This is a genomic window from Nostoc sp. KVJ20, from assembly GCF_001712795.1.
In the GTDB taxonomy this organism is placed as follows: Bacteria; Cyanobacteriota; Cyanobacteriia; order Cyanobacteriales; family Nostocaceae; genus Nostoc.
On the sequence record NZ_KV757672.1, the window covers coordinates 1 to 87,940 of the forward strand.

General features: G+C 42.2%; 87 protein-coding genes and 2 pseudogenes. 38 read left to right on the plus strand and 51 right to left on the minus strand.

Going from position 1 to position 87,940, the window contains the following annotated elements:
* From A4S05_RS26625 to mtnA, 5 genes and pseudogenes are all read left to right on the plus strand, one after another.
* The coding region (locus tag A4S05_RS26625) for a calcium-binding protein (RefSeq protein ID WP_141699817.1) at positions 1-1,092 on the plus strand (1,092 nt) is incomplete at its 5' end.
* A 150-nt stretch (positions 1,093-1,242) separates the two neighbouring features.
* Positions 1,243-1,365 (plus strand): hypothetical protein, encoded by a 123-nt coding sequence (locus A4S05_RS43655; RefSeq protein WP_256091185.1) that lies wholly within the window; start codon positions 1,243-1,245, stop codon positions 1,363-1,365.
* A gap of 232 nt (positions 1,366-1,597) precedes the next feature.
* Positions 1,598-1,756 (plus strand): annotated as a pseudogene (locus A4S05_RS40625) (IS4 family transposase); the annotation flags it as partial.
* Positions 1,757-2,134: 378 nt separating this feature from the next.
* Positions 2,135-4,144, plus strand: coding sequence for a cation:proton antiporter domain-containing protein (locus tag A4S05_RS26630; RefSeq protein ID WP_069072796.1), 2,010 nt, complete (start codon positions 2,135-2,137; stop codon positions 4,142-4,144).
* Between the two features lie 116 nt (positions 4,145-4,260).
* On the plus strand, positions 4,261-5,322 hold the full coding sequence (mtnA, locus tag A4S05_RS26635; RefSeq protein ID WP_069072797.1) for an S-methyl-5-thioribose-1-phosphate isomerase: 1,062 nt from the start codon (positions 4,261-4,263) through the stop codon (positions 5,320-5,322).
* 148 nt (positions 5,323-5,470) lie between these two features.
* Here the strand turns inward: mtnA and A4S05_RS26640 are convergent, their stop codons facing one another.
* From A4S05_RS26640 to A4S05_RS26655, 4 genes are all read right to left on the minus strand, one after another.
* The gene (locus tag A4S05_RS26640; RefSeq protein WP_069072798.1) at positions 5,471-5,914 is read right to left on the minus strand and encodes an SRPBCC family protein; all 444 of its coding nucleotides are present in this window, start codon (positions 5,912-5,914) and stop codon (positions 5,471-5,473) included.
* 123 nt (positions 5,915-6,037) lie between these two features.
* Entirely contained in the window at positions 6,038-7,477 is a 1,440-nt protein-coding gene (gene zds, locus A4S05_RS26645; protein WP_069072799.1) for a 9,9'-di-cis-zeta-carotene desaturase, read from the minus strand.
* A gap of 279 nt (positions 7,478-7,756) precedes the next feature.
* Positions 7,757-7,921 carry a ribbon-helix-helix domain-containing protein gene (locus tag A4S05_RS26650; protein ID WP_069072800.1) on the minus strand — a complete coding sequence of 55 codons (165 nt, stop codon included), beginning with the start codon at positions 7,919-7,921 and terminating at the stop codon, positions 7,757-7,759.
* A gap of 1,700 nt (positions 7,922-9,621) precedes the next feature.
* Complete coding sequence (locus tag A4S05_RS26655; protein WP_069072801.1) at positions 9,622-11,250, minus strand: DUF6930 domain-containing protein; 1,629 nt, start codon at positions 11,248-11,250, stop codon at positions 9,622-9,624.
* Positions 11,251-11,874: 624 nt separating this feature from the next.
* Between A4S05_RS26655 and A4S05_RS26660 the strand changes: the two genes are divergently transcribed.
* From A4S05_RS26660 to A4S05_RS26670, 3 genes are all read left to right on the plus strand, one after another.
* The gene (locus A4S05_RS26660; protein ID WP_069072802.1) at positions 11,875-12,231 is read left to right on the plus strand and encodes an iron-sulfur cluster assembly accessory protein; all 357 of its coding nucleotides are present in this window, start codon (positions 11,875-11,877) and stop codon (positions 12,229-12,231) included.
* 92 nt (positions 12,232-12,323) lie between these two features.
* Positions 12,324-12,746 (plus strand): tetratricopeptide repeat protein, encoded by a 423-nt coding sequence (locus tag A4S05_RS26665; protein WP_069072803.1) that lies wholly within the window; start codon positions 12,324-12,326, stop codon positions 12,744-12,746.
* 131 nt (positions 12,747-12,877) lie between these two features.
* Complete coding sequence (locus tag A4S05_RS26670; protein ID WP_069072804.1) at positions 12,878-13,135, plus strand: hypothetical protein; 258 nt, start codon at positions 12,878-12,880, stop codon at positions 13,133-13,135.
* Between the two features lie 119 nt (positions 13,136-13,254).
* On the opposite strand, the gene A4S05_RS26675 is transcribed toward A4S05_RS26670, so the two are convergent.
* Positions 13,255-14,220, minus strand: coding sequence for a thylakoid membrane protein ThyD (locus A4S05_RS26675; protein WP_069072805.1), 966 nt, complete (start codon positions 14,218-14,220; stop codon positions 13,255-13,257).
* A 358-nt stretch (positions 14,221-14,578) separates the two neighbouring features.
* Between A4S05_RS26675 and A4S05_RS26680 the strand changes: the two genes are divergently transcribed.
* Entirely contained in the window at positions 14,579-14,926 is a 348-nt protein-coding gene (locus A4S05_RS26680) for a hypothetical protein (RefSeq protein ID WP_069072806.1), read from the plus strand.
* A gap of 200 nt (positions 14,927-15,126) precedes the next feature.
* On the opposite strand, the gene A4S05_RS26685 is transcribed toward A4S05_RS26680, so the two are convergent.
* The 6 genes from A4S05_RS26685 to A4S05_RS42075 all read right to left on the minus strand — a co-directional run bounded on the left by A4S05_RS26685 (position 15,127) and on the right by A4S05_RS42075 (position 22,799).
* Complete coding sequence (locus A4S05_RS26685; RefSeq protein WP_069072807.1) at positions 15,127-15,567, minus strand: FHA domain-containing protein; 441 nt, start codon at positions 15,565-15,567, stop codon at positions 15,127-15,129.
* Between the two features lie 409 nt (positions 15,568-15,976).
* Complete coding sequence (locus tag A4S05_RS26690; RefSeq protein WP_069072808.1) at positions 15,977-18,565, minus strand: heavy metal translocating P-type ATPase; 2,589 nt, start codon at positions 18,563-18,565, stop codon at positions 15,977-15,979.
* Between the two features lie 661 nt (positions 18,566-19,226).
* Complete coding sequence (locus tag A4S05_RS26695; RefSeq protein WP_069072809.1) at positions 19,227-19,493, minus strand: TM2 domain-containing protein; 267 nt, start codon at positions 19,491-19,493, stop codon at positions 19,227-19,229.
* Positions 19,494-20,080: 587 nt separating this feature from the next.
* Positions 20,081-20,356 carry a TM2 domain-containing protein gene (locus A4S05_RS26700; protein WP_069072810.1) on the minus strand — a complete coding sequence of 92 codons (276 nt, stop codon included), beginning with the start codon at positions 20,354-20,356 and terminating at the stop codon, positions 20,081-20,083.
* 688 nt (positions 20,357-21,044) lie between these two features.
* The gene (locus A4S05_RS26705) at positions 21,045-22,619 is read right to left on the minus strand and encodes a CPBP family intramembrane glutamic endopeptidase (protein ID WP_069072811.1); all 1,575 of its coding nucleotides are present in this window, start codon (positions 22,617-22,619) and stop codon (positions 21,045-21,047) included.
* Complete coding sequence (locus A4S05_RS42075) at positions 22,620-22,799, minus strand: hypothetical protein (RefSeq protein WP_176727118.1); 180 nt, start codon at positions 22,797-22,799, stop codon at positions 22,620-22,622. It abuts the gene before it with no gap.
* Here A4S05_RS42075 and A4S05_RS26710 point away from each other — a divergent pair.
* A complete protein-coding gene (locus tag A4S05_RS26710) occupies positions 22,733-23,431 on the plus strand; it encodes a Uma2 family endonuclease (protein ID WP_069072812.1) in 699 nt (232 codons plus the stop codon). The two genes, A4S05_RS42075 and A4S05_RS26710, sit on opposite strands and share 67 nt — an antisense overlap.
* Before the next feature lie 35 nt (positions 23,432-23,466).
* On the opposite strand, the gene A4S05_RS26715 is transcribed toward A4S05_RS26710, so the two are convergent.
* Genes A4S05_RS26715 through A4S05_RS26725 form a run of 3 tightly spaced genes read right to left on the minus strand, consistent with a single transcriptional unit; the run spans position 23,467 to position 24,837 of the window.
* Positions 23,467-23,688 (minus strand): addiction module protein, encoded by a 222-nt coding sequence (locus A4S05_RS26715; RefSeq protein ID WP_069072813.1) that lies wholly within the window; start codon positions 23,686-23,688, stop codon positions 23,467-23,469.
* 38 nt (positions 23,689-23,726) lie between these two features.
* Positions 23,727-24,356, minus strand: coding sequence for an Imm1 family immunity protein (locus A4S05_RS26720; protein WP_256091186.1), 630 nt, complete (start codon positions 24,354-24,356; stop codon positions 23,727-23,729).
* Positions 24,268-24,837 (minus strand): hypothetical protein, encoded by a 570-nt coding sequence (locus tag A4S05_RS26725; protein WP_069072814.1) that lies wholly within the window; start codon positions 24,835-24,837, stop codon positions 24,268-24,270. Before A4S05_RS26725 ends, A4S05_RS26720 begins: the two co-directional genes overlap by 89 nt.
* 250 nt (positions 24,838-25,087) lie before the next feature.
* On the opposite strand from A4S05_RS26725, the gene A4S05_RS26730 reads away from it, so the two are divergent.
* Complete coding sequence (locus tag A4S05_RS26730; RefSeq protein ID WP_069072815.1) at positions 25,088-26,428, plus strand: WD40 domain-containing protein; 1,341 nt, start codon at positions 25,088-25,090, stop codon at positions 26,426-26,428.
* 30 nt (positions 26,429-26,458) lie between these two features.
* Here the strand turns inward: A4S05_RS26730 and A4S05_RS26735 are convergent, their stop codons facing one another.
* From A4S05_RS26735 to sufB, 6 genes are all read right to left on the minus strand, one after another.
* The gene (locus A4S05_RS26735) at positions 26,459-27,091 is read right to left on the minus strand and encodes a Uma2 family endonuclease (protein WP_069072816.1); all 633 of its coding nucleotides are present in this window, start codon (positions 27,089-27,091) and stop codon (positions 26,459-26,461) included.
* Between the two features lie 48 nt (positions 27,092-27,139).
* Complete coding sequence (locus tag A4S05_RS26740) at positions 27,140-27,772, minus strand: Uma2 family endonuclease (RefSeq protein ID WP_069072817.1); 633 nt, start codon at positions 27,770-27,772, stop codon at positions 27,140-27,142.
* 219 nt (positions 27,773-27,991) lie between these two features.
* Positions 27,992-29,254, minus strand: coding sequence for a cysteine desulfurase (locus A4S05_RS26745; RefSeq protein ID WP_069072818.1), 1,263 nt, complete (start codon positions 29,252-29,254; stop codon positions 27,992-27,994).
* A 39-nt stretch (positions 29,255-29,293) separates the two neighbouring features.
* A complete protein-coding gene (gene sufD, locus A4S05_RS26750) occupies positions 29,294-30,664 on the minus strand; it encodes a Fe-S cluster assembly protein SufD (protein WP_069072819.1) in 1,371 nt (456 codons plus the stop codon).
* Positions 30,664-31,455 (minus strand): Fe-S cluster assembly ATPase SufC, encoded by a 792-nt coding sequence (gene sufC, locus A4S05_RS26755; protein ID WP_069072820.1) that lies wholly within the window; start codon positions 31,453-31,455, stop codon positions 30,664-30,666. Before sufC ends, sufD begins: the two co-directional genes overlap by 1 nt.
* 112 nt (positions 31,456-31,567) lie before the next feature.
* Positions 31,568-33,007: a Fe-S cluster assembly protein SufB gene (gene sufB / locus A4S05_RS26760; RefSeq protein ID WP_069072821.1), complete on the minus strand. Its 1,440-nt coding sequence runs from the start codon at positions 33,005-33,007 to the stop codon at positions 31,568-31,570.
* 393 nt (positions 33,008-33,400) lie between these two features.
* Here sufB and sufR point away from each other — a divergent pair, with 393 nt between their 5' ends.
* Both sufR and A4S05_RS26770 read left to right on the plus strand, forming a co-directional pair.
* Positions 33,401-34,084, plus strand: a complete 684-nt coding sequence (gene sufR / locus A4S05_RS26765; RefSeq protein ID WP_069072822.1) for an iron-sulfur cluster biosynthesis transcriptional regulator SufR — start codon at positions 33,401-33,403, stop codon at positions 34,082-34,084.
* Between the two features lie 67 nt (positions 34,085-34,151).
* Positions 34,152-34,412, plus strand: a complete 261-nt coding sequence (locus A4S05_RS26770; RefSeq protein WP_069072823.1) for a hypothetical protein — start codon at positions 34,152-34,154, stop codon at positions 34,410-34,412.
* 143 nt (positions 34,413-34,555) lie between these two features.
* On the opposite strand, the gene A4S05_RS26775 is transcribed toward A4S05_RS26770, so the two are convergent.
* Complete coding sequence (locus tag A4S05_RS26775; protein WP_069072824.1) at positions 34,556-35,191, minus strand: hypothetical protein; 636 nt, start codon at positions 35,189-35,191, stop codon at positions 34,556-34,558.
* 358 nt (positions 35,192-35,549) lie between these two features.
* A complete protein-coding gene (locus tag A4S05_RS26780; RefSeq protein WP_069072825.1) occupies positions 35,550-35,888 on the minus strand; it encodes a YbjQ family protein in 339 nt (112 codons plus the stop codon).
* Positions 35,889-36,689: 801 nt separating this feature from the next.
* Between A4S05_RS26780 and A4S05_RS26785 the strand changes: the two genes are divergently transcribed.
* The gene (locus tag A4S05_RS26785) at positions 36,690-37,370 is read left to right on the plus strand and encodes a tetratricopeptide repeat protein (protein WP_069072826.1); all 681 of its coding nucleotides are present in this window, start codon (positions 36,690-36,692) and stop codon (positions 37,368-37,370) included.
* Positions 37,371-37,372: 2 nt separating this feature from the next.
* Here the strand turns inward: A4S05_RS26785 and A4S05_RS26790 are convergent, their stop codons facing one another.
* The 3 genes from A4S05_RS26790 to A4S05_RS26795 all read right to left on the minus strand — a co-directional run bounded on the left by A4S05_RS26790 (position 37,373) and on the right by A4S05_RS26795 (position 39,808).
* Complete coding sequence (locus A4S05_RS26790) at positions 37,373-38,275, minus strand: ABC transporter ATP-binding protein (protein WP_069072827.1); 903 nt, start codon at positions 38,273-38,275, stop codon at positions 37,373-37,375.
* A gap of 70 nt (positions 38,276-38,345) precedes the next feature.
* Positions 38,346-38,471, minus strand: a complete 126-nt coding sequence (locus A4S05_RS43660) for a hypothetical protein (RefSeq protein WP_256091188.1) — start codon at positions 38,469-38,471, stop codon at positions 38,346-38,348.
* A gap of 8 nt (positions 38,472-38,479) precedes the next feature.
* Entirely contained in the window at positions 38,480-39,808 is a 1,329-nt protein-coding gene (locus A4S05_RS26795; protein WP_069072828.1) for a hemolysin family protein, read from the minus strand.
* 240 nt (positions 39,809-40,048) lie between these two features.
* Here A4S05_RS26795 and mfd point away from each other — a divergent pair, with 240 nt between their 5' ends.
* From mfd to A4S05_RS26840, 9 genes and pseudogenes are all read left to right on the plus strand, one after another.
* Entirely contained in the window at positions 40,049-43,615 is a 3,567-nt protein-coding gene (gene mfd, locus A4S05_RS26800; protein ID WP_069072829.1) for a transcription-repair coupling factor, read from the plus strand.
* A gap of 35 nt (positions 43,616-43,650) precedes the next feature.
* A complete protein-coding gene (locus tag A4S05_RS26805) occupies positions 43,651-43,875 on the plus strand; it encodes a DUF433 domain-containing protein (RefSeq protein ID WP_069072830.1) in 225 nt (74 codons plus the stop codon).
* Positions 43,872-44,210: a DUF5615 family PIN-like protein gene (locus A4S05_RS26810; protein WP_069072831.1), complete on the plus strand. Its 339-nt coding sequence runs from the start codon at positions 43,872-43,874 to the stop codon at positions 44,208-44,210. Before A4S05_RS26805 ends, A4S05_RS26810 begins: the two co-directional genes overlap by 4 nt.
* A 67-nt stretch (positions 44,211-44,277) precedes the next feature.
* Positions 44,278-44,598, plus strand: a pseudogene (locus A4S05_RS26815) (TRCF domain-containing protein); the annotation flags it as partial.
* Positions 44,599-44,779: 181 nt separating this feature from the next.
* On the plus strand, positions 44,780-46,729 hold the full coding sequence (locus tag A4S05_RS26820; RefSeq protein ID WP_069072833.1) for a TIR domain-containing protein: 1,950 nt from the start codon (positions 44,780-44,782) through the stop codon (positions 46,727-46,729).
* A 276-nt stretch (positions 46,730-47,005) separates the two neighbouring features.
* Positions 47,006-47,230 (plus strand): hypothetical protein, encoded by a 225-nt coding sequence (locus A4S05_RS26825; protein ID WP_069072834.1) that lies wholly within the window; start codon positions 47,006-47,008, stop codon positions 47,228-47,230.
* The gene (locus A4S05_RS26830; protein ID WP_069072835.1) at positions 47,231-47,650 is read left to right on the plus strand and encodes a type II toxin-antitoxin system VapC family toxin; all 420 of its coding nucleotides are present in this window, start codon (positions 47,231-47,233) and stop codon (positions 47,648-47,650) included.
* A gap of 188 nt (positions 47,651-47,838) precedes the next feature.
* Positions 47,839-48,042, plus strand: a complete 204-nt coding sequence (locus A4S05_RS26835; protein WP_069072836.1) for a type II toxin-antitoxin system HicB family antitoxin — start codon at positions 47,839-47,841, stop codon at positions 48,040-48,042.
* Positions 48,039-48,248 (plus strand): type II toxin-antitoxin system HicA family toxin, encoded by a 210-nt coding sequence (locus A4S05_RS26840; RefSeq protein WP_069072837.1) that lies wholly within the window; start codon positions 48,039-48,041, stop codon positions 48,246-48,248. Before A4S05_RS26835 ends, A4S05_RS26840 begins: the two co-directional genes overlap by 4 nt.
* Before the next feature lie 7 nt (positions 48,249-48,255).
* Here A4S05_RS26840 and A4S05_RS26845 read toward each other — a convergent pair whose 3' ends face one another.
* Positions 48,256-48,726, minus strand: a complete 471-nt coding sequence (locus A4S05_RS26845) for a DUF29 domain-containing protein (RefSeq protein WP_256091190.1) — start codon at positions 48,724-48,726, stop codon at positions 48,256-48,258.
* Positions 48,727-49,039: 313 nt separating this feature from the next.
* Entirely contained in the window at positions 49,040-49,411 is a 372-nt protein-coding gene (locus tag A4S05_RS26850; protein WP_069072839.1) for a hypothetical protein, read from the minus strand.
* A gap of 520 nt (positions 49,412-49,931) precedes the next feature.
* Here A4S05_RS26850 and A4S05_RS26855 point away from each other — a divergent pair.
* Positions 49,932-51,089, plus strand: coding sequence for an extracellular solute-binding protein (locus A4S05_RS26855; protein WP_069072840.1), 1,158 nt, complete (start codon positions 49,932-49,934; stop codon positions 51,087-51,089).
* A 100-nt stretch (positions 51,090-51,189) separates the two neighbouring features.
* Here the strand turns inward: A4S05_RS26855 and A4S05_RS26860 are convergent, their stop codons facing one another.
* From A4S05_RS26860 to A4S05_RS40635, 3 genes are all read right to left on the minus strand, one after another.
* Complete coding sequence (locus A4S05_RS26860) at positions 51,190-51,738, minus strand: hypothetical protein (RefSeq protein ID WP_069072841.1); 549 nt, start codon at positions 51,736-51,738, stop codon at positions 51,190-51,192.
* Positions 51,739-51,806: 68 nt separating this feature from the next.
* Positions 51,807-52,580 (minus strand): class I SAM-dependent methyltransferase, encoded by a 774-nt coding sequence (locus A4S05_RS26865; RefSeq protein ID WP_069072842.1) that lies wholly within the window; start codon positions 52,578-52,580, stop codon positions 51,807-51,809.
* 70 nt (positions 52,581-52,650) lie between these two features.
* Positions 52,651-52,800 (minus strand): hypothetical protein, encoded by a 150-nt coding sequence (locus A4S05_RS40635; protein WP_176727119.1) that lies wholly within the window; start codon positions 52,798-52,800, stop codon positions 52,651-52,653.
* 253 nt (positions 52,801-53,053) lie between these two features.
* Between A4S05_RS40635 and A4S05_RS26870 the strand changes: the two genes are divergently transcribed.
* A complete protein-coding gene (locus tag A4S05_RS26870) occupies positions 53,054-53,677 on the plus strand; it encodes a Uma2 family endonuclease (RefSeq protein WP_069072843.1) in 624 nt (207 codons plus the stop codon).
* Here the strand turns inward: A4S05_RS26870 and A4S05_RS26875 are convergent.
* The 7 genes from A4S05_RS26875 to A4S05_RS26905 form a co-directional block, all read right to left on the minus strand.
* Positions 53,672-56,218 carry a U32 family peptidase gene (locus A4S05_RS26875; RefSeq protein WP_069072844.1) on the minus strand — a complete coding sequence of 849 codons (2,547 nt, stop codon included), beginning with the start codon at positions 56,216-56,218 and terminating at the stop codon, positions 53,672-53,674. The genes A4S05_RS26870 and A4S05_RS26875 overlap by 6 nt on opposite strands.
* A gap of 95 nt (positions 56,219-56,313) precedes the next feature.
* A complete protein-coding gene (locus A4S05_RS26880) occupies positions 56,314-56,964 on the minus strand; it encodes a DUF3226 domain-containing protein (protein WP_069072845.1) in 651 nt (216 codons plus the stop codon).
* Between the two features lie 2 nt (positions 56,965-56,966).
* A complete protein-coding gene (locus A4S05_RS26885) occupies positions 56,967-58,109 on the minus strand; it encodes an AAA family ATPase (RefSeq protein WP_069072846.1) in 1,143 nt (380 codons plus the stop codon).
* A 115-nt stretch (positions 58,110-58,224) separates the two neighbouring features.
* Positions 58,225-58,842, minus strand: coding sequence for a Uma2 family endonuclease (locus A4S05_RS26890; RefSeq protein WP_069072847.1), 618 nt, complete (start codon positions 58,840-58,842; stop codon positions 58,225-58,227).
* A 165-nt stretch (positions 58,843-59,007) separates the two neighbouring features.
* Positions 59,008-60,816, minus strand: coding sequence for an ABC transporter ATP-binding protein (locus A4S05_RS26895; protein WP_069072848.1), 1,809 nt, complete (start codon positions 60,814-60,816; stop codon positions 59,008-59,010).
* Between the two features lie 296 nt (positions 60,817-61,112).
* A complete protein-coding gene (locus tag A4S05_RS26900; RefSeq protein WP_069072849.1) occupies positions 61,113-62,243 on the minus strand; it encodes an aldo/keto reductase in 1,131 nt (376 codons plus the stop codon).
* 101 nt (positions 62,244-62,344) lie between these two features.
* On the minus strand, positions 62,345-62,842 hold the full coding sequence (locus A4S05_RS26905; protein ID WP_069072850.1) for a bifunctional nuclease family protein: 498 nt from the start codon (positions 62,840-62,842) through the stop codon (positions 62,345-62,347).
* Positions 62,843-63,182: 340 nt separating this feature from the next.
* Here A4S05_RS26905 and A4S05_RS26910 point away from each other — a divergent pair, with 340 nt between their 5' ends.
* Entirely contained in the window at positions 63,183-63,863 is a 681-nt protein-coding gene (locus tag A4S05_RS26910; protein WP_069072851.1) for a riboflavin synthase, read from the plus strand.
* Positions 63,864-63,933: 70 nt separating this feature from the next.
* Here A4S05_RS26910 and A4S05_RS26915 read toward each other — a convergent pair whose 3' ends face one another.
* The gene (locus A4S05_RS26915) at positions 63,934-65,490 is read right to left on the minus strand and encodes a M23 family metallopeptidase (protein ID WP_069072852.1); all 1,557 of its coding nucleotides are present in this window, start codon (positions 65,488-65,490) and stop codon (positions 63,934-63,936) included.
* Between the two features lie 90 nt (positions 65,491-65,580).
* Complete coding sequence (locus tag A4S05_RS26920) at positions 65,581-66,399, minus strand: biotin--[acetyl-CoA-carboxylase] ligase (RefSeq protein ID WP_069072853.1); 819 nt, start codon at positions 66,397-66,399, stop codon at positions 65,581-65,583.
* 77 nt (positions 66,400-66,476) lie between these two features.
* Between A4S05_RS26920 and pgeF the strand changes: the two genes are divergently transcribed.
* Complete coding sequence (gene pgeF / locus A4S05_RS26925; protein ID WP_069072854.1) at positions 66,477-67,307, plus strand: peptidoglycan editing factor PgeF; 831 nt, start codon at positions 66,477-66,479, stop codon at positions 67,305-67,307.
* Here the strand turns inward: pgeF and A4S05_RS26930 are convergent.
* On the minus strand, positions 67,246-68,721 hold the full coding sequence (locus tag A4S05_RS26930) for a glycosyltransferase family 87 protein (protein ID WP_069072855.1): 1,476 nt from the start codon (positions 68,719-68,721) through the stop codon (positions 67,246-67,248). The genes pgeF and A4S05_RS26930 overlap by 62 nt on opposite strands.
* Before the next feature lie 167 nt (positions 68,722-68,888).
* Entirely contained in the window at positions 68,889-69,926 is a 1,038-nt protein-coding gene (gene csaB / locus A4S05_RS26935) for a polysaccharide pyruvyl transferase CsaB (protein WP_069072874.1), read from the minus strand.
* Positions 69,927-70,033: 107 nt separating this feature from the next.
* Here csaB and A4S05_RS26940 point away from each other — a divergent pair, with 107 nt between their 5' ends.
* The 5 genes from A4S05_RS26940 to A4S05_RS26960 all read left to right on the plus strand — a co-directional run bounded on the left by A4S05_RS26940 (position 70,034) and on the right by A4S05_RS26960 (position 74,094).
* On the plus strand, positions 70,034-70,369 hold the full coding sequence (locus A4S05_RS26940) for a DUF2499 domain-containing protein (RefSeq protein WP_069072856.1): 336 nt from the start codon (positions 70,034-70,036) through the stop codon (positions 70,367-70,369).
* A complete protein-coding gene (locus A4S05_RS26945; RefSeq protein WP_069072857.1) occupies positions 70,366-70,665 on the plus strand; it encodes a DUF3593 domain-containing protein in 300 nt (99 codons plus the stop codon). Before A4S05_RS26940 ends, A4S05_RS26945 begins: the two co-directional genes overlap by 4 nt.
* 54 nt (positions 70,666-70,719) lie before the next feature.
* Complete coding sequence (gene hisA / locus A4S05_RS26950; protein ID WP_069072858.1) at positions 70,720-71,493, plus strand: 1-(5-phosphoribosyl)-5-[(5-phosphoribosylamino)methylideneamino]imidazole-4-carboxamide isomerase; 774 nt, start codon at positions 70,720-70,722, stop codon at positions 71,491-71,493.
* 361 nt (positions 71,494-71,854) lie between these two features.
* A complete protein-coding gene (locus A4S05_RS26955; protein WP_084227283.1) occupies positions 71,855-73,120 on the plus strand; it encodes an MFS transporter in 1,266 nt (421 codons plus the stop codon).
* A 14-nt stretch (positions 73,121-73,134) separates the two neighbouring features.
* Positions 73,135-74,094: an N-acetylglucosamine kinase gene (locus A4S05_RS26960; protein ID WP_069072859.1), complete on the plus strand. Its 960-nt coding sequence runs from the start codon at positions 73,135-73,137 to the stop codon at positions 74,092-74,094.
* Positions 74,095-74,120: 26 nt separating this feature from the next.
* Here A4S05_RS26960 and A4S05_RS26965 read toward each other — a convergent pair whose 3' ends face one another.
* Both A4S05_RS26965 and A4S05_RS26970 read right to left on the minus strand, forming a co-directional pair.
* A complete protein-coding gene (locus A4S05_RS26965; RefSeq protein ID WP_069072860.1) occupies positions 74,121-74,861 on the minus strand; it encodes a dienelactone hydrolase family protein in 741 nt (246 codons plus the stop codon).
* A 678-nt stretch (positions 74,862-75,539) separates the two neighbouring features.
* Positions 75,540-76,871, minus strand: coding sequence for an FGGY-family carbohydrate kinase (locus A4S05_RS26970; protein WP_084227285.1), 1,332 nt, complete (start codon positions 76,869-76,871; stop codon positions 75,540-75,542).
* 199 nt (positions 76,872-77,070) lie between these two features.
* On the opposite strand from A4S05_RS26970, the gene psaM reads away from it, so the two are divergent.
* Positions 77,071-77,160, plus strand: a complete 90-nt coding sequence (psaM, locus tag A4S05_RS26975; RefSeq protein ID WP_040630342.1) for a photosystem I reaction center subunit XII — start codon at positions 77,071-77,073, stop codon at positions 77,158-77,160.
* Between the two features lie 341 nt (positions 77,161-77,501).
* Complete coding sequence (locus A4S05_RS26980; protein WP_069072861.1) at positions 77,502-77,912, plus strand: slr1601 family putative cell division protein; 411 nt, start codon at positions 77,502-77,504, stop codon at positions 77,910-77,912.
* Between the two features lie 226 nt (positions 77,913-78,138).
* Here A4S05_RS26980 and A4S05_RS26985 read toward each other — a convergent pair whose 3' ends face one another.
* Positions 78,139-78,858: a tetratricopeptide repeat protein gene (locus tag A4S05_RS26985; RefSeq protein WP_069072862.1), complete on the minus strand. Its 720-nt coding sequence runs from the start codon at positions 78,856-78,858 to the stop codon at positions 78,139-78,141.
* Between the two features lie 613 nt (positions 78,859-79,471).
* Between A4S05_RS26985 and A4S05_RS26990 the strand changes: the two genes are divergently transcribed.
* Positions 79,472-79,936 carry a hypothetical protein gene (locus A4S05_RS26990; RefSeq protein ID WP_069072863.1) on the plus strand — a complete coding sequence of 155 codons (465 nt, stop codon included), beginning with the start codon at positions 79,472-79,474 and terminating at the stop codon, positions 79,934-79,936.
* Positions 79,937-79,942: 6 nt separating this feature from the next.
* The gene (locus A4S05_RS26995; RefSeq protein WP_069072864.1) at positions 79,943-80,500 is read left to right on the plus strand and encodes a glutathione S-transferase family protein; all 558 of its coding nucleotides are present in this window, start codon (positions 79,943-79,945) and stop codon (positions 80,498-80,500) included.
* A gap of 76 nt (positions 80,501-80,576) precedes the next feature.
* Here the strand turns inward: A4S05_RS26995 and A4S05_RS27000 are convergent, their stop codons facing one another.
* The 4 genes from A4S05_RS27000 to A4S05_RS27015 all read right to left on the minus strand — a co-directional run bounded on the left by A4S05_RS27000 (position 80,577) and on the right by A4S05_RS27015 (position 82,828).
* Positions 80,577-81,068 (minus strand): YajQ family cyclic di-GMP-binding protein, encoded by a 492-nt coding sequence (locus A4S05_RS27000; protein WP_069072865.1) that lies wholly within the window; start codon positions 81,066-81,068, stop codon positions 80,577-80,579.
* A 136-nt stretch (positions 81,069-81,204) separates the two neighbouring features.
* Complete coding sequence (locus A4S05_RS27005) at positions 81,205-81,603, minus strand: MAPEG family protein (RefSeq protein WP_069072866.1); 399 nt, start codon at positions 81,601-81,603, stop codon at positions 81,205-81,207.
* 93 nt (positions 81,604-81,696) lie between these two features.
* Positions 81,697-82,200 (minus strand): DNA recombination-mediator protein A, encoded by a 504-nt coding sequence (locus A4S05_RS27010; RefSeq protein ID WP_069072867.1) that lies wholly within the window; start codon positions 82,198-82,200, stop codon positions 81,697-81,699.
* Between the two features lie 85 nt (positions 82,201-82,285).
* Positions 82,286-82,828: a PadR family transcriptional regulator gene (locus A4S05_RS27015; protein WP_069072876.1), complete on the minus strand. Its 543-nt coding sequence runs from the start codon at positions 82,826-82,828 to the stop codon at positions 82,286-82,288.
* 95 nt (positions 82,829-82,923) lie between these two features.
* Here A4S05_RS27015 and A4S05_RS27020 point away from each other — a divergent pair, with 95 nt between their 5' ends.
* Positions 82,924-83,442, plus strand: coding sequence for a DUF4188 domain-containing protein (locus tag A4S05_RS27020; RefSeq protein WP_069072868.1), 519 nt, complete (start codon positions 82,924-82,926; stop codon positions 83,440-83,442).
* 41 nt (positions 83,443-83,483) lie between these two features.
* Here A4S05_RS27020 and A4S05_RS27025 read toward each other — a convergent pair whose 3' ends face one another.
* Positions 83,484-84,578, minus strand: coding sequence for a phosphotransacetylase family protein (locus A4S05_RS27025; RefSeq protein WP_069072869.1), 1,095 nt, complete (start codon positions 84,576-84,578; stop codon positions 83,484-83,486).
* Between the two features lie 596 nt (positions 84,579-85,174).
* Between A4S05_RS27025 and A4S05_RS27030 the strand changes: the two genes are divergently transcribed.
* On the plus strand, positions 85,175-86,155 hold the full coding sequence (locus A4S05_RS27030; protein WP_069072870.1) for an aldo/keto reductase: 981 nt from the start codon (positions 85,175-85,177) through the stop codon (positions 86,153-86,155).
* A gap of 79 nt (positions 86,156-86,234) precedes the next feature.
* Here the strand turns inward: A4S05_RS27030 and A4S05_RS27035 are convergent, their stop codons facing one another.
* Positions 86,235-86,612, minus strand: a complete 378-nt coding sequence (locus tag A4S05_RS27035; RefSeq protein ID WP_069072871.1) for a response regulator transcription factor — start codon at positions 86,610-86,612, stop codon at positions 86,235-86,237.
* A 139-nt stretch (positions 86,613-86,751) separates the two neighbouring features.
* Positions 86,752-87,940: response regulator (locus A4S05_RS27040; RefSeq protein ID WP_141699816.1), on the minus strand; the 1,189-nt coding region annotated here is incomplete at its 5' end.

Sequence of the window (87,940 nt, forward strand, 5' to 3'; positions counted from 1 at the left end):
AACGATACCCTTCTTGGTGATGCCGGAAATGACCGTTTATTTGGCGAACAAGGAGATGACAGATTATCAGGTGATGCTGGAAATGATACTTTGTATGGTGGCGTAGGAAATGATACTTATTCTTTTGTAGCGAATACTGCCTTAGGAACCGACACAATAATAGAAACCACAACAGGTGGTACTGATACTATTAACTTTAGCGGTACTACAGTTGCGGTCAATCTAAATCTAGGTGTAACAACTTCGCAAACAGTTAATAGCAATCTCAATCTCATTCTTTCTGCCAACAACGTTATTGAAAATGCAACGGGTGGCACAGGAAATGACACTCTCACTGGTAATACACTGAATAACACTTTAATTGGCGGTGGCGGAAATGACCGACTCCAAGGATTAACAGGAAATGATACCTATTCTTTTGTAGCTAATAGTGCCTTGGGAACGGACACAATTATAGAAACCACAACAGGTGGTACTGACACTATTAACTTTAGCGGTACTACAGTTGCGGTCAATCTAAATCTAGGTGTAACAACTTCGCAAACAGTTAATAGCAATCTCAATCTCATTCTTTCTGCCAACAACGTTATTGAAAATGCAACGGGTGGCACGGGTAATGACACTCTCACTGGTAATACACTGAATAACACTCTCATTGGTGGTGGTGGAAATGACCGACTCCAAGGGTTAGCAGGAAATGACACCCTCTTGGGAGGTAATGGTAATGATACTCTTACAGGTGGAATTGGTAGTGATAAATATCTGTTCCAAAGTAATAGTGTGTTTAACACAAGCTTAGGTATTGATACCATCACTGACTTTGAAGCCGGACAAGACCAGATTGTGCTGAGTAAAACCACCTTCAATACTGTTACTAATACTGTGGGTCAGGCTTTAACTGACTTTGCAGTTGTCACTGGTAATCAATTCGTCAACGCTAGTAATGCGCGTATTGTCTTTAGCCAAAGTAGTGGCAGCTTATTCTATAACCAAGATGGCAACGTTCTGGGTACAGGAACAGTATTTGAGTTTGCCCGTTTGGGGAATCCTAATATTACTTTGAGTAGTAGCAATTTTAGTCTGATTGCTTAGTACTCTGTCAACTTTCAATTGATAGATAATCAAGTTCGTAGTAAGGACTAAAGTCTTTACTACAAACCCTCAAAACTAGCTTAAAAAAGTACTAGTATCACCTTGCCTTAATTAGAAAATATAAATGCTTAGGAATTTCTAATACTATTTTTGATTTACAATTTTGGATTTTGGATTGTTAAAGAGTTAGTGGCGATCGCTCGTTCTCAGACTCACCACCGCTACGCTATCACCCAATACGGTTCAGTTAAGCCTGAAAGTCTTGTAAATTAAGCATTTTCCCAAGAATAAAAATGAGCGTGTGGTGCAATACTGCTCGGATAAGCATTTTGAACTCGGAATTGGGTTTGGGGAAAAGGTTAAAGGGTAAAGGTTAAAGGTTTTTTCTTTCCCCTTACCCCTTACCCTTTTCCCCAAAATCCGACAAGTATTGGCGTATGGTGCATCTCAAAGACTTCTTATTGGTGTCTCCAGATATACAAAGTAGTGACGTACTGAAAGCAATTTAGGAAGAATTCCTGCCAATGTGAAATTTCTTGCAGAACAACCTTTAGAAGACGGCTCTTACCTGTCATATATTTATCAATCGGGCAAGCTTAGAAAAAAAGGTTGTCAACCAATACTGCTACGAGTGATTGAATACACAATTGAATATCCACGCAACTTTGAAAACACGCCGTAGATACTTTTTCTTACCACAGTGTATTGCATATAAATACTAAGCAGTATAGAGTTAAGTCGCTAGTACTACTGTGCATAATTCATAATCCGTAATTCGTAATGATGCTCCTACGGACGCTTGATCGTTAACGTAATTAACATTTTTGCAAGGGTTTCAGACATTTGAAATGAGTGATTTATTTTCGCCGTACTGTGCTAGCATTTACCACTATTAATTTAAAAATATTCATGCTAACTATGCAACATGTCCATATCAAACAATATTAAATCTATTGCCAAAGTATGAGTGTGCCTACATTGGGCTTTGTCCCATTAACGCTCTCGGATGAAATCATATGTTAACGCAACTCTAGGGCAGAGTATGACAAATTTTTTGCTAGCTTCTGTATTATCTACACCAATTAAAGAACCAGTACCGGTTTTTCTGATGATGTTGGGGATTATGCTAATCGCACCCCTGCTATTTGAAAAAATCAAACTACCGGGTATTGTCGGATTAATTTTGGCCGGTGTTGTAGTCGGGCCAAATGGACTGGGATTATTGGCACGAGATAACACAATTGTGCTTTTAGGCACAGTTGGTTTGCTATTTCTCATGTTCATGGCAGGACTGGAAACTAGCTTGGATGATCTGAAATATAACGCTGATAAAGCAATCATATTCGGATTAGCTACCTTTGGTGTGCCGATGGTATTAGGTACCGCAGCCATGATGGCCATTGGCTATGGTGTATTACCTGCCATTTTAGTTGCTTCTTGTTTTGCTTCCCATACGCTACTAGCACTACCGATAGTCAGTAAATTGGGAATTATGCGCTCTCAGACATTGACGACCACTCTCGGAGGCACATTAATCACCAATGTTTTAGCACTTTTGGTTTTAGCGGTGGTAGTGAGAGCGCATCAAGGCAGCTTAAGCATACAGTTTTGGTTATTCCTGATTCCTTCACTAATTATCTACACATTTCTGACACTATGGGGTCTACCTCGTCTTGGTCGCTGGTTCTTTCAGCGGTTTGGACACGATGAAGGGGCAGAATTTACTTTTGTCCTAGCTACCCTGTTTGTGGTTTCCTATGGGGCAGAATTAATCCAAATTGAGCCGATTATTGGCGCTTTTTTAGCTGGAGTTGCTATTACCCAGCTAATTCCCCAACTTAGTCCTCTGATGAATCGGATTCAATTTATCGGAAATACGCTGTTTGTACCCTTTTTCTTAATTTCTGTGGGAATGTTGGTGAATCCCCTGATTCTGATTCAAGAACCGCGATCGCTCCTAGTATCCGCTGTCATGGTAACTGTTGCCATTATCGCTAAGTTCATTCCTGCATGGGGTTCGGGCAAGTTATTCGGATTCAATTTTGACAATATCATGTTGATGTTTGGGCTATCAGTAGCTCAGGCAGCCTCTACCCTAGCTGCAATCACTGTTGCTTACAAAATCGAGTTGGTCGATCAGTTAACAGTGAATGGTACGATCGCCATGATCTTAGTTACCTGCATTGCTTCTCCTTGGGTGACAGATCGGTGGGGGAAAAAAATCAGGCCAGGAGAAACTAGTATTGAAAGTCATCAGTTAGGAAATCTAGGCGATCGCGTTTTAGTACCAGTTGCCAACCCTAGCACTGAAGATAACTTGCTGAAGTTGGCAATACTCTTAACAAAATCAGCAGACGGGACTTTATTACCACTCCATATTTTACTAGAACAAAGTTCCCCAATTTCTCCAGGGGATAAAGCCAGACAAAGCCAATTACTGTCAACAGCAGAAATGATTGCCCATGCTGCCGTGGTCAATGTTAGTCCCATTGGTCGGATTGACGAATCAATTGATAAGGGAATTGCTCGTGTAGCAGAAGAAAAGCAGGCCAGTGTGATTGTCTGCGGCTGGAAAGGTTACTCTACTTATCAGGAAAATCTCTTTGGCGGTGTCATTGACAAGATTGTAAATCGCAGTAATGTGCCTGTTTTGGTAACTCGATTCCCCTTGCCAATTGAGCATACAACACGAGTCTTTCTGGCTTTCACCACCCAACAAACTTATGCTAGTTCTTTTGGAGAAAGTATTCAATTAGTCAAAAGTTTGGCAACGGAACTCAAAGCTACTGTACAACTTTTGCAAGTTGTCACAAAACAAGGAGTAGATATCGATTTGACTAAAACCGGATTGCCAGAAGATACACCAATTCAAAAAGTGCGAGGCAATTTTGTGCAGCAAGTTTCTCGTTTACTCAAAACCAACGATCTGCTAGTGTTAAACGGGACTGTTGAACAGAAAACTCAACTAGTTTCACTTTTTGGTCGAATACCAGAAGCGATCGCTCGCAATCATCCTGAAGTTGCTATGATTATTGCCTACTTTCCCAAATAGTCCCAAGATGAGGAAGAAGTAGGGGAAGAGGTGAAAATGTCCAATCCTCAATACCCAATATCTTCCTATGACTTTTAAATTTTGAATTTTTAATTTTGAATTCGGAGCGAAGCAACGTGACACCTTCCCCAAACCAAGTTTATCCCGTTATTTGGCACAACAACTCAGTGTCACTAATTGACCAAACTCGCTTACCCAACGAATATACATTTGTGGAAATTCACCGCAGTGAAGATATGGCGCGGGCGATTAAAACCATGATTGTCCGGGGTGCGCCTGCAATTGGTGTAGCTGCGGCTTATGGAATGTATCTTGGTGCAAGAGAAATTGAAACAAGCGATCGCCACGATTTTTTGCAAGACTTAGATAAAGTAGCCCAGTTATTACGTTCTACTCGTCCGACGGCGGTAAATTTATTTTGGGCAATTAGCCGGATGATCAAAGCCGCCTACGAAACCCTGGGAACAGTGGAAGACATCAAGCAAACCCTTTTCCAAACAGCCCAAGCTATTAACGCTGAAGATTTGCAAACCTGTCAAGCAATTGGCGACAATGGTTTGACAGTCTTGCCTACTACCCCAGAAAAGCTGACGCTGCTTACCCACTGCAACGCTGGGGCACTAGCTACTGCTGGTTATGGCACTGCTTTGGGTGTTGTGCGTTCTGCTTGGAGGGAAGGACGTTTGGAGCGTTTATTTGCCGATGAAACCCGTCCCCGCTTACAAGGCGCAAAACTCACCACTTGGGAATGTGTCCAAGAAGGTATTCCAGTTACATTAATTACTGATAATATGGCAGCCCATTGCATGAAACAGGGTTTGATTCATGCTGTAGTTGTGGGTGCTGATCGAATTGCTGCTAATGGTGACACTGCTAATAAAATTGGTACATATAGTGTAGCGATCGCAGCTAAAGCTCATAATATACCCTTCTTTGTGGCTGCACCCCTTTCCACCGTTGATTTTGAATTAGCCGATGGCAGCAAAATTCCCATTGAAGAACGCGAACCAACAGAAATCTATCAAGTTGGTGATACTATTCTCACACCTGCGGGTGTAGAGTTTTACAATCCAGCATTTGATGTCACTCCAGCTGAGTTGATTACAGCAATTATTACAGAGAATGGAGTATTTGCTCCTGGTGAATTAGTGAAATCTCAGCCACAGCAAGTAGCCTAACATTAATCCCAATACTGCTGGAGTTTTGGATTTTAAACTGGAATTTGGTTTGGGGAAAAGGTTACTGGGTTTGGGTTAAAAGTTTTTTCTTTGCTCTGTCCCATTCTCCTTTTCCCCTTAACCGACAAGTATTGATATCAATTATGTATCAATTAGCTTTAATATTCAGCGCATATTCTTTAAACCTTTCCAAATCAGCTTGAATCGTCGATTCAACTATCCGTCCCAAAAATAAATTATCCATAATTTTGCCAATAATGCCAGGAATCGCATAGGAAATGGTCATTTTAACAATGCTACTATTGTGGCGATCGTAAAAGCGAATTGCTCCTTGATTGGGCAAACCATCAATCGATTCCCATTGGATAATTTGATTGGGAATAACTTTAAGAATTCGGGATTGCCAATTAAATTCTAGACTGCCAGTTTTTAATTTCCAAAGAGATATATCTGGATTCTCTGGGGGAATTTTCACCGAATCAATCCATTTCATCCACCGAGGCATTTGCTCTAAATCAGACCAGAGGCTCCATACTAAATCTATAGGAACTTCTACTTCTACCTGCACAGTATGCTCTAACCAATCTGACATTATCTCTTTTTCCTTCTCTACGAGACGCTTTGCGTAGCTTGCTTGTTTGCAGGAGTACGGGCCCTTTGCGCCCTTCCCTTTACGCGAACGCGGTAGCCTGTGGCAAGCCACTCCGTGTCTATGTCAATTCTTCAAACTATCCAAAATCACTTTGGCCGCACGCCGCCCAGAAATAGTTGCTCCTTCCATGCTGTCGATGTAGTCTTGCTGAGTATAACTCCCTGCAAGGAAGAAATTATCCACTGGTGTTTTTTGGTTGGGACGGTACGCATCCATACCTGGCGCTTCTCGGTAGAGAGACTGAGCAAGTTTTACTACGCTATACCAAGTCATATTTAGTTCCCGCGACGAGGGAAATAGTTCATGAACTTGCTTGAGGACATGCTGTGCGATCGCTTCATTACTTTGTGCAATAAACGGATCTCCCGGTGTCAGCACTAGTTGTAACAAAGACCCCTGTCCTGGGCGATAATAATCAGCAGGGCTAGTCAACGCCAAATCCGCAAAACAAGAAAAGTCAGCATCGGCTGTGTAAAGTAAATTATCGATTCCAGCCGCATGATTTAGCTGTTTACGTTCCTTTCCATCGTTCAATTCTGTTACCCAACCATCGAAGCGTAACTGCACTGTAGCCACTGGCACTGCATCCAGTTTGTAAATATTGTCAAATTCTGACCACTTACGCCACTCGTTGGGGAGGATGCGTTGAATTCCTGGAACATCACAAGCAAAAACGTAAGCATCCGCGGTGATAGTTTCTACGGTATCACCTTGGGCAACTACTATACCAGTGACGCGGGTTTGTCCGTCTGACTCTGTAAACTGGATTTCCCTGACTTGCCGACGCGTGTAAACTTTCGTGCCTCTAACTTCGAGATATTCCAGAATGGGTTTGTGTAAATATTCAGATGGTGAACCTTCCAGCATTCGCAAAACTGAAGCTTCAGTTCTAACTGCAAATAGCTGGAATATGGTTAACATACAACGAGCAGACATATTTTCGCAATCAATAAATCCTAATGCGTAGGCAATGGGGTTCCACATACGCTTAATGCTGCCATTGCTCCCACCGTGACTGCGGAACCAGTCGGCAAAGCTAACTTTATCTAAATTGCGGATGGTTTTCATCGCCCCATTAAAGTCTACCAATCCTCGAACTATCGGACTAGTACCCAAAGCGATCGCATTTTGCAGTTTATCCTGCAACGATAGTTGAGAAGTAGTAAAAAATGCCTTTAAGCCATTGAAAGGCGCACCTGTGAGGAAGCGAAAATCCAAAGCACCGGTGCGCCCCCCTTTATTAATAAAAGTGTGGGTATGTTCCTTGAGGCGTAAGTTTTCTAACACCCCCACTTTCTTCATCAAGTCAAATAGTTGGTAGTAGCACCCAAAAAATACATGCAACCCCATTTCTAGATGGTTGCCATCTCCATCGACCCAACTGCCAACTTTACCACCCACAAACGGACGAGACTCAAAAATCTCGATTTCACAACCAGCATCAGCTAGATCTACTGCGGTTGCTAGTCCAGCCAGTCCCGCACCTACGATTGCAACGCGCATTCCGTCGTTCCTTTTCAGTTTCTTTACAGATTGTAACTGGGTTGGTGTCGGAATTTGCTACTTAATATCAACTCCACCAGCATATTAAGTTATGGCAATGTTGATACTAAAACCTCTTTGATCACTTTTTTTAGTCCCTAAAGATTACCAGACGCGTTTTTCTCGCGTCTGTATCAGCTAGACAAAGTATTGTCCATAGCCGTGGACTCAAAAAGGTATGATAGCTATTTTTTGGTGGCAAAGCAGTTATCTGGATAAGTACTTAAAGCATCCTCTTACCTATTTGCCGTCTTCGGAAACAGGCAAACTTCTAATCAGTTCACGAATCACATCGGTTGCGGGTCTACCTGTTTGTTGGCAATATTTTTCCAGTTTTTCCGCTTCCTGTGTTGCGAGATTGACTGTTATACGTTTAACCGCCCATTTTTTATTTGTCATTATCATGCTATCTGCTGTATATTTTAGGTTGTCGAAAGAGTCTAAGTAAAGAGGGAACCGATAACATTATCAGAGTTTGTCTCAGGAAACAAGTCATATCATTAATATTAAAAATATTCGTTTTGTCCAAGGATTCATCATTTTCTAAAAAAATCAAAGAACTACACTTTAATTGGTTACTATTGCGACAGCAGAAAAAGCACATTGTTGCTTTTGAAGATAATAACCCTCCTAACAGCATGAGTAAAGCCTGAGAATTAAATTTGATGGATGAATTGAGACACCTAATGTTGGCTCAATTAAGATTTCCAAAGTTATTCTTCATTGAAAGCATTCGACCTTATCTCTTGAGCAAGCTTGCCAAACCCACTCAGAGAGAATATCTGCTAAAACACCATAAAATGAGGCTTTCAGAATCATTATTATGCTGAAATGCTACCTTACACGCAGGTTAGAGTGGTATTTGTAGATCGTGAATAATCCCCTATGAAGTAGGCAAATAAGCGATCGCTCCATAACAAACACCCATCTGCACCCAATAAGTTAAGAGCGACTTGAATGGCTATGATTTTTGGCTTCCCTCAATCAAGCTCATTGCTTTTACATGCCAATATATTAACCAGAAAAAAGAGGAGAAAACTCAGTTTACTGGGTGTCAATAGCCCAGCGCATTGGTAAAATTTTACAGCATTATCTGTAATTTTACACAGATGAATTAGCCCGTAATAGTTATGATGTTAGTTGACTGTTGCCGATAATAATATTTTAGTTTTGTTTCATGCTTTTACAATAACTTCCCGTAAAGATACGATGAAATTTTGCCTATTTTTTATCTTCCCTCTAGCGATATAGTTTAATTTCAACCCAGAGATTTTTTCCATTGTTTGTATTCATCTATCTAGAGGTTAGTAAAATCATTTTTAGCCAATTATGGCGCTAAAAAATTGACAACAAACCTTCTTCTTAGATTTAAACTAAGAGATAAATCATTTTCAAAAAAGTATTGATTTTCAATCATTTTGTATTTGGTAAGTATACCCGTAAAAACAATTGTATATTTCAATGTTTTTTGCTGGTGTGTTTATTATAGCCATTATTTCCGCACTTTAAATAATCTTCATTTAGAGACTAAACAATCTCATTTTTATCCTTTATAAAAAACTTACAAAGAAAAAGATATACATCTGAACCTTTGCTTAATGATATTGATATATAAACAAGATGCTAAACTGCAAAACTTGTAAAAAAGATTCCGCTATCTAAGACTGTCAGCTAGGTTTGATTAAACCCAACTTTGCAGGTAATTCGTAGGTAGTTCGTAGCTATTTATACTGAAAACATCCCAATAAAAATAACTGGGAAACGATGAAAATATAGGTACTTCATGAAATTGAGGTAAAGTTAACTTCCAATCATTTAAAGGTGAGCTATGTACAAATGCGATAACCCTGAGTATTTTTACAAAGAAAGGTAGGAGGCAGAGGGCAGGAATCATTTCTTCTGCCGACGCTCGCAAACTCGCTAACGCTGCGCTATCCTGCCTCCTGCCCTCTGCTTTTTTCGGTAAATTTTAAAAGGTAAAGAAAGCCTTTCCCTTTTCCCCTCCCAAGTGCAATTTCAGTTAACATGTAAATCAAATACACATTGACTTAATTTTTCATACTTATAATTTGAGATTTAAGGATTGCAGCAATTGGTGCAACTATTCAAAGTTTAAATTGGGGCATCAGTTGGAGAGTGCCAATACCTAAATCTTTTGGTGAAAGCGATCGCGCTTCAAACAAAGCCATCATATCTCGTAACTGAGGATTGCCACGGGAAGCTCCCGTTAAGCCTTTAGCAATGATTAAGCCACAGTAGCCCTTAGTATTTTTACACCGTTGATTCCATTTCTTTCGGGCTTCTACATGAATCGGATCTTCGTCTAAAAATTCACCGAATAGGAACAATTCGCCATTTTGAGTTTGTAATAAACCCAGGTCGTAGCGATCGCCATCGAAGGGGTCGGCACCTGGATTAAAACAAATTGCTCTCAATCCACCTGCTGTTTCAATTCTTTCAATTACAGTCTTCGCCTTGGGCCGAGAAGTTTGAATTAAAATCACCGGCAAACCATCACCCACGTGTTTAATTTCACCAGCCGGATGGTAGCTGACTCCCTTACGCAGGTGTTCCAACATTTCCCAGGACACCACACCTAAGCTAAGGAAGGAATCTTCAGGTATCAAGTCATCTTGCAATGATTGGAAATCAAGATTGTCAATCTCTTGATCATCAACACCAAAACCTGCCATTTCCTCTAACTCTGCGGCTAACTGCGGCATGGTAGAGACTGTCACAGGTACAGATTTAGTTGATTCTTCCGACTGTGGTAGAGCAATCCGATAGCGACGGCTGAGGGTAGGAAAGATGTCTTCATGAAGCGGGCGACGGTGATCGCGAATAAAGCGGATCAGGCTTTCGATCGCAACCAAGATTACCAATGCTTCTTCGTCATACAAAACAGAACGCAGTCCTTCTAAGGGGTGGATATTACCGAAGGTGGGGTCAATTTCTGATAATGGCAGATCGACCAAATCATCATCTTCATCCTCATCCTCATCATCTTCATCAGCAGTCTCAAAAGTGAGAAATAGGCAATCTTGCTTAAGGAATGCTTCTTCTAGATGCTCTGTTGATTCTTCATCTCTTAAAACAGCGGCACGAAACTGTTTTAAAGACTCTTCTGAGCGATAAAACAAAATCCCATACTCCATTCCCAGCATTCCCATGATTGAGGCGTAGAGTGTGCCAACATCCCACTTATTAATCTCAATGGATAAAATTTGCTGTTCTTCCAAAAATTCCCAAGGTGCTGCTTGCCAAATTGCAAATGCTTTCTCTCGCAAGATTTGTGCATACTGTGGGGGTAAGTCGGGGGTTTGACTATCGAGGATGTCGGCGAATCCACGAAATAGTTCATCAATTAAAGGCAGTTCTGGTGCGTAATCAATGGCAATATCCAAATCTTGTAGCACTCCCCGCAGGTAAAACTGGATCTCGCGGTCTTTGACTACAATTCTTTGGGGTCTAGCAGGTCTTGCCGGACTCTGGGGATGCTCCATTGCTTGCATTAAGGTGCGAACAATTGCTTCTGGGCCGATATCTGAAGCTACCACATCCATTCCTCGGACAACACCTTGGGAGTAATCTACCCAAAGAATGCATTCTCCCTTTGCCTCTGAGTCTGAGAACTGGTTTGGTGATGACAACGGACGGCGATCGCCCTCCCATACAGAAGGAATTTGAGTTAATTTCTTCAACCGACGACTGGTAGAGCGATTAAAACTTGTCATAGAGATCAAAAGAAGCAATTTGGAAGTAAACTTTGGAAGATAGCTAGCCTCAGATTAAATTTTTATGGCTGCACCTGAAGGTGGTTGCTTTTCAGGTTGCCACAAGGCTTGAACTTCAAAAATACCGAATGTTTCAGGAGGCAGGAGGCAGGAGTAACCCATATTTAAAAGCGTGAGACTTAGGCTGTGGACAACGATGCCAAATAATCCATTTGGAATGCATCCTAGACTCTCTCTAGGAGACACTGCGCGTAGCTTACTTCCTTGTAGAAGAAAGGGAGACGCCAATGGAGAAGACCAGATCGGCTACGAATGTATTTTCCGATATATGTCTCGATACAATTCATCTTTTTAAAATGAATCTTATACCGAGAATTAAAACTTTCATTCATAATTATTTCCTCCTGCCTCTTGCCTCCTGCCTCCTGCCTTCTCGTATAAACACACTGAGTCTCTCAATTCTAGAATAAAAATTTTTGGCTGCTTTTAACGGAGTGTTTACAATTTGGCATCTAGCGGCATCTAAGCCGCTAGAATGAATACAAAAACACCAAGGGCAACCTACAGGCATTAACAAGCTGATATAGGGTAAAGCTTAAACTAAATTAAGGAGTGAAAAAGTAGATGACACAAGCAATTCAGGCTCAACAACGCGGAATTCTGTTGAGCGAAGCCGCATTGAAGCAGGTAAAATCCCTCCGGGACAAGCAAGGCACAGACTTCTGCTTACGGGTGGGAGTCCGTCAGGGTGGCTGTTCTGGGATGTCTTACATGATGGACTTTGAAGACACTAGCAAGATCACCCCTCAGGATGAAGTTTTTGACTACGATGGCTTCAAAATTGTCAGCGATCGCAAGAGCCTGTTATATCTCTACGGTTTAATGCTCGATTATAGCGATGCCATGATTGGCGGTGGCTTCCAATTTACTAACCCCAATGCCAGCCAAACTTGTGGTTGCGGTAAGTCATTTGGGGTGTAATATTGTCATTTGTCATTTGTCCTTTGTCTTTTGTCCCTCACAAATGACCAATGACTAATGACTAATGACTAATGACCAATGACTAATGACAAATGACTAATACAGTTGAATCCCTGTTTGATACAGGTTTAGAACGCTATAAAGCTGGAGAATCAGTAGAATCTTTAATCCCTGTGTTTAAAGAAGTATGCGATCGCGCTCCTAAAACTAGTGCTGCTTGGATTTGTTTAGCGTGGTTGTATCTACTCGATAGCAAACCCAACTTGGCATACAAAGCCGCACAGAAGGCAGTTAAGTTAAACCCGCAAGATCCACAAGCTAGAATCAATCTCGCCTTAGCAATGCTGGAAACGGGTCAAAAAGGTTTGCGAGAACACATTGACATAGCACAGCAATTGATTTTTGTCAATGAAGAATGGAGTGACGAAATAAAAAATAGTATTGAAGACGGTTTAAGTAGGAAACCAGATTGGCAGAGTTTGACAAAAGTCAAAAATTGGCTGTTTGAAAAGTAAATGATGGGGAGTGGGGAGCAGGGGGCAGGGAGCAGGGGGCAAGGGGAAGAATAAAAAAATACTTTTTCTCCCCAATCCCCATTCCCCATTCCCCAATCCCCATTCCCCATTCCCCATTCCCCAATCGAATCATGAAAGATAAATTGTTAAATTGGCTAAACATGGTTTTAGTCGCAGATGTTTTTTTGGTTTTGTTTGGCTTTGGCTGGTTAGCGATCGCAGCGATCGGTGATGCTGTGGGAATAAACCTGGGTTTGGATTTGTGGCATCAACTGTGGCAACCTGTGTTTAACCCAGCAATTGGTATTCTCATGGGTGGTGCTATTCTCAGCGGTATTATCAGTTGGGTTTCCAGGAAATTTCTCTCTAGTCAAGAGACTGGGAAATAGGGACTGGGGACTAGGGACTGGGTACTGGGGAATAGGGAACAGGGAATAGGGAACAGGGAACAGGGAAAAGTTTTTAAATGCCCAATGCCCAATGCCCAATGCCCAATGCCCACTCCCATTTAATTAAGAATTTGTGTTAATGCTGATTGCAAATTAGGATATTTGTACTCAAAACCTGTTTCTAACGTGCGTTTTGGGATGACTTGCTGACCTTCTAAAACTACTATAGCCCCGTCTCCTAAAAGAGCTTCGATCGCAAAAGCAGGAACAGGCAACCAAGAAGGGCGATTCATGACTTCTCCCAAAGTTTGGCTTAAATCTGCCATCCGAACTGGATTAGGGGCGGTTGCATTATATACGCCTTCTATTTCCGGTTTAGTTAAAGCTTCCAGAATCAGGCTAACTAAATCATCTACGTGAATCCATGAGAACCACTGCCGACCACTGCCAATAGGCCCACCAGCGAAGAGTTTGAAAGGCGGAATCATTTTACCTAAAGCACCACCATTGCCCAAAACAATCCCAAAACGTAGAATTACCAGTCGGACACCAGCATCTTTTACCTTTCTCGCTTCAGCTTCCCAAGCTTGGCAGACTTGGGCAAGAAAATCGTTACCAGATATATTTGTTTCATCAAAGATTGCCGTTTCACTAGTGCCGTAGTAACCAATGGCTGAAGCGTTAATTAACACACTTGGGAGGCAGCGCGTTGCGGGGGTTCCCCCAGTTGTAGCGACTGCCGTTTTGGGGTTAGCGTTAGCTATTGCTTCAACTACTTTTTGTGTACCAAACTTCCGGCTATTGAGGATTTCCTGTTTCCGTTCTGGTGTCCAGCGTCCTTCACCAATAGGTTCTCCTGCCAAATTAACTACGCCATCACAACTAGCAATGACACTTTGCCAGGAACCAGATGCATTTGGTGTATAGGCAACAATTTCTACATCGGGGAAAGCCTCAGATGGAAAAACTTTTTGAGCAAAGGTGGTGTTCCGAGTTAATACTACTATTTTGTGACCTTTTCCGTGGAGTCGTTGTACCAAACGGCTACCAACAAATCCTGTTGCTCCAGTAATTGCGACTTTCATTTTCTACCTCAGCCAAACCTTTATTGTAAAGTTTTTGATCAAACTTTCAGCTTACCAAAGAAGGCAGGGGGCAGGAGGAGAACTGCCCTTTGTTTCCTACCGCGACCAGACGAGTCTTGGGTTTAAGACCCATTCCAAAATCTCTGCCACAGGTGTCCTGCAATCAGTGTAGGTCTGAAGCCTACACTGCCTTCTGCCTTCTGCCTTCTGCCTCCTACCTTCTTCACAAAATTGGGTAAACTGTATATTTTGATCATGCCTGATCTCAAAACTCAAAAACTTTGCTTTTATAATGACTTTCCGTTTAGATACTTCGGTATTATAGGATGGACGGAGTGTTGCAAGGCGTGGGGCTATTATGGCTCGCTATACCTGTTCATTTATTGTTTCTGTTCCTAGTGACCATCTGTTGCCGTTACTTGTAGAACTTCTACAGGACTGTCAGTTGGATATTCAATACAATACGGCCGATTACATTATCGCTCGTGAGGTTCCTGGCAATGTTCCTTTTCCTAAATTGGTAACAGTAGAAGTACTGATTGATAAATCAAAATGTACTGAAACAGAAACCCGGATGAGTATTGTGCTTAAAAATGAAGAACTACCACTTCAACTAGATAATTACTGCCGACAAATGTTTGAATTCATCAAGCAGGCTATTGAAAATAGCCGCCATTGGCATTTGATTGAAAGTCTTGCAGGATAGCGTTGGTGGTTGAGTTGACACTCCCACGGCTTGAAGTTGTGGGAATGTCAACAAGAAGGGAGTAGGGAGTAGGGAGTGGGGAAGACAGCATTGAACGGGGCTTGTATCCCGGTGGTTGTTGGGGCTATTTTTTTCCCTATTCCCTACTCCCTACTCCCGCCCCAACGGGGCTTGGTCAAACTTTGATTGGTAGTTATAATTCAGTCTTCTATATCCTCTAAATCCTCGGCCATACCGGGGTTTATTAGTGTAATATCGTACTCGCTCGAATCCGTTTGTCCCAAACGCTGAGTGTTTCTTAAAAGGTAATAAATGGCACGTACTTGAGGCCCAAAAACGATCTCATCTTCATTTCTGAGATCGTGAGATGGTATCTTGCGTCCATTAATCATTAAACCGTTAGAACTAGACTTACCTTTAGCATCGCCATCTACAATCCGGTAATAGTAGCTATGACTATTATGCTCTCGTGGCAATCTCACTAATGTGGCATGGCGTCGGGAGACAAACTGCGACATCAAACGGATATTACATTCGCGATCTCTACCAATAGAGTAGACGGGTTGCTCTAGAGAAAATTCTTTGCGACCTTGATCGTCTTCAATAATCAGTAGATGGTTTTCATTATTTTCTGCTGCCATTGACAAATTTGTGAAACTGTGATTCAAGATTTTTTAGTATCGTATTTTTTCATTTTCGCGCACCATAAGTATGTGGTGCCGGTCTAAATAAGCTTTAAAATTGCATGATACCTTGAAAGAGTAGAACATATCCGTTCCAATACTTGTCGGTTAAGGGGAAAAGGGGAAGGGGAAAGGGGAAAGAAAAAACCTTTAACTTTTCCCTTTAACCTTTTCCCCTTAACCAATTCCGAGTTAAAAATTCTTAACCGAGCAGTATTGATATCTGTTCTACTCCAGTAGTTATGATAGCTTTGGTAAGTGTCTTAAGAAGCTTTTTGGGCTGCGTAAAAACTGAATACGACTCAGTTTAACTTTATATGAGAATAACCAAGATTTGTGCTTGGAAATTTACCTGTATAAGAGTATTCTACGAGTGATGAGCTAATCGCCTTAATAATATTGAGTTGGTAACGACGCTAACAGAGCTAAAAGCCATTAGTGCAGCTGCACCAGATGGGTTAAGGACAAAACCCAGACTAGGGAACAAAACACCTGCTGCTAAAGGAATGCCAACAGTATTATATGCAAAAGCCCAGAATAAATTTTGGCGGATTTTGTTGAAGGTGGCGCGACTAAGCTGAATAGATTCGACGACATCGTTTAAGCGATCGCGCATTAGGATAATTTCAGCAGTTTCCATCGCCACATCTGTCCCTGAGTGTAAAGCAATTCCTACATCTGCTTGCGATAAAGCTGGAGCATCGTTGATTCCATCTCCTACCATTGCCACAACGGATTGGGGATTGGGGAACTCGGGGCCCCCTCTGGGGATTAGGGGCAATGGGGATTGGGGATTGGGAAGAATTTTTCCTAGTCCCCAATCCCCAATCCCCAGTCCCTCCTTCTGGAGAGACTGTATTGCCGCCGCTTTTTTGGCTGGGGGAACACCTGCTATTACATCAGCGCTATCTAATCCTAGTTGTTTGGCTATGGCGATCGCTGCTTCTTTGCGATCGCCACTGAGCAACATTACCCGTAAGCCCATCTGACGCAACTTGTCTACGGTAGAACGGGCATCTGGTCTGAGAGTATCAGAAACAGCAATTAGTCCGGCGAAAGTTCCCCCAACTGCTACGCAAACGACTGTTTTACCATCTGCTGCTAAATCCTGTGCTACCTGCTGTGCGGTTTCACTACTTGAAATACCGTGCCAACTCAACCAGTCCCAGTTACCCAAGAGTACAACTGTACCCTCCACCACAGCAGACACCCCTAATCCTGGTTCTGTGTGAAAATCCACAGCATTTGGAATAGATAACTGTTGCCGTTGTGCTTCTTGCTGAATCGCTTTTGCTAGAGGGTGGTGAGTACCGCTTTCTACGGCTGCTGCTAGTTGTATTAGGGATTGGGCATTGGGCATTGGGCATTGGGCATTGTTATTCTTCTCCTGTTCTTCTGCCTTTTCCCCATTACCCCTTATCCCCAGAGGGGGCCCCACCTTCCCCATTTCCTCAATTAACAGACAATCTGTGACGATGGGATTACCTGTGGTCAAAGTGCCGGTTTTATCAAATACTACAGTGTCTAATTGGTGTACTCTTTCTAAAACGTCACCACCTTTAATCAATAAACCCCGTTCTGCGCCCATAGCAGTCCCGACAAGAATGGCTGTTGGGGTGGCAAGTCCCAAAGCACAGGGACAGGCGACTACCATAACTGCGATCGCTAGTTTTAAACTAATTAATAAAGGGGAGTGGGGAGTAGGGAGTGGGGAGTGGTGAGCTTCATGTGGAGCGTGGCTCATCATTTCCATGCCACCAGACATGGTGATATCAGTCCAGATGTGAGTGCCGAAAAAGTACCAAAATACAAATGTCAATATAGATGCTGTCAGTACACCGTAGGTAAAGTAACCAGCTACCGTATCTGCTAATTTTTGTACTGGTGCTTTCCGAGTTTGGGCGGCTTCTACTAGGGTGACAATTTGAGCTAGAGTTGTATCACTTCCAATACGGGTTGCCTGAATAGCGATCGCTCCTGACTGGTTTAGTGTGCCCCCTGTCACCGTATCTCCAGGTTGCTTAATTACTGGTACGGCTTCCCCTGTTAGCATTGATTCATCGACCGTTGTTTGACCAACCATCAATTCACCATCAACGGGGATTTTATCACCTGGCAGCACTTGTAACCATTCACCAACACGCACCTGTTCAGCGGGAATTTCTACACTAGAAGACCCCACTCCTCCTTTCTCTGGGTTGGCAATTAATCGCGCTACTTGGGGCTGGAGTGCTAGTAATTTCCTAAATGCGGCAGCGGCGCGACCTCTAGCTTGTTGTTCTAATGTCCTTCCCAAAAGAATAAAGCCCAGCATCATTACTGGTTCATCAAAGAAGCATTCCCAACCCAATTGGGGAAAGAGCAGCGCTACTAAACTAGCAATGTAGGCTGTCAGCGTTCCTAATCCCACCAGGGTGTTCATGTTGGGTGCATTTCGCCGCCAGCCCAGCCAACCATCTACTAAAATCGGGCGACCGGGAATTAATAGTGCCACTGTTGCCAATCCACAGTGAAACCAGATGTTATTCAGCACTGGCAGCACTGAGCTACCAAGATTACCAAAATGCCCACTTCCCGACAATATTAGCAACATCGCTGCGATCGCCAACTGCCTAAAAGAAGATCGCATTTCTCGGCGTTGTCGTTCTGCTGGGTCTGGTAAAGTAGATATTTCGCCTGTGACTGTGCCGCTAGCTTTTCGGGGTTGAGTTGGGAATCCAACGGCTGTTAATCGCTCTGCCAGTGCATCTACATCTACTGCACCAACTTCTGACTCTACAACAGCTACCTCTGTGGCCAGGTTCACACAAGCACTCTTGACTCCTGGATGTTGAGTTAGCTGTCGCTCTACTGCGTTGACACACCCAGCACACTTCATACCCCCAACATCGAGAATAATTTTCTCTAAGATTGGGTCGAGTTCTGGGGCTAGCTTAGTTTTTGGGACAAGTTGCATGGCAAGTGTTTAGATTCGCTACAGAAATTCAACGCCTGACTAAAAGCGTCTCTAATTTGAGCGTAGGCTAAATATGGAACTACGACTGTATGTCAACCCTATTAAATTTCTTAATTTATCCTACTCTGCTGAGGGTCACTGACGGCTCCATCGTAGGTAAGTTACATAAACAATAGCTCCAACCTGCATTGGCATGAGTACAATTAGGCTTTTCCAAAAATTGTGAATTTCCAAATTAGACATAGCGCTGAAATAGCCTAAGCCCAACAACAAGAAGAATATCCAGATTAGCTGTTTACGTTTGATAGTTGGCATAGAAGTAGGATTGAAGAAGAATTCAGAAGTCAGAATGGGCTAAACCTTAGCTATCCGCTAACAGGAGTCAGAATAAATCAGTCGGGGATTCAGACCGGCGCAGGAATTGTTGCACCACCAAATTTTCAATTTGGTGGGGGTCTTAAACCCAATTATTTCAGACGCGACGCTCGAATACTCGCTACCGCTGCGCTATCGCAGACTCGCTAACGCTACGAAGCACCGCCAGTCATACATACAGAATACCCAACTGAATTCTGACTCCTGACTCCTGAATTCTGTTCGATAATTCAAACACCAATGAACATTAAATTAAAACGGCAAACAAAACCTCAGAGGCAGGTAATCAAAACCAGCCTTTCTTTTCGACAATGTAAGCATTGAGAAATTGTTCATCAGTCTTAGTTAAGTAGATGATACCCTCAACCAAACCGATAATCCCCATTATTGCCCCACCCAAACCAAATGTAAGTAGGGTGACAAGCAGCATGATCAGACCTTCAGTCTTGTAACCAAGAATAAACTTGTGAATACCTAAAGCTCCTAACAAAATAGCGCAGATGCCAGCTGCAACTTTTTTGCTGTTAGTATCACTGGGGCTGATATTAGACACTATGAGTCATACTCCTCAACTATAAATGACAGCCTCAATTTTAATGTAATTATTCTTACTTGGCATCTCCATATCTCTCGCAGTAATAAATTGTCAAATTTTACCCAATTTAGAAGATATATAGAAATCTGGTTTTATTCGGAGAGTTTACTTACCAGATATTTGGGTCTGTTCGCGAAGCGTCTCGTAGAGAAGCCCCATGCTTCACGCAATGCTTTAAAGTAATGAGTAATGAGTGGATGAAAAATGGGTATTTACTCATTACTTATTACTTATTACTTATTACTCCAGAATCACCGCGGGTGAGGATGTCAATTGGGCAGAGAACTCTTAAAAGGAAACAAGGGATAGATACGTACTGGGTTTTGTTCAAAAATCCGACAGCAGTTCTATAAATTCACACCTAAGTTTTTTGCTAGATGTAAGCATTAATCGAATAATTCATAATTAAATAATGAGTACAGAGTCAACACTAAATCAAAAATTCAATGTTAGCTCTGTACTCTCAAAGGTTGAAATTATTAATTATTTTGACCAATTCGTTATACGTAACTTCACGCAAGAATGCAAACGTGAAATATAAGTTTCTAAAACCAACCCTGCTTATTTACAAAGTAGGTATTTACAAATCCTTCAGGGGACTTATTCAAATAGATCATGCCTTCAATTAAACCTACAAGTTGCATAATTAACAAGGCAATACCGTAGGTGAAAGAACCCCCAACTACGGAAATCACCAACATGATAAAGCCTTCCGAAGCGTATCCTAGAATAAACTTATGAACCCCAAATGCTCCAAGGATAATGCCACAGTAACCAGATAGAAGTTGTTTGGTTGGGTGACTGGGGTTGAGATTTGACATAATTGAGTCTTGCTCCTTGATAAGTGAGTATAAAAATAAAGTCTTTATTGTAATGAAAGCAAGTAAATATATTTGCTTAATCAATAAATTTTTAAATTTTCCAGTATGAGTAAGCCCAAGACAAATAAGCAAAATTAGCGCACTTCTATTCCAGAGGGGACGCTAGGATGTCTTGCAGCATAATCTAAAAATCTGACGCTCCTTAATGACTTTTGGTGGATTTGAGGATTGCAAACCCTGGTGCGGCAGTTTTGCAGATTTTTAGGTAAGACATTTTTCTTGAGAAAAATGAACCTCAGTAATCAGCAAAAGCTGCTACATACACTACTTTTTACAAGTCCGTCAGTATTATTTCCGGATTTTTCTGTGTAGTCGCAGCCCGTCGTAGACATCGCTTCCAGTGGGCGTGAAACGCCATCGCACCATTACGAGACTAGTTGAATATAGAAGTGCAAGAGACATCTTCCATATTTTTCTAACCTGTTTTTAGTTGCCAATCCCTACTTTCATAAGCGCAAAACGGAATTGCAATCAAATTTATGACAGCTAAAACGGTTTGGGAAGACAATTAAAATAATTCGTAATGCTGCTCTCTACGAGATGCTGCGCCAACGTAATTCGTCAATTGTACCCACTTATGGAGATAAAAGCAAATATTTTCGTTTTAAGCAACAGTAATATTATTGTGCTAATTGCTACCTAAAATAAATAAGCTTAATAGTGTACCACTATTCCAGAGACTATGTAGGAGCATAGGAGCGAGGAGGTTTCGCGATCGCGTGTAAACTACCCCTAAAACGATCCCCAATGCTGTGAGGGGAAGAATTTCCGACAAGCTGAGGTGAGCGATCGCAAACAACAAACTGCTAATCAGAATCGATCCCCACACGGGTAAGTAGCGAGTTAGAGAAGGTAACAAAAAGCCGCGAAATAAAATTTCTTCAAAAAATGGTGCTGCGATCGCTGCTGTGGAGAAAAATATGCCAAGTGCTATACCATCTTGACTTTCCAGGGCTAGTTGCAACAGTGGGTTACTACCACCCTGTCCTTGCCATAGCTGTTGATTGATCAAAGATACCACCACAACTATAGGTAAAGCCGCACAATAGCCTCCCAGTCCCCACAAAAACCACTTATCTTGAAAACGAAAGCGAAACCAAAATTCTGGTAGTGGAAAAAAGCGCTTAAGAGAGAAATACAGCACTGACAGCGCACCCGATGCTACCAGTAAGTAACTAACCAAAACATAAAAAGCCTGAAGTCGCACATCAGAGGCGGGACGCGGGATAGGGAGTAGCGATAGGGCTAAAGGGACAAAAATTTGCCCCATAAAGAAAAAGCCGACGACAAAAACCTGCAAAATCGTTTCACCATCCCAAGGCGTTGACCAAGGGATATCAGCATTTTGAGCTAGTAAAGAGGCTTTTCCTTTCAGTAAGCGTTGAGCAAATAAGAAAATCAGCAATATTAGACCACTTAAAGCTGCCAATGTCGGAATAGTGCCAATAACCGCTAATTTCAACACTGCTTGAGCAGCAGATTCTTGTTGTGCAGCTTTAACTGCTGATAAAGCATCTTGTCGTTGTTGGAGTTGGTATAGCTGAACCAAAGTAGTAGAGCGAAACCAACCTTCTAAATTCTTTTGAATCCGTTCTTGAGAATTTTGGAGCAGACGGGGAGGATCGCTCCACAGTCCACTTAATACAGCTGCGGTTTCTCCAAATTCTGGATTGATATCTGAGCGTTTTTGTAATTCGCTCCAAGTTTTGAGGGCTGTATCCGCCTGTCCTTGCTGTGCTTGTAAAATTCCCAGCCGCAGGTCTAATTCAGCTAATAATTTTTGTAATTGCTTAAAAGACTGCTCTAACTGTTGCTGTCCCTGTTTAGAGGTTTTAGTCGTGGGAGGAACATCAGATAGAGGTTTTGGAGGTGTGGGAGTTATTTCAGGTTGAGAGCGTAATTGTGTAAGTTGATTGTTAACTTTGTCCAAATTAGCTTGAACTGATTGACGCGCCTCCTGATACTGCTTCGTAGCGCTTTCCAGGGGTTGATCACCAAGTATTGCTTCCCGAATCCCTTGGAGATTGTCATCGCTGCTATCTTCTGATTGCCAAGCTTGAGCTTGTAAAGCAATATTGGTTTGATATAGTTCCAGGCGACTTTGAAATTGAGGTTGTTGCCAACTACTGAATAAAGAGGAAACCGCCAACAGAACTGCTATCGGCGTCAGCACAAAAATTAAAACTAACCGCTTGAGTGTCATCTATCCACCTTTGACTAACCAGTGGGGAGCGCGTCCCCCTTGGGAATTATCGCAAGAAAAAGTCAGAGGTGGATAGATATCATCAATATTATAAGTTTGCGCTTGCACCCACCATGTTAAATTACAACCCATTGCACTGCTTACCCTCCGCCGAGGATCTGCCCGATTCGGACTATACACCTGTGGACAATGAACTACAAGATTTAATTCCCAGTTTACTCAAAGCCATCCTCGCTTGGTTATGGACAAACCGGATGGATTGGTTTTTTGGGGTTGATATGGGGATATATTACGATCCTGAACTACCGCCGATTGTCCCTGATGGGTTTTTAAGTTTAGGAGTCGAGCGAGTTTTTGATGAGAACTTGCGTTTAAGTTATGTGTTGTGGGAAGAAAAGGTGATGCCGATTATGGCATTAGAAGTTGTTTCTCATAAACGGCGTGGGGAATACACCAGCAAAAAGAAAATGTATGCTGAGATGGAGATTTTATATTATGTTGTTTACAATCCCCAACGCCGGAGAAAACCGCCTTTAGAAGTTTATCGCTTTGTAAATGGTGAATATGTATTGCAGCGAGGAAATCCTGTTTGGTTAACAGAGATAGGTTTAGGAATTGGTCATGAACGGGGAACCTATCAGGGAATTACGCGGGATTGGTTGTATTGGTATGACAAACAAGGGGTGAGATATTTAACACCAGAAGAACGTGCGATCGCTGCCGAACAACGCGCTACCACCGCTGAAGAACGCGCTCAAAGGCTGGCACAGGAATTGCGAAAATTAGGGATAGATCCAGATTCTTTGAGTTGACTTTTTGGGGTGCGATCGCTTTATTAACTGATAGCTCATTTAGATAAACCTAGTCTTTCTTTGACGGATTGCCATGTTGAATCTTGGTTTTTATTTTGGCGATGCATCTCCAAGCGCCTATCTAATTCTTTTTTTTGCTCATCATTGAGAGGAACTTTATCGGGTGTGGTAAGAATGCTGTCCCATAAGTCCTCGGCAAGCTGTATACGTTCAGATACACTTAGTTCAGAAATATCGACTTTTAATATAGGTTGCATGGTTGTTATTAATCTATTTGCTCAATATAATCTTATTTTTAAATTACAAATGACTTATCTTCTTCCCAATCAAGTAAAGCATCAAGTTTACCTGATTCGGTAAATGTTCTAGCAGCTACTAAACAGTGCAGCAAATCAACACACATTTTCGCAGGATAATTTTTCTCTTCTCCACCGACTACTAATGTTTCTATTTCATCAGATTTTGATAAATCCACTAAAACATAAAATTTTGTGTTATTAAAGGTCGCAGTCACAACATATTTATCTGACTTACCGCCTCCAATATTTATGTAAGTCTCATCATTAGATTTCAAAGTTACTAAACTTTTGTTTTTGCCATCTAAATCGCGGATAACTGCTTCAATTTGAAGCCAATTTGGATCTTTTCTTAATTCACCTTGATTGCTATTAGTAAGCCATGTTTCTGCTGATAGCTTGAATACTAAACTTGTTTCGGTTTTTTGTTGCAAATCTGGCCAGCAATCGAAACCAAGTAACTTACCAATCTCAGAATTTTTCCAAAAGGCTTGACGTTCAGCATAGGTCATTATCACATTTGTTCCTACCCGAATTTGCTCAGGAGTCAACAAACGTGGGGATTCCCCATTGGCTTTCGTGTCTTCTGATGAAGGCTGCGGCGTTGTCTCTTGAGAATTTGAACACATAGCCATCTTCTCCTGGGGCAATGTTTGTTGCGCCCACATACTGCATTTCGATTATGTCTCTATAGTAGTCAAAAGCTGAATCTAGAGATACAAGAATAATACGAGTATCACTCAAACCGCCGGAACAATACTGCAATCCCACTTGCGTTGCATACCAAAATAGCCATTTTCCTATCGGTTCAATCAGGCGGTTAGCTTCCTGGCCTCTAGTCACAGGATTACTTTCTAGATGCTGAATTTCTAAAGTCTCCGGTGTACCTGGGTAAGGAAAGACAATGTACCTAATTAATCCCCAGACTTGCCGATCATATACCAGTTTAACAATGCTTTGTAAGTCAAAGTCAGTACGTCGCCATAACTCTTGCCAATGAAAAGTCCAATTGCTTGGCATATCATCCACTATTGCAGGAGAAATGACAGCCTCTTGTTCGCCCCTCTCTTGAGTTAGGATTCGCACCCGATACGAGCCTATATCAGCCAATCTAGTAATCCTCACACATCATAAGAAAGATAATACTGGGTTAGGGAGTGAGGGAGCGATCGCGTTTGATTGCCCCGTCAGAGTTGGGAGACGATGTGGCTATTATCACACCATTACTAAGACTTATCTTCTTCTAGTTAGATTCTATTTTTCATAACTGAACATACGGTAATTCCTACATTACTCTTCAAATAATGATGTCTTAAAATATGCATAACTCAAATAAATACTTAACATCATAAATACAACCATGACTCAAAAATGGTATCTTTCACATACATTCATAGGGCATTCAGGTTGGTTTGGGGGAGTTCGTTCAGTTGCAATTAGCCCTGATAATCAAACTTTGGCAAGTGGTAGTGATGACAAAAATATCAAACTATGGAATTTAAATACTGGTCAGGAATATTTCACTTTATCTGGACATTTAGATACAGTTCGTTCAATCACTTTCAGTCCAGATGGAGAAAGAATTGTCAGTGGCAGTGATGATAAAACTATAAAAATATGGAACTGGAAAACTTCTCAAGATATTCTTACTTTAAATGGGCATTCTAAATCAGTCACCAATATTGCTATTAATAATAATGGAGAATTTATTGTTAGTGCTAGTGATGATCATTCTATAAAAATCTGGTGTTTAAAAACTGGTCATGAAGTTTGCACTTTGTTTGGTCATTCAAATTATATTCAGTCAGTAGCATTTAGTCCTGATGGAAAAATACTTGCTAGCGGTAGTTGTGATAACACAATTAAACTATGGGCTTGGAAGATGGGAAAAGAAATTCTCACCTTATCTGAACATTCAGGTGCTGTGCGTACAATTGCTTTTAGTCCTAATGGACAGCTTATTGCCAGTGGAAGTGATGATAAAACCATAAAATTATGGGATGTAAAAGCTGGCAGATTAATCCGTACATATTCTGGGCATTCAGGCAATGTTTGGTCTGTGGCTATTAGTCCTGATGGACAAACTATTGCAAGTGGTTGTGATGACAAAACAATAAAGATTTGGCATATAGTCAATGGCGAAATTATAACTAATATTGATGCACATTCAGCAGGTATTAGTTCAATTAGCTTTTGTGCTGATGGATTTGCTATTGCTAGTAGTAGTTGGGATAAAACTGTCAAACTTTGGTTAACCGAAAAAGCTTTACCAAAATCTTCTATATTTAGTTGGATTTCTGGCGTTTTTTATCCAAAAGACAATGAATCCATCTTAAAAGTGCCAAGTTTTATTATTGAAAAAGCAAAAGAAAATATCAATATAGCTAAAGTAGAAGAGGACAATCGTAGCCGAGAGGAAAGGCGACGCTTACAAGAGAAACGCTTAGAAAAACAGCGTTTGCAAAATGAACAGCGTAGTTTACAAAAGCAGCGTTGGCAGGATGAACAGGATCGCTTAGAAAAACAGATTCAACCTAGTGAACAACATCATCTAGACAAACACAGTGCAAAAATTATTTGGAATATAAGTAAAATTACTTACGAAGCTTTAGATACAGCGATTAATAAAAAATATGTCGGAGGCTATAGACGCAAAGATGGAACTTATGTTAAACCTCACTATCGACGTAAGCATAAATAATTGTAACCTTGGTAAGTAAAAGGTGGGAATTTATTCTAACTTCTCTCGCACCCAAGCGCGAAAGGATTTAAGCAAAGCAATTTCCCCCATACTTTTACTCTGTTCAATAAATCTACTTATCTCACTCACCGATACTATAGGAAAGGCAATGCTAAACTTACACTCTACATATTGCCCCTCTATCAACTGATAAAATTTTAAATCCTGCCCATCATATCTCCAAAGTTCAGTTACACCCAACGCTGAATAAATCCCCAATTTGTTAACTGAACTGCTGGTAATGTCAATTTCAACTGCTAAGTCAGGCGGCGGATCATTTTCTAAATCTAAAGTTTGCTTACCCCTAATAGCTAGTTCATTCTGGATATAGTAGCAAGTATCTGGTTCTATTCCCCGATTTAATATTTTCCGCTTCAATGTTGTAGAACCAGCGCTTCTCAATTCAATCCCTAATTCTTCAGCTAAAGCAATAATAAAATTCCCAAAATTACTTTTGGGGTTTTCGTGTTCAAAAAGTGGAGTCATGATTTCTAAAACACCGCAGTCATAAGCAAACCGAGAACCTCTATCTTCACCTGTATCTCTCAACAAGGCTTCAAAGGTTTCCCAGCTAATGTTATGTAGCACTGTTCTTTGTTCACCAACCGTTGACTTTACAATCATAGATTAAAAGAAATAAGTCAGTAATTATATTTATCAATTAAGTACACTTTACCCTATCTTACTCTGCACCCAAGCGCGGAAGGATTGCACCAAATCAATTTCATCCATAGTTTTACTTTGCTGGATAAATCTATTCATTTCACTAACAGAAATTAGAGGGAAAGCAATACTCGACTTAATTTCAATATATTCGCTTGCTACTAGTTGATAAAATTTTAAAATTTCACCGTTATATCTCCACAATTCTCCGACACCTAAAGCCGCATAAATATTAAATTTATTAATAGAAGTGCTAGTAATATCAATTTCAACTGCTAAATCTGGTGCTGGATCTGATGTTAAATCTAATTCTTGTTTACCTCTAATTATTGGCTCATTTTGAATATAATAGCAATTATCAGGTTCTATTCCCTTTGCTATTGGTTTACGTTTTAATGTTGTAGAACCAGCACTTCTAATTTTAGTTTTTAATTCCACTGCTAAAGCGAATATCAATCGGTCAAACTGAATTTTAGGATTTTCGTGTTCAAAAAGTGGAGTCATGATTTCTAAAACACCGCAGTCGTAAGCAAACCTAGAGCCTCTATCCTCACCTGTATCTCTCAGTAAGGCTTCAAAAGTTTCCCAGCTAACGTTGTCTAAGACTGTTCTTTGTTCTGCAAGGGTTAACTTAACAAGCATATTACAATCCTTTTTCCATCAGGATGTTAGATAAAATCCCGATGATTTTACCTATGTTATTAATATAATACTCGCTCAAGTCAATTTCAATCACTTGCCCAATGAGCTTCAAAAACTTTAGTTTTTCCTATAAATAATCCAGATAATTAAATTGTGCCAACTATTAGCAAGATATGTTGCTGATATTTGGCACAATCAGGATCTAAATATTTTCTAACTTTAAGCAAGGAAACCCGCAAAAAATTCCAAAGTTTCTTTCAGCGCTTTGATAAAAATATCAATTTCCTCGCGGGTGTTGTAGAAAGATAAACTTGCTCGTGCGGTTGCAGGAAGACCTAAGTAACGGTGTAATGGTTGTGTGCAGTGGTGTCCAGAACGGATGGCAACGCCTTCTTGATCTAATAATGTAGATAAGTCGTTGGCGTGAACTTCTCCGGCTGTAAAGGACGCAAGAGCGGCTCTACCTTCACCTTTTGCATTTGGTTTGGGGCCGTAAATTCTAATTTGGGGAATTTGCTCTAATTGTTGGAACAAATAAGCTGTTAATTCTGCTTCGTAGGCGTGGATTTTATCCATGCCTATACTGCTAAGATAATCTATCGCAGCACCAAGTGCGATCGCTTCTCCAATTGCAGGTGTCCCAGCTTCAAATTTATGCGGTAATTCTGCATAAGTTGAATGGTCTAAATATACCTCTGCAATCATCTCACCACCACCAAAAAATGGTGGCATTGATTCTAATAATTCCAACTTGCCATACAGAAATCCTATCCCAGTTGGGGCGCACATTTTATGACCAGATGCTACCAACCAATCACAATCTATTTTCTGTACGTCAATGGGGTAGTGAGGAACACTTTGGCAAGCATCTACTAAGAATTTAGCACCGTATTTGTGAGCGATCGCACCAATTTCTTCTACTGGATTAATGCAACCCAAAGTATTAGAAATATGCACCACCGACACCAGCTTAGTTTTCTCAGAAATCAGCTTTTTAAACTGTTCCAAATCAAAAGTTTCTTCTGGTGTTAATTCTACAAATTTCAGTACTGCACCCGTTTTTTGTGCCACCAATTGCCAAGGCACAATATTACTGTGGTGTTCCATCACCGAGAGTATAATTTCATCTCCCGGCTGCAAATTGTTCATTCCCCAACTGTAGGCTACTAGGTTAATCGCCTCAGTTGCGTTGCGGGTGTAGACGATTTCCTGACGCGATGCAGCATTGATGAATTTGGCAACTTTATCTCTAGCACCTTCATAAGCATCAGTAGCTTTAGCACTCAGGGTATGGGCACCGCGATGCACGTTAGCATTATATTGCTCGTAATAATCCCGTAGGGTATTTAATACGGACAAAGGCTTTTGCGATGTCGCAGCATTATCGAGATAAACCAAGGGTTTCTCATTGACTTCCTGATGCAATATCGGGAAGTCAGCGCGAACTTTATCAGCAATAGTTTTGGTAGAGGTGAAAGTCATTGGTAGATTAGTTATTTGTCATTTGTCATTTGTCATTCGTCATTCGTCATTCGTCAGAGACTTAAGATTATTGACTGTGTTTAACAAGATTTCTCGGAGAGAAGGAACTGGTATTTTGTTGATGACTTCGGCGGCGAAGGCGTTAATTAATAACTTTCGAGCATCGTTTTCATCAATTCCCCGACTTTGCAGATAGAATATTTCATCATCTTCCAATTGGCTAACGGTAGCACCGTGAGCGCATTTGACATTATCGGCTGTAATTTCCAATTGGGGTTTGGTATCAACTCTGGCTTTCGATGATAGCAGCAAATTACGATTCAACTGGGCTGCATTTGTCAACTGCGCTCGTTTGGGGACAAAAACTTTACCGTTGAACACCGCATGAGCGCGATCGCCTACAATACATTTATGCAATTGGTCACTTGTACCGTGGGGATAGTTGAGTGCGATCGCACTGTGAGTATCTGCCAACTGTTTACCAGAAATTATCGTCAAACCATTGAGCGTAGTTTGTGTCTGCTCACCAGTTTGCAAAATCTCCAAATTGTGCCGCGACAGCTTTGCACCTAAAGTTATGGCATGACAAGTATATCGACTATCACGAGCCTGTGCGATCGCAGTCTTGCCAATATGAAAAGCCTCTCCACCTTCTTGCTCAACCCTAGTGTGGCTCACTTCAGCATTGTCAGCAATCCAAATTTCCGTAACTGCATTGCTGAAATATACTCCCTCTTTCTCTGCACCTGGGCGGTTCGTATACTCTTCAATCAAACTCACCTGCGAACCACTTTCCGCCACCACTAAACAACGCGGCTGCGAAATCGTCGCAGTCTCACCCGCAACTGAAATAAACACCAAATGAATTGGTGTCTCAACTACCACATTCTTCTTCACCCACACCACAGCTGCATCAGTTATCCCAGCCGTATTGAGAGCAGTAAAAACTTCCTGCGCTCCCTCAGCTTGAGCTAAATACTGCTGTACACCTTCCTGCTCAACCGCAGATAAGCCAGCCAAATTACTCACCACAATTCCAGATGGTAAATCTGAAACTGCTGATAACTCCGGCGCATAAACGCCGTTGACGAATACCAAACGACTGTTAGCCGCTTCTGGCAAAATATCAAATTCTAGAGACGCGTAATTTCCCGTCTCTACACTAAATTGCACCTTTCGCAGAGACGATAAATCAGTAAATCGCCATTCTTCCTCGCGGGTAGTCGGGATAGTTGAGTGGCGTACCCAATTAGCAGCACTTTGGCGTAATTCCTGTAACCAACCCTCTGTTTTGGGTGTAGTTACCTGATTTAACAATTCAGTTAGATAGGTATCTTTATCTAACAGAGTCGATGTCAAACTGACTAAATTCGAGTTGGGTATTGGACTAGGAGATACTTGAATACTCATTACACACTCACCCCAGCAGTTGCAAATTCTTCTAGTACCCAGTCATAACCGCGAGACTCTAATTCCAACGCCAGTTCCTTACCACCACTCGTAATAATCTGCCCATGTGCCATCACATGCACAAAATCAGGCACAATATAATCGAGTAATCGCTGATAGTGAGTAATCAAAATTGTGGCATTTTCTGGACTTGCCAATTGATTTACCCCATTCGCCACAATTCGGAGCGCGTCAATATCCAAACCCGAATCAGTCTCATCCAAAATTCCTAACTTGGGTTCCAGCAACGCCATTTGCAGAATTTCATTCCGCTTCTTCTCACCACCAGAAAACCCTTCATTCAAACTCCGACTGAGAAAACTGGGATTCATCTTCACCACATCCAGCTTTTCTTCAATCAAATCGTCAAAATCAAAGGCGTCTATTTCCTCTAAACCTTGCGCCTTGCGACGGGAATTGTACGCCACCCGCAAGAAATCCAAATTGCTCACACCCGGAATTTCTAATGGATACTGAAACGCCAAAAATACACCACTTCTTGCGCGTTCCTCTGGTTCCAACTCCAACAGATTTTGCCCTTGGAAAATCACCTCACCGCCAGTCACCTCATACGCCGGATGTCCTGCCAATACCTTAGAAAAGGTACTCTTACCAGAACCATTTGGCCCCATAATCGCATGGATTTCACCCGATCGCACATCCAGATTCACACCTTTAAGAATCGGTGTCCCATCAACATTAGCCGTCAGATTCTTTACTGACAGCACAATTTCACTATTTTCAATAATCATGTTTTCTCTCTTCTTTTTTGGTTCGTAGTCAGCACTTTAATGCTGTAAAAAAGCGTTAAAGTGCTGACTACCAGCGTTAATTTTTTCGGTTCCTAGCAACTGATTACAAGCGTTATCCAACACTGCCTTCCAACTTCAAACTCAACAACTTATCAGCTTCCACTGCAAACTCCATCGGTAGCTGATTGAAAACATCCTTGCAGAAGCCGCTAATCATCATCGAAATAGCATCTTCTGAAGAAATACCCCGTTGAGCGAAGTAAAATAACTGATCTTCCCCAATTTTGGAAGTAGAAGCTTCATGCTCTACCTTGGCAGTGTTATTTTGCACCTGGATGTAGGGGAAAGTATTCGCGTGAGCATTATCCCCAATCAGCATTGAGTCACACTGGGAATAATTTCTCGCCCCTTTAGCCGTTGGATTGACTTTCACCAAACCCCGATAGCTATTACTAGAATTACCTGCGGAGATTCCTTTAGAAATAATTGTGCTGCGGGTATTCTTACCTACGTGAATCATCTTGCTGCCGGTATCAGCTTGCTGCTGATGATTTGTCAGTGCTACCGAGTAGAACTCACCCACAGAGTTATCACCCACCAAAACACAGCTGGGATATTTCCAAGTAATTGCCGAACCTGTTTCTACTTGAGTCCAGGAAATCTTGGAATTTACACCCTGACACAAACCGCGCTTGGTGACAAAGTTGTAAATACCGCCTTTACCATTAGCATCGCCAGCGTACCAGTTTTGGACGGTGGAATATTTAATTTCGGCGTTGTCAAGGGCGACAAGTTCCACAACGGCGGCGTGCAACTGGTTGCTGTCATACATTGGTGCAGTGCAACCTTCCAGGTAAGAAACATAACTACCTTCTTCAGCGACAATCAAAGTCCGCTCAAATTGTCCCGTGTCACCAGAGTTGATGCGGAAGTAGGTAGATAGTTCCATTGGGCATTTTACGCCTTTAGGAATATAGACAAAAGAACCATCGCTAAATACGGCGGCGTTTAAGGCGGCAAAATAATTGTCAGCGATGGGAACAACGCTACCCAAATATTTTTTAATTAGTTCTGGGTGTTCCTGCAACGCTTCCGAAAACGAACAGAAAATAACGCCGTCTTCCGCTAACTTTTCTTTAAATGTAGTGGCGACAGAGACGCTATCGAAAATCGCATCAACAGCGACGTTTGCCAGTCGCTTCTGTTCAGATAGGGAAATGCCTAACTTCTCAAAAGTTTCTAAAAGGGTTGGATCAACTTCATCCAAGCTGTTTAGTTTGTCTTTCTTGCGTTTTGGCGCTGAGTAGTAAATGATATCCTGATAATTTATTGGCGGATACTTGACATTTGGCCAAGTGGGTTCCGTCATTTTTTGCCACTGGCGATAAGCTCTGAGGCGAAAATCCAGCATGAACTGCGGCTCGTTCTTCTTAGAGGAGATCAAGCGGATAACGTCCTCGTCTAGTCCACGCGGTATGGTGTCGGACTCAATGTCTGTGACAAAGCCGTACTTGTAGGGTTGGTTGACTAAGGTTTTGACAGTGGCACTCATCAGTAATAATCTCTCGTGTTCGGAACTCTTTTAGGATGGGAGGCGGGCTGTGGCTAACCGATTCCCATCTCCCGTTACGGAATGGTTACACGCCTGCTAGAATAGTGGTGGAGAGTAAAACAACAGCTTTGTTGTTTAATGTATCTTCATTTTACGCTAAATTAACAACAACAATGTTGTCAAAGTCAAACAATTTTGGATTTTAGATTTGCAATTTTGGATTGAAAGAGGCCACAAGGGTGCTTGGCTCAGGGATTTTAGATTGACGATCGCGTAGTGGGGCATATACCAAAAAACTTTTTTAATCCAAAAAAACCAAAATCCAAAATCGGCACGGTCAAATTTTCAAAGAAATTTTTGGGACGTTCGCTGAACGTCTCGCACCAAATGAAGATGGCGACTACCCACCAGTCCTCAACCAAGCAAGATATCCTTGAGTATCTGCACAAACACGAAAAAGCAACGGCTTTGGAGCTAGCTGAAGTTTTAGACGTTACCCCGCAAGCGATTCGTCGCCATCTCAAGGATTTGGAGACGGAGGAGCTAGTTTTGTATTCTACATCAGTGCAGACGGCGGGGATGGGGCGTCCGCAGCACCTTTATGAATTGAGTCGTCAAGGACGCGATCGCTTGCACCGAACAATGAGCGATCGCTTTGGTGATGCAAGCGGAAATTTTGCGGTTTCGCTGCTAGACACCTTAGCCGAAACGGTGGGACACGACCAATTTAAATCGATTTTAGAGAAACAGTGGCAGCGCAAAGCTCAAGAATACCGCGATCGCTTGGGTAATGGTTCACTGCGAGAACGGGTAGCTAACTTAGTAGAGTTCAGAAAAGCCGAAGGCTTCATGGCAGAGTATCACCCTGTTGATGTGAATGACTCCTTTGAGTGCGATCGCTTTATATTAATGGAGCATAACTGTGCTATTTCTAATGTTGCCGAGTCTTTCCCCAGCATTTGTGGTCACGAATTAGAAATGTTTGCGGCTGTATTACCAGATTGTACTGTAGAACGCACCCACTGGATTATTGATGGCGAACATCGTTGCGGCTATTTGGTACAAGTTCGTCATTAGTCATTGGTCATTTGTCATTCGTCCTTTTTTTAATAACTAATGCCCAACTAAATTTGAGATAGCATTTATGGATGTACCACCACAGCAACCATCAACACAATTTTTAACCCTGGAAGAGTCAGCGAAAGTTGACGCGGCTTTGTTGTCTTCGCCAGAAAAATTTTTAACAAGATTGACAATTTCATCACTTAAGCTTTTGAAGCATATCGCCCAAGAATATGGTGTTGCTATTGAAGATTTGACAACGCAGCAAGTAATTGCTTGGTTTGAAAAAGATGGCAAAATTCGGCGTGAAGAGGGCATTGAAGGTTCATATCTGAAATGGTGAACTAAGGATACAAGTCAACCCTCATGTAGAGACGCGATAAATCGCGTCTTCAAAGACCAATTACCTACACCAATAACCCAGATACCCAACTTTTAGCAAAAAGTCGAGGATCTGGGTTATTAACATTTGATTTTTCAGATAATTTAAGCAGTGTAATTGTTAGTCCGGGGACTGCGAGCACCAGCTACGGCTCCCATCATTGCAGCTACTAAACCCAATAAGGAACCAAACACAAACCACCACAATCCCGATCGCACATTTGCTGCAATCTCACGAGCTTGTTGAGCAGTTACGTTTGTTTGTGGAATGTTGGGGGCAGCACCTTGCTGTTGTACCTGGTTTATCACTTCCCCGGCGTTGGAAGCCGCAACACCAAAAGCACCCGATACTCCACTTGCAAACAGCCATGAGCTAACTGCCAAAGTTGTTGCCCAAAGAATTGCGCCGTTAAGAAGGGCTGTATTGCGGTTCATTGGCCCACAAGCACGGGCTGTAACCCAACCACCAACAAATAGGGAAATTAATAAAGCAATAGTTGACCAAAGCCCCGCACTACCTGCAACGTTAGGGGCAATTGATCTGGGCGCACCTGAACCTTCCACTGTACCAGCTGCGATCGCACCAATTATAGAACTCAAAATTAGTTGTGTAGCTAAAGAAACCAACAAACCAGCAATAATTGGCCCCCAGCGAACACGGTCATGATATTCGGCTACTCGACCTGCTACCACAGTGTCAGTAGGAATAACGTCATTGCCTGTTCGATTTACGTATGACATAGCTTATGTTCTCCAGTGCTTTTTCAGCCAAGTTCCTGCTCAGGTATATTCATCTTTATGCTTAAGATTAAATAACTAAATCACCTGCTTTTATCTCTATCAATAGAAAGAGTTAATAACTCTGTCTTTAGTAATAAAAAACAGATTTTTATTTAATAAGTTTTAATATAATTTAGTATTTATTAATGTCTAAAATAATTATTTAGAAATTATCAATATGAAAAATTTTAAATTAGGATTAAATTATTAACTTTTACAAGAACCTAGCTTTAATTCTGTATGCAATTAGACTTAATACAAAACTGAATTGCCAATTAGCAAGTCCGGGAGCGTCATTACGAATTACGAATTTTACAAATTACGAATTATTTGAACGCATCCTCACGGCTGTGCCTGTGGCAGTAATCAGCAAAAGAACTCCTGACTGGTCAAGATTGATTGTGCCAGTATCAATTTCAATCCCGATCACAGCATTAGCTCCTAAACGTTGTGCTCGTTGTTCTAATTCTTCTAATGCCTTGCGTTGACCCTGTTCAAATAGACGCTCATAGCTAGCAGTACGTCCACCGATAATATCTCGAATCCCAGCCAAAAAGTCCCGCAAGAAATTGCTGCCGTAGACTACTTCTGCTGTCACAATGCCTAAATACGACTCAATCATGGCTCCTTGAATTACATCAGTGGTAGTTATAATCATAAATTAGCCTCCTAGATAGAATAGTTGATATTTATTATCAAAGTGTTTATCCAAATACTTTAGCGATTGTAACTTCGATTACAGAAGATAAGTGTGAGAGAATGTTTTTCACACAATTTTAGATCGCGTTTGCATCTGTAATATTTTCCTCAACAGAAACTAGAACATAAAGGAACATTTGACTGATTAAGTTTATCTTACCGTGTAATGACAAAAAAAGGATGTTAACGCCTGGATCATTACTTCTCAAAGGGTAGTATCAAAGACTAAAAAGATGAGCCAAGTTTGATACAGAGTCAGCAAATTCTTAAACTCCATAAAAAACAGGAATGAATTTCAAAGCCTGTAAGCTTGGTAAGTCAATATCTTGGATTAAGTCAGATGGCTGTTGGGATTTCTAGGGAACACGTATAACTACTGACGAAAAACAGTGTTATTTCGCGGTTGTACTGATTTCTATAGGACTCATATTTGATTTGGTGAAAAAACTCAGTACAACTCAGAAGCCTTCTTGCCTATTGCCTATTGCCTATTGCCTGTTGCCTGTTGCCTATTGCCTGTCTACGCAAATTCGTTCAGAAATCAAAGCGGATTCCTATATGTAGATTAACTTCATCTGAAACTTGATATCTTACACTTTATCCTTCAGTAAAAACTCTGTTATGTAGTGCCGATTGTAAAGGAAAGAGTGGATGGAATATCGACATCTTAATTAATACGAAGAAATACAGTTTTCAAAAGTCCATATTTTTGTTTTAATGTACAAGAAAAAAAGTCCTCTAAAATTTCAGGAAATTTACTGTGTACAAGCCAACATCATTCGTGTTTAGTGTGGTGTTACTAGGATGTTTTACCTTCACCATACCTTCAGTAGCTCAGGCTCAGGTATTAGTGGCGCAAGCCAAAAACCCAGAGTTAAAGCAACTACTAGAAGAAGGACGGAGGTTAGTAGATGCTGGTGATTATGGTGGTGCGATCGCAGTTTATCAGCAAGCAGCTAGGCTAGATCCCAAAAATGCGAAAATCCATTCAGGTATTGGCTACTTATACGCTCAACAGGGAAATTACCAGGCAGCATTAACAGCTTATCGTCGTGCGATCGGTATCAACCCTAACAATAGTGATTTTTACTACGCTGTAGGTTACATCAAAGCCAATTTGGGCGACACACGTGGGGCAAAGGAAGGCTACCGTCGTGCTATACAACTGAACCGTAACAACGTTAACGCCTATTTAGGATTGGCTGTAACGCAATCGCGTATGGGAGACTATACTGCTGCTACCTGGGCTTATGAGCAAGCAATCAACTTGGATAAAAACAACGCCCAGACTTATGAGTTGATGGGTGCGATGTATAAACAGCGACGACAAGCCAAACAAGCGAACAGCTTGCTTCAGAAAGCGCGTGACTTGTACAAGCGACGCAATGACTCAGATGGCGTAGAAAGGGTAGAAGCCATGCTGCGACAGTTAGGAGGATGAGGTTAATCTAACTGGCGTCCCGTTAATTCCACAAAAATATCTTCCAGGTTAGAGGGACGCACCATCATTCCGGTTTTATCGGGCTGTTCATCCAAGTAGATATTTGCTGCTTCCAAGGATGGGAAAAACAGATATTCCCAACTACGAGCGCCATCACTTCCCACATCAGACACACCTAATTGTTTCATCACCAAACCTTCACCGTGAGCAGAACGCAGTTGTTGTAAAGTTCCCAAAGAAATCAGCTTACCGCTATCCATAATACCGATGCGTCCTGGCTTGGTAGAGCCGAAAGCATCGCACAAATATTCGACCTCATCCATATAATGGGTCGTCAGTAGCATCGTCATCCCTTGTTTATTCAAATCCCGAATAATTTCCCAGAGGCGTCGCCTGGTTTGGGGGTCTAGTCCTACCGTTGGTTCATCCAAAAACAAAATTTGCGGTTGATGTAATAAAGCTCTCGCAATCTGCAACCGTCGTTTCATACCCCCAGACAAAGTTTTTACCAAATCATCGCGTTTTTCTGTGAGATCAACATACTCTAGCCATTGATTAATCAATTTTTGTCGCTGCGGGTTACTAATGTGATGTAGTCTCCCGTGCAATTCCATATTTTCCCAGACGGTTAAATCATTATCCACACTGACTTGTTGCAAGACTACGCCAATACTCTGTTTTGCCAACATTCCTTGGCTCATCACATCATATCCACCTACTTCTATCCGTCCTTGGGATGGTTTCGTGAGTGTAGTCAACATCCGAATTGTGGTTGATTTACCCGCACCATTCGGGCCAAGTAGAGCAAATATCTCTCCCGCTTCAATTTTGAATGACAGGTCATTGACTACAGGTACATTGTTGTAAAACTTGTAGACGTTTTCTAAAAAGACAGCAGCAGTCACGTCGCTTCGCTCCGAATTCAAAATTCAAAATTAACCATCCCTATAAATAAATGTAGGGACTTGTATCCGTTTAAGTAAAAGTTGCAAACGGCATGACTTTATAATCGTCAAATGCCCAATGCCCAATGCCCAATGCCCAATGCCCAATTCCCAATGCCCAATGCCCAATGCCCAATGCCCAATGCCCAATTCCCAAGCGAATCGCTAGTCAGATTTTCTCGTATCCGCTGATTTACTTGCCTTTGGTACGACTAGCACTTTATCAACGCGGTTACCATCCATATCCATCACTTCAATTCGCATCCCCTGCCATTCAAAATGATCTGCTGCGGCCGGAATACGTCCTAAATGGGTGATGACAAAACCGCCTAGTGTTTGATAACTGCCGCGTTCATCAGATTCCCACTCTTCCATACCGAAAAGTTCCAAAAACTCCTCAACAGGTAACATCCCATCCAAAAGCCAGGAACCATCTTCGCGTTGTACAGCTTGTGGTTGATCCTGCCCATCTGTTGAAGGAACATCACCCACGATTTCGCTCATGATGTCGTTGAGAGTGACTAATCCTTGAATGACGCCGTATTCATCGACTACCAGCGCCATGTGAGTAATGGTTTGCTTGAACAATTCCAAAACTTTTAAGCCACGGGTGCTTTCTGGCACAAATACGGGCTGGCGCAATCCGATAGTCAAGTCCAGTGGTTCTCCTCGGAAACTCCTGGCTAATAAATCGGTGACTGGGATAACACCCAGCACATTGTCAAGTCCCCCCTGACAAACTGGATAACGAGAATAGGCACTATCAACCATTTTTTGGCGATTTTCTTCGGGAGAGTCGTCTAAATCGAGCCAGACAATATCGGGACGGGGTGTCATTAAGTAGTTGACAGGGCGATCGCCTAAACGAAAGACTCGCTCCACCATATCCTGTTCAGCTTCCTCAAAAGTTCCTGCCTCAGTGCCTTGCTCAATTAAGATTTTAATTTCTTCTTCGGTGACTTGCGGCTCAGTAGAAGCTGTAATTCCCAGCACTCGCAGGATCAAATCTGTAGAAGCGCTTAAGAGATAAACCATTGGGGAAGCGATCGCCGATAAGGCACGCATTGGAATCGCTACAATCGATGCAATCCTTTCTGGGTTATTTAACGCCAGACGCTTCGGAACCAATTCACCAACAATCAGTGACAAATAGGTAATAATCAAAACCACTATTCCGAAAGATAGCGGTTCACTATAAGGTGCTAACAAGGGGACAAGTTTTACATAGACTGCCAATCGACTGGCAATTGTTGCTCCTCCAAAAGCACCAGTCAGGATACCGATCAGGGAAATACCCACTTGAACAGTTGACAGGAAATGATTTGGAGACTCCGCTAGTTTCAATGCTGCCTTTGCCTTGACATCTCCTTGATTAGCAAGCTGCTGTAGCCTAACTTTCCGTGCCGAGACGATCGCCATCTCAGACATAGAAAACACGCCATTGGCAATAATTAGCACCAAAATGATTAAAATTTCAAAAGTGATGGAGGACATGTTTAAAATTGCCGCTTATCAGAGCGAACGTAGCTCAATCCCTAGTATCTAGTATTAAAGGTGTTTTGATAAATGCTTTGACTGTACACAAAGTAATAGTTATAGTTCTTAAGTTTATTAGTCGCTGTAGATTATTCTTCCACCGAAGGAATAAGAAGGCTGTTAACACTTTTAAAATAGTTGACATAAACTGCCTCAAGACTTGCTGATCCACAAAGACTCCCATCGCTAGTAGTACTTATGTCATTTTCTTCTATTGTGCGTGCCTTAGGCCGATCGTCGCTCACTACTGAATTTATTTCTAAGCTGAATCGACAACAAGAATTGCGGTTAAATGGCATTCCCAGACTGCCCAAATCTCTGGTGGCTTCGGCATTAGCACAGGCTCAGGGCAAGGATTTATTCGTAGTTTGCGCCACTCTGGAAGAAGCTGGACGCGTTTACGCACAACTGGAGGCAATGGGATGGCAAACAGTACATTTTTACCCCACCTCCGAGGCTTCTCCCTACGAACCTTTTGACCCGGAAACTGAGATGAGTTGGGGGCAAATGCAGGTATTGGCGGATTTGGGAATGGGGCATGGGGCATTGGGCATGGGGCATGGGGAAGAAAACCAGATCCCATCCAATTCTCAATTACCCAAGATGGCAATTGTGGCTACTCAAGGGGCGTTGCAACCACATTTACCACCACCAGAGGCTTTTGGGCAATTCTGTCTTACCCTGAAAAAAGGGATGGAATTAGACTTGAATGCCTTCAGTGAGAAAATCACGATTCTGGGGTACGAACGAGTCCCTCTGGTGGAAACAGAAGGGCAATGGAGCCGACGGGGTGATATTGTTGATGTTTTCCCGGTTTCATCTGAGTTTCCAGTCAGGCTGGAATGGTTTGGCGATGAAATCGAGCAAATGCGGGAATTTGACCCAGCAACCCAACGTTCCGCACTTGACAAAGTTGGCCAGTTAATTCTTACCCCTACTAGCTTTGCTCCTATCGTCATGGCGGCACTCCAAAATAGTGCCCAGTTCCGAGTGCTGAGTGCTGAGTCAGAAATTAACTCAGAAATTAGCCCTGAGAACTCATCACTCTTGGAAGGGAGCCGTCGCTTTTTGGGGTTAGCGTTCGAGCAACCAGCATCTCTGCTAAATTTCTTATCAGAAAATACCCTGATTGCCATTGATGAGCCAGAACAGTGTCATGCTCATAGCGATCGCTGGGTAGAAAATGCCCAGGAACAATGGGGAATTGGGCATAGGGCATCGGGCATGGGGCATGGGGAAGAATCTACGTCTACTCCCGTAACATTGCCGAAAATTCACCGTTCTTTTGATGAGTGTCTGGTTGATGTTGCCAAGTTTAAAACACTATATTTATCGGAACTTTCAGAAGAAAATAGTGGGATCAATCTCGCTAGCCGTCCTGTTCCAGCCACGCCACACCAGTTTGCTAAACTAGCTGAAACCATCCGCCAAGAACGCGATCGCAATTTTTCTATCTGGCTGCTTTCTGCTCAACCTTCGCGTTCTGTCTCGCTGTTGCAAGAACATGATTGTCCGGCTCAGTTTATCCCGAATCCCCGTGACTACCAAGCGATTGATAAGCTGCAAATTAACCATATTCCCATAGCCCTAAAATATTCTGGCCTTGCGGAATTAGAAGGTTTTATCCTGCCTACATACCGTTTGGTAATCGTTACAGATCGGGAATTTTTTGGGCAGCATTCCTTGGCGACTCCCGGCTATATCCGCAAGCGTCACAAAGCTACTTCTAAGCAAGTTGATCCTAATAAACTGCGTCCAGGTGATTATGTAGTTCACAGAAATCATGGTGTTGGCAAATTTGTCAAGCTGGAAAGTTTGGCGATTAATAACGAAACCCGTGATTATTTGGTGGTGCAGTATGCTGATGGGTTACTCAGAGTTGCAGCCGATCAAGTAGGTGCTTTATCTCGGTTCCGCGCCGCAGGTGATAAAGCACCAGAACTTAACAGGATGACTGGTAAAGCTTGGGAAAATACCAAGAATAAAGTCCGCAAAGCCATTAAGAAACTGGCGGTGGACTTGTTGAAACTGTATGCAGCGCGATCGAAACAAGAAGGTTTTCGCTTCCCAGGTGATATGCCTTGGCAAGAAGAACTGGAAGATTCTTTTCCCTACCAACCCACGACGGATCAACTCAAAGCTGTCCAAGATGTGAAACGAGACATGGAAAGCGATCGCCCAATGGATCGCTTAGTTTGTGGCGATGTCGGTTTCGGGAAGACGGAAGTGGCGATTCGTGCTGTTTTTAAAGCAGTCACCGCCGGTAAACAAGTCGCACTCCTTGCGCCGACGACTATTTTAACCCAGCAGCACTACCACACACTTAAAGAACGTTTTGCACCCTACCCCGTAAATGTCGGTTTACTCAACCGTTTTCGCTCCGCTGAAGAACGCCGTGATATTCAAAAACGATTGGCAACTGGTGAATTAGATGTAGTAATTGGTACACATCAACTTTTAGGTAAAGGTGTGACATTCCGCGATTTAGGACTATTGGTAGTAGATGAAGAACAGCGGTTTGGGGTGAACCAAAAAGAGAAAATTAAAAGCCTGAAAACTCAAGTGGACGTGCTTACCCTCTCAGCTACTCCCATTCCCCGGACTTTGTATATGTCCTTGTCGGGAATTCGGGAAATGAGTTTGATTACCACGCCGCCGCCAACCAGACGACCAATTAAAACCCATCTTTCACCAATTAATTCCGAAAGTATCCGCACTGCGATTCGTCAAGAATTAGACAGAGGTGGACAAGTATTTTATGTAGTTCCACGAGTAGACGGAATTGAAGAGACAACAGCCAATTTGCGAGAAGTCATACCGGGAGCTAGGTTTGCGATCGCTCACGGTCAAATGGATGAAAGCGAGTTAGAGTCAACCATGCTCACTTTCAGCAATGGCGACGCAGACATCCTCGTTTGTACGACAATTATTGAATCTGGCTTAGATATTCCACGAGTCAACACCATTTTGATTGAAGATGCTCACCGCTTTGGGTTATCACAGTTGTATCAATTACGCGGTCGTGTGGGGCGTGCAGGTATCCAAGCTCACGCTTGGTTATTTTATCCGAAACAGCGGACGTTATCTGACGCGGCACGGCAACGATTACGAGCAATTCAGGAATTCACTCAGTTAGGTTCTGGATATCAACTAGCGATGCGCGATATGGAAATTAGAGGCGTGGGTAACTTGCTAGGTGCAGAACAATCTGGTCAAATGGACGCCATCGGTTTTGATTTGTATATGGAAATGCTAGAAGAAGCAATTCGGGAAATCCGAGGACAAGAAATTCCAAAAGTGGAGGATACCCAGATTGACCTCAACCTGACAGCGTTTATTCCAGCAGATTACATCACCGATTTGGATCAAAAGATGAGTGCTTACCGGGCGGTAGCTACAGCCAAATCTAAATCAGAATTAAAGCTAATTGCAGCCGAGTGGAGCGATCGCTATGGTACTTTACCTGTCCCTGCAAATCAACTTTTGCGAGTCATGGAACTCAAACAGCTAGCGAAAAAACTCGGATTTAGCCGAATAAAACCAGAAAACAAGCAGCACGTCGTTTTAGAAACACCAATGGAGGAACCCGCTTGGAATTTATTGGCGGCGAATTTACCAGACAATCTCAAAACGCGTTTTGTCTATTCTCCTGGTAAAGTGACGGTGCGCGGGTTAGGAGTTTTTAAAGCAGATCAACAATTGCAGAATTTGATTGATGCTTTCGGGAGAATGCAGGGTGCGATTCCAGAGGCGGTTGGTGTTTGATTGGGAGAAAAAGATTAGTCATCAAATGAAAACCTATGTCAGACTTACTTAGAAGAATTACAGTTAATCCCAAACAATGTGGTGGTCGCCCATGCATTCGGGACATGAGAATTCGGGTATCAGATGTACTGGACTTGTTTGCTGCTGGACTTAGTGCAGAACAAATTTTAGAAGAAATGCCTGATCTTGAAGCCGACGATCTCAAAGCAGCACTAATATATGCTTCGCGGAAGCTTAATCATCCAGTGTTAGTAGCATGACAATCTGGGTAGATGCACATTTATCCCCTGCGATCGCAACTTGGATCAGCAACACTTTTGGTATAACAGCTTTAGCTTTACGTGATGTTGGTCTGAGAGATGCTGAAGACCTTGAGATTTTTGAGGCAGCAAAAGCTCAAGGAGTTATCTTGATAACCAAGGATAGCGATTTTGTTGACTTGGTTGAGCGTTTGGGAGCACCACCGCAGATTATCTGGTTAACTTGCGGAAACACATCAAATGCTCGGTTGCAAGAAATTTTGAATGCCACTTTGCTACAAGCACTAAAAATTTTACGAACAGGTGAAACGTTAGTCGAAATCAGCAAAAACTAGCAATTGTACTGCCACATAAGTTAACAGCCACCCAACACTGCGACGTTTTGATTAAAATGCAAAGTGCGATCGCTATGGTACTTTACCTGTCCCTGCAAATCAACTTTTGCGAGTCATGGAACTCAAACAGCTAGCGAAAAAACTCGGATTTAGCCGAATAAAACCAGAAAACAAGCAGCACTTTGTTTTAGAAACGCCAATGGAAGAACCAGCTTGGAATTTATTGGCAGCGAATTTACCAGACAATCTCAAGACACGCTTTGTGTATTCTCCTGGTAAAGTGACGGTGCGCGGGTTAGGAGTTTTTAAAGCAGATCAACAATTGCAGAATTTGATTGATGCTTTCGGGAGAATGCAGGGTGCGATTCCAGAGGCGGCTATTGTTTGATCAGTAGTTAAGCAATAATTATTGTTGTGGAGAGCAATCGCGCAATCTCGCACCTACCCTCATTTTCTTTTTTAAGGTGAACTATATGGCTTCTGAAAAACAAAAAGCTATACTTGGTCTTTCTACTCATAAAACTTATTACAAGGCTGCCCGCTCAGAACAATTACTGAATCAGTAAATTATGTCAGACAGTGTTCATGCATCTCTAGAATCCTCAGTAGTTCAAATAAGCCAGTCAAGCAATAGTAGTTCCAAAACTGCAAAGGTTTCCAGTGAATTTGAGGTATTTATTTCCTATCGTACTAGCCCCGATCAAGGGCTTGCAGTTGCCCTTAAAGAACTGATTGAGGGGGCAATAGAACCTCAACCTCACGTTTTTGTTGCTGGGGCAGGTGGTCTACGCCCATCTAACATCGGTTACAAGCCCCAGATACAAGCAGCCGCCCAGTCTTCACGAGCATTTATTGCTATCATTACTCAGCAATCCAAAGAACGTGAGTGGCTTTTCTTTGAAGCTGGAGCTGCTTGGGGACGCAATCAGTTGTATGCACCCTTACTAGTTGGTACAAGCCCAAGTGAGCTAGCTAGTACTATGGCTGAATATCAAACAGTGCGAGCATCTGATCGAGAAGAGGTTAAGCATCTCTTAATTGCAGTCGCTCAGGCAGTCGGTGGTAATATTAAGACACGTTTCAATCAACGATATCAAGCTTTTTCTAAACAAATTGAAGCTTATCAAAAAATAGAGATTATTCAAGAAAACATAGAACAGTCTTCATCTCTATTAGAGATTGTTGAAGAAAACCTAGAACAGTCTTCATCTCTATTAGAGATTGTTGAAGAAAACCTAGAACAGTCTTCATCTCTATCTCAAGCAATTAAGCTTTTGCAACGTGGAGAAGTTGAGGAAGCTAACACGCTGTTTGATCGGCTTGAAGAAACTGCATCCACCAATGAAGATAAAGCAACGATTAGAATTGCGAGGTTGCTAAATAGCGATCAGGAAGAACGTAACCCTCTAAAGGAGCTAGAGTCGCTAGCTCCTGAATTACGTAATACTTACCATTGCCAATTTTGGCTTGGCTTATTTGAATCTCGTGTTGCCGCTTCCATCTCCTATTATGAAGAATGCCTACGTGTAGCTACAGCCAATAAAGCTACTTTCTTTTCTAACCGAGCAACTCTTTATTTAGCTGAGAAAAAATTTAAAATCGGTGAGCAAGAGATAGCACTTCACACCTTACGACAAGCAATGGTCAGTGAAGATAGAGAGCTTAGATATGAAGCTGTAGAAACGTGGCAAAATCTTGACCAAAAGCCTCACATTCTTGAGAAATTAGTTATTTTATTAACTGGTTTAAGCGATAAAGCTGACTCTTCTATTATGCTCAAAGACCTCACAGAGTTGGCTCTTGATAATAAATGGTCTTCTTTGCTTACTTATTTAGCTCAATATGCAGATCAGGTTGATGCTCAAGGAACTGCTGCAAACAATCTAGGGCGTGCGTTTTCTGAGTTAAAACTCTATTCGCTTGCCTATCTTGCGTATGCTAAAGCAGCTGAAGCTGGAATATCTGTGGCTAAGGTTAATATTGCAAATCTTCATTTATGGAATCCTCTTCCGGCTGCTGGCCTTAAACTCTTAAAAGAACATACAGGAACTTACGACGCTGCTGACGCTGGATATCCGTACCATATTCGGGCTGAACTTGAGCGAAGTGTGCAAAATGAGCAAAAAATAGCAAATGAGTTTTATAAGCAAGGGTATAAAGTTGCCGTGATGATAAGTCATTTCGGGTGGGAAGCGATTTGCAGTAACAAGATCACTCTAGAAGGCAAACAAATCGAACTAGAATCTGGAATAGCAACTATCAAAGAAAGCGAACCGAATTGCCTCAAGTTCATTACGAATGATGAAAAGGTTTACTTAGAACTAAAATGTGTTGGTCGTACTATCGGACTATGGCAAGCTGCCAACACAGCTTCATGTACAGCCCTTTATTGCTTTACAGAAGCAGGTTATATGCTTGAGTTAAGTGTACATTTGACAGATATCACTATAGAACCCATTCTTAAGAAATATTCAATTCTCTGCGTAACTGAGGCAGTAGTGCAATCGCCTTCGACGTAGTTTGGTTTTCCTAAATCAACTCAACACTTGCTTCTACTCAAACCCTACTACTTCTGCTATTGAGAGCGATCGCGCTTTGCTCTCACCCCAAGCGATCGCACCCTAAAAACCCCAACAGACTACAAGCAGAGATAATTTATAGTATGACTTTCGTAATAATTGACAGCTATGACAGAGCTACATGAACAAGCGATCGCTAAACTAAAAAACTTGCCTGCCAATGAACAAGATGCGATCATAGCAATAGTTGTGAAATATCTCGAAGATAAGTAAGTTATGTCAACAATATCGGGAAAATTAGAAGAACGAGTAGCGATTCTAGAGGCAGAAGTTGCACGCCTTAAAAGTAAATTAGAGGTTGTTTCCTCCCCGACAATACCTTGGTGGGAAAAGATTTCTGGAACATTTACTGATAACTCAGCTTATGATGATGCTATGCAACTAGGGCGCGAATATCGTGAATCCCTGCGCTCAAATTCTGTAGAACCACACGATATATAAATGTACGTTTTTGATACCGACCATCTCAGCATTTTGGAACGTAGAGGAGCAGGGGCACAAGGTATTTTCATGCGGTTGGCCAATGTCAATCCGAATGAGGTTGTAGCAACAATCATTAGCTACGAGGAGCAAATGCGAGGGTGGTTGAGTTATATAAAAAAAGCTCAAAGTGTTGAGGCACAAATTGCAGCCTATAAACAGTTAAATAGGCAACTAACTAATTACTGTGCTATCCCAATTCTAGAATTTGATGAACAAGCAGCTCAAGAATTCCAACGTCTAAAAAAGGTGTATCCAAGACTTGGTACAATGGATTTGAAAATTGCTGCGATCGCCTTAGTAAATCAAGCCATTCTATTGACTCGTAATTCCTCTGATTTTGGACAAATTGTGGGTTTACGTACAGAAGACTGGACATAAAAGCGTTCGCCCTTGGCGTTGGCGCAGCCATCGCTTTAGCCATAGTTTGGATAGAATCATTGTGCAGTAAATAGTCCATCCTTTTTTATTACATTTGTACCCCTTGAATGCTTACGTTTAAGCAGCCACAATTGAGAGCAAACAAGTATAGTTGCTAGGATATTCTCACAAACTAGCTCAACAAGCGCATGAAAATCAGAGCAATCATTCATCCAGCAGAAGAAGGCGGCTATTGGGCAGAGGTTCCCGCACTTCCCGGTTGTATTACCGAAGGAGATACCATAGAAGAGGTGATGGCTAATTTAAAAGATGCTATTGAAGGTTGGCTTGAAGTTGCCAATAATCGTAATGCAATTAAGTCAACAGATCAAGTTGTCGAAATTGCTGTATGAAATCGGTTTCTGGCAAGCAACTTTGTAAGATTGTGGAACAAAAAGGTTGGGTTTTGCAAAGAATTACTGGCAGTCATCATATTTATGAAAACCTTGAAGTAGAAAAAATCCTGTCAATTCCTGTTCACCGCAATCAAGATTTGAAAGTTGGAACCTTGAAAGCCTTGATGAAAATAGCCCAGCTATGTGAAGAAGATTTACTTTAATTATGAATTACTGCTTTGATTCATCAACTAAATTGCTTGGTTCACCAGGGTAAAAATCATAGTCCACAATCTCTGATAAACTGTAAGGACACTCCAGCGGAAAAGTCTGCTTGGGCAAATCTGTTTCTCCAACAGCTAATTCGACACCTCTAAGGTAGGCTTTGCGAAGTGCTTCTTCAAGGTAGGGTTTGAGGCTAGGATTGTCTTCAAGCAGTTCAGCAATATCTAAGCGTTGAATCCGGAGTGTTGCTAACCAGCTACGGCTACGGCGTTGAGACTGGTATTGCCATTTTAGTAAATGTCCAATCAACACACTTAGACGGTTTCGCAATTCTTGACGTTGCTGTTTACCCAAAGATTGAATCTCCTCAATCAGATTTTGCAGATCAATCTGACTCCACTGCTCATTACGAAGTAAAGTTACTTGTTCCTGTGTCCAAGCGTAAAAATCAGTTTCGTAGAGGCTTGGTAAAGGCATTGGTATCTTTGGGTTTATTTCAGGTACACCCATCAGGTTAGTTCAACCTTAATGTCTTTGCTTTTATTATAAAACTGTCTCAAATAGAGGCGAGCAATAAGACGCTTCACTGAACTGTATTGGTTTATAGGTAGATATATCACACTATTACGTAGATATATGTAATAGTGTGTTTAACTTGTTTATCAATTTGATGGCTGAATTAGTTGTTTAGACTTAATATATTCTTACAAAGCCATCACTCGACATTGAGCCTAAAGGCTTGTCTTCCCTAACTCTAGACATTTTTTCATTCGTCAAACTCAGGTTAAATTCAATGAATTCTCTCTCTAAGTAATTGTTCTTCTAAAGCAGCAATACGATTGTATGCCGCTGTTAATTGCGCTGTCAGTCGTTGTATTTGAATTTCTGGTGTTATGTTATCTCCAGCTTGACGATGCATGTCTAGATAAATGCCATCTGTCAACACATCCTTGTGTTCCATTTCTGGATTTAAACTGATACGTCCTTTGAACTGGTAGCCCCCAATCGAGCCATTTTCCTGATAATTATCCTTTGCTTGTGTATTCGCTAAAGAACACTCTGAGAAAGCTTGAGTAACTTTAGCATCAAGTTGCTCAATCACTTGGCAGAGGGCATCCAGTTTTTCGCTTAAAGTCAGGATTTGCTGCTGTAATGGCTCCATTTAATACCCTGTATCCGTACATTTTCTCTATGTTATTCAATTTACTCCCCAACTTAACAATACTTATGAATTATTTAAGTATTGATAATTTTTCGTGGAAATTTTAAATATAAGTAAAGTTTGACCATGAGTACCACTAAGGAAATTTATGGAGAAAAATTAATCTTTAGGTAGTGATTTGCTGACAAACTTGCTACGTTGAGTAAAATCTTCAAATTTATACGTATTACCAATAAAAATACTGGTAATTTTCCAACTCTACTTTTCAGCTAATGAGCCTCTGGTAATCTCTGCTTAATCAGGACTTACGTAAACAATAGCCAAAATGAATGATTTTCATGTAGACGCAAAGCGGCTACTCTGACGAGAACGCTTTCAGTGTTAGCGCAGCGGTAGCGACGTTCGCGCAGCGTCTCGCAGAGAAGGAGCGTCACCCGTAGGGTATTGCCCCAGAGCGCTTATAGTTTTGTGTCACTCCTATTAATATTAGGTATAATCAAAAATTTTAAATCCAAAATCAATGGATCGACGGTCTTTTTTGCTAAGTACAAGTACGCTAGCACTTTCACAACTGCTTTTTGGCTGTGGTGGAAACAAGCAGACACAACTAAAAGTGCAGTTATTAAAAGGTTCTATACCTGGTCAGGTGGTGAATCAGTTCCACAATGGTTTGCAACAACAGGCGCAGTTAAAGTTTTCTCCAGTCGAGCAGTTACAGGATTTATTTCAGCAATTACAAAATTGGCAGCAGAAACCGAAAAGTACTGATGAGCAAGGATGGAGTCGCTTTATACCCTTTAGGCAAGGTCAAAAAGCAGCGGAGGCAGACCTAGTGACATTGGGAGATTACTGGCTAAAAGCAGCTATTGAGCAGAAATTGATTCAACCACTCCAAGAAGTAGGGGGAAACCAATTAAAACAGTGGTCTGCTTTAGATGAAAGGTGGAAGAAATTAGTAACGCGCAACGACCAAGGTAACTTGGATACTCAAGGAAAGGTGTGGGGTGCGCCTTACCGCTGGGGTAGCACGGTGATTGTTTATAACCGTGACAAGTTCCGAAATTTGGGATGGACACCCAAAGATTGGAGTGATTTGTGGCGAGATGAAATGCAGCAGCACATTTCTCTACTTAATCAACCACGAGAAGTTATTGGTCTGGCCTTAAAGAAGCTAGGAAAATCCTATAATACAGAGAATCTTGACCAAGTACCAGACTTGGAAAAAGAATTACAGACATTAAATCAACAGGTGAAATTCTACAGTTCCAATCACTATTTGGAACCCCTAATTATGGGAGACACTTGGCTAGCGGTTGGTTGGTCAAGCGATGTACTGCCAGTTTTGGGACGTTATCCGCAACTCGGCGCAGTTATCCCCCAGTCAGGAACAGCAATGTGGGCAGATTTGTGGGTACGTCCGGCAGGTATTACTAAGGATACTTTATCAGATCAATGGATTGATTTTTGTTGGCAACCAAGTACAGCTAAACAAATTTCGGTGCTGACCAAAAGTAATTCACCAATTTCTACAAATATTGCCGCTTCCGATATCCCAGAACCATTATTGAGCATCTTACAGAGCGATCGCAACATTTTCAATAAAAGCGAATTTTTACTTCCCTTACCCCCATCAGCAATAAAACAATACGAGTCTTTATTCGCAAAAATTAAGGTTTAATTAGGAATTGGGCATTGGGCATTGGGCATTGGGCATTGGGCATGGTTATTCTCCTTGTCCGTTTCATCTCTCCCAATCCCCAGTCCCCAGTCCCCAATCCCTACAAAGAACGCTGTAACCCTATCTTGTTCTTAAGATTTGTTTGGATACTGCATAAAGCTGGACTTGTACTAAAGTTACAGGTGTAGGTTGCCAAGGGTTCTTTTTGATAGTTAAATACCCTGACGTTATAACCAAAGTTCCGTGCAGCGCTACCCAAGCGATTTACGAAGTCGTAGCGCTCCACATACTCTAGTAAGCTCCAAATTTGCTGATTCACGATCAAGTCTACTCGTGCAGGTTCTTTGTTAGAAGCTGGATATGCTATCCAATTATCCAATAGCTTTTTCTCAGAGTTTTGTTGTGCCCACCATAAGCTAGGAACGGTTAATTGTACTGGGTTAATGGTGTTAGCTGTAATTACATAGTCTTTTGGCTTGGTTAATAAATCTAGTTCCAGAGGCGCACTAGAAGGTGACGGTATTGAAGAAGTTTGCGCTAGTGAGGGCGGGACTAATAAAGCTGAGAGGGTAATGGTTAGTAGTAATGAAAACGATATCTGGCGATCGCTACGCCCGCCGCAGGCATCGCACAATTTAGGTATATGCATAGCTGATACTAATTCGTAATTCGTAATTCGTAATTCGTAATTAAGGCAATAGTAAAAATTCGCACAAGTTAAAGTTTAATGGCAACGATGCGAATTCTTCGATAGTCTGCTGTCCAAGTTCCCTGTTGATACAACGTTGGCTTGAGATATTCCTCTACGACGCGAATTACTTGTATTTGTTGCTCATCAGAAAGTGCTGCTAAAAAACTGCTGGCGAACATCTGAATCCAGTTTGCCATACCTGCTTCTCCTTCTGCTAAAGGAGTTGGACGAGCAAATAGAGTGCTATAGATGACATCAAAGCCTTGCTGTTCTAATAGAGTGGCGTATTCACCAATACTAGGGAAATACCAAGGATTTAGGGCTTGTGCGGGAATATTAATTGCTTCTAAGGCGTTAGATAAAGCTGTAGCGATCGCTAGCACATTTCCCTTACCACCAAATTCTGCCACAAAACGCCCCCCTGGTTTTAGGGATTGATGGATGGATGCGATCGCGCTATCTGCTTCTTTTACCCAATGCAATACAGCGTTAGAAAACACAGCATCCAATGGCTTATCTACTTGAAAGTTCCTAGCATCAGCAACTTCAAAGCGCAAATGGGGATAGTTTTCTCTTGCCTTTTCGATCATTGCAGATGCATAATCAACTCCCATTACTTCAGCCTGAGATTGGGCAATTTTTTCTGTGAGTTGTCCAGTACCACAGCCGAGATCCAAAATCGATTCTCCTGGCTGAGGGTTCAGTAATTGCAATAAGTCTTCGCCATATTGCCACACAAAGGCGTGTTTATCTTGGTAAAGCGAAGTGTCCCAATAATTGCTTGTAGAAATATTATTCATAAGATTTTATGGTGTATAGAGACGTTGCAATGCAACGTCTCTACATTAAAAAATTACAGCGATTGATGTGTTACTTTCTACCAGTCAAGTTATCCAAGAAATCCATTTTCACTGCAAAGTTGATAATATCTTGCCCTGTGATAGAGTTTTTAGTCTCACCATTATTCAAGGCGACAATATACGGCAGACCATCAATGCCATACGCCTGATAACTGTTCAATGTTCACTGGTTTAAGGAATCTCTTTCTGATTCCAAGGTTGAGTTTATAACGTTCATTCACCTGAATTGACGTTGTTACCAAAATAGATACAAAATTTTGTAAAATCTTCCTGATTACTCGTTTTAGCTTTATCTAGCGAGGTTTTATGTCGATTTAGATCCTCGACTTCTTAAAAAAGTCGAGGATCTGAGGGTCAAGTGAGCAATACCAAGTAATTTGCTAAACTCTAAACCACAGTCAGGAGTAAGTGTGATGTTTCAAGCTTTACCAAAAGCGATCGCTTTTGAAGAATTCCTCAATTGGAAGCCAGATGGCGGATGTTATGAACTACACGATGGGGCAATTGTTGAAATGCAGCCAGTAGGAGATCATGAAGAGATTAATGGTTTTTTAGCTGGCGAAGTAACTTTAGAGTTCAAACGATTAAAACTTCCATACCTCATACCCAAGCAAGCACTAGTTAAGATTCCTGACAAAGAATCAGGTTATTCACCTGATGTAATAGTGATAAATCAAAAGAATCTTTCAGCAGAACCTATGTGGAAAAAGTCTTCAACGGTTACTCAAGCTGCATCGGTTCCCTTAGTTATTGAAGTTGTCAGTACTAATTGGAGGGATGATTATGCATCCAAGCTAGTTGACTACGAAACTTTTGGCGTTCCTGAATACTGGATTGTTGACTATTTAGCTTTGGGCGGTAGAAGGTATATAGGTAATCCCAAACAACCGACTGTTTCCGTTTACTATTTGGTGGATGGTGAATATCAAGTTAATCTGTTTCGAGGAAATGATCACATCATATCCCCTACATTCCCAGAATTAAACTTGACCGCCGAACAGATTTTTCAAGCTGGGCGTTCAGAAAATCAATTATGATCGCAACGCTGATACTCCCATCGGGCCACGAGTTACGCCTAATTGATTTTGCAACTTCAACTCTCGCCATAGTTGGGAACCTGTAATCTCACCTCGCAATAATTGACTATAACAATGTATTGTTTTACTCACTTGCTCTGGCGTTTCATTCACAAACTCGATACGAAAGTAACGTAATCCAAGTTCTATAAGACGCTGTACGTACTCGGCTCCAGTTTGAGCAGTGCCGTTAAATACAGTATTGCGGCAACCTACATCTGCTTTGAGAACGTGTTCGCTACCTACACGGTCTTTTAATTTCACTTCCTGCTTATCACAAGGTCGTCCACAGTTTGTATAGTCAGTACCCGTTGATAAAAAGGCACAAAATACACAATGTTCCATGTGGAACATGGGCATGTGTTGATGGATTGTCACCTCAAACCACTGGGGTGGACAACTGGTCAGTAGGTCTTGCAGTTGGGTAATATTCAGGTCATAGGATGCCGTCAGCCGTTCTAAACCAAAGCGTTGCTGAAAATAATCTGCTGTTAAGGGATTAGCAACGTTGAGCGAAAAATCTCCAATGCAACGGTCTGCTGCAAAGAATTGCAATTGGTCATAGTTCCGTACCAGATAACCATCAGCCTTACAGGCACGTACCTGCTGCAAAATCCAATTTTCCCCCGGTTTAGTAATTCGGGGTGGTGCAACCCAGATTGTGGGAAGTGGGGATTCTTGCCTGTGTTTCTCTACTAGCTGCACCGCTTCTCGGTAGGCACGGGGGTCTTCAAATTCACAGTACAGTGTTTCAACACCAGCTTTGAGGGCGGCTTGGAGTTGTTTGAGGTTTCGTACTAGGACAATGAGTGAGGGAGATGTAGCTTTAGCTTCCCGCAGGGTGGGGGATAGGGGAGATGAGGAGGGAAGTAGGTCTTGGAAAGAGACATCAGAATGTAATTGCCAGCGTTTGGGTTGACTTCGCAATTCTTCCAACTGCGTCACGATTTCCCGCCGCATCCGGTTCAACTCACTTACGGGTAGCATAATAGCACCCCTGAGGTGGTTGGTTAGCTGTCCCAAACAGTAAGGGGTGTTACCCAAACGACCGAATTGTTCTTGTAAACGGTCTGTATCTAGTGGTTTGGTATGGGCATCGACTAGTGAAATTGCGGACTCTATCTGTACAATATTACCGAGATGATCACGAGCGATCGCAATCAATGGCTGACCAACTTCTCCATAAATCTCCAAGTCAATCGGACGCTGAAATTGGGGATTCTCGCCAGCAAAACTCTGACGTAGCTGCTTATCTAATTCTGGATCACTGGTTTTCCAAATGCGATCGCCTATATGCACTCGGCGCAGGTTCAAGTCATTTCGACCAAAGGACAGCATGGTTTCATTACCTTTGGATACCACAGCATAAACCCGGCCACCTTCTTCCTTCGCCTCTGGATGACCGCAGTCAAACACAATTCCATCCCCTGGTTTTACAGGCGCTTCCAGTTTGACTGTTACCTGTTCGTTGTGAATGCGGCTGACTTCACCTAAATAAACCCCACGTTTTTTACCAAAGCGGGCGTGGACTAGTTCCTGATTATTAATCCCGCCAAACCAACCCGTGTAGAGTCCACGAGAAAATGCCATCTCTAGGTTGTAGTGTTCCTTTTCCCTTGTAGGTAAAGAGGGATTTGGTCTTTCCAATTCCGCCATCACCTCATCCAAAGCTTGCCGATAAACACGGGTCACATTAGCAACATACTCTGGGGCTTTCAAACGACCTTCTATCTTGAGAGAAGTTACTCCTGATTTGACTAAATCTGGCAGAACATCTAACCCTGCTAAGTCTTGTGGACTAAGTAAATATTTGCGATCTTTTAAATTTACAACTTGCCCATCAACAATTAAATCGTAGGGCATCCGGCAAGCTTGGGCACATTCACCTCGGTTAGCAGAACGTCCGCCTAAAGCCTCACTAGTCAAACACTGACCGGAATATGCCACACACAAAGCACCGTGAACAAAGACTTCCAAGGGCAGCGACGTTTCTTGTAGGGCAATTTGCTGCTGTATTTTATTGATTTCCTGAAGAGAACATTCACGCGCCAACACCACTAATTGACAGCCGAGGGATTTAGCAAATTCCACCCCAGCGGCACTGGTGATGGTCATTTGGGTGGAAGCATGGATGGGAAAATCAGGGGAAAGGTGGCGGATGAGACGGCATATACCAATATCTTGGACAATCACTGCATCCACACCTGCGGCAATAATTGTGCGGAGATATTGCTGTGCTTCTGCTAGTTCTTTGGGAAATATTAGTGTGTTGACAGTGACATAACCTTTTACGCCGCGATGATGCAGAAATGTCATCAATTGAGGTAAGTCCGCCTCAGTAAAATTTTCTGCCCGCATTCTGGCGTTGAAGCGATCCAAACCGAAGTAAATCGCATCTGCCCCATTTTCCACAGCAGCTTTAGCACAGTCCCAATTACCTGCTGGCGCGAGTAGTTCGGGACGTTGAAGAGAAGAAGGGGAAGAGAGGCGATCGCTTTTCATTAGACTTAGGGTTAAGTAGCACCATAGTGATTTTATCTAAGTTGGTGGGGAAATGAGGGGAAGGGTGCGATCGCTTTTTGAAAATAGCAAAATACTTATAAGTTGTAGAGATTTTTAAACCATATTAAAAATGTCTGCGCTTTTGGATGTTGAGGATTCAGAATTTCATACTTTATAGCTTGATGCAGTTGTCTTCCTGGTTCTTCTTGCCATGCTAGCCAAGTGTAAATTTTAGCTTTATCAAGATAAGAATCTTTGAACGATGCTCCTTTGCTTTTTGCTTCTTGCGCTACTTCCTGAGCATATTGCCAAATAGTTTCGCTTTCATCTCTAATCATGTAAGCTAAAAAGCTCTCTAACATACCTCTCATTTGGTTATCTGGCATAATCCAGATACCAAACTTAATTCCATTTTTTGTAACGTGAATAAGTCCTGTCTCTGATATTGCTTCAGGAATGTCGGGGATACTTGGCAAACAAGCATTTCTTATGCTTGTCCAACGTGTAGGTAAATCTTCATCTGCGTCTATTATCACGCCTAAATGGGTAAGTCCTGATGCTTGTAATTCAGTAGAGATAAGGTTTGCATCAATGTTTTCGTAACCTCCACAATCTTGTATTGATACAATTGCTTCCCTTTTATTCTCACCCCAACGAATTCCGTTTTTTTCTATTAATTCTGGTATAACTCGTAAATCGTCTTGTCCTTCTACTAACAGTTTCTTGGGTTCATAACCTTTTGCCATTACTAACGTACCTCAATTTCTCTTTCAGCAGCAATGACAATTTGAGGTTCAGTGAAGACTACACTTGTTTCTTTACCTTTTTCAATTCTGTGAATTCTAATACCATCCTCAGTGGCATCTTCCTGCTCTGCAATACTAGCTAAACTTGTCCAACAATCACTATTGTGTGTAGTTGCAAAAACTTGCACATTTAATCTTTTGGCTGTTTCCCAAATCAGTTTCCACATATCAGACATCGCCGTAAAATGGAGTCCGGTATCAATCTCATCAACAAATAAGTATCCGTCTTTAGCACATACTATCGCCAGTGCAAGTCCTAATATACGCCAAATACCATCACCCATACTTCCAATTGGTACACGCTGATTACTGTCAGAAAGTAGCACAAAGAAACCACCCCGTGAATCTAAGGAATACCTAGACTTTCGAGAACTAACTGGAGCAATCCGTTGAATTTTAGAGTCTATTCTATGAAGTGCCTGCTCTACAAGTTTTTCTTCAGGCGTTAGTACTATCTGATCAAATAGTTCAATCATCTTCTCAGTTCCTAAAGAAGATGATGTTATAAATTGTATTTTTGGTGATGAATTTTTAGGTTCTCTACGCAATTGACGAGTATAATCCTCTACGGGAAGTCCGCCATTAGCTGATAGCGGTAGTCTCCAAGGCTTTTCTTCTCGCCCATAATTCCACTTAATATTGAAATCTAGTTCTCTTAATGCATCGGGGACTTCATCATATAAAAACTCAGCCGATGAGTTAAGTGGCTCTTTTGAAGAAATTTTGCGTTCTTCTATTGATACAATAAGCTCCTCTTGAATATTGCCATTAGTACCTGTTATTGAAAATTTGCTCCCCAGTTCAATCTCGTGACCATAAAAAAGGTGACGAACATCAAGGTCTTGAGATTGACCTAACCTTAATCTACGTTCACTACGCTCATCATCAAAAAAATATTCACTCCGGTTAGTCATTGTCTGACGTAGTGGCTCAAGATTATTCCGTGAGCATAAAAGTTGAATAGCTTCTAGTATTGATGTTTTACCGATATTGTTTTTACCAACGAGCAGGTTGACTCTACCAAGCTGCTGAAGCTCGAAATATTGGAAACTACGGAAATTCTCTATTTTTATCGTCTTCAACATAATTTTGCTAGCCGGAGACAACAAAGAGGTAATGACTGATATTAGTATAAGCAGTCTTGATACTTTTCACTCTAGTAAAAAAGAACAATTGCTCAACTCCATCAACTCGCTCCCCTTAACCCAATCCCTCAACATCAGTACTTTCCACTTCCAACTCAACAGGCTCAAACTTCACCTTGTTGTATAAATCTTGTAAGGAAATCTCAAATGGTACGGTTACAAGTGCGATCGCTTCATCTTCTTCATCATATTCACGAAGCGCCCATTGCTTTTTCCCAGTTTTGGAAAATTGCTCTACATGAATCCGAGTTTGGTCAATTAATAGATATTCTTGAAAGGTAGAAATTGTCCGGTAAACCTGAAATTTATCCTCGCGATCGTAGCCTTTGGTAGATTTTGATAAAACCTCAACAATAATCTGTGGATTCATAATTACATCCTTTCGGTTATTAAAAAATTCTGGTTCACCTGCCAGAATCATCACATCTGGATATGTATAGGTAAGCTTTTGGGGTATCCACAGACGAACATCACCCATGAAAACTTCGTAATCTTGCTGGCGAAACGCAAAATTTAAGGCAGCACTTAGATTCAACGAGATTCGATTGTGATTTATTGTTCCACCCGCCATAGGAATTATTTGCCCGTCAATGTATTCACTTTTGTAGTCAGCAGCTTCTTCTAGCTCTAAATATTCCTCTGGGGTATAGTATCGCTGTTTTGTTATTTGCATAATTTTATCAGGTAGCAATGTTTAACGATACGAAGTGTCTAGTGACCCATGTTTACCGAACAGTTTAACGTGGTTAGATAGAGATGTTATGTGCTTTCTACAAAGTGAGCGTAGGCACAGCCCAACCTAGGCATCGCTATCTCAATCCACACAATGGCTCACATCCTATTGATAACCGGCTGCTTGTAAGAGAAACAATTTGGCATAACGTCCTCCTAGCTGTAACAACTCTTCGTGAGTTCCCTGTTCTATAACTTCGCCGTTTTCTATAACTACGATTTTGTCAGCCATTCTTACCGTTGAGAAGCGATGGGAAATCAAAAGTACCATCTGATTTTGAGTGATAGCGCGAAAATGATTGAAAATCTCAAACTCAGCTTGGGCATCTATTGCTGATGTTGGTTCATCTAACACCAAGATATCTGCTTGCGATCGCATAAATGCACGAGACAAGGCAATTTTCTGCCACTGTCCCCCAGAAAGTTCCTGTCCTCCCTTAAACCAACGGCCAAGCTGAGTCTGGAAGCTTTGGGGTAATTGGTCTATAAATGATTGCGCCATGCCTTTTTCAGCAGCAGTTTGCCAACGGGTTTTGTTTTCAAGATGTTCTACATCACCCACGCCAATATTCTCACCCACAGTAAATTGATAGCGGACAAAGTTCTGAAAAATTACCCCAATGCGACGACGCAGCACATCCACATCCCATTCCTGCAAGTCCAAGCCATCTAAGAAAATTCGCCCAGAGTCCGGCGTGTAGAGTCGGGTAAGTAGTTTAATTAAGGTTGTCTTACCAGAACCGTTTTCACCGACAATTGCCAGTTTCTCTCTGGGTTTCAAATGCAGCGAAATGTTTGTCAACGCTGGCTTGGAACTTCCTGGATAAGTAAAAGATACGTTCTCAAAACGGATACCATCTTGAGGATTTAAACCAATGGTTGCTTTACCCCAAGACTTTGGTACTTTCTCTTCCAGAAAATCGTAGAGATTTGATAGATATAGGTTGTCTTCATACATCCCTCCAATAGAAGTGAGGGCATTGGAAAAAGTAGACTGTCCTTGGCGAAACACAGTCAGATACATTGTCATATCTCCCAAGGAAATCTTACCTTGCACTGTTTCCAGTACAATCCAAGCATAAGCTAGGTAAAAAGCACCAGTACTAACTAAACTCAGCAGATACCCCCAAAACCCTCGCCGCAGAGTCAAATCGCGGTCTTCGCCATAAAGTTGATGAAACAGGTTACGATAACGCCCTAGCAACATCTCCCCCAACTGGTAGAGTTTGACTTCTGTAACAAAATCTTCTCTTGCTAGCAGATTTTCTAAATAGTGCTGTTGACGAGTTTCTGCTGCACGCCAACTAAATAAGCGAAAGCCTTCCCCAGCAAATTTCGTTTCGGCAATAAATACAGGTATGGCAGCCAAAACCAGTACCACCACCGCCCAAACTGAGAAATTTACTAGCAAAATACCGTAGGTGAACAGAGAAAGGGCATTTTGCACCAGCCCAAAGGTGCGGTTTACTAAAGAAAGGGGACGAACCGATGCTTCTCGTCGGGCATTGGTCAATTTGTCATAAAATTCTGAGTCTTCAAACTGCCTCAAATCCAGTGTCAGCGCCTTTTCTAAAATGAGTACATTCACTCGCTGACCCATTAGCGCCCGCAATAATGACTGACAAATGATGATTCCTCTCTGACTACCTGCTAGTAAAATTACAGCGATCGCTTCCAATCCTACATAAAATAGAGACGGATAAATATTGACAGAAGCATTGCTGTCTGAGTTAACTTGAGATGCAAATACCACTGCATCAACGATTAACTTGCTTATGTAAGATATCGCCGCCGGTAAAAGACCAGCCACTAAAGTTAAACTCGCCAGAAAAATAGTCAGTGATCGGCTAGTAGTCCATACCAAGCTGACAGCCCGTCCACTGTACCGGAAAACCGTTAGTGATTGACGTAGGATATTTCTTTTTTTTTAATTTTCATCTTTACTTTCCGCGAGATGCCCCAGGTGCAGCGGATCTTCCTAACTCTATTTAATCTTTATAAATTTTACCAAGAAAGAACTCAGAATTCGGGAGCCAGAATAACGAGTTTGTGACTGGGTGGTGACCAAAACAATTGTCAATTCGCAACGGGCTAACGCCCCGCTCCGCTAACGCAATTCGCAATTAAAGACAAGAAATCACTTAATTGTTGAATTGTTAATTAACGGGTCTCAAGCCCAACTGAGGTAAAACCTCCTGCCTCCTGCCTCCTTCAACCCCACAATCTCCTACCTGCTTTCCCACTTAATTTTTGGTGAGTATCTGACAATAAGGCTGGAATATCTAAATTTTCTGGACAACGAGGCAAACAGTCACCGCATTCTGTACAGCGATCGCCTTTCATTCCAGGAAACCAATGACCAGCATTTTCAAACATTCCGTAACGATATTGCCCGTAATCTTTCATGTCGTATGCCACTGCGAGATTTCGTAACCGCAATACCTCTGGAATATTGATATTTTCTGGACAGGGCAAACAAGCATAACACTGGCTACAATTATCAGTTTCCAAAGCAAGTTTTTGGTGATTTTCTAAACGCCAGAAAGCAGAAATTTCTGCTGATGTTAACTCTCCATCATGGTCAGCAACTTGCAAAGGTTCCCTTAATTCTTCTGGGTTTGCTGGCCCTATACTCAAAGTAGTAATACGGTGATCAGCAAGTAAAAATCGATAATTCAATTCTAGGGGTGAATACGGCTGACACAGGTCTTTTAAGATTTGGGGTGGCATGTACAGACGTCCTCCCTTGTCAGCAGGGGAAATAATGAAAATGCCCATATCCTTTTCAGCAGCTAGTTGAATCGCTGCTGCGTGCCGTTGAAAAAAATAGTAATAATGCAGATTGACAAATTCAAATAAATCTGTATTGATTGCAGCCTGAATTACCTCTAGTGGCCCGTGGCTAGAAAAACCAATGTGTCGCACTCGACCATCAGCAACAGCTTCTTCCACGGCTTGCATACAGCCAGTTTTGGCTTGCACCCACTCTAAATGTTGCCAAGTATTCAAGCCATGAACGCCTAAGCAATCTAAATAATCTAGCTGTAATCGTTCTAGAGATTCGTCGATGCACCGACGCATGGTGTCAGCATCTGCTGTGGCTGAGATTTTAGTAGTGACATAAAGCTTCGTCCGGGGTACTGACAACCCAGCTTTTAGCGCCCTACCAAGATACTCCTCACTTTTGCCGTAACCTCTGGCGGTTTCTAGATGATTAATTCCTAGCGCTAAGGCTTGTTCGATCGTCTGGTGAGCATTTTCAAAATCAGCCAAGTAGCGCATTGTTCCCAAAGAAAAAACCGAGAGGCGCAGATTCGTTTTCCCAAAGCGTCGGTATTGCATTTTTAACAAAGAGTTAGGAGCCGATTCAATTTTAGATTTTAGATTTTAGATTTTAGATTTTTCTTTGAATCTAAAATCCAAAATTCAAAATCTAAAATTGTCTAGCTGTCGCCATTACCAAAGCGCTTAATCAAATCTTCGGGGCGGAGATTGGAAATAAATTCACGGAAGGCTTGCTGTTCGGCTTCATCTGCATCACGGTCAACAGGGATAGAAGCATCGGCAATCACTTCTTCCATTACCCAGATGGGGGTATTTGTACGGAGGGCAATGGCGATCGCATCGCTAGGACGCGCGTCAATTTCCTTTTTGACTTCGCCTTGCTGGACAATTAAAGCTGCATAAAATGTATCCTTTTGCAGGGAATGAATAATTACCTTTTCTAGAGTCATGTTCCAAGCCTCTAGAATATTCACAATCAGGTCGTGGGTTAAGGGTCTGGGAGGCTTCTGATTCTCCAGTGCGCCCATAATTGCCCTAGCCTGTTCCTGACCGATGTAAATTGGCAAAGCCCGCCGATCTGAAGAATCTTTCAAAAGGACGATCGGGCTGCGGGTTATGGCATCTAATGCTATGCCAGCGACTTTCATTTCAATCATTGGCTAGGCCTCTACAATGCTTTGAGAACCTTTGATGCTGTGTAACAAATAGTACCCATTTTTGGGCGGTTTGACGACAGTAATAAACATAAGCATTCGTTCTCTATAATTGCTTCTATTAAACTCCGAACTTGTGGTGAAAACCAGAGTAAGTCAAATTGGTCTTCTTAGACAATAACCTTCTTACCCAAGTATGCCTTGTGAAGGATGCTAATGTGTTAATATTCCTATACGAAAAAAAGTCAGAAAATATACTTGGATGTTCGAGATTTATGTGACAATTACCAATTTATTTCAGCCAAATTTAGGCAATAAATAGAGATAGTTTGACAAAAAAGCCGTGTTTACAGGATTAATCCAAGCATTAGGAAAGATGGAACCCTTAGGGGGCGATTCTTGGCAAATTACTTGTGTCAGCCAATCGTGTGAAGTAATTATGCAAGATTTGGCTTATGGTGACAGTGTTGCAGTAGATGGTGTTTGCCTGACAGTGGAAAAAGTTTTAAAAGACGGGTTTATCGCCACCGCTTCACCAGAAACTCTCCGCCGCACGACTTTGGGAGGCGAGCAAACGCAACAGAGATATGTCAATTTAGAAGCGTCGCTAAGGGTGGGCGGCAAAGTTGGCGGTCATTTTGTGATGGGTCATGTAGACGGCATCGGTCGATTGCTAGTGGCAGAACAAACGGCTAGTTCTTGGGAAATGAGCTTTATTGCATCTGATGCGATCGCACGTTACATTGTCTCCAAAGGTAGCATTGCCGTCAATGGCATCAGCCTCACAGTATCGGCTTATGAGCCAGAACTATCCCAATTCAAAGTGGCGGTAATTCCCCTCACTTATGCCGAGACAAATCTTCGCTACTTGGTTCCGGGGAGTTTGGTGAATCTAGAAGGGGATATTCTGGGCAAATACGTCGAAAAATTCCTTTATTCTGGCAACCCACACACCAGAGCTACTGATGAAACTAGTATAGATAGCATTACACCCGCATTCTTAGCAGAACACGGGTATCTCTGACATTTTAGATTTTAGATTTTGGATTTTGGATTTTAGATTAATTTAAAATCTAAAATCCAAAATTTCCAATCTAGCTACCTGGTTTCTGGCTTACCTGAGTAGTTTGTGAGCCTAGTACTAACTGGCTGAGGCCGCTTTGTAACTGCACGCCTGGGTCAGTAGCAACCCAGCCATTTGGTGACAGATGACGGACTTCAAAGTGCAGGTGAGGGCCTGTGGAGTTGCCGGTGCTGCCAACTCGCCCAATCATAGTTCCAGGTTCTACCCACTGACCGGGTTGAACAAAGATTTCTGACATATGACCGTAGAGGGTTTGTTGAGCCGATTTGTGATTCAGGGTAACGGTTAAACCATAACCGCCCAACCAGTTCGCAGTCTCCACTTGACCAGCAGCAGCGGCTAAAACTGGTGTACCCGCAGGCGCACCCAAGTCTGTACCAGCATGGAAGCGTTGATTACCTGTGATTGGATGAATTCGCCAACCAAATACAGAAGTGATGGAAGCGGGAATAGACAAGGGATACATCATTCCCGTACCACTATATGCAACTCTCCCCGTATAGGGAATTTGCGGCAATACTGATGCTAGTGAGAAGTCATAAGCTACGTTGCTGGGGCGGGGTGCAATGTTGCCATCAGCCATTGGTGGTGGTAAAGTTCCGCCGCTGGGTGCGATGGGAGTTGCACTCACTGTTGTGGGGCTGAATTCGCCGGGAGTGGGGATAAACCGATTAGGGCGAAATCCGCTCTTGGTAACACCGCTAGAACCACTTTGAGCAGCACGCCATCTGCTGGTGTTGCCAGTAGTTGCAACTTGCCGCACGGGTGGAACGTTTGCTAATTGGGCATTTTGACTTCTTTTGAGCCAATTAGGTGCTGCTTTACCATTAGAATCAGCTACACTCCTTTGAGGTACTTTGGCGCAAACACCGCCTAATACACTTTGCCCTGAAGGCAAGATGGCTCTACAACCACTAGAACGTTCTGTGAGAATTACAGAATTTGGTGCTTGATAAGTACCTGTTGCACCACTGTCATAACTATTAGGATCAATATAGGCGTTATTATAATCCTTGGTTTTCCCCGCCGTTGCCCTAACAGTATTGTTCGAGTTGTTTGATGGTTGAGCAACTTCTGGGAGTTTTTCAGGTAAAGAGCGAACAGGAGTATTGGGTTTTTCCTGTCTCACCCTTGTAGGAGTAACCTGGGAAGCTTCTACCTTGGGCTTTGACTGTCTGATAATCACAACAGGTTCAGCAGCTTCAATTTTGGGTGTAGACTGCCTAACTGGCTCTTTTGATTGAGCAACCTCTGGCTGGCGTAATCTTTGTTTGAGTCTGGCTCGCCGTTGGGAAAATTCCGGTTGTGCTGGCGCGGCTTGGGGCGCAACAGTCTGCTTTTTAACTGGATTTGTAAATGCTGTTGGTTGGGAACTTTCAACAGTGGGAACGATGTTGTCTATTTGTGTTTCCGTTTGGGCAAACACGAAGCCGCCGCTGAGGAGGCTAACGCTACTCAGCCAGCAGAGGCTCTGGGCTGGTAGGGTTGAGGCAAAACGTTTTTTCGTCAAACCTTGCTGCCATAAGTAATGCAAACGATAAGGGGCAGAATTATTGCGCTGCGTCATTTGTTCTCTCAGTTGTGTGTAATTAGCCTAAAGAGATGATGCTAGTGGTTTGTCTTGCCCAAAGAGCGAAATTTTGAACAAACCTCAAATTTAAACGGAAGATTTATGGTACCCCAAACTGATTGTACCGGGTTCAATATAAATTTCCGGTGTAATTAGTTCCTTTGTATCATGTGTTTCTAAATCAACTCGTAAATTTCCTTGAGATGTCACCCCAACTACTGTACCTGAAAGATTATTGACATACACCCGATCGCCCATGTTTGTAAGCAAGTCTAAATAGCGAGACAAGAGTATGCTTACTCCTTCTTGACAAAAGCACTCCATACCGGATTCTATTCCCCGCAAGACGATAGAGGTTAGCATTTCCAGACAAGAAATCGGTCTAAAATCTTGGGATGTTTGCCACGATTCCAGATTTATTCCAGTTTCCGGTACTGGGTTTCTCCAGTTAATGCCAACACCAATTACTGCTTGGGTGATTTGTCCTTTGTTTACTTTGGTTTCTGTCAAAATGCCGCCTAGTTTGCGACCATTTAAAACCAAATCATTGGGCCATTTTATCCCAACATCTATACCGGATTGGCGCAATTGAGATGCAATTCCCCAAGCGGTGGCAAAAGTTAGCTGATAGCTGTCAGTCGCCTCTATTTTGTGATCAAAAGAAATCCCCACGGAAACATATAATCCGCCAACTGGAGAAATCCACTGGCGTCCCCATTGTCCCCGCCCAGCGGATTGCTGAGTTGCAATTACTACTGTTCCAGAAATAGCCCCTTGGTTGAGTAAATTCCAGAGGGTTTGGTTGGTTGAGGAGACGCTTTCAAAAAAGTGAAGGGAAAATGGTAAATATGTATACTGACGCCCTGCTTGCAAGGCTGCTTCCAAGTTTTGCAGATTAAATCCCACAGCAGTTAACCCAAATTCCGTTGTTCAAGTTAGCATTGATTGGCTGATGAGTGATTTCTGTTTAGGTTTGGTTGAAGATGCACACTTGGCACTGGCGCAATTGGGAAGGACTGCCTTATCTAACTTGTAGTATTCTGGAACATTGGCATCACGGCTTCTTTACCCAACAGTTTTGGCCGCGATCGCCACAAGCTATCACAGAAGTATTGCAACCAGAGGCATCAGTCTATCGCTTAAAGCAGGTTCATGGCAATACTGTTCTCACCCCCCAAGAAGTTGAAAGCTTCTTAAGCTCTGCTCAGGAGGATTTAGCGTCGGCGGATGGTTTAATGAGTGAGCAGCCTCTACAAGCTGTTTGGGTTGCTAGTGCAGATTGTACACCCGTGCTGATTGGGGATGTGCAAACTGGAAAGGTGGCAGCATTACACGCGGGTTGGCGGGGAACTGCCAAGAAGATTGTCCCCTTGGCGATCGCTCGACTACAATCTCAAGGCAGTAAACTCGATGATTTACGCATTGCGATGGGCCCGGCGATCGCTGGTGATGTTTACCAAGTCTCGATTGAAGTGGCTGCGGAAATCGGGGCTAGTATTATATCACATAATGACGAAGAAAAAATTTTAGCAGCATTACATGAGTTACCAAATTCACCTTTGCAAGAAGACCCCAATCCTGGAAAGGTACGGCTGGATGTTAGGCGGGTGAATAGCTTACAACTGGAAAATTTGGGAATTAGTGCAGAACAAATTGCGATCGCACCTTATTGTACTTTCCAAACTCCAGAGCATTTCTTTTCTTACCGCCGGGAGAAAGAGAAAAAAGTTCAATGGTCAGGTATTGTTAGCGCTAAGTTGACACCCGATTCAAAGGTTGAGATTTCAGAATCGGTTTTTGACGCAGGGAGCTAATTGCTAAGACTACAATACTGACGGTGATTCCTAGAATGGCATAACTCGGTAGGGCGAAAATAGTCACTTTTATAATATATGGCAATTCCCCCGCTTTCACATTCCAGCGCTTTGCTAGAGAGCCGATGAGCCAGCCATGAATTACCGCTGTTTGCACTGCTAGACAGCAAACCCCTGCTAACCAAACTGAGATTCTTGTTCTAGAAAATTTACAATGCCTAATCTGATACAACAAATCATTTAGCAAAAAAACAACAGCAGGTATTAACATCACAGAACCGGTTTGCTGTGAATAGTTAATGGCAATACTCAAGCAAGAAACTAGTACCAATTCTGCTAAGTATATTTCCTTTGCCCAGGCTGTAAGAGATTGTTGCAAATACCAATACCAACCCACTAAACCAACAAGTGTCAGAACAATTAAGTCTGAAAATAGCTTGGCAAAAAATGGATTATTGGGAAATAATCTTGGGCCCACCACCTTCAAATCGATGCGACTAATCGAAAGATAAGGACTATTCGATGGATCATTTAGCCAGAGTGAAAATCCACGAGATGCATCTGGTAAGAATTGTGTCAAAGAATTGCCCGTCAAGGCTAGACCTAAAAATACAAGAGAAGTTCCTATGACAACAGATACAAAAACTAAAGAGAACCGTCTTTTAAGTAAAAAATACAGAATGAATAATGCAGCTAATGTTGGTTTACAAACAGCAATACCCAAGCAAATTCCTGCTGGAATATCCTGATTTTTTTTAGCCCAGATAAACATCCATAAGATCAAAACTGCAACGAAAATAGCAATATTACCAACTTCAAGATCGCGAACTAAACCATAAATCAATGCAATCGAGATTGTGCAAATAGTTCTGAAAGCTAGTGACTTAGACTCCAGCAGGATATTAGCTCCCCATAAGGCCAAACCGATTGCTAATATATGCATTCCAATCCAGATTGAAAATGCAGTACTGCTCGAAAAATAACCGACAAACCAAATGAGAGGAATAATATTAGGTGGATAGACAAAGGGTGGAATAAAGCCACACACATTAGTTAGGGTACAAAAGCTTTGATTAAAAATCTCGACATTAAAGGGACTCAAATGCTGATGAGCTAATTTACTCGCCACATAAAACCACTTAAAATCCCATAATGGTGGATCTGGTTGATTTAGTAAATAAACTAGCCAACCTGTATAACAAAGGAATCTTGTAACGACTAAGACAACACCTGCTTGGATCAGAAAGCTAACAATTGGTTTACGAAAAAATTGCATCAACCGTTGGATTACAGGGGATTTTAAAAATAAAGAATTTTTCCAGGCTATTTTTTCATCATCTAATCGCCAATTATTTTTGAGAACTAAAGCAACAACAGTTATTACAAGTAGGTTCCAAAAGCCAAAGCTGATCATTAGCAAGAATTATTTATAAGAAGAATTCAGAATTCGGTATTAATTCTGTACGAGTGGGTGACGAATATTGGTTAAAACCGTACAACTCTTAGAGGATGTTTGAAAAGTCTTTAGTGATGTATCAAATACTTTTAGATCCCCCATAAGCCCCATTTTTAAGTTAATTATTACAAAAAAGTTTGGCTCAATAACTCGCGGTGTATTAATGCCTTATCTATTAAAGATTTTATTTGCTCTGATGATAACGGATCACCGTTAGCATAATGCTCCATCCAAGTCAGACTAATTAAATTGGGGTCATCGGGTAAACTCGCCAAATCCCACCCAGGCATTTCCAAGTCTTCCATGAGACGATTTACCTTGGGGTCATAACTAAGAGCAAAACAGCGACAACCTTCAGCAGCAGCCATAATTAAGCTGTGCAAACGCATCCCAATTGCCATTTCGACACCGCGAAACACACCTTTTAAAAGTTGCGGATCTTCCAGACATAAAATCTTGCTGACATCTTTAAGATGTGGTTGAATAGCTTCGGCAATACTTAAATCTTCACTTTTTTGAAATGGCAGTAATAAAATAAATGCTTGCGTAGCTTTTTGAAAGTCAACCAAAGCGCGAGTTAAGTTTGCTAAACGTGTTTCTGTAAGTTGGGGATGCGATCGCAACGTTACTGCAACTCTCGGCGCAGGTAAATCCCAAAGTCCCGGTACTGGTTTCGATTCCAACGCCCAAACCGGGTCTGGAGCTATGATACAAGGAATTTGCCAATCAGATAATAAAGCCGCACTGGCGCGATCGCGGACACTGATTTTGGTACAATTGCCAAAGGTTTGCCGTGCCAACCAACGAGTTTGCGGACGCACTAACGGGCCAATACCCTGCGCCCAAGCAACAGTTTTTAAACCCATTTTCTGCGCCAATGTCATCATTCCGCCATAATAAAATGGGCTGATAGTACTGGTAACATCTTGAATGAGACTCCCGCCGCCCCAAATCAAAGCATCACAAGAGCGTAAAGCTTGCAGTACAGCTAAAGGAGCCATGCGATCGCAGGTTTCTACATTGTAGCGATCGCGGGTTTCCTCTGGATTACCAGAAAGCACCACAGGCGTTACGTGAGATGGTAACATTTGCAAAAGCGTTGCTAACAAAGCCTCGTCACCACCATTACCTTTACCGTAATACCCAGACAATAACGCCCGCATCTTGACCATTTTAGATTTTAGATTAACAACTTTTTTAACGTAGCCATATCTATACAAAGATGTGAAAACTCCTAACTCCTAACCCCTAACTCCCCACTCCCCACTCTATGCACGTCCTATCGATTCCCACCTGGATTATTCATGTTTCTAGCGTTATTGAGTGGATTGTCGCCATTTGGTTAATCTGGACTTACGGCGAACTCACTAATAACCGTAATTGGTGGGGATTGTCCCTTGCCATGTTACCAGCTTTAGTCAGCGCTATGTGTGCCTGTACCTGGCATTATTTCGACAACGCCGAATCTCTAGAATGGATGGTAACGCTTCAAGCTACCATGACCTTAGTTGGTAATTTTACGCTTTGGGCAGCGGCGTATTTGATTTGGCGTTCTACCAAATCTTCTAACACTGTTGAACCAGAACCTATCAAATCAGAGCAATGATTTCTAAAGAAACCCTGTTTGCACTTTCACTGTTTCCCTATTTGGGTTTCTTGTGGTTTATCAGCCGCAGTCCGCAAATGCCGCGTTTAGCGCTGTATGGATTTTACGGCACTCTCGTCTTTGTTGCCATCACCATCCCCGCCGGAATTTACGCCCAATTGCATTATGGCGAGTCTTTGGCCAATGTAGATTGGTTGCACGGTGGTGCAGAAGTATTTTTGACGCTTTCAAATATCTTGCTTGTGCTGGGTTTTGGACAAGCTGTACGGCAATTACAAATAAAAAATGAAAAATAGTAAATTCAGCTATAGCTAGCATTTTGATTGCATTGAGTTTAGAGGAAAAATTAAATGGACGTAATTCCAGCGATTGATTTACTAGAAGGTCACTGTGTGCGACTGTATCAGGGAGATTACGATCGCTCGCAAGTTTTTAGCGAAAATCCTGCTGATGTTGCCAAACAGTGGGTAGATGAAGGTGCTACCAGATTGCATATAGTTGATTTGGATGGGGCCAAAGCAGGTAAAGTAGTAAACTTGGGGGCAATTGAAGCGATCGCTCATGCGGTGTCAGTGCCCATTGAAATTGGTGGAGGATTGCGCGATCGCACCAGCGTGCAACAAGTATTCAATATCGGCATACAGTGGGCAATTCTTGGCACCATCGCCGTAGAACAACCCCAGCTAGTACAAGAACTCTGTGAAGAATTTCCCGAACAAATTATCATCGGTATTGATGCCCGTAACGGCCTAGTAGCAACTCGCGGTTGGTTAGAAACCTCAGAAGTTTTAGCAACCCAATTGGCTGTACAAATGCAAGAATTGGGTGCAGCCGCCATAATTTACACAGATATCCACCGAGACGGTACACTCACAGGCCCGAATTTGGAAGCTTTGCGAGAACTTGCAGCGGCAATTTCCATCCCGATAATTGCCTCTGGCGGGGTAAGTTCTGTCACCGACTTGTTGAGTTTATTGGCGTTAGAACCTCAAGGCGTGACTGGTGTGATTGTCGGACGTGCTTTGTATACTGGGGATATTTTACTCAAAGAAGCATTACGAGCGATCGGGCCTGGACGGATTCAGGATATTCCACCGAATCTAGGTTTTTCTACCTTTGCTTGACATTTGCTGTCAGATTTTACACGCCTACGCGGGTTTCCAATTTCTTAAGTCCGCGCAGGCGGACTTCGTTTGTGTAGCCGCGATTTCTAATCGCCAGGTATATTTGCAAAACTGAGATGCTCCCGAAAACTCTTCCTAGTCCCCAGTCCCGGAACGCCGTAGTCAGACATACCGGATATGGAACAATACAGTTCAGAATGAGCGACAAAACCCTGATGTAGAGACGCGATGAATCGCGTCTTAAAAGACCAATTATCTACACCAATAACCCTTAACTAAACCGTATTGCATTATGGAAAGTGGGAAAGCATAGCAACAAGGTTTTACTGATGGCAAAAAGCCAGAGTTTGGAACCAAATCCATGAAAAATCAAACAACTTCTCCTTGGACTTTCATCCCCACCTTATATTTCGCCTCCGGCATACCTTACGTCATCATCAACACAGTTTCCGTAATCTTTTACAAAAAACTGGGAATAGATAATACGCAAATTGCTTTGTGGACAAGTTTTCTTTATCTCCCTTGGGTAATCAAAATGTTTTGGGGCCCAATTGTCGATATTTACTCTACCAAACGTCAATGGATACTTTATACCCAATTTGCCATGTTTGGTTGTTTAGGGTTGATAGCTTTCTCCTTACAACTACCAAATTTCTTTTTCATTTCCCTCGCAACACTAACAATAGGAGCATTTATTTCTGCAACTTATGATATTGCCACAGATGGCTTCTATTTGCTGGCTTTATCTCCAGAACAACAAGCCTTTTTTGTTGGCATCCGCTCACTATTTTATAGAATGGCTGTTATTTTTGGATCTGGAATATTAGTAGTTTTAGCAGGTCAGCTTGAAGTATCTCTTAACAACATTCCTTTAAGCTGGACTATAGCTATTAGTTTCTCAGCTTTAATTTTAGCAATCCTGTTTATTTCGCATCGCTTAATTTTACCCTTACCTGAATCAGATGAACAACGGCAAATAAAAACTAGAGAAAATATACCTTTCTGGTCAATTATTAGTTCATATTTTGCTCAGGATAAAATTATAAATATTTTAGCATTTATCTTGCTTTACAGACTTGGCGAAGCAATGCTTGTCAAGATAGCTTCTTTATTTTTATTAGACAAGCCAGAAGTAGGAGGCTTAGGGCTATCTACATCAGATGTCGGATTAGTATACGGAACATTTGGGGTAATTTCCCTGATTTGCGGAGGGATATTAGGAGGTTTACTAATTTCAAAATATGGATTAAAAAAGTGTCTGTTTCCTATGGCTTTAGCTTTGAACTTACCTGATATATTTTATGTGTATATGGCTTACAGTCAACCTTCACTAACATTAGTGTATCCCTTGGTTTCCTTAGAGCAATTTGGATATGGTTTTGGATTTACCGCTTTTAGTGTTTATTTAATGTATATTTGCCAAGGCGAATATAAAACTTCTCATTTTGCTATCTCCACTGGCATTATGGCTTTAGGAATGATGTTACCAGGTTTAATTAGCGGTTATCTGCAAAAAGCATTTGGCTATCCATTATTTTTTATTTTGGTTTGTTTGCTGACTATTCCTGGGATGATTGCTCTCTTTTTCATCCCTTTAAAAGAAGAACCCAAGCGTCAGAATAATTAACATAATTACAGATCATGAGTTATGTTTTGGGAATAGATGGCGGCGGTAGCAAGACTGTTTGTATTTTGATGGATGATTTGCATCAAATTCTAGGTCGTGGTGAAGCTGGCCCGTCTAACTATCAAAGTATAGGTATTGAAACCACTCTACAGTCTATTCAATCTGCAATTCACAACGCAGTTGAGGCAGAAATAATTGCAAATACTGTGAATATTGAAGCGATATGTTTGGGTTTAGCAGGTGTAGGTCGTACCGCAGATATCGAAGTAGTAAAAGGTCTAGTCCAAGAGTTACAGAATAACAAATATCTGCCTATAACTTGGGCGTTACAGCCAGCTAATATTGTAATTTGTAACGATGCTTTAATTGCTTTAGTTGGTGGAATCGGTCAACCTGTAGGAATTGTGGTTGCAGTAGGTACTGGTTCGATAGTTTTCGGGCGAAATCATCAGGGATATACCAAACGAGTTGGCGGCTGGGGGTATATTTTAGGAGATGAAGGTAGCGCTTATAAAATTGCTGTGGCTGGTATGAATGCAGCATTAAAATCTTATGATGGACGAGAGATGTCAACGAACTTGGTAGAGAGCTTCAAACAGCATCTTGATTTGGAAAGTATAGAAGATTTAATAGAAGTAATATATCGGCGAGAATGGGGAGTTAAACAGATAGCTGCTTTAGCACCAATTGTAGATTTTGCCGCAGCTTCAGGTGATATCTTAGCGAACATGATAATTGATGATGCTGTCAAAGAATTAGTGAAAGCTACATCCACAGTAATTGATGCAATTTTTAGTGCTGACTCAGTTTTAGAAGTAGTCACCACGGGGAGCGTGTGGCGCAGTAGATGCAAGATGTATGAGAGATTTGCAGCGTCTCTTGTTAACAAGTTTCCTAATGTAAACGTAATTTTTCCGAGGTATGATCCTGCTTATGGTGCTGCTTTGTTGGCATTGCAAACAACTCAAAATTGATGCGAAGAAAGCAATAATAGGAGTTTTCAGTTGGCAAATATGCGCCCCAAGAAAGTTATTATTTCAGACCAAGCAGCGGTGGTAGCACTAGAATCATAACGATAACCGTCGTCGCGCATGAATGTATGTTCTGCTTCATACGAGACAACTTGATGAGGTATATTAGCACTCTCAATTGCTTTTATTATGGTTTGGCGATCGCTATCTGGGATGTGAGGGTCAAGAGTACCGAACACCATGAGCATCTCGCCTTGGATTTCACTTACTCGCTGGATTGTATCGGCTACCTCCTTACCAAGTTTACCACTGGGAATACCAGTCGGGTAACAGCAGACAGAAGCCCGAATTTCGCTTTGAAATGCGGCGCGGAAAGCTAAATGTCCACCAATACAAAAGCCGAGAGTGCCTATTTGATTTGGAGAAACCGCACTCTCTGTTTTCAGAAATTCAATCACAGCAAGGCAATCGGCATCATAATCAGCTACCGAGGTGCGACGAGCATCGTCATTACCCCGCATCCGTCCCAAATCGTCTGGCTCAATTACTGAACCAACTGGCTCAATTCGGTGAAAAATTTCTGGGGCTGCTACTACATAGCCGTATCCTGCTAAGTAGTTAGCTAGACGAATCATTGGATCACCTAACTGATAAATATCACTGTAGAAGACAATACCAGGGTATTTCCCTGCTGCTTTCGGAGCCGCAACATAAACACGCATTAGGCTGCCATCTACTCTCAACTCAACATTGCGCTTAGTGATTTGCACTTTTTAGTCTCCGTGTTACGCTTGCTGTCATTAGCTTCTACACTGTAGCGCCGCAACATCCGGTTACTTTCAACCTATAATTTGGCGTTTTCTGCCATGATTGCGATCGCCTTAATACACCCATTAGCTTCGCAATGGTATTACTTTAAAACTCACACCAATTAGTAAAGGGGATAGATGACATTCGCTTGTGGCGAAGCACCCATCCCCGAATAGCTGCCCAGATGATCAACCTGGAATCCTATAGTCCGGTATCTAATAATTTGAGTATCGGCCGAGATATGCCGATTGTCACTGGGATACATACGGATTTAGAAGATATCTGCGAAAAGAGGGTAAGGATAACTATTACTCAACTAACTCAAAATTCCTGGGTGAGAGCGGGGAGGGGAACTAAAACAAAACATTACTGGAGGCTTAAGCCTCTAAAAAAGCTTTCATTTCTGGACTGTTCGCGTAGCTTCTCCCAAGGAGAGACGCTACAGGGTTTTTAGCATTTTCCTTATCGAAACAGAATTCAGGAGTCAGGAGCCAGAATTCAGTTGAGTATTTTGTGCGACTGGTGGATAGCGCAGCGTTAGCGAGTCCGCGTACTCTTACAGAGAAGCAAGCTACGCGTAGCGTCTCGTAGAGAGCGTCTTCATTCTGACTCCTGAATTCTGATTTCTGAATTCTTCTTCAAAAGTCATTTGTACAGTTCGTAATTCCTAGAATTTTTGAACACTTTCCCATTACACACCCGTCCCCGTGTCCTTTTTTCATTCCCCGCATCGCCAACAGCGCTGTCCCGTAGGCGGCTTCTGTATACACTGACGGTACTACAGGAACCTGCAAATTACGCGCCCTAATTGCAGTCCAGATATTATTCGCCGCGCCACCGCCAGCAGTGTAAACACGGCTCACCTTGTCTGCACCCATTTGCTGTAATAATTCATATCCTCGCGCTTCTATGCGGGTAATACTTTCTAACAACCCATGCAGAAATTCCACTGGATGATCTGGGCGTGGTTCCAATCGTGGGGGTAGATTGGGATCATTAATGGGAAAGCGATCGCCTGCCTTCAACAACGGATAATAATCTAACTCACTGGCTTTTGATGGATCAATCTCACAACTAAGGCTAGCTAACTCAGCGCTGGTGAAAAATTGCTTAAGTACTGCACCTCCAGTATTAGAAGCACCACCAGTCAGCCACAGATTACCCAAACGATGGCTATAAATTCCGTATCTAACATCTTCTACACGGGTACGACTTAACAACTTTAGTACCAACGTTGAACCAAGGGAAGTTACGGCTTCACCAGGTAATTTTGCCCCACTGGCGAGAAAAGCGGCAATACTATCTGTTGTACCAGCACATACCAAACAATCACTGGGTAAACCTAACTTATCTGCAATTTCAGGGTGTAATTCTGCAATCGGAGTCCCAGGAGGTAAAACTTTGGGTAGCTGAATCGGTATTTGTAAATTTTCTAGCCATTCTGGGTATTTCAACTCTTCCACGTCATAACCAAGCTTTAAAGCATTGTGGTAATCGCTAATACCTAAATACCCATGTAGGAGAAACGCCAGCCAATCTGCTTGATGTAGGAAATATCTAGCTTCACTAAAAGTAGGTAATCGCCTCATCCACATTAGTTTGGCTAGGCTGGAGGTGGCACTCAATACGGTATGATTGGGGGGCGCGATACTTCTCAAATCCTCTATTACCACTGATCCCCGTGCATCGTTATACAGCAGTGGTGCATCTACAGGATTGCCAGCAGCATCAACCAGCAAGACGGTGGAAGAAGTACCGTTAATTGCGATCGCTTTAATTTCTCGCCGCAATTCTTCAGGTATTCGTTCCACCAGCACAAACAAAGCCTCCTGCCAAAAACTTGGCTTAACAGCGTCTCCTGAGTCCTGGAAGGGATATCGCACCTCAGCCTGGATAGAAGAAGCTTCCTCGTCAATTACTATGCCGCGTGCGCCAGAGGTGCCGAAGTCGATACCCAAATATAAATTCATATTTTTATAAATTTTTCTCAGGTCGAATAACTAATGACTACTGATTAATAACTGCTTTTGTTGCATCTTGTTACAAGATATTCCACAATTTTGGCAAAACAAGGAAAAGTAGTAAACGAACTGTTCAAAATCTATTCTGGTTAGGAGGTTTTCAGCCATGCCTATCTTAGATACTCTGTACATCGCTCAGATATCTTCCATCTCAGATACTCAAGTCTACATCGCTCTAGTTGTGGCGCTGATCCCAGGAGTTCTAGCTTGGCGATTAGCCACAGAACTTTACAAATAACGTTCCGATGTGACACAGTTGAAAAGCTAATAATCCTGGCAGTACGGGGTGCAATTTCTACACCTTGTGGTTTTATACCATAAGTAGCTAGAAACCTTGCACTTACGTAAGCCAGGTTATTTTTTAACTAGTGCAACACTTGTAGCTATTTCAAAAAAATGAAGTAATATGACAGCTAAATCAAGCATTCAAGAGTTCTGATATCTGAATGCTAAGTGCTGTTAGCGGTAGCAGGGCGTTGAGCCAGTGCTGAGTAAGATTTCCCACTCAGCACTCATAACTCATAACTCAGCACTCTTCATAGTGCTTCCCTTCACTAAGCGAGGTTATTTTTTAGCATCATGAACGCGATTCAACCGTCCAGACCACCGTCACAACCTATACAAAAACGCCGGGTCATCCCTAGACCAAAACGGCATCTTCGTCAACGTTCTTACCAGATGATGGCGCTGGAAAGCACAGCCAAGATAGCGGTTAATCTTGTGATTACAGCCGTTGCGGCATCTGCCCTAGCACAACTTCTGCCTTATCATTGGTCACAGCAAGGAAAGTTGCGAGAAATTGGTACTGAAGTCAAGTTAATGGAAGGACACGTCAATGGTTTGCAAGCGGAATTTAGCCGCAACTTCGATCCTCAGCAAGCTAAAAGTATTAGACAACAACAAGGATATCGATTTGATCCCAGTCAGCGTCGCGTGGTCTTGATGAATCCGGATCGCCGAGAAAATGAACAAACAGAGTCATTACCCTAAGACAAATAGCGAATTTAGGATTATTTCGGTTTTTTCTAATTCAGGCTACGTATAAACCGGGTGTTAATTTATATTATTGCTAATAAATAATGGTTAATAGCTAATTTTTGAATAGCTATGTAGTTATCATCTATTAGTCATTAGCGATACAGCGTCACTAAACTATAATTCAAAATTTAATCAATTATTTTGAATTTTGAATCCCCCAGAAGGACTAATCTACCAACTAGGACGCTGATTCAGATAGCAACTCGTTTAGCCAATTTTCGAGTTGTAAACGCAAGCGATAAGCAGTAATATTCTTACTGTTGTCGAGAGAGGGCAGTTGAGTGAGGGCGCGACGATAATCAGCGATCGCACAATTCCAGTCGCCCCAAAGATGGTAAGTCCTGCCACGTTCAGCCCAGATATGACCTTCTAGTTGACCGAAAAGCAGTACTACCTCAAAATTCTCAATTGCCTCCTCATATTGCCCCAAATCACGCCAGGTAATGCCTCGGTTAATCCATGCCCGGACATGGCGAGGATTCAAATCAATGGCTTGATCGTAGTCGGCAAGTGCTACTGCTAATTCTCCACAAGCTGCGTAGTAATTTGCTCGATTATTATAAGCACTAGCCAAGTCAGGATTAAGTTTGAGGGCAGTATTATAGTCGCAAAGCGCTTTTTGTATTTCACCACTTTGGAAATAAATCAGCCCCCGGTTGTTGTAATCAATGGCATTGTAGGGATGGCGGAAAATTAGTTGGGTTAAAAGTGCGATCGCCTCAGTATAATCTCCTTGTTGAGCCAACCTCAAAGCACAAGAGCGGAAGTAGCTATCCTCTAAAGTCGATTCGCTGCGATCGTTTTTCCTCTCATCTTGGACTTTATTTGTATTATTTAGAACATACTTGTATTTCTTATTTTGCTGGTCATCGTCAGCTAAAAATGAGTGAATATTCATTTTTCCCTGCCTGAAATCACTGCTTTGTGAAATCAAATTCTAGTTTTTTGCTAAAAGTGGTTTTACTACTGTGTTTATTTTTAAGGTATTTATGGTTACTTGAAAGCCATCCCAAGACTGAATTTTAACTACTCACACCAGTAGAAATCTATGCCCTAAAGAAGCGATCGCTCCTCAACCCTAATCATGGATACTTGATCCCGAAGGTGAATTCCAGAAATGGCAGATGCCAATCTCAAAGACTAGTCAAGTAGTGAGAGCGACAAATTGGTAGAATGCCAACAAGCCGTTCGTTAGAGATGAGAAATAGGACACGGGACACGGGACTGGGGACTAGGGACTGGGAACTGTGGAGAATTCACTCCCTCTCTCCCTTGTTTCTTCTCAATCCCCAATCCCTAATCCCCATTACCCCTTATCCCCAGAGGGGGCCCCACCATCCCCAATACTTGTCGGATTTTGGGGGAAAGGGTAAGGGCAAAGGGGAAAGAAAAAACCTTTAACCTTTACCCTTTAACCTTTTCCCCAAACCCAATTCCGAGTTCAAAATGCTTATCCTAGCAGTATTGCCACCATCCCCAATCCCTGCATTTAATTTTTGAGAGATTTTCCGATGACAACTGCAATTTCTTATCCCAATGCCCCAGATTTAGCAACCGATGATTACATTGTTATCGGCTTGGCAACCTGCTTCGTCAAAGAAGATGGAGAAGTTTATCAAATCGAAGTTATAGAACCAATTCCCTCTGCGGCTTTGGAAGCTCTGTTAAAGGGCATTCCTACCTCCTATAAGCTGGCTCATGCAACAACTTTGGGATCTGTGCTGGATGGCGATTCACAATTCCTGCCAGAGGGCTTCCCAGAGTCGGCTCAGTTTGGAGAGGAATTTGTGCCACGAGCATTTGCAGCCGCTCGTACCTACAAGCGTCGTGAATCTGCAAAATCACTGATTCCCTTAGGTACAAATTACACTGAATTCAAGTATTCTATTGAGCGTAAGCGAGTATTAAATGCCGCGAGAGTTGTCACCAAAGAAGACAACATTAAACAGCATTCTCACACTCACAAAGTTCTTTAAGTAATTATGCTAAAACTTTACGGCGGCGCTCGTAGTCGAGCCTCAATTGTTCACTGGTATTTAGAGGAACTAGAAGTTCCTTACGAATTTGTCAAGCTTGATATGCAGGCGGGTGAACATCTCAAGCCTGAATATTTGGCAATTAACCCAGTTGGTAAAGTTCCAGCAATCGTTGATGGGGATTTTCAGCTTTGGGAATCTGGGGCAATTTTGCTGTATCTTGCCGATAAGTATAGTAAAACTACACTTTCACCCCAAGAACGTGCTCTATTTTCCCAATGGGTGTTGTTTGCCAATGCTACCCTTGGGCCAGGAATTTTTATAGAAGCAAATCGGGAGCGGGAAATGCCCCGTTTGTTGACTCCGTTAAATGAAATTTTCAGTAAGCAACCTTTTTTGCTGGGTAATGAATTCACTGTTGCTGATGTGGCAGTGGGGTCTATTCTGAATTACATTCCCGTTATGCTGAAGCTAGACCTAAGTTCTTACCCAGCGGTGTTGAGCTACATGAAGCAGTTATCTGAGCGTCCGGCATTTCAAAAAAGTATTGGCGGAGGATCTTAAAATAATTCGTAATGACGCTCCTGCGTCGCTAACGTAATTCGTAATTCGTAGTTAAGAATTACGAATTACGAATCTTTTAGCGATAATTTGTAAATTGCAAAGCAACTGGATAGTCTTCTTGTTTTAGGCGTTGCATAACAACTTGCAAGTCATCTTTAGATTTGGCAGAAACCCGCACAGCATCACCTTGAATTGAGGCTTGTACCTTTTTGAATTCGTCGCGAATCAATTTGGAAATTTGTTTGGCAATTTCTTGACTTATGCCTTTTTGGAGTTTAATTTCTTGACGCACGCGATTACCACTGGCTGATTCCACTTTGCCAAAATCAAAGATTTTCTGGGAGAGGTTACGCTTGGCGGCTTTTTCCCGCAGAATGGTATGTACAGAATCTAAGGTAAACTCGCTGTCAGTACTAACGTTAATACTTTCTTCGACTAACTCGACAGTAGTTTGAGTGTCTTTGAGGTCGTAACGACCTTTGATGTCTCTTACAACTTGATCGACAGCGTTAACCAACTCTTGTCGGTCAAAGTCGCTCACAATGTCAAAGGAAAAAGTAGAAGCCATAAAATATTTTGGATTTTAGATTTTGGATTTTAGATTGGGGAGTGAGTATTGGGCATAGAGAAGAGACAAGGAATAGGGGGAGTAAATTCTCCCTTGTCTCCATTGTCCCTCTCATGTCCCTAGTCCTCAGTCTCCCTCAACTACTAGCTTGGATGATGCTCAAAAAGATTAGAGTGGCAGAACTAAGGATGCCAATAGCAAACATCAGCGATCGCAAAAGGGGTATATTCAAAATATAAAAAATTGAGTATAGCAAACGGGCCACTACAAAGGCGATCGCAGCTACTTGTGCTGTAAAAGAATTTACACCAGTCACATAAGCCATCAATGCTGCTGCGGCAAATATCATAAACGCTTCAAAGGTGTTCTGATGTGCCCAAGTAGCTCGCTGGGCATAAGGTGGCAATTTATCAAACAGAGCGCGAGGAGTTGAAAACATTTCATTCCCAATACTCACACGGGCATAAGCTACCAGCAAAAATGGCAGGTAGATCAGAACGACAGCAGCAGCGATCGAGTACAAAAAAATTATCATTACTTATTAGTTATTGTTTATTAGTCATAGTCATCAGTCATCAGTCATTAGTCAAATAGAAAAGACAAATGACAAAGGACAAATGACAAATGACTAATCAAAGTAGAACAGGGTCACTACTTTTCTTTGTTCTTCTGCATCTTGACAAGTTTGCAACAGGGTGCGGCTGTCATGAAATGCAAAGCAGATCAGTTGTTGGCAACGAGAGACAATTTCCTTGTTGCACAGGTAACTAGCTTCAGCAAGGGACAGAGTATCATTACTGGGATTTTCCACTAAATGCATTACTTGTTCTAGTTGCTGGCGCGATTCCAAAGGCTGGCGTTCCAGACTTTGAGGGAGAATCACCGTTAGCAAATTCGGATCAGCCCGCGTTGCTCCCTTAATGGCAGCGGAATTTGTACCTGTAGCACCAGAAGTAATGATGCTATTACCCGATAAAACTAGGGCATAAGTCATCATTTCAATAAGATTCTGATGCGTAATCGGGACATGACGAGAACCCAGCAAGGCAATTCTTTTAGAACCCGTTTGCTGGATTGTCGCTAGTTCTTGGGCTAATGTATCGAGGTTAATAAGGTCTGTTGATTGGCTCAAAGATGGACATAATCCGAATTAAACGACCCAGATATTTTACCAAACAGCGTGTAGATGCGAGAAAAACTTGAGCTAAACATTGCTACTAATTTTCGATTGTTTGCAGTAACTCCATTACTTGGTAACACCAGGCTAGCCAATGTGTTTCATAACTAATGCCATTCAGGAGAGTTAAATACTGAAATTTGCCTGCTTCTGGCAGTTCTTGCGGATTTTGAAAGTAACGCTGTTCTAATTCCTTATACGTAGACAATTTTTTTTGATGGGCTTTTTGGTGATGTTCTAGCTCTGCCAAGATAGTTTGGTTAGGAGCAATATGTCCAGCAAAAATTTTTACCAGTAAATCATCTTTAATTGGTGTGGGTTCACAAGGTTGAGCAATCCACTCTTTGAGGTGCTGTTCTCCCAAGTCTGTAACGCTGTAGAGCCTTTTGTCTGGGCGTCCTGCTTGAAGAATCGACTCGGAACTGATCCATGCTTGATCTTCTAGCTTCGACAACTCCCGATAAATCTGCTGGTGACTTGCTGACCAGAAAAAGCCTACAGAGCCATCGAATCGTTTTGCTAAATCATACCCACTACAGGGTGCCTCAACCAGAGCCGCTAATATTGCGTGCGCTAATGCCATAATTTTTAATTCACCACTTGACATATGCAACTAATTGCATAAACATATCTTTATGCAATTAGTTGCATATTAACTTAAACAACAAGGAGCCAGAGATGCCTCAAGTAATACCGGGACGATTTACAGCCGAGATTGATGAACCCTTTGTTGTGTTTTTGATTGGGATGCGAGTTAATAAATTATTCGCTTTTTCCAAATGGATTCCCACAGCCAGGGCAATGTCGCCCATGCTACAAAGCCTTAATCAGAATCCTGAAAAAGGCTTTTTAGGAGGAGAAACTTTTGTGTACTGGCTAGGGGTAGGACTGATTCAGTATTGGCGATCGTTCGAGGATTTGGAGCGTTTTGCTAGAAATCCAGCCGATGCACATTTAAAAGCTTGGCAAAGGTTTAATCAAGCCATTGGTGCTGATGGCAGTGTTGGCATTTGGCACGAAACTTATTTAATAGAACCGGGAAGATATAAGGCGATTTACGGGAATATGCCTATCTTTGGATTAGCTGCTGCAACTAAGCACGTCCCAGCTATGGGGCGGAAGAAAATAGCACGCCGTCCCCTGGGAGATGACGGCGAACCAACTGCACCCTCACCAGTAATACAGCTTCCTAACTGATAACTGAGTATAGATGCTCTTAATTGTCAAGGCTGAGGAATCTAAGACAATGCCGCTGCGGGAGTCAAACCCAGTTTAGATAACAGGCGATCAATGTCAAAATGCTCAGACATTAACTGGCGAACGCATTGAACCTTAATCGGCTCGTGGAGGCGGACTTGCCCGAAAGTGCGGTCAACAATTTCTACAGTGGTGAGGGTGTCTAAGTCAACTGATAAAATGGGGATTTCTAGTTCTTCAGCGCGATTGAGAATGAACGGCGGCGGGGGTAGTTGCCCGGTGAGAATTAAGCATTGGGTAGAAGTTTCTAAAGCCGCTTGCTGAATTTCCACGCGATCGCCTCCTGTTACCACAGCCATATTCCGGCGTTTGCGGAAATATTTCACAGCGGAGTTGACATTCATTGCTCCAATTGCCAGACTTTCCACCAACAAATCTAGGCGATCGTTGCGACAGAGAACATCAGCCTTTAACTGTTTGACTAGTTCGCCAACACTGACGCTGCGGAGCAAAGCGTTATTTGGCAGCATTGCTAGCACCGGAATTCCTTGCTGTTCCAAAAATGGGCGCAAGAGAGTGTCAACTGTTTCTAGTTGGGTGACAGGGATATCATTGATCACAACTCCAATCAAGCGATCGCCCATACGCCCTTTAGTAGCCAACAACGCCTCAACCGAAAGCAAGGATTTATAGCGGGCTACTAACAGCACACCAGCATCCAAGACTTCAGCCATTTGCAGCAAAGACAAGTCAAACAAATTGCCCTCGGATAAATCACCAGGCCCCTCCAATAACACCAAATCTCCTTGGGACTTATGTAAATATTGCTGGATTAGGGACTGCTGATAATCGGTTTTGTCTTCCCCCCGTAAGCGCTTTTGCACGTTTGGTTCATCCAAAGCCAGCATTGTCGGTGCAATGCGGTTTTCCGGCAAATTGAGGCTAAGAGCGATGAACTGGACATCTTCCTCAACTACAGTTCCACTAGACGAATTAAAACACGTACCGAGGGGTTTACCGTAGGTAATATCCAGTCCTTTTTGCTGTAGCTGATGAGACAAACCCAGAACAGTTGCAGATTTACCGCTGTAAGTCTCGGTTGATCCAATCAGCAAATATTTAGGGGATTTTGGCACACATGCACTCCTAATTTCAAAAGTCAGAAGAACCCAGCTAGGTGTTTCCTAATTCTAGTTCCTTCTGGCAAAAGCCTCTCGCTCTCACAAATTAAGCTTTCCCAGAATTAGCTTCTGAATAAGCAGGGTTATGCGGACTTGTTTTTCCTTTGTTATTTATCGAAACAGAATTCAGGAGTCAGGAGTCAGGAGTCAGGAGTCAGGAGTCAGGAGTCAGAATTCAGAATTCAGAATTCTGAATTCTGAATTTAGAATTAATTTTGTACGAGTCGCGGATAGCGTTGGCGGCAAGCGAGTCCACGATAGCGCCGGCGGTGTACTCTTACTATTAAGCAAGCTTACGCTTTTAACGTCTCGTAGAGAGCATCTTGATTTTGAGCGGAGGCGGAGCGTCTCCGGCTCCGCTCCTGACTCCTGAATTCTGAATTCTGACTCCTGAATTCTTCTTCAATTTGAATTCGGAGCTTTGATCAATATATTTTTTAACTGCTTTTATCAGTAAATACTTCTAAGTGTAGATGACTTGATGAGAGGAAAAGGGATAATCCTGAAAGACTTAATTTTCTCTGGCCAATTACTGACTAGGAGATTGTTTTATGAGAACCAGAAAGCTAGGTAAACAAGGGTTAGAAGTTTCAGCTATCGGACTTGGTTGCATGGGAATGTCTGAATTCTATAGTGGCCGTGATGAAATTGAGGCGATCGCTACAATTCATCGAGCATTGGAACTTGGAGTTAATTTTCTTGATACTGCTGATATGTATGGGCCTTTTACTAATGAGCAACTAGTAGGCAAAGCAATTAAAGATCGCCGTGATCAAGTAGTATTAGCAACCAAATTTGGCAATGTCCGCACTGAAGATGGTGGTTGGAAAGGGATTAGTGGCAAACCCGAATATGTCCATCAAGCTTGCGATGCCTCACTAAAACGTCTGGGAGTAGAAGTGATTGACCTGTATTATCAACATCGGGTAGATCAAACCGTACCTATTGAAGATACTGTAGGAGCAATGGCAGAGTTAGTTAAGCTGGGAAAAGTTCGTTATTTAGGGCTTTCAGAAGCCGCTCCTGCTACGATTCGACGGGCTGTGGCAGTTCACCCCATTGCAGCACTGCAAACCGAATACTCTCTTTGGAGTCGAGAGCCAGAGGATGAAATTTTATCGACTGTGCGGGAATTAGGAATTGGGTTTGTTCCCTATAGTCCATTAGGAAGAGGGTTTTTATCAGGTGCGATCGCTAGCCCTGATGATCTAGCACCTGATGACTATCGCAGAAATGCTCCTCGCTTTCAAGGTGATAATTTTTCTAAGAACCTGCAATTAGTCGAGCAAGTGAAGGCAATTGCCACCGAAAAAGGAGTAACTGCGAGTCAGCTTGCACTAGCATGGCTATTCGCTCAAGGGGAAGATATTGTCCCAATTCCTGGTACAAAACGCCGTACCTACTTAGAGGAGAATGTTGCAGCTACCGAAATTACCCTGACGGAACAAGAGTTGAACCGGCTGGAAGCAGTTGCACCAAAAGGAGTAGCAGCAGGTGAGCGCTACCCTGACATGAGTACTGTTAACCGTTGATCCATTAACGAAGTGTAACCAGATTTGTGCCGATTATTCTAAATACGCGAAAGCAGGTGAAAAGCATTTAAGACTTTTTTCAAAAACCCAACACCTGCATTGATTTTTCAAGTACTTCTTTGGGGCGAAATGGTTTAGTTAGATATAAGTCTGCACCCACCTCAATACCTTTTTGTTTATCAAATTCTTGTCCCTTAGCTGTCAATATCACAATGTAAACATCAGTCATTCCCAGGTCGTGTTTTACAATATGGCAGACTTGCAGACCATTCATTTTAGGCATCATCACATCAAGAAAAACTAGGGTTGGTTTTTCGGTTTTAATAGTTTCGAGAGCTTCTTCTCCATTTCTAGCAGTTAGAAGTTCAACACCCTCGTCTTCTAATGCTTCTAAGGCTTGTTCCATCAAAATCAAGATATTGGGTTCATCGTCAACAATCAAAATTTTCTGGGTCATAGGGGTTGGGGATTGGGGATTGGGTATTGGGGATTGGGTATTGGGGATTGGGTATTGGGTATTGGGGATTGGGAAGAAACTTGTTCAATATTTCTCCCTCATCCCCCAGTCCCCAGTCCCTAATCCCCAGTCCCAGCAATTACTGTTCTGACAACATAATAAAAAATACATTTTCCAACTCCTTCTCAAAGCGTAGGGTTTTCACCAAATCGGCTTCTTGAGAGAAGATAGAATCGATAATAATCATGTCAGGTTTGGCTAACAAGGCTTTATGGATGCATTCTTGCGGATCTGAGGCTTCAATGACGCTGTATCCCTGAGTTTGCAGTACATCTGATAGAGTTTTTAAGGCTGATGCATTTTTATCTACAACCAATACCTTTTTACTAGAAGTGCCCTGATAAAGTAGTGAGCCAATTTCGCCCAGGAGTTTCTCTGTGTCAATGGGCTTGGTGAGATAGCGATCAATGCCAATGTGGTAGCCCCGTTCTTTGTTTTCAATAATTGACAGAATAATGATCGGAATGTCTGCGGTTTGAGGATCATTTTTGAGAACGGCTGCTACATCAAAGCCGTTGATTTGGGGCATCATCACATCCAAGAGAATCAGATCGGGACGGGCTGTTTTTATTTGATGAATTGCATCCATACCGTCTTTCCCTTCCCGAACGTTGTAGCCTTCATTTTCTAATTGTTGACGGAGCAGTTCCCGAATGTTAGCGTCATCATCTACAACCAAAATGGTTTTACGGTTTTGGTTCACCACAGTGTTTTTGGTGATGACGTGTTCTTTGAGTTGTTTGACTAGCGTATCCAGATTCAGATTAGCAGTGCTTTTTTGATCGCTGGCGTAGGTGGGAATGATGAACGAGAATATGCTGCCGTTCCCTGGTTCACTCTCAACCCAGATTTTACCGCCGTGATGATCGACGATTTGCTTACAGATGGGCAGTCCTAATCCTGTGCCCTTGGGTTTGTCGGTGAGGGTGTCGCCAACTTGGCGGAATTTCTCGAATACTTTCGGCTGGTCTTCAGGTGCAATCCCAATACCCGTGTCGATGACGCTGATGCAAACACCCTCGTTTCCTTGTTTGACGCGACAGGTAACACAACCAGATTCGGTAAACTTAACGGCATTGGAAATCAGGTTGATTAAGACTTGCAGCAGACGGTTGCGATCGCCTACTATCTGAGGCAATCCAGGTTCAATCTCGCTGACCAACTGCAAACCATTGGTTGCAAACAACGAGGCTGTAGAATTGGTTGCCCAATCAAGTAATTCACTAGGATCAATGGGCTGCATCTGCATAGGTGTCAAGTTAAGGCTG

Bases quoted from the DNA above. Each gene is read 5' to 3' on its own strand.
- A4S05_RS26700 (WP_069072810.1), bottom strand. From the start codon at position 20,356: ATGTCAAATCTCAACCCCAGTCACCCAACCAAACAACTTCTATCTGGT.
- A4S05_RS27015 (WP_069072876.1), bottom strand. From the start codon at position 82,828: ATGGCATTAGCGCACGCAATATTAGCGGCTCTGGTTGAGGCACCCTGT.
- A4S05_RS26885 (WP_069072846.1), bottom strand. From the start codon at position 58,109: ATGTTGAAGACGATAAAAATAGAGAATTTCCGTAGTTTCCAATATTTC.
- A4S05_RS26860 (WP_069072841.1), bottom strand. From the start codon at position 51,738: ATGCATATACCTAAATTGTGCGATGCCTGCGGCGGGCGTAGCGATCGC.
- A4S05_RS27030 (WP_069072870.1), top strand. From the start codon at position 85,175: ATGAGAACCAGAAAGCTAGGTAAACAAGGGTTAGAAGTTTCAGCTATC.
- A4S05_RS26795 (WP_069072828.1), bottom strand. From the start codon at position 39,808: ATGTCCTCCATCACTTTTGAAATTTTAATCATTTTGGTGCTAATTATT.
- A4S05_RS26840 (WP_069072837.1), top strand. From the start codon at position 48,039: ATGAAATCGGTTTCTGGCAAGCAACTTTGTAAGATTGTGGAACAAAAA.
- A4S05_RS26630 (WP_069072796.1), top strand. From the start codon at position 2,135: ATGACAAATTTTTTGCTAGCTTCTGTATTATCTACACCAATTAAAGAA.
- A4S05_RS26890 (WP_069072847.1), bottom strand. From the start codon at position 58,842: ATGCAAATAACAAAACAGCGATACTATACCCCAGAGGAATATTTAGAG.
- A4S05_RS26680 (WP_069072806.1), top strand. From the start codon at position 14,579: ATGGCTCGCTATACCTGTTCATTTATTGTTTCTGTTCCTAGTGACCAT.
- A4S05_RS26870 (WP_069072843.1), top strand. From the start codon at position 53,054: ATGTTTCAAGCTTTACCAAAAGCGATCGCTTTTGAAGAATTCCTCAAT.
- A4S05_RS26900 (WP_069072849.1), bottom strand. From the start codon at position 62,243: ATGCAATACCGACGCTTTGGGAAAACGAATCTGCGCCTCTCGGTTTTT.
- A4S05_RS26670 (WP_069072804.1), top strand. From the start codon at position 12,878: ATGAAAGATAAATTGTTAAATTGGCTAAACATGGTTTTAGTCGCAGAT.
- A4S05_RS26640 (WP_069072798.1), bottom strand. From the start codon at position 5,914: ATGTCAGATTGGTTAGAGCATACTGTGCAGGTAGAAGTAGAAGTTCCT.
- A4S05_RS26990 (WP_069072863.1), top strand. From the start codon at position 79,472: ATGACAACTGCAATTTCTTATCCCAATGCCCCAGATTTAGCAACCGAT.
- A4S05_RS26805 (WP_069072830.1), top strand. From the start codon at position 43,651: ATGTCAGACTTACTTAGAAGAATTACAGTTAATCCCAAACAATGTGGT.
- A4S05_RS26715 (WP_069072813.1), bottom strand. From the start codon at position 23,688: ATGCAACCTATATTAAAAGTCGATATTTCTGAACTAAGTGTATCTGAA.
- A4S05_RS26740 (WP_069072817.1), bottom strand. From the start codon at position 27,772: ATGCTTGTTAAGTTAACCCTTGCAGAACAAAGAACAGTCTTAGACAAC.
- A4S05_RS26905 (WP_069072850.1), bottom strand. From the start codon at position 62,842: ATGATTGAAATGAAAGTCGCTGGCATAGCATTAGATGCCATAACCCGC.
- A4S05_RS26690 (WP_069072808.1), bottom strand. From the start codon at position 18,565: ATGCAACTTGTCCCAAAAACTAAGCTAGCCCCAGAACTCGACCCAATC.
- A4S05_RS26955 (WP_084227283.1), top strand. From the start codon at position 71,855: ATGAAAAATCAAACAACTTCTCCTTGGACTTTCATCCCCACCTTATAT.
- hisA (WP_069072858.1), top strand. From the start codon at position 70,720: ATGGACGTAATTCCAGCGATTGATTTACTAGAAGGTCACTGTGTGCGA.
- A4S05_RS26930 (WP_069072855.1), bottom strand. From the start codon at position 68,721: ATGATCAGCTTTGGCTTTTGGAACCTACTTGTAATAACTGTTGTTGCT.
- sufC (WP_069072820.1), bottom strand. From the start codon at position 31,455: ATGATTATTGAAAATAGTGAAATTGTGCTGTCAGTAAAGAATCTGACG.
- A4S05_RS26960 (WP_069072859.1), top strand. From the start codon at position 73,135: ATGAGTTATGTTTTGGGAATAGATGGCGGCGGTAGCAAGACTGTTTGT.
- zds (WP_069072799.1), bottom strand. From the start codon at position 7,477: ATGCGCGTTGCAATCGTAGGTGCGGGACTGGCTGGACTAGCAACCGCA.
- A4S05_RS26995 (WP_069072864.1), top strand. From the start codon at position 79,943: ATGCTAAAACTTTACGGCGGCGCTCGTAGTCGAGCCTCAATTGTTCAC.
- A4S05_RS26845 (WP_256091190.1), bottom strand. From the start codon at position 48,726: ATGCCTTTACCAAGCCTCTACGAAACTGATTTTTACGCTTGGACACAG.
- A4S05_RS26735 (WP_069072816.1), bottom strand. From the start codon at position 27,091: ATGATTGTAAAGTCAACGGTTGGTGAACAAAGAACAGTGCTACATAAC.
- sufD (WP_069072819.1), bottom strand. From the start codon at position 30,664: ATGAGTATTCAAGTATCTCCTAGTCCAATACCCAACTCGAATTTAGTC.
- A4S05_RS26660 (WP_069072802.1), top strand. From the start codon at position 11,875: ATGACACAAGCAATTCAGGCTCAACAACGCGGAATTCTGTTGAGCGAA.
- A4S05_RS26945 (WP_069072857.1), top strand. From the start codon at position 70,366: ATGATTTCTAAAGAAACCCTGTTTGCACTTTCACTGTTTCCCTATTTG.
- A4S05_RS26775 (WP_069072824.1), bottom strand. From the start codon at position 35,191: ATGTCATACGTAAATCGAACAGGCAATGACGTTATTCCTACTGACACT.
- A4S05_RS26915 (WP_069072852.1), bottom strand. From the start codon at position 65,490: ATGACGCAGCGCAATAATTCTGCCCCTTATCGTTTGCATTACTTATGG.
- A4S05_RS26745 (WP_069072818.1), bottom strand. From the start codon at position 29,254: ATGACTTTCACCTCTACCAAAACTATTGCTGATAAAGTTCGCGCTGAC.
- A4S05_RS26655 (WP_069072801.1), bottom strand. From the start codon at position 11,250: ATGACAAGTTTTAATCGCTCTACCAGTCGTCGGTTGAAGAAATTAACT.
- A4S05_RS26855 (WP_069072840.1), top strand. From the start codon at position 49,932: ATGGATCGACGGTCTTTTTTGCTAAGTACAAGTACGCTAGCACTTTCA.
- A4S05_RS26825 (WP_069072834.1), top strand. From the start codon at position 47,006: ATGTCAACAATATCGGGAAAATTAGAAGAACGAGTAGCGATTCTAGAG.
- A4S05_RS27005 (WP_069072866.1), bottom strand. From the start codon at position 81,603: ATGATAATTTTTTTGTACTCGATCGCTGCTGCTGTCGTTCTGATCTAC.
- A4S05_RS26720 (WP_256091186.1), bottom strand. From the start codon at position 24,356: ATGTGTTCAAATTCTCAAGAGACAACGCCGCAGCCTTCATCAGAAGAC.
- A4S05_RS27020 (WP_069072868.1), top strand. From the start codon at position 82,924: ATGCCTCAAGTAATACCGGGACGATTTACAGCCGAGATTGATGAACCC.
- A4S05_RS26685 (WP_069072807.1), bottom strand. From the start codon at position 15,567: ATGGCAGCAGAAAATAATGAAAACCATCTACTGATTATTGAAGACGAT.
- A4S05_RS26970 (WP_084227285.1), bottom strand. From the start codon at position 76,871: ATGAATTTATATTTGGGTATCGACTTCGGCACCTCTGGCGCACGCGGC.
- sufR (WP_069072822.1), top strand. From the start codon at position 33,401: ATGGCGACTACCCACCAGTCCTCAACCAAGCAAGATATCCTTGAGTAT.
- A4S05_RS26710 (WP_069072812.1), top strand. From the start codon at position 22,733: ATGTTAAATTACAACCCATTGCACTGCTTACCCTCCGCCGAGGATCTG.
- csaB (WP_069072874.1), bottom strand. From the start codon at position 69,926: ATGCGGGCGTTATTGTCTGGGTATTACGGTAAAGGTAATGGTGGTGAC.
- A4S05_RS26835 (WP_069072836.1), top strand. From the start codon at position 47,839: ATGAAAATCAGAGCAATCATTCATCCAGCAGAAGAAGGCGGCTATTGG.
- A4S05_RS26875 (WP_069072844.1), bottom strand. From the start codon at position 56,218: ATGAAAAGCGATCGCCTCTCTTCCCCTTCTTCTCTTCAACGTCCCGAA.
- sufB (WP_069072821.1), bottom strand. From the start codon at position 33,007: ATGAGTGCCACTGTCAAAACCTTAGTCAACCAACCCTACAAGTACGGC.
- A4S05_RS26980 (WP_069072861.1), top strand. From the start codon at position 77,502: ATGAACGCGATTCAACCGTCCAGACCACCGTCACAACCTATACAAAAA.
- A4S05_RS26705 (WP_069072811.1), bottom strand. From the start codon at position 22,619: ATGACACTCAAGCGGTTAGTTTTAATTTTTGTGCTGACGCCGATAGCA.
- mfd (WP_069072829.1), top strand. From the start codon at position 40,049: ATGTCATTTTCTTCTATTGTGCGTGCCTTAGGCCGATCGTCGCTCACT.
- A4S05_RS26650 (WP_069072800.1), bottom strand. From the start codon at position 7,921: ATGATAATGACAAATAAAAAATGGGCGGTTAAACGTATAACAGTCAAT.
- A4S05_RS26880 (WP_069072845.1), bottom strand. From the start codon at position 56,964: ATGGCAAAAGGTTATGAACCCAAGAAACTGTTAGTAGAAGGACAAGAC.
- A4S05_RS26865 (WP_069072842.1), bottom strand. From the start codon at position 52,580: ATGAATAATATTTCTACAAGCAATTATTGGGACACTTCGCTTTACCAA.
- A4S05_RS26770 (WP_069072823.1), top strand. From the start codon at position 34,152: ATGGATGTACCACCACAGCAACCATCAACACAATTTTTAACCCTGGAA.
- A4S05_RS26665 (WP_069072803.1), top strand. From the start codon at position 12,324: ATGACTAATACAGTTGAATCCCTGTTTGATACAGGTTTAGAACGCTAT.
- pgeF (WP_069072854.1), top strand. From the start codon at position 66,477: ATGCACACTTGGCACTGGCGCAATTGGGAAGGACTGCCTTATCTAACT.
- A4S05_RS27035 (WP_069072871.1), bottom strand. From the start codon at position 86,612: ATGACCCAGAAAATTTTGATTGTTGACGATGAACCCAATATCTTGATT.
- A4S05_RS26675 (WP_069072805.1), bottom strand. From the start codon at position 14,220: ATGAAAGTCGCAATTACTGGAGCAACAGGATTTGTTGGTAGCCGTTTG.
- A4S05_RS27000 (WP_069072865.1), bottom strand. From the start codon at position 81,068: ATGGCTTCTACTTTTTCCTTTGACATTGTGAGCGACTTTGACCGACAA.
- A4S05_RS26810 (WP_069072831.1), top strand. From the start codon at position 43,872: ATGACAATCTGGGTAGATGCACATTTATCCCCTGCGATCGCAACTTGG.
- A4S05_RS26850 (WP_069072839.1), bottom strand. From the start codon at position 49,411: ATGGAGCCATTACAGCAGCAAATCCTGACTTTAAGCGAAAAACTGGAT.
- A4S05_RS26830 (WP_069072835.1), top strand. From the start codon at position 47,231: ATGTACGTTTTTGATACCGACCATCTCAGCATTTTGGAACGTAGAGGA.
- A4S05_RS26780 (WP_069072825.1), bottom strand. From the start codon at position 35,888: ATGATTATAACTACCACTGATGTAATTCAAGGAGCCATGATTGAGTCG.
- A4S05_RS26820 (WP_069072833.1), top strand. From the start codon at position 44,780: ATGTCAGACAGTGTTCATGCATCTCTAGAATCCTCAGTAGTTCAAATA.
- A4S05_RS26730 (WP_069072815.1), top strand. From the start codon at position 25,088: ATGACTCAAAAATGGTATCTTTCACATACATTCATAGGGCATTCAGGT.
- A4S05_RS26940 (WP_069072856.1), top strand. From the start codon at position 70,034: ATGCACGTCCTATCGATTCCCACCTGGATTATTCATGTTTCTAGCGTT.
- A4S05_RS26985 (WP_069072862.1), bottom strand. From the start codon at position 78,858: ATGAATATTCACTCATTTTTAGCTGACGATGACCAGCAAAATAAGAAA.